96 protein-coding genes and 3 pseudogenes (2 of these 99 only partly in view) are annotated in these 115,343 nt (G+C 59.3%); 53 read left to right on the forward strand and 46 right to left on the reverse strand.

Going from position 1 to position 115,343, the window contains the following annotated elements:
• The 4 genes in view from ACYCCG_RS09140 to ACYCCG_RS09155 are tightly spaced (each overlapping or abutting the next) and all read right to left on the reverse strand, a layout consistent with a single transcriptional unit that may run on beyond the window.
• Nucleotides 1-505, reverse strand: the beginning of a protein-coding gene (locus ACYCCG_RS09140; RefSeq protein ID WP_339443113.1) for a CaiB/BaiF CoA transferase family protein. Its footprint begins 728 nt before the window's first position; 505 of the gene's 1,233 nt are visible here — the first part of the coding sequence; it begins with the start codon at nucleotides 503-505; its stop codon lies off the left edge, out of view.
• Entirely contained in the window at nucleotides 502-957 is a 456-nt protein-coding gene (locus ACYCCG_RS09145) for a MaoC family dehydratase (protein WP_060537967.1), read from the reverse strand. Before ACYCCG_RS09145 ends, ACYCCG_RS09140 begins: the two co-directional genes overlap by 4 nt.
• The gene (locus ACYCCG_RS09150; RefSeq protein ID WP_010953899.1) at nucleotides 954-1,352 is read right to left on the reverse strand and encodes a VOC family protein; all 399 of its coding nucleotides are present in this window, start codon (nucleotides 1,350-1,352) and stop codon (nucleotides 954-956) included. The genes ACYCCG_RS09145 and ACYCCG_RS09150 overlap by 4 nt, the downstream gene beginning before the upstream one ends.
• Entirely contained in the window at nucleotides 1,349-2,296 is a 948-nt protein-coding gene (locus tag ACYCCG_RS09155; RefSeq protein ID WP_339443114.1) for a ketopantoate reductase family protein, read from the reverse strand. Before ACYCCG_RS09155 ends, ACYCCG_RS09150 begins: the two co-directional genes overlap by 4 nt.
• A 93-nt stretch (nucleotides 2,297-2,389) precedes the next feature.
• Here ACYCCG_RS09155 and ACYCCG_RS09160 point away from each other — a divergent pair, with 93 nt between their 5' ends.
• Nucleotides 2,390-3,304: a LysR family transcriptional regulator gene (locus ACYCCG_RS09160; RefSeq protein WP_392488268.1), complete on the forward strand. Its 915-nt coding sequence runs from the start codon at nucleotides 2,390-2,392 to the stop codon at nucleotides 3,302-3,304.
• Between the two features lie 183 nt (nucleotides 3,305-3,487).
• Entirely contained in the window at nucleotides 3,488-4,675 is a 1,188-nt protein-coding gene (locus tag ACYCCG_RS09165) for an MFS transporter (RefSeq protein ID WP_459670098.1), read from the forward strand.
• Between the two features lie 132 nt (nucleotides 4,676-4,807).
• Here ACYCCG_RS09165 and ACYCCG_RS09170 read toward each other — a convergent pair whose 3' ends face one another.
• Entirely contained in the window at nucleotides 4,808-5,749 is a 942-nt protein-coding gene (locus ACYCCG_RS09170; RefSeq protein ID WP_459670101.1) for a LysR family transcriptional regulator, read from the reverse strand.
• Between the two features lie 236 nt (nucleotides 5,750-5,985).
• Between ACYCCG_RS09170 and ACYCCG_RS09175 the strand changes: the two genes are divergently transcribed.
• A complete protein-coding gene (locus ACYCCG_RS09175) occupies nucleotides 5,986-7,734 on the forward strand; it encodes an OPT family oligopeptide transporter (protein ID WP_176684583.1) in 1,749 nt (582 codons plus the stop codon).
• A 198-nt stretch (nucleotides 7,735-7,932) separates the two neighbouring features.
• Here the strand turns inward: ACYCCG_RS09175 and ACYCCG_RS09180 are convergent, their stop codons facing one another.
• Complete coding sequence (locus ACYCCG_RS09180) at nucleotides 7,933-8,553, reverse strand: TetR/AcrR family transcriptional regulator (protein ID WP_176684584.1); 621 nt, start codon at nucleotides 8,551-8,553, stop codon at nucleotides 7,933-7,935.
• Between the two features lie 93 nt (nucleotides 8,554-8,646).
• Here ACYCCG_RS09180 and ACYCCG_RS09185 point away from each other — a divergent pair, with 93 nt between their 5' ends.
• Nucleotides 8,647-9,243, forward strand: coding sequence for an NAD(P)H-dependent oxidoreductase (locus tag ACYCCG_RS09185; RefSeq protein ID WP_459670103.1), 597 nt, complete (start codon nucleotides 8,647-8,649; stop codon nucleotides 9,241-9,243).
• A gap of 71 nt (nucleotides 9,244-9,314) precedes the next feature.
• Here ACYCCG_RS09185 and ACYCCG_RS09190 read toward each other — a convergent pair whose 3' ends face one another.
• Nucleotides 9,315-10,139 carry an AraC family transcriptional regulator gene (locus ACYCCG_RS09190; protein WP_459670104.1) on the reverse strand — a complete coding sequence of 275 codons (825 nt, stop codon included), beginning with the start codon at nucleotides 10,137-10,139 and terminating at the stop codon, nucleotides 9,315-9,317.
• A 129-nt stretch (nucleotides 10,140-10,268) separates the two neighbouring features.
• Here ACYCCG_RS09190 and ACYCCG_RS09195 point away from each other — a divergent pair, with 129 nt between their 5' ends.
• The 4 genes from ACYCCG_RS09195 (at nucleotide 10,269) to ACYCCG_RS09210 (ending at nucleotide 12,333) form a co-directional block, all read left to right on the forward strand.
• Nucleotides 10,269-10,787 carry a carboxymuconolactone decarboxylase family protein gene (locus tag ACYCCG_RS09195; RefSeq protein WP_459670106.1) on the forward strand — a complete coding sequence of 173 codons (519 nt, stop codon included), beginning with the start codon at nucleotides 10,269-10,271 and terminating at the stop codon, nucleotides 10,785-10,787.
• Between the two features lie 13 nt (nucleotides 10,788-10,800).
• The gene (locus tag ACYCCG_RS09200; RefSeq protein WP_459670108.1) at nucleotides 10,801-10,956 is read left to right on the forward strand and encodes a glutaredoxin domain-containing protein; all 156 of its coding nucleotides are present in this window, start codon (nucleotides 10,801-10,803) and stop codon (nucleotides 10,954-10,956) included.
• A gap of 268 nt (nucleotides 10,957-11,224) precedes the next feature.
• A complete protein-coding gene (locus tag ACYCCG_RS09205) occupies nucleotides 11,225-11,803 on the forward strand; it encodes a TetR/AcrR family transcriptional regulator (RefSeq protein ID WP_436839625.1) in 579 nt (192 codons plus the stop codon).
• A 53-nt stretch (nucleotides 11,804-11,856) separates the two neighbouring features.
• On the forward strand, nucleotides 11,857-12,333 hold the full coding sequence (locus ACYCCG_RS09210; protein WP_252460873.1) for a nuclear transport factor 2 family protein: 477 nt from the start codon (nucleotides 11,857-11,859) through the stop codon (nucleotides 12,331-12,333).
• Nucleotides 12,334-12,533: 200 nt separating this feature from the next.
• Here the strand turns inward: ACYCCG_RS09210 and cynR are convergent, their stop codons facing one another.
• Nucleotides 12,534-13,421: a transcriptional regulator CynR gene (gene cynR / locus ACYCCG_RS09215; protein WP_252460872.1), complete on the reverse strand. Its 888-nt coding sequence runs from the start codon at nucleotides 13,419-13,421 to the stop codon at nucleotides 12,534-12,536.
• 110 nt (nucleotides 13,422-13,531) lie between these two features.
• Here cynR and ACYCCG_RS09220 point away from each other — a divergent pair, with 110 nt between their 5' ends.
• Both ACYCCG_RS09220 and cynS read left to right on the forward strand, forming a co-directional pair.
• Nucleotides 13,532-14,191, forward strand: coding sequence for a carbonic anhydrase (locus tag ACYCCG_RS09220; protein ID WP_252460871.1), 660 nt, complete (start codon nucleotides 13,532-13,534; stop codon nucleotides 14,189-14,191).
• A 38-nt stretch (nucleotides 14,192-14,229) separates the two neighbouring features.
• Nucleotides 14,230-14,700, forward strand: a complete 471-nt coding sequence (gene cynS, locus ACYCCG_RS09225; protein WP_252460869.1) for a cyanase — start codon at nucleotides 14,230-14,232, stop codon at nucleotides 14,698-14,700.
• Between the two features lie 70 nt (nucleotides 14,701-14,770).
• Here cynS and ACYCCG_RS09230 read toward each other — a convergent pair whose 3' ends face one another.
• Entirely contained in the window at nucleotides 14,771-15,637 is an 867-nt protein-coding gene (locus tag ACYCCG_RS09230) for a DMT family transporter (protein WP_101196010.1), read from the reverse strand.
• 121 nt (nucleotides 15,638-15,758) lie between these two features.
• On the opposite strand from ACYCCG_RS09230, the gene ACYCCG_RS09235 reads away from it, so the two are divergent.
• Entirely contained in the window at nucleotides 15,759-17,141 is a 1,383-nt protein-coding gene (locus tag ACYCCG_RS09235; protein ID WP_339534504.1) for an aminotransferase-like domain-containing protein, read from the forward strand.
• A 19-nt stretch (nucleotides 17,142-17,160) separates the two neighbouring features.
• On the opposite strand, the gene ACYCCG_RS09240 is transcribed toward ACYCCG_RS09235, so the two are convergent.
• Both ACYCCG_RS09240 and ACYCCG_RS09245 read right to left on the reverse strand, forming a co-directional pair.
• Nucleotides 17,161-18,495, reverse strand: coding sequence for an ATP-binding protein (locus tag ACYCCG_RS09240; RefSeq protein WP_459670109.1), 1,335 nt, complete (start codon nucleotides 18,493-18,495; stop codon nucleotides 17,161-17,163).
• A complete protein-coding gene (locus tag ACYCCG_RS09245; RefSeq protein WP_209966318.1) occupies nucleotides 18,492-19,151 on the reverse strand; it encodes a response regulator transcription factor in 660 nt (219 codons plus the stop codon). The genes ACYCCG_RS09240 and ACYCCG_RS09245 overlap by 4 nt, the downstream gene beginning before the upstream one ends.
• Nucleotides 19,152-19,283: 132 nt before the next feature.
• Here ACYCCG_RS09245 and ACYCCG_RS09250 point away from each other — a divergent pair, with 132 nt between their 5' ends.
• The 6 genes from ACYCCG_RS09250 to ACYCCG_RS09275 all read left to right on the forward strand — a co-directional run bounded on the left by ACYCCG_RS09250 (nucleotide 19,284) and on the right by ACYCCG_RS09275 (nucleotide 24,689).
• Entirely contained in the window at nucleotides 19,284-19,607 is a 324-nt protein-coding gene (locus ACYCCG_RS09250; RefSeq protein WP_101196008.1) for a PepSY domain-containing protein, read from the forward strand.
• A gap of 91 nt (nucleotides 19,608-19,698) precedes the next feature.
• Complete coding sequence (locus ACYCCG_RS09255) at nucleotides 19,699-20,169, forward strand: DUF2271 domain-containing protein (protein WP_274118738.1); 471 nt, start codon at nucleotides 19,699-19,701, stop codon at nucleotides 20,167-20,169.
• Between the two features lie 25 nt (nucleotides 20,170-20,194).
• Nucleotides 20,195-22,375: a PepSY domain-containing protein gene (locus tag ACYCCG_RS09260; RefSeq protein ID WP_459670112.1), complete on the forward strand. Its 2,181-nt coding sequence runs from the start codon at nucleotides 20,195-20,197 to the stop codon at nucleotides 22,373-22,375.
• Nucleotides 22,365-23,330 (forward strand): FAD:protein FMN transferase, encoded by a 966-nt coding sequence (locus ACYCCG_RS09265; protein ID WP_459670215.1) that lies wholly within the window; start codon nucleotides 22,365-22,367, stop codon nucleotides 23,328-23,330. The genes ACYCCG_RS09260 and ACYCCG_RS09265 overlap by 11 nt, the downstream gene beginning before the upstream one ends.
• A gap of 68 nt (nucleotides 23,331-23,398) precedes the next feature.
• Nucleotides 23,399-24,100 (forward strand): VIT1/CCC1 transporter family protein, encoded by a 702-nt coding sequence (locus ACYCCG_RS09270; protein ID WP_209966327.1) that lies wholly within the window; start codon nucleotides 23,399-23,401, stop codon nucleotides 24,098-24,100.
• 112 nt (nucleotides 24,101-24,212) lie between these two features.
• The gene (locus ACYCCG_RS09275; protein ID WP_021782911.1) at nucleotides 24,213-24,689 is read left to right on the forward strand and encodes a GNAT family N-acetyltransferase; all 477 of its coding nucleotides are present in this window, start codon (nucleotides 24,213-24,215) and stop codon (nucleotides 24,687-24,689) included.
• 84 nt (nucleotides 24,690-24,773) lie between these two features.
• Here ACYCCG_RS09275 and ACYCCG_RS09280 read toward each other — a convergent pair whose 3' ends face one another.
• Genes ACYCCG_RS09280 through ACYCCG_RS09290 form a run of 3 tightly spaced genes read right to left on the reverse strand, consistent with a single transcriptional unit; the run spans nucleotide 24,774 to nucleotide 28,983 of the window.
• Nucleotides 24,774-26,177: an ATP-binding protein gene (locus ACYCCG_RS09280; RefSeq protein ID WP_459670115.1), complete on the reverse strand. Its 1,404-nt coding sequence runs from the start codon at nucleotides 26,175-26,177 to the stop codon at nucleotides 24,774-24,776.
• Complete coding sequence (locus ACYCCG_RS09285) at nucleotides 26,174-27,988, reverse strand: DAHL domain-containing protein (protein WP_459670117.1); 1,815 nt, start codon at nucleotides 27,986-27,988, stop codon at nucleotides 26,174-26,176. The genes ACYCCG_RS09280 and ACYCCG_RS09285 overlap by 4 nt, the downstream gene beginning before the upstream one ends.
• Nucleotides 27,985-28,983, reverse strand: a complete 999-nt coding sequence (locus tag ACYCCG_RS09290; RefSeq protein ID WP_459670119.1) for a cytochrome-c peroxidase — start codon at nucleotides 28,981-28,983, stop codon at nucleotides 27,985-27,987. The genes ACYCCG_RS09285 and ACYCCG_RS09290 overlap by 4 nt, the downstream gene beginning before the upstream one ends.
• Nucleotides 28,984-29,182: 199 nt before the next feature.
• On the opposite strand from ACYCCG_RS09290, the gene ACYCCG_RS09295 reads away from it, so the two are divergent.
• From ACYCCG_RS09295 to ACYCCG_RS09305, 3 genes are all read left to right on the forward strand, one after another.
• Nucleotides 29,183-30,547, forward strand: a complete 1,365-nt coding sequence (locus ACYCCG_RS09295) for a response regulator c-di-GMP phosphodiesterase, NosR family (protein ID WP_339443128.1) — start codon at nucleotides 29,183-29,185, stop codon at nucleotides 30,545-30,547.
• A 121-nt stretch (nucleotides 30,548-30,668) separates the two neighbouring features.
• Nucleotides 30,669-31,334 carry an SOS response-associated peptidase gene (locus tag ACYCCG_RS09300; RefSeq protein WP_459670120.1) on the forward strand — a complete coding sequence of 222 codons (666 nt, stop codon included), beginning with the start codon at nucleotides 30,669-30,671 and terminating at the stop codon, nucleotides 31,332-31,334.
• Nucleotides 31,335-31,664: 330 nt separating this feature from the next.
• A complete protein-coding gene (locus ACYCCG_RS09305) occupies nucleotides 31,665-31,796 on the forward strand; it encodes a YHYH domain-containing protein (RefSeq protein ID WP_196178041.1) in 132 nt (43 codons plus the stop codon).
• Between the two features lie 304 nt (nucleotides 31,797-32,100).
• On the opposite strand, the gene ACYCCG_RS09310 is transcribed toward ACYCCG_RS09305, so the two are convergent.
• Both ACYCCG_RS09310 and ACYCCG_RS09315 read right to left on the reverse strand, forming a co-directional pair.
• On the reverse strand, nucleotides 32,101-36,324 hold the full coding sequence (locus tag ACYCCG_RS09310) for an NACHT domain-containing protein (RefSeq protein ID WP_459670123.1): 4,224 nt from the start codon (nucleotides 36,322-36,324) through the stop codon (nucleotides 32,101-32,103).
• Nucleotides 36,325-36,589: 265 nt separating this feature from the next.
• Nucleotides 36,590-37,210: a tyrosine-type recombinase/integrase gene (locus ACYCCG_RS09315; protein WP_209966920.1), complete on the reverse strand. Its 621-nt coding sequence runs from the start codon at nucleotides 37,208-37,210 to the stop codon at nucleotides 36,590-36,592.
• A 144-nt stretch (nucleotides 37,211-37,354) separates the two neighbouring features.
• Between ACYCCG_RS09315 and ACYCCG_RS09320 the strand changes: the two genes are divergently transcribed.
• Nucleotides 37,355-37,840: a P-loop nucleotide/nucleoside kinase family protein gene (locus ACYCCG_RS09320; RefSeq protein ID WP_209966358.1), complete on the forward strand. Its 486-nt coding sequence runs from the start codon at nucleotides 37,355-37,357 to the stop codon at nucleotides 37,838-37,840.
• Between the two features lie 46 nt (nucleotides 37,841-37,886).
• Here ACYCCG_RS09320 and ACYCCG_RS09325 read toward each other — a convergent pair whose 3' ends face one another.
• From ACYCCG_RS09325 to ACYCCG_RS09340, 4 genes and pseudogenes are all read right to left on the reverse strand, one after another.
• Nucleotides 37,887-38,399: a GrpB family protein gene (locus tag ACYCCG_RS09325; protein ID WP_209966360.1), complete on the reverse strand. Its 513-nt coding sequence runs from the start codon at nucleotides 38,397-38,399 to the stop codon at nucleotides 37,887-37,889.
• An 81-nt stretch (nucleotides 38,400-38,480) separates the two neighbouring features.
• Nucleotides 38,481-39,023 carry an AAA family ATPase gene (locus tag ACYCCG_RS09330; protein ID WP_028697204.1) on the reverse strand — a complete coding sequence of 181 codons (543 nt, stop codon included), beginning with the start codon at nucleotides 39,021-39,023 and terminating at the stop codon, nucleotides 38,481-38,483.
• A gap of 125 nt (nucleotides 39,024-39,148) precedes the next feature.
• A pseudogene (locus ACYCCG_RS09335) lies at nucleotides 39,149-39,295 on the reverse strand (IS256 family transposase); the annotation flags it as partial.
• A gap of 129 nt (nucleotides 39,296-39,424) precedes the next feature.
• Nucleotides 39,425-39,619, reverse strand: coding sequence for a DUF2199 domain-containing protein (locus ACYCCG_RS09340; RefSeq protein WP_422630958.1), 195 nt, complete (start codon nucleotides 39,617-39,619; stop codon nucleotides 39,425-39,427).
• 283 nt (nucleotides 39,620-39,902) lie between these two features.
• On the opposite strand from ACYCCG_RS09340, the gene ACYCCG_RS09345 reads away from it, so the two are divergent.
• The 11 genes and pseudogenes from ACYCCG_RS09345 to ACYCCG_RS09395 all read left to right on the forward strand — a co-directional run bounded on the left by ACYCCG_RS09345 (nucleotide 39,903) and on the right by ACYCCG_RS09395 (nucleotide 50,981).
• On the forward strand, nucleotides 39,903-40,187 hold the full coding sequence (locus ACYCCG_RS09345) for a type II toxin-antitoxin system Phd/YefM family antitoxin (RefSeq protein ID WP_070096705.1): 285 nt from the start codon (nucleotides 39,903-39,905) through the stop codon (nucleotides 40,185-40,187).
• Complete coding sequence (locus ACYCCG_RS09350; RefSeq protein ID WP_209966368.1) at nucleotides 40,153-40,461, forward strand: Txe/YoeB family addiction module toxin; 309 nt, start codon at nucleotides 40,153-40,155, stop codon at nucleotides 40,459-40,461. The genes ACYCCG_RS09345 and ACYCCG_RS09350 overlap by 35 nt, the downstream gene beginning before the upstream one ends.
• Nucleotides 40,462-40,617: 156 nt before the next feature.
• A pseudogene (locus ACYCCG_RS09355) lies at nucleotides 40,618-40,904 on the forward strand (site-specific integrase); the annotation flags it as partial.
• Between the two features lie 39 nt (nucleotides 40,905-40,943).
• On the forward strand, nucleotides 40,944-42,530 hold the full coding sequence (locus ACYCCG_RS09360) for an ABC-F family ATPase (protein ID WP_003248141.1): 1,587 nt from the start codon (nucleotides 40,944-40,946) through the stop codon (nucleotides 42,528-42,530).
• 176 nt (nucleotides 42,531-42,706) lie between these two features.
• Entirely contained in the window at nucleotides 42,707-43,900 is a 1,194-nt protein-coding gene (locus ACYCCG_RS09365; protein WP_459670128.1) for an MFS transporter, read from the forward strand.
• 113 nt (nucleotides 43,901-44,013) lie between these two features.
• Nucleotides 44,014-44,856, forward strand: a complete 843-nt coding sequence (yghU, locus tag ACYCCG_RS09370; RefSeq protein ID WP_176684600.1) for a glutathione-dependent disulfide-bond oxidoreductase — start codon at nucleotides 44,014-44,016, stop codon at nucleotides 44,854-44,856.
• A gap of 191 nt (nucleotides 44,857-45,047) precedes the next feature.
• Complete coding sequence (locus ACYCCG_RS09375; protein ID WP_459670130.1) at nucleotides 45,048-46,751, forward strand: amidase; 1,704 nt, start codon at nucleotides 45,048-45,050, stop codon at nucleotides 46,749-46,751.
• 82 nt (nucleotides 46,752-46,833) lie between these two features.
• The gene (locus ACYCCG_RS09380) at nucleotides 46,834-47,508 is read left to right on the forward strand and encodes a helix-turn-helix transcriptional regulator (RefSeq protein WP_209966372.1); all 675 of its coding nucleotides are present in this window, start codon (nucleotides 46,834-46,836) and stop codon (nucleotides 47,506-47,508) included.
• Complete coding sequence (locus tag ACYCCG_RS09385; RefSeq protein ID WP_176684602.1) at nucleotides 47,505-48,422, forward strand: pyridoxal-phosphate dependent enzyme; 918 nt, start codon at nucleotides 47,505-47,507, stop codon at nucleotides 48,420-48,422. Before ACYCCG_RS09380 ends, ACYCCG_RS09385 begins: the two co-directional genes overlap by 4 nt.
• 184 nt (nucleotides 48,423-48,606) lie before the next feature.
• Nucleotides 48,607-49,704: a carboxynorspermidine decarboxylase gene (gene nspC, locus ACYCCG_RS09390; protein WP_003248125.1), complete on the forward strand. Its 1,098-nt coding sequence runs from the start codon at nucleotides 48,607-48,609 to the stop codon at nucleotides 49,702-49,704.
• Between the two features lie 32 nt (nucleotides 49,705-49,736).
• Entirely contained in the window at nucleotides 49,737-50,981 is a 1,245-nt protein-coding gene (locus ACYCCG_RS09395; protein WP_459670133.1) for a saccharopine dehydrogenase family protein, read from the forward strand.
• Between the two features lie 131 nt (nucleotides 50,982-51,112).
• Here the strand turns inward: ACYCCG_RS09395 and ACYCCG_RS09400 are convergent, their stop codons facing one another.
• Nucleotides 51,113-52,159, reverse strand: a complete 1,047-nt coding sequence (locus tag ACYCCG_RS09400; RefSeq protein WP_176684604.1) for a class I SAM-dependent methyltransferase — start codon at nucleotides 52,157-52,159, stop codon at nucleotides 51,113-51,115.
• A 244-nt stretch (nucleotides 52,160-52,403) separates the two neighbouring features.
• On the opposite strand from ACYCCG_RS09400, the gene ACYCCG_RS09405 reads away from it, so the two are divergent.
• The 3 genes from ACYCCG_RS09405 to ACYCCG_RS09415 all read left to right on the forward strand — a co-directional run bounded on the left by ACYCCG_RS09405 (nucleotide 52,404) and on the right by ACYCCG_RS09415 (nucleotide 55,933).
• Nucleotides 52,404-53,732 carry a UDP-glucose dehydrogenase family protein gene (locus tag ACYCCG_RS09405; protein ID WP_176684605.1) on the forward strand — a complete coding sequence of 443 codons (1,329 nt, stop codon included), beginning with the start codon at nucleotides 52,404-52,406 and terminating at the stop codon, nucleotides 53,730-53,732.
• Nucleotides 53,733-53,873: 141 nt separating this feature from the next.
• Nucleotides 53,874-55,094 carry a putative DNA modification/repair radical SAM protein gene (locus ACYCCG_RS09410; RefSeq protein ID WP_176684606.1) on the forward strand — a complete coding sequence of 407 codons (1,221 nt, stop codon included), beginning with the start codon at nucleotides 53,874-53,876 and terminating at the stop codon, nucleotides 55,092-55,094.
• Nucleotides 55,085-55,933, forward strand: a complete 849-nt coding sequence (locus tag ACYCCG_RS09415; protein WP_459670136.1) for a TIGR03915 family putative DNA repair protein — start codon at nucleotides 55,085-55,087, stop codon at nucleotides 55,931-55,933. The genes ACYCCG_RS09410 and ACYCCG_RS09415 overlap by 10 nt, the downstream gene beginning before the upstream one ends.
• Nucleotides 55,934-55,995: 62 nt before the next feature.
• Here ACYCCG_RS09415 and ACYCCG_RS09420 read toward each other — a convergent pair whose 3' ends face one another.
• The 3 genes from ACYCCG_RS09420 to ACYCCG_RS09430 all read right to left on the reverse strand — a co-directional run bounded on the left by ACYCCG_RS09420 (nucleotide 55,996) and on the right by ACYCCG_RS09430 (nucleotide 58,702).
• A complete protein-coding gene (locus ACYCCG_RS09420) occupies nucleotides 55,996-56,967 on the reverse strand; it encodes a 5-oxoprolinase subunit C family protein (protein ID WP_339443138.1) in 972 nt (323 codons plus the stop codon).
• The gene (locus tag ACYCCG_RS09425; RefSeq protein WP_209966379.1) at nucleotides 56,964-57,851 is read right to left on the reverse strand and encodes a 5-oxoprolinase subunit B family protein; all 888 of its coding nucleotides are present in this window, start codon (nucleotides 57,849-57,851) and stop codon (nucleotides 56,964-56,966) included. The genes ACYCCG_RS09420 and ACYCCG_RS09425 overlap by 4 nt, the downstream gene beginning before the upstream one ends.
• Nucleotides 57,852-57,943: 92 nt before the next feature.
• A complete protein-coding gene (locus ACYCCG_RS09430; RefSeq protein ID WP_209966381.1) occupies nucleotides 57,944-58,702 on the reverse strand; it encodes a 5-oxoprolinase subunit PxpA in 759 nt (252 codons plus the stop codon).
• Between the two features lie 120 nt (nucleotides 58,703-58,822).
• Here ACYCCG_RS09430 and ACYCCG_RS09435 point away from each other — a divergent pair, with 120 nt between their 5' ends.
• The 4 genes from ACYCCG_RS09435 to ACYCCG_RS09450 all read left to right on the forward strand — a co-directional run bounded on the left by ACYCCG_RS09435 (nucleotide 58,823) and on the right by ACYCCG_RS09450 (nucleotide 63,511).
• Entirely contained in the window at nucleotides 58,823-59,740 is a 918-nt protein-coding gene (locus ACYCCG_RS09435) for a LysR family transcriptional regulator (protein WP_209966383.1), read from the forward strand.
• A gap of 191 nt (nucleotides 59,741-59,931) precedes the next feature.
• The gene (treS, locus tag ACYCCG_RS09440) at nucleotides 59,932-61,998 is read left to right on the forward strand and encodes a maltose alpha-D-glucosyltransferase (RefSeq protein WP_209966385.1); all 2,067 of its coding nucleotides are present in this window, start codon (nucleotides 59,932-59,934) and stop codon (nucleotides 61,996-61,998) included.
• Nucleotides 61,999-62,170: 172 nt separating this feature from the next.
• Nucleotides 62,171-62,800 carry a riboflavin synthase subunit alpha gene (locus ACYCCG_RS09445; RefSeq protein WP_209966387.1) on the forward strand — a complete coding sequence of 210 codons (630 nt, stop codon included), beginning with the start codon at nucleotides 62,171-62,173 and terminating at the stop codon, nucleotides 62,798-62,800.
• A gap of 9 nt (nucleotides 62,801-62,809) precedes the next feature.
• Complete coding sequence (locus ACYCCG_RS09450; protein WP_209966390.1) at nucleotides 62,810-63,511, forward strand: YoaK family protein; 702 nt, start codon at nucleotides 62,810-62,812, stop codon at nucleotides 63,509-63,511.
• Here the strand turns inward: ACYCCG_RS09450 and proP are convergent, their stop codons facing one another.
• The 6 genes from proP to glaH form a co-directional block, all read right to left on the reverse strand.
• Nucleotides 63,512-65,014: a glycine betaine/L-proline transporter ProP gene (gene proP, locus ACYCCG_RS09455; RefSeq protein ID WP_209966392.1), complete on the reverse strand. Its 1,503-nt coding sequence runs from the start codon at nucleotides 65,012-65,014 to the stop codon at nucleotides 63,512-63,514.
• Between the two features lie 158 nt (nucleotides 65,015-65,172).
• The gene (gene hemB, locus ACYCCG_RS09460; protein WP_010953815.1) at nucleotides 65,173-66,147 is read right to left on the reverse strand and encodes a porphobilinogen synthase; all 975 of its coding nucleotides are present in this window, start codon (nucleotides 66,145-66,147) and stop codon (nucleotides 65,173-65,175) included.
• Nucleotides 66,148-66,343: 196 nt separating this feature from the next.
• A complete protein-coding gene (locus tag ACYCCG_RS09465; RefSeq protein ID WP_339443139.1) occupies nucleotides 66,344-67,237 on the reverse strand; it encodes a PA4780 family RIO1-like protein kinase in 894 nt (297 codons plus the stop codon).
• Between the two features lie 87 nt (nucleotides 67,238-67,324).
• Complete coding sequence (gene gabP / locus ACYCCG_RS09470; RefSeq protein WP_176684614.1) at nucleotides 67,325-68,716, reverse strand: GABA permease; 1,392 nt, start codon at nucleotides 68,714-68,716, stop codon at nucleotides 67,325-67,327.
• 150 nt (nucleotides 68,717-68,866) lie between these two features.
• Complete coding sequence (gene lhgO / locus ACYCCG_RS09475) at nucleotides 68,867-70,117, reverse strand: L-2-hydroxyglutarate oxidase (protein ID WP_459670144.1); 1,251 nt, start codon at nucleotides 70,115-70,117, stop codon at nucleotides 68,867-68,869.
• A 114-nt stretch (nucleotides 70,118-70,231) separates the two neighbouring features.
• Nucleotides 70,232-71,209: a glutarate dioxygenase GlaH gene (glaH, locus tag ACYCCG_RS09480; protein WP_176684616.1), complete on the reverse strand. Its 978-nt coding sequence runs from the start codon at nucleotides 71,207-71,209 to the stop codon at nucleotides 70,232-70,234.
• A gap of 194 nt (nucleotides 71,210-71,403) precedes the next feature.
• On the opposite strand from glaH, the gene csiR reads away from it, so the two are divergent.
• From csiR to ACYCCG_RS09495, 3 genes are all read left to right on the forward strand, one after another.
• The gene (gene csiR / locus ACYCCG_RS09485; RefSeq protein WP_209966397.1) at nucleotides 71,404-72,099 is read left to right on the forward strand and encodes a DNA-binding transcriptional regulator CsiR; all 696 of its coding nucleotides are present in this window, start codon (nucleotides 71,404-71,406) and stop codon (nucleotides 72,097-72,099) included.
• A gap of 74 nt (nucleotides 72,100-72,173) precedes the next feature.
• Nucleotides 72,174-72,854, forward strand: a complete 681-nt coding sequence (locus ACYCCG_RS09490; RefSeq protein ID WP_339443140.1) for a response regulator transcription factor — start codon at nucleotides 72,174-72,176, stop codon at nucleotides 72,852-72,854.
• Nucleotides 72,832-74,223, forward strand: a complete 1,392-nt coding sequence (locus ACYCCG_RS09495) for a sensor histidine kinase (protein ID WP_176684619.1) — start codon at nucleotides 72,832-72,834, stop codon at nucleotides 74,221-74,223. Before ACYCCG_RS09490 ends, ACYCCG_RS09495 begins: the two co-directional genes overlap by 23 nt.
• 129 nt (nucleotides 74,224-74,352) lie before the next feature.
• Here the strand turns inward: ACYCCG_RS09495 and cysS are convergent, their stop codons facing one another.
• Both cysS and ACYCCG_RS09505 read right to left on the reverse strand, forming a co-directional pair.
• Entirely contained in the window at nucleotides 74,353-75,735 is a 1,383-nt protein-coding gene (gene cysS / locus ACYCCG_RS09500; RefSeq protein WP_103444506.1) for a cysteine--tRNA ligase, read from the reverse strand.
• Nucleotides 75,736-75,744: 9 nt separating this feature from the next.
• The gene (locus ACYCCG_RS09505) at nucleotides 75,745-77,448 is read right to left on the reverse strand and encodes a glutamine--tRNA ligase/YqeY domain fusion protein (RefSeq protein WP_010953806.1); all 1,704 of its coding nucleotides are present in this window, start codon (nucleotides 77,446-77,448) and stop codon (nucleotides 75,745-75,747) included.
• Nucleotides 77,449-77,696: 248 nt separating this feature from the next.
• Here ACYCCG_RS09505 and ACYCCG_RS09510 point away from each other — a divergent pair, with 248 nt between their 5' ends.
• Together ACYCCG_RS09510 and ACYCCG_RS09515 are read left to right on the forward strand one after the other, a co-directional pair.
• Complete coding sequence (locus ACYCCG_RS09510) at nucleotides 77,697-78,197, forward strand: peptidylprolyl isomerase (RefSeq protein ID WP_339535176.1); 501 nt, start codon at nucleotides 77,697-77,699, stop codon at nucleotides 78,195-78,197.
• A complete protein-coding gene (locus ACYCCG_RS09515) occupies nucleotides 78,194-78,916 on the forward strand; it encodes a UDP-2,3-diacylglucosamine diphosphatase (protein WP_339535178.1) in 723 nt (240 codons plus the stop codon). Before ACYCCG_RS09510 ends, ACYCCG_RS09515 begins: the two co-directional genes overlap by 4 nt.
• 81 nt (nucleotides 78,917-78,997) lie before the next feature.
• Here the strand turns inward: ACYCCG_RS09515 and pvdQ are convergent, their stop codons facing one another.
• Complete coding sequence (pvdQ, locus tag ACYCCG_RS09520) at nucleotides 78,998-81,310, reverse strand: bifunctional acylase PvdQ (protein WP_348635627.1); 2,313 nt, start codon at nucleotides 81,308-81,310, stop codon at nucleotides 78,998-79,000.
• 195 nt (nucleotides 81,311-81,505) lie between these two features.
• On the opposite strand from pvdQ, the gene ACYCCG_RS09525 reads away from it, so the two are divergent.
• Complete coding sequence (locus ACYCCG_RS09525; RefSeq protein ID WP_176684623.1) at nucleotides 81,506-81,880, forward strand: fe2+ zn2+ uptake regulation protein; 375 nt, start codon at nucleotides 81,506-81,508, stop codon at nucleotides 81,878-81,880.
• A 36-nt stretch (nucleotides 81,881-81,916) separates the two neighbouring features.
• Here the strand turns inward: ACYCCG_RS09525 and ACYCCG_RS09530 are convergent, their stop codons facing one another.
• A complete protein-coding gene (locus ACYCCG_RS09530; protein ID WP_003248064.1) occupies nucleotides 81,917-82,105 on the reverse strand; it encodes a hypothetical protein in 189 nt (62 codons plus the stop codon).
• Nucleotides 82,106-82,256: 151 nt separating this feature from the next.
• Between ACYCCG_RS09530 and ACYCCG_RS09535 the strand changes: the two genes are divergently transcribed.
• The 4 genes and pseudogenes from ACYCCG_RS09535 to ACYCCG_RS09550 form a co-directional block, all read left to right on the forward strand.
• On the forward strand, nucleotides 82,257-82,715 hold the full coding sequence (locus tag ACYCCG_RS09535; protein WP_176684624.1) for a hypothetical protein: 459 nt from the start codon (nucleotides 82,257-82,259) through the stop codon (nucleotides 82,713-82,715).
• 251 nt (nucleotides 82,716-82,966) lie between these two features.
• Nucleotides 82,967-83,335 (forward strand): Mor transcription activator family protein, encoded by a 369-nt coding sequence (locus ACYCCG_RS09540; protein ID WP_409292203.1) that lies wholly within the window; start codon nucleotides 82,967-82,969, stop codon nucleotides 83,333-83,335.
• 146 nt (nucleotides 83,336-83,481) lie between these two features.
• The gene (locus tag ACYCCG_RS09545) at nucleotides 83,482-83,748 is read left to right on the forward strand and encodes an antitoxin Xre/MbcA/ParS toxin-binding domain-containing protein (RefSeq protein WP_459670153.1); all 267 of its coding nucleotides are present in this window, start codon (nucleotides 83,482-83,484) and stop codon (nucleotides 83,746-83,748) included.
• A 718-nt stretch (nucleotides 83,749-84,466) separates the two neighbouring features.
• Nucleotides 84,467-84,874, forward strand: a pseudogene (locus ACYCCG_RS09550) (transposase); the annotation flags it as partial.
• Nucleotides 84,875-85,080: 206 nt separating this feature from the next.
• On the opposite strand, the gene ACYCCG_RS09555 reads toward ACYCCG_RS09550, so the two are convergent.
• The 12 genes from ACYCCG_RS09555 to ACYCCG_RS09610 form a co-directional block, all read right to left on the reverse strand.
• On the reverse strand, nucleotides 85,081-85,662 hold the full coding sequence (locus ACYCCG_RS09555; protein ID WP_459670155.1) for a L,D-transpeptidase: 582 nt from the start codon (nucleotides 85,660-85,662) through the stop codon (nucleotides 85,081-85,083).
• An 87-nt stretch (nucleotides 85,663-85,749) separates the two neighbouring features.
• Complete coding sequence (locus tag ACYCCG_RS09560) at nucleotides 85,750-90,099, reverse strand: hypothetical protein (protein ID WP_459670157.1); 4,350 nt, start codon at nucleotides 90,097-90,099, stop codon at nucleotides 85,750-85,752.
• Complete coding sequence (locus ACYCCG_RS09565; protein ID WP_459670159.1) at nucleotides 90,099-96,008, reverse strand: hypothetical protein; 5,910 nt, start codon at nucleotides 96,006-96,008, stop codon at nucleotides 90,099-90,101. The genes ACYCCG_RS09560 and ACYCCG_RS09565 overlap by 1 nt, the downstream gene beginning before the upstream one ends.
• A gap of 847 nt (nucleotides 96,009-96,855) precedes the next feature.
• Nucleotides 96,856-97,887 (reverse strand): phospholipase D family protein, encoded by a 1,032-nt coding sequence (locus tag ACYCCG_RS09570; protein ID WP_459670160.1) that lies wholly within the window; start codon nucleotides 97,885-97,887, stop codon nucleotides 96,856-96,858.
• 480 nt (nucleotides 97,888-98,367) lie between these two features.
• On the reverse strand, nucleotides 98,368-98,733 hold the full coding sequence (locus ACYCCG_RS09575) for a histone-like nucleoid-structuring protein, MvaT/MvaU family (RefSeq protein ID WP_459670162.1): 366 nt from the start codon (nucleotides 98,731-98,733) through the stop codon (nucleotides 98,368-98,370).
• Nucleotides 98,734-98,958: 225 nt separating this feature from the next.
• Complete coding sequence (locus ACYCCG_RS09580; RefSeq protein WP_459670163.1) at nucleotides 98,959-100,815, reverse strand: DUF262 domain-containing protein; 1,857 nt, start codon at nucleotides 100,813-100,815, stop codon at nucleotides 98,959-98,961.
• A gap of 25 nt (nucleotides 100,816-100,840) precedes the next feature.
• Nucleotides 100,841-103,810 carry an ATP-binding domain-containing protein gene (locus ACYCCG_RS09585; RefSeq protein WP_459670164.1) on the reverse strand — a complete coding sequence of 990 codons (2,970 nt, stop codon included), beginning with the start codon at nucleotides 103,808-103,810 and terminating at the stop codon, nucleotides 100,841-100,843.
• A 394-nt stretch (nucleotides 103,811-104,204) separates the two neighbouring features.
• Nucleotides 104,205-105,053 carry a hypothetical protein gene (locus tag ACYCCG_RS09590; protein ID WP_459670166.1) on the reverse strand — a complete coding sequence of 283 codons (849 nt, stop codon included), beginning with the start codon at nucleotides 105,051-105,053 and terminating at the stop codon, nucleotides 104,205-104,207.
• A 56-nt stretch (nucleotides 105,054-105,109) separates the two neighbouring features.
• Nucleotides 105,110-105,490 carry a hypothetical protein gene (locus tag ACYCCG_RS09595; RefSeq protein ID WP_459670167.1) on the reverse strand — a complete coding sequence of 127 codons (381 nt, stop codon included), beginning with the start codon at nucleotides 105,488-105,490 and terminating at the stop codon, nucleotides 105,110-105,112.
• Between the two features lie 234 nt (nucleotides 105,491-105,724).
• A complete protein-coding gene (locus ACYCCG_RS09600) occupies nucleotides 105,725-105,931 on the reverse strand; it encodes a hypothetical protein (RefSeq protein ID WP_459670168.1) in 207 nt (68 codons plus the stop codon).
• Nucleotides 105,932-106,786: 855 nt separating this feature from the next.
• The gene (locus tag ACYCCG_RS09605) at nucleotides 106,787-107,653 is read right to left on the reverse strand and encodes a hypothetical protein (protein WP_459670170.1); all 867 of its coding nucleotides are present in this window, start codon (nucleotides 107,651-107,653) and stop codon (nucleotides 106,787-106,789) included.
• A gap of 598 nt (nucleotides 107,654-108,251) precedes the next feature.
• Nucleotides 108,252-109,133, reverse strand: coding sequence for a hypothetical protein (locus ACYCCG_RS09610; protein ID WP_459670172.1), 882 nt, complete (start codon nucleotides 109,131-109,133; stop codon nucleotides 108,252-108,254).
• A gap of 426 nt (nucleotides 109,134-109,559) precedes the next feature.
• Here ACYCCG_RS09610 and ACYCCG_RS09615 point away from each other — a divergent pair, with 426 nt between their 5' ends.
• From ACYCCG_RS09615 to ACYCCG_RS09630, 4 genes are all read left to right on the forward strand, one after another.
• The gene (locus tag ACYCCG_RS09615; protein WP_459670174.1) at nucleotides 109,560-109,844 is read left to right on the forward strand and encodes an HAD family hydrolase; all 285 of its coding nucleotides are present in this window, start codon (nucleotides 109,560-109,562) and stop codon (nucleotides 109,842-109,844) included.
• A gap of 323 nt (nucleotides 109,845-110,167) precedes the next feature.
• On the forward strand, nucleotides 110,168-110,767 hold the full coding sequence (locus ACYCCG_RS09620; protein ID WP_459670176.1) for a hypothetical protein: 600 nt from the start codon (nucleotides 110,168-110,170) through the stop codon (nucleotides 110,765-110,767).
• A gap of 702 nt (nucleotides 110,768-111,469) precedes the next feature.
• Nucleotides 111,470-114,802: a VPA1262 family protein gene (locus tag ACYCCG_RS09625; protein WP_459670177.1), complete on the forward strand. Its 3,333-nt coding sequence runs from the start codon at nucleotides 111,470-111,472 to the stop codon at nucleotides 114,800-114,802.
• Between the two features lie 471 nt (nucleotides 114,803-115,273).
• On the forward strand, nucleotides 115,274-115,343 hold the start of the coding sequence (locus ACYCCG_RS09630; protein WP_459670179.1) for a ParB N-terminal domain-containing protein. The gene runs 1,931 nt beyond the window's last position; the window shows 70 of its 2,001 coding nt (coding positions 1-70); its start codon is at nucleotides 115,274-115,276; the stop codon falls past the right edge of the window.

A 115,343-nucleotide genomic window follows, 5' to 3' on the forward strand; every position in this document is an offset into this window, starting at 1 on the left:
GGGAAATACGCAGCAGCGGCGGTGCCTCGCCCGGCACGCCAACCATCTGCATGATCCCGCTCTTGGCCTCGGCGATCAGGCCGAAGCCGGCGCGGTGGGCGTCCGGCCCGGTATGGCCGTAGGCGGAAATCGAGCAGTACACCAGCCGCGGGTTGCGCGCCGACAGCTCGGCGTAGCCCAGGCCCAGCTTGTCCAGGGCGCCGGGGCGGTAGTTCTCGATGAACACGTCGGCCGAATCGGTCAGGCGCTGCATGAACGCCTTGCCGCGCGGATCCTTCATGTTGACGCTGACGCCCTGCTTGCCCATGTTCAGCTGCAGGAAATAGCCGCTCTGCTGGTCGTCCAGGGTGAACGCATGCTGGCGGCCAGCGTCGCCGCTACCCGGCCGCTCGACCTTGATCACCTCTGCGCCGAGCGCCGCCAGGCAACGGCCGACATAGGGGCCGGCGAGGAAGTGGCTGTAGTCAATGACGCGGATACCCGCCAATGGCAATGCCTGGCTCATGCTGCTGCCCTCCGCGGCACCATCAACCGGTGCTCGCCACGTTGCACGACTTCACCGTGCTGGTTGATCAGCTCCGAAGGCAGCACCACGATGCCCCAGCCAGGTCGGCTGTTGCTCGGGCGCATCGCACCCACCCGCATACGTACGTGGAGCACGTCGTTGACCTTGATCGGCAGCACGAAGTCCCAGGTCCAGCCCAGCGACATGCCCGGCACGAAGCGATACTCGCACTGGGTCTTCAGGCCGTCGGCGATCGACAGCCCGAACAGGCCGTGGGCGACCAGGCAGCCAAAGTGGCTGGCGTTGGCGTAGGCCTCATCGACATGCACCGGGGTGTGGTCGCCGGTGAGGTCGGCGTAGGCCAGGATGCGTTCGCGGGTCACGGTGTAGGTCGGGCTGATGCACTCATCGCCTTCGCGGGCGTCGTCCCAGTACTTTTCAATCACGCTCATGCCTGCACCTCCGCGCGCGGGTCGATGGCCAGTGCCTGGGCTACGCATTTGGCCGGCAGCGCCTGGATGAACTCCACCGCCAGGCCATCAGGCAGGCGCAGCCAGTTGCGGCCCTGGGGCATCTCACTGACGCCAAAGCGTTGGGCGGCGGCCAGCGCCGCTTCCAGGTCTTCGCACATGATGCCCAGGTGCGCCAGGCGCCCTTCCGGGCCAGCGAAGTCCGGCTGGTGAATGAACTGCAGGCCGCCGAGTGTCCAGTACTGCGCCGGTTGCTCGACGTCACCCTGCACTTCACGCATGGTCATGCCGCACACCTCGCTGAAAAAGCGGATATGCCACTGAATGTCCTGCACCCAGAACGCCACGTGTTCGAGGTAGGCTTTTGGCTGGCTCATGGAGTTTCCCTCTTCTGCTGATCGGCCATGGCGCGCTCGATACCCTTGATGCAGGCCACCAGGGTCGCGTTGACCGGCGTGGCCACGCCATGGCGCTGGCCCCAGCGCACGACGGAGCCGTTGATGAAGTCGATTTCGGTGATCGAGTTTTTTTCCAGGCTCTGCAGCATCGAGGTGCGGAAGCTCGCCGGCAGGCCTTCGGCGGCCAGTGTCCAGGCAGCTTCGGGGTTGGTCAGGCTCAAGCGGATGCCGGCGCGCTCGGCCACGGCGATGGCCTCGGCCACAGCGGCCTTGGCGGTACTTTCCAGCAGCGGCTCGCTGTATAGCTGGCCGTAGCTGAGCATGGTGATGCCGCTCAATGCACCGGTGGCGACGTTGACCAGCAGCTTGTCCCACATGGTGCCGAGGATGTTGTCGCTGACCGTGGTGGCCAGCCCGGCGTTGCTGAACGCTTCGGCGATGGCCTGCACGCGCGGCGTCAGCTGGCCGTCGAGCTCACCGATGAAAGTCTGTTTGCCGGCGACACCGGCGCGGACCGAGCCCGGCGCGAGCAGCACGCCGCCGACATAGGTCTTGCCAGCCAGCACCCGCTCACGCCCCACCGCCTCGGCCAGGATATCCTCGTGGCCGAGGCCGTTCTGCAGCGACAGTACCAGCGTCTGCGGCCCGATCAGCGCGACAGCGCCGGCGATGGCCTCGGCGGTGTGAAACGACTTCACCAGCACCACCACCAAATCGGTTACGCCGACGTCTTCGGCTTCGATGGCCGCGTTGACCGCCACATAGCGCTCGCCCCGTTCGTCCTGCACCCGCAGACCATGCTGGTTCATCGCCTCGACATGCGCGCGGCCGCGGTTCAGCAGCCAGGTTTCATGCCCTGCCTCGCTCAGGGCCGCGCCAATGGCGCTCCCCAGTGCTCCGGCACCCAGAATGCAGATTTTCACGTCGCAGACCTCCTGTGATTTGCGATCACCTTATGCAGCAGGGGTTATTTGCGCTATACAATGACCTCAATACAATTATTGAGAAACGCAATGATGGCTACCCTGGAGGCCCTGCCCGAACCCAAGCTGCTGCAGCTGTTCGACGTGCTGTACCACTGCCGCAGCGTGACCCGCGCCGCCGAACAGCTAGGGCAGAGCCAGCCGACCATCAGCATCTGGCTGGCGCGCCTGCGCGAGCAATTGAACGACCCGCTGTTCGTGCGCACGCCGGGCGGCATGGCCCCTACCCCGCGTGCCGATCAGCTGATAGGGCCGTGCCGCGAGGTACTGGAATCGCTGCGCCGGCTGACCGCCTGGGAGCCGCAGTTCATCGCCGCCACGGCGCAGCGGCGCTTTCGCCTGTGTGTCAGCGATGCCAGCCATATCACCTTGCTGCCAAGCATCCTCAACCATCTGCGCAGCCATGCGCCGGGCATCCGCCTGGAGGCGGCGCGGATCGACGGCAATACCGAGAGCGCGCTGGAATCGGGCGAAGCGGACCTGGCCATCGGCTTCGTGCCCTGGCTGGGAGGGGGGATGTACCAGCAGGTGCTGTTCGAGCAGGACTGGGTGTGCCTGAGCAATCCGCAGCATCCGCGCCTGGGCAATGGCATGAGCCTGGAGCGGTATCGGGCCGAGGGGCATGTGCAGATCAGTTTCGGCACCGGGCAGAAGCTGCTGGAAGCGGGATTGGCGCGGGCCGGGATCGAACGGCGGATCATGCTGGAGCTGCCAGCGTTTCTCGGGTTAGGGATGATAATCGGGACTACCGATCTGCTAGGCACCTTGCCCCGGCATATCGGGCAGACACTGGCCGATATGCATGGGCTACAGGTCCATGACTGCCCGTTCGAAGTGGAGGGGTTCACGGTCAAACAGCATTGGCATGCCCGATATCATCAGGACAATGGAAATCGATGGTTGAGGGACGTCGTGCGCGGATTGTTTCAGCAAGCAAGCCAAGCATGATCCAGTATCGACTTGGAAGGCTGCAACCTGGAGAGCCAGTGGGGACGCACATATGTACTCCGCTCAATTGACATCAGGCCCCTTCATTGATGAAAGATTGTCCTCAGAGAGAGGAAAAACCGCCAAAGATAGGCAAATTAATAATCAATAGACTGGCGGGCATTTCCACCGGGGCATCCGCATATGTCTGCATATGAATCCTTTTCTCAAGCTGCTTCTCCCACGAAGGGCGCTGGGCTGAGCATCTCAATCCTGGCCCTCTCGGCCTTTCTCATCGTAACGACCGAGTTTCTGATCGTGGGCTTGCTGCCTGCGCTTGCCCGAGATCTTGATATTTCAATTTCTGTAGCAGGGCAATTGGTTACCCTTTTTGCCTTCACCGTCATGATCTTCGGCCCGCCCCTGACCGCTGCGCTTTCTCACCTTGATCGAAAGAAATTGTTCATCTCGATCTTGCTGATCTTCGCCATAGCGAACGCCCTGGCGGCAGTGTCCGACAGCTTCTGGCTCCTCTCTGTGGCCCGCGTAGTGCCTGCGTTAGCACTACCAGTTTTCTGGGGAACTGCCAGTGAAACTGCTGGGCAGCTTGTAAGCCCACAGCAATCTGGCCAAGCTATCTCGAAGGTCTACCTGGGTATTTCGGCGGCAATGCTGCTCGGTATTCCGTTGGGCACCATTGTGTCGAATGCGATTGGCTGGAGAGGTGCGTTTTGGTTATTGGCAGGTTTGTCGCTGATCATGGCGCTAGCGATGTGGGTGTGCATGCCCACAGTCGCGCGTACCGCGAAAGTGGATTTTTTGAAGCAAGCACGCATCTTTAAAGAAACCTATTTCCTTTCGAATGTGCTCCTCTCGATTGTGGTGTTTACGGCTATGTTCACCGCTTATACCTACCTAGCCGATGTCCTTGAAAGAGTCGCAGGCGTGGCTCCGGAGCATGTCGGATGGTGGCTGATGGCATTTGGCGCAATCGGCCTGATCGGAAACTGGGTCGGTGGAAAGGCCGTCGACAAATCTCCAATCAAAGCAACTGCGCGCTTCCTGATAGTGCTGGCGATTGGCATGGCCGCGATTGTTCCACTCGCACATGCAGGCATGATTTTCTGCGTTGCTCTCGGCCTCTGGGGTATTGCCAATACCGCGCTTTATCCGGTAAGCCAGGTGCGAGTCATGAATTCGGTTTCCCACTCTCAAGCACTGGCGGGCACAACCAACGTATCGGCAGCAAACGCAGGTATCGGCATCGGCGCCATTGTTGGAGGGATGACGATTGCAAGCCTCGGCGTTGAATACCTAGGCTACATGGCATCTGGTGTGGCAGTGATTGCCTTGGCGCTGATACCTATCGTTCGCAAGCTTGCCCCAAAATAATCAGCACACAGCGGTCTTCTGCACCGCCTAGGCTGTTTTCAACGCAGCATGAACAAGTATCAAGGCTTTTCGTACAGAGCCCAGGCGTCTGAACGGAGCAGAATCGTGCATGATTACTGCTCCGTCAGGCGTTCAGCCTAAAAGCGGCTCAGGCGGTTGTGCGCCGTGCGGTGTTAGCCTGGGGAGCAGATAGTCCAGTAGCACGCGAACTTTTGGTTGCCCTTCCCGGCTTTTCAACCAGACCAGATTCATCGGTAAGCCATCGGTGGCTAGATCTGGCAGCACCTCTACGAGCTTTCCTTGGTCAATGTGACGCTGAGTTAGCCACGTCGGTAATTGACCTATACCGTGTCCGGCAAGCACCGCTGCTACTTCGCCTTCGCCATCCCCAACCGCAATACGGGTGTAGACCGTTCGACGCTCCATTTCGCCCGGCTGACGCCCTTTAAAAAACCAAGGGCTGACAAATCCATCGCTTTGCCCGTATCCAACACAATGATGGTGGTCGAGATCACGCTCGTATTGCGGTGTGCCATGTCGCTCCAGGTACTCCGGGGACGCGCAGAAGATCAGCCGCTGGGCCCCGAAATACTGATGGCCAAGATTTGCTGGCCAGGCATCAGAGCCTCCAATCCGCACGACGATATCGATGCCCTCGTACACAGGGTCAATGAACCGATCAGTGAAAGAAATGTGGGGTTGCAGCATGGGGTGAAGACGGACAAAGTCCATGATCAAGGGGAGAACGTGTAGCCGCCCATAGGAGGCAGGAAGGTCGATCCGCACCCTGCCATGCGGCTCATTACCCTCGGCTGTAATCACATGCTCGACTTCTTCGAGATCTGTCAAAACTGATGTGCACGTCCTGTAGAAGACGATACCGGCCTCGGTAAGAGCCAGCGTCCGGGTCGTGCGGTTGAACAGACGAGTTCCGAGGCGACTCTCCAAACGTGCCACGCTTTTGCTTACGGCCGAGCTTGTGAGACTCAGTCGTTCGGCAGCAGCGGTGAAGCTACCGAAATCAGCTACAGCGACAAAGACATCAATACCTTTCAGTCGCTCAGACGAGTACATCGCAGTCTCCATTATTGAATAGCATTCCAGACACTTCGGAAATAATTGCCCAGATAAGACCAGAATTCTCCAACAGGCTAAATCACAAGCGACATTTAGTTAAGACATCAGATAAAGCCGCACACGCGTAAGGCTGCTGCAGCCTTCAGGCTCGTCTTTGGCGACAGCAGTGAACCTTCGTGGCTGTCTGGGCTCAGTTGTCCAGAGCGCGTTTGCGACATCGACAAAGGATTGCCATGGGACATGCCTCCTCCACCGCCCTCCCCCAGGTTCGCATCGAACGTGAATTGAGCCTGCGGGCGGTGCTCACCGGCACGGTGCTGGGCATCTTGCTCACGCCCTCGAATGTGTACGCAGGGCTGAAGATCGGCTGGTCATTCAACATGTCGATCATCGCCTTACTGATCGGTTTCGCCCTGTGGCAGGGCCTGGCAGGGCGCCGCGACAACCGCTCCGCGTGGACGTTGCACGAAAGCAACATCAACCAGACCGTGGCGTCAGCCGCCGCCTCCATCATCTCCGGCGGGCTGGTCGCGCCGATCCCCGCCTATACCCTGCTCACCGGACACCAACTGGATCCGCTGCCGATGATGGCCTGGGTGTTCTCGGTGAGCTTCCTGGGCATCTGGATCGCCTGGTACCTGCGCCCCGCCCTGCTCAACGACCATGGCCTGAAGTTTCCCGAAGGCATGGCGACCTTGGAAACGCTGCAGCAGATCTACAACCATGGGCGCGAAGCCATGGCGCGGATCAAGGTACTATGCAGCGCCGCGCTGCTTTCAGGGCTGGTAAAATGGGTAGACGGGTTCGTCTGGGCGATACCGCGCTGGGCACCCACGCCGGCGCTCGAGCGCCTGACCTTCACGGTCGACCCTTCGCTGATGCTTATTGGCTTCGGCAGCATCATCGGCATTCGCGTGGGCGTGACGTTGCTGGTCGGCGCCGCACTGGCCTGGGGCGGACTGGCGCCCTGGTTGATCGAACAGGCCCTGGTGGTGCTCGCTCCGAACGCCAGCGGCCCACAGTTCGCCGCGCTGGTGGAATGGCTGTTGTGGCCGGGCGTGAGCCTGATGGTCTGCGCGACGCTGACTTCATTGTTGGTTCGCCTGTTCCAAGTGCCCCGGCGATCGCCCGCTGAACAGCGAACGCCGCGCGCCAGGATGCGTTTTAGCCCATGGCCAGCGTCGGGGCTGCTGCTATCCATGGCGCTGATCATTACCCTGCAGGTGTTGTTGTTCGGCATCGACTGGTGGATGGCGCTGCTGAGCATTCCGTTGGCTGTGTGCCTTGCGGTGGTCGCGGCGCGCGTGGTCGGTGCCACTGGCATCGCACCTATTGGCGCCATCGGCAAACTGTCGCAGCTCAGCTTCGGCCTGATCGCCCCCGGCCAGGTGGCGATCAACCTGATGAGCGCCAACACAGCGGGTGGCGCGGCCGGGCAATCCACCGACCTGATGAACGACTTCAAGGTTGGCCTGGCGATCGGCGCTACGCCGCACAAACAGCTGATTGCTCAGTGCGTGGGTATTTTCATCGGTAGTGTGGTCGGCGTGCTGGTGTATCGAGTGCTGATTCCCGATCCGCAGGCCTTGTTGCTCACCGAGCAGTGGCCGGCACCGGCCGCGGCGACCTGGAAAGCGGTCGCGCAGACGCTGACCCAGGGGCTGGGGGCGCTGTCGCTGGAGTCGCGCTGGGCGATTGCGACAGGGAGTGCTGTTGGCGTACTGCTGGGGGCACTGGACAGCCTGTTGCCGCAACGGGCAGCCCGCTGGCTGCCGAGTACGGCGGCGCTGGGGCTGGCGTTCATCCTGCCTGCATCGATCAGCCTGATGATGGGGTTTGGTGCCGTGGTGACCTGGCTGGTCAGTTGCCGGTGGCCGAGGGTGACGGAGCGGTTTGCGATTACCGCGGCGGCGGGGTTGATTGCCGGTGAGAGCATCATGGGGGTGGCGGCATCGTTCTGGGAGATGCTTCGGGGGTTGTAGATACTGCCTATCACCCCTCGCCCAGCCCGGGCTGGGCTGGTGGGAGCTGGCCTCGCCGGCGAATCGGGGTCGGCTACGGCCAATTGCAGCGGTAGCTTTCGCCCCTTTCCAGACGGTCGGTGCAACATTGGATAGCGGCTATCTGGCGTTCCGACTCATTTGCCGTTCAGCTCACCGCCCTCCTCGACACTCTGCGTGCTACCGCGCGCTTCTGTCGACCATTGCGATGATCGTTTCGAACAGTTCCTCCCGCGCCTGCTCGGGTGTGATTTCTCCGGCGGCGGCGGCATGGGACAGGGCCTCGGCCGCACCAAGCATCGCCCGAAGACTCGCGGGGGCGATAGCCCCCCCTCTGGTGAAGGGAGAGAGAGCCGACCGGCACTTGTTCATGAAGATCGCTTCGTATTCGCGCTTGATCTTTTCGAGCTCCGGTGAACTGGCCAACGCCGCGATCACGCCGGGTATCTCGTTGCCCTGGAGAAGCACGCAGTCGACGTAAGACGATGCGATGACCGTCGCCGTACCCGGCAAGGTGGCTTCGCTCGTCTGAAGCGCGGCATCCATGAGTGCGGTCTGGCGTGCATCGAACTCCTGATAGAGCGCTGCCAGCAACCCGGGCCGCGTGCTGAAATGGTCATAAACCACGGGTTTTGTCACACCCGCTTGCTCGGCCAGCCGTCCAAGCGTCAAGGCTTCCGTGCCTTCTTCCCTGACTAGCCGCCAGGCGACGTCCAGCAACTGGCGGTATCTCTCTTCCCTTGACATGCGCCGACGCGGCTGCGGACTGGAACCCTGCTCTCTTGTCTCGATGCTTGACATGGCTATATACCAAAAGTAACTTACTAAGCGTAACTTACCAAGAGTATATAAGGTTCGCCCTCTCGCCCTCAATCAATAGCAGGTGTTTTCGACATGCACGCACTCATCGTTGTCGCTCATCACGATCCCCAGTCCCTCACCCATAGCCTTGCTGCGCAAGTCGCCGAAGGCTTATCCCTGGCCGATCCCGGCAACTCCTTCGAAATCGCAGACCTATCAGCGCAAGCGTTCGATCCGCGGTTCACTGCGGCTGATCTCGCTGTCCATCACAAGGAAGCACCGCCCCCCGCCGATGTTGCCGCCGAGCAGGCGCGGATCGATCGTGCCGATGCCCTTGTGCTGGTCTATCCCGTCTACTGGTGGTCGATGCCAGCGCTTCTCAAGGGTTGGATCGATCGCGTGTTCGCCAATGGCTGGGCCTTCGATTTCAGTTCGGATGCCAAGCTGGTGAAGAAGCTTCGCCACCTGCGGGTTCATCTTGTCGGCATCGGCGGCGCGGACGGGGGAACCTATGAGCGGCACGGCTATGCCGATGCCATGAAGACGCAGATTGATCATGGGATCTTCGATTATTGCGGCGCATCTGTCGTCACGTCCGAGCTCCTGCTCGAATCGGAAACGCAAGATCCGACTGATCATATGGACACTGCACGAGCCCTCGGTCGCGAACTTTTCACTGCGCCCAAGTGACGCCCGGTCTGCCCTTCCTGCGCCTCGGCCACCTCGCTCATTGCCTCGCGCGCAAATCTGTCGAGCAGGCGCTATACCGCATCCTGCTGCAGCCATTGCGTCGGGCTTGCGCCCACCTTGCGGCGAAAGGTTCGGGCCAGCGCAGAAGGGCTTTCGTAGCCGACCTCATCGGCGATCAGGGCAATGGGGCGCCCTTCGCGAAGGCGTTTCTGCGTCAGGCTGATGCGCCAGTTCGCCAGGTAGTCCGCGGGCGTGATGCCCACGATCTCGCGAAAGTGCGCAGCGAAGCTCGCCCGCGACATGCCCGAAAGATTCGCCAGTTCGGCCACGGACCAATTGCGCTGCGGCTCATCGTGGATCCCCACAAGCGCGCGGGACAGCTGAATGTTAGCCAACCCGGCCATCATTCCCGAGGCGATGCTGCGGTTGGCGATGAGGTGGCGAAGCAGTTGAATGATCATCAGCTCGAACAGGCGATTGAGAATGACATCACGACCACACTCGTCTCCAAAGGCTTCTTCGAACAGCCAGTGAAGGGTGCCATCAAGGCCTTGCAATTCGCCGAGGGGCTTGATGATGAAGTCCGGCAAAGCCAGGGTCAGCGGGTTGTTGGCGCCGCCATCGAAATGCAGGGTGGCGCACACCAATTCCGCTTCATCGGCTTCGGTGGCCAGCAAGTCGTGCTCCTGCGGGCGCACCGCCAGAATCAGGCTGGGTTCGGTCAACTCGATCAGCTGGCCACGCTTGCCCCTGAAGGCCAGACGCCCCGAGCGCAGCAGGTGGGCGTGGCCGACACTGTGCTGCCCATACAGGTGGGTTGTTCCACAGAACCCACCCTGGTGAAACGTGGACGCGTGCAGGTTGAAGTGCTTGAGCAGTGTCGATAGTCGGTCCATAGCGCGCTCAGGTTTAGACGATCTGTTGCATACCTTCGACGATCTGAAGCCGAAAGGAAAGTCTGCCTCCCTAGTATGGACTCCAGGCTTGATAGACAAGCCGTTTAATCAACCTAGTGGAGAACTACCATGACTCGCATCGCTACTCTCTCGCTGGACCAGGCCCCTACTGGCTCGCGCGCAGCCCTCGAAGGCATTCAAAAAGGTCTCGGCTTCATTCCCAATGCATTCAAGACCCTGGCTCACTCTCCGGTCGCACTCAACGGTTACCTGGGCCTCGCCCAAGCCTTGGGTAAAGGCTCACTGAGCGCCGCCGAGCGTGAAGTCGTTGCCCTCGCCACCTCGCAAATCAACGGTTGCGACTACTGCCTGGCGGCACACACCTTCTTTGGCGGCAAGGCTGGGCTGAGCGATGAGGCCGTCAGGCAAGCCCGAGCCGGCACACTCAGCGCGGTTGCCGCACTGGCGCAACAGATCACCGCAAGTCGCGGCCAGTTGAGTGACGAGCAGATCGCTGCTGCGCGTGAGGCGGGCCTTACGGATAGCAAGATCGTGGAGGTAGTGGCGCAGGTCACGCTGTTGACCCTGACCAACTACCTGAACAACATCGCCGCTACCGATATCGACTTTCCGCCATCGGCAAGCTAGGAGGGTAACCACCATGAGCCACGTGACTATCTACACCACCCAGCACTGCCCTTACTGCGTGAGCGCCAAGCGAGTGCTGTCGAGCAAGGGCATTACCCCTGACGAAATCGACGTTGAACAATCTTGGTCTGGCTTGGCCTTGAGGATGGCGAGGGAAACGAGGGGGTAATCTTGTCGGTTCATATCAAGCTTCTGGTCAGTGGCAAGGAGCAGGCGCGGTACTGCCTGCTTGAATGTGTGCATGAGTTTCATCGGGCGTAGCGCCGGGAATAAACGCTGCACGCCTGGCTGTCCAGCCGCTTCGCCGAACTGGAGCGCGACTGATAAGCGGGAAGCCAGCCACCCTGATCGAAAGCATGCCGGCGCCCCGCTTGCGCGCAATCGAATAATTTCAAGAGATGCTTGACCAGGGAGAACGGTCGTTCTACTCTGGCTACATGGATAAGCCAATGACCGATACACGCGAAAAAATCCTGGCGACTGCCGAGAAGCTTATTTACGAAAACGGGATTCATGCCACGGGCATGGACCTCCTGGTAAAGACCTCGGGCGTAGCACGTAAAAGTATTTATCGCTATTTCGCGAATAAAGACGACGTAGCCGCAGCGGCACTCAATGCACGCGATATACGCTGGATGAAGTGGTTTAGAAGTGAATGCGAAAAAGCGCAAACGCCAGAAGCGCGCATCCTTGGAATTTTTGATGTACTCAAAAGTTGGTTCGAGTCTGACGGTTTTCGCGGATGTGCGTTCATCAACACAGCCGGAGAGGTTGGTGACGCAGACGATCCTGTTCGGCAGATCGCAAAACTGCATAAACAAAAGCTGCTGGACTACACGCTAGAGCTGACCAAGGCACTACGGATTAACGATCCGGCCGGCTTGGCCAAGCAACTTTTTTTGATGATAGAGGGCACGATAACCGTGGCCCACGTCATGGGTGACTACACCGTTCTCGATAGTGCAAGAGAAATCGCAAAGATATTACTCAAAGACGTACAGCACGCAAGCGCTTGACGTTAAAGCAACACTCACTCAACTGAACCATCCAGAAGATTGGAGGCACCACCATGTCCAACGAACACACTCGTCCGCCACTTCCTCCTTTCACTCGCGAATCGGCGATTGAAAAAGTCCGACTCGCCGAGGATGGTTGGAATACTCGCGAACCCGAAAAGATTGCACTGGCCTATACGCCGAACACCCAATGGCGTAACCGTACCGAGTTTGCAAACAATCGTGAAGAAGCTCAGGACTTCCTCACTCGCAAGTGGAAGAAAGAGCTGGACTACCGCTTGATCAAAGAGCTCTGGGCCTTCACCGACAACCGCATCGCCGTCCGTTACGCCTACGAGTGGCACGACGATTCGGGCAACTGGTTCCGTTCCTACGGCAACGAAAACTGGGAGTTTGAAGCCGATGGCTTGATGCACCGCCGTTTCGCCTGCATCAACGACATGCCCATCAAGGAAAGCGAGCGCAAGTTCCACTGGCCACTGGGTCGCCGGCCGGATGATCACCCAGGCCTGACTGAACTGGGCCTGTAGGTCCTGCTAAACCTGATTCTTTTACATAGAGGATCAGGTTTTTTTGTTTGCCAGAAGCCCATCGTGCTCAGGCCGTCCTCAACCGCGACCTCAGTCCTGACCGCGCCGAGCGGCGGTATCAGTTCCAGTACGAAGATCCATGGCCTCGACGATCACCGGGTTAATCATAGTGGTGGAGATCGCGTTGTAGGTACGCGGCCTCACGCCTCAAGATCGCTGGATACTTCTTTAGCCAGCTCAATGAACACGCGCACGGCTGCGCTCAAAAAGGCCTCTTTTCGCCGCATGAGTACGGCCGTTCGCTGCAAGCGTTCTGGCTCCAGCGTGATGGCCACCAGATCGTCATGGGCCAAGGCAATTTTGGCAGGCAATAAAGTCGACAGCGTCGTCCGGCGAATGATTTCAATCACTGCGCCAAGGGCATTGACCTCCATCTGCACTTGCGGGCGAATGTCGTGTTTGCGGAAGTAGCGGTCAATTTGTTCGCGAGTGGCAAACTCTGGGCTGAGCAGAACCATAGACTCAGCACTCAGCGCCTGCGATGCAATGGACCGCTCCTCGGCCAGGCGGTGTCTGCGGCTCACCACTAAAGCGAGGGTTTCGCTCAGTAAGGAAACGGCCTCGATGTCCGGTGAGTTTATTTCATCAAACGCAATACCTACGTCCAGTTCTCCCGCCAAAAGCAGCTCCTCGATGCGCTCCTGAGAGATCTCTTTCAGGTTGAGGGTGATGTTTGGATACCGGAAGTGAAACGCCTCGATCAGCGGCCCCACCAGATAGGTCGTGAATGTCGGTGTGACGGCTACGCGCAATGAGCCGCGGCTGAGGTCGCTCACGTCATGGATGGCACTTTTACCTTCCCGCAGTTCCTGCTGAGCACGGCGCGCATAGTGAAGATAGACGTCTCCGGCATCCGTCAAACGGGTTGTGCGGCCTGAGCGGTCGAACAACTGGGCGCCAAGACTTTCTTCCAACTGCCTTACCTGCTGGGAAAGGGCTGGCTGAGATACGTGCAGCGCCGCTGCAGCCTTGGTGAAACTGAGGTGCTCCGCCACCGCAAGAAAGTACTGGATATGTCGAGCGAGCATGGCCTTACCCATAAGATTATCTGATTGCATGCATAATAAATGAGACTTTTACCTTATGCCATGCGGTGCTTAATCTTTGTCTCACACCCAGCGACATCGAGACAGCCACCATGAAAGCGATCATCGACGGTTTTCTGAAATTTCAGCAAAACGCCTTCCCGGAGCGGGTCAAACTGTTCAAGGACCTGGCCACCCAACAAAGCCCAAAGGCACTGTTCATCTCTTGCTCGGACAGCCGGCTGGTGCCTGAACTGGTTACCCAGCGCGAGCCAGGCGATCTGTTTGTAATCCGCAACGCCGGCAACATCGTGCCTTCCTATGGCCCGGAACCGGGCGGCGTTTCGGCTTCGGTCGAATACGCGGTGGCCGGCCTCAACGTCGCAGACATCGTGATCTGCGGCCACTCGGACTGCGGCGCGATGACCGCCATTGCCACCTGCAAGTGCCTGGATCACATGCCCGCCGTGGCCGGCTGGTTGCGGTACGCCGACTCGGCCAAGGTGGTCAACGAAGCCCGTCAGCACCCGGACAAGCCGAGCAAAGTCGCTGCCATGGTGCGCGAAAACGTCATCGCGCAGTTGGCCAACATCCAGACCCACCCATCCGTGCGTCTGGCGCTCGAAGAAGGCCGCGTGACCCTGCATGGCTGGATTTATGACATCGAGACCGGATGCATCGACGCCTTTGATGGCAGTACCGGGACCTTCGTGTCTCTCGCAGCAAACCCGGAAGTCCACGCCGTTTCCCAGCAAGCCAGGCACGTTGCCTGAAACCTTACCTGTACCTTTGCCTACCCAGGAGATTCACCATGATCCAGACTCAAGCTACCCGCACTGCTCGCCAGGAACTGACCGAAACCATCATTTTGGCCAAGGCCCGCAAAGACCTCTCCTTCGCCGAAATCGTTGAAGGCACCGGCCTGTCCGAAGCTTTCGTTACAGCAGCGCTGCTCGGCCAGCATCCGCTGCCTGAAAGCGCCGCGAAGGTTGTAGGCGAGAAACTCGGCCTCGATGCTGATCAAGTCGCGCTGCTGCAATCGATGCCTATCCGCGGCAGCTTCTTCGACGGCGTGCCGAGCGACCCGACCATCTACCGTTTCTACGAAATGATGTCGGTATACGGCACCACCCTCAAAGCGCTGGTGCACGAGAAGTTCGGCGACGGCATCATCAGCGCCATCAACTTCAAGCTGGACATCAAGAAAGTCGAAGACCCAGACGGTGGCCACCGCGCTGTGATCACCCTGGACGGCAAGTACCTGCCTACCAAGCCTTTCTGATGCAATTCAGCCCGGCGTCAGACGGCGCCGGGCTACATCCAACCTTGTTTGACAGGGCATGACGCTGTGCTTAGGCATATTTCTTAGCCCCGTAAACGCAGATGACAGCACCCAGCGTCACGAGCAGCATCGTCCAGCTAACATGCTCGTGCAGAAGCAACGCTGCCAGCCCAAGCCCCATGAACGGCTGAAAGAGTTGCAGTTGGCCCACAGCCGCAATCCCCCCCTGGACGAGCCCTCGGTACCAGAACACAAACCCGATCAGCATGCTGAACAGTGAAACGTAGCCAAAGCTGAGCCACGCAGGGGCACTTACCCTGGCAAAGTCATCAGGGGCTGGAAGATTGACCACCGTCAGCAGCAGCATGAACGGTAACGCTACCAGCAATGCCCAGCTGATCACCTGCCATCCCCCCAATGTCCGCGACAGACGCGCGCCTTCGGCATAACCCAACCCACAGACCGCAACCGCAGCCAACATCAGCAGATCGCCCACCGCCGATGCCTCACCTCCGTTCATCAAGGCATAGCCAGCGACCAACCCGGCACCTGTCAACGAGAACAGCCAGAACAATGGCCGAGGTCGTTCACCGCCCCGCAGAACGGCAAAGCCTGCGGTACACAATGGCAGGAGCCCGACAAAGACAATGGAGTGAGCAGAGCTGATGTGCTGAAGGGCAAATGCTGTCAGTAGCGGGAAACCGATAACAACGCCGAGCGCTGTTACAGCCAAGGGCGACAAGTCCTCACGTTTGGGTCGAGGCTGGCGTAGCACGATCAGAAAAAGCGCGCCCAGCATGGCGGCAATGGTTGCTCGCGCACAGGTGAGGAACGTCGGTTCGAAGTCGGCCACTGCCACTCGGGTTGCCGGCAACGAACCCGCAAAGATGGCGACGCCTATGAAGCCGTTGATCCACCCGCTTGCTGATTTTTCCATCGGTAAGTCCTCGATAAGCCAAGGCTCAGTACATCACCGACAGGCTCACCCAGGCCATGTACAATCCAATACACTTAAACCAAACTGTTATGCATATAACTCCAGCACAGTTGAGGGTGCGATGAAACGGGACGGAACGCGAATTCGAACAGTCATGGGTGAAATCCAGTCGCGGATCGCCTCTCGAACCTACACACCAGGCGCGAGAATTCCCTCGGTCCGCGCTATGGCGCAGACCATGCAAGTGTCGGTTTCTACGGTTCTTGAGGCCTATGAAAGGTTGATGGCAGAGGGTGTACTCAATTCTCGCCCTGGCTCCGGCTTTTACGTAGCCGGACCAGTGGCGCCCTTGGTACTCACCGAACTCGGCCCCAGGCTTGATCGTGAAGTGGACCCACTGTGGATCTCCCGCCAGTCGCTTGAAACCGCTAGCGATGCGTTGAAACCGGGGTGCGGGTGGCTACCTCCTTCCTGGATGTTCGAAGCGGGCTTGCGGAAAGCGCTTCGAACCGTTGCCCGTTCTGACACGCTGAAACTGACTGAGTACGCCTCACCGCTTGGGCATCTGCCACTCAGGCAATTCTTGTCAAGAAGGCTGACAGGCATCGGGATCGAAGCCCCTCTTGAGCAGATCATGCTCACGGAGTCCGGCACCCACGCCATAGACCTGATCTGCCGCTTTCTGCTGGAGCCGGGGGACACCGTGCTGGTCGACGATCCCTGCTATTTCAATTTTCACGCACTGCTCAAAGCACACAGGGTCAACATCGTAGGCGTACCCTATACAGCGACGGGTCCGGACATCGATGCTTTTGGCGCTGCCCTGCTAGCGCATGCTCCCCGGTTGTACATAACAAATGCAGGCATCCATAACCCAACCGGCGCCACCCTGTCTCCGGTCACGGCGCACAGGCTGCTGAAGCTGGCCGACAACTCCAGCCTGGTGATTGTAGAGGACGACATCTTCGGGGATTTCGAGAATGCACCAGCGCCACGGCTGTCTGCCTTCGATGGCCTCTCTCGTGTCATCCAGATAGGCAGCTTTTCCAAAACCATCTCCGCGTCGATTCGATGCGGCTACATCGCGGCTCGCAGTGACTGGATCCAGAGCCTGGTCGATCTCAAGATTGCGACTACATTCGGGGGTGGCCGCCTGGCCGCGGACATCATCCATCTAGCGATTACCGATAGCGGGTACCGCAAACACATGGAAAGCGTTCGCCTCAGGCTGGCCGAGGCCATGGAGAGAACGGTAGCGAAACTAAGGGCCGTTGGTATCAAGCCCTGGATAACGCCCCAGTCAGGCATGTATGTCTGGTGCCAACTCCCTCAAGGCACGGATGCAGCCACGCTGGCCCGGGCTTGCTTGAATGAAGGTGTAGTGCTGGCGCCCGGAAATGCGTTTAGCCAGTCCATGACTGCGGGTGATTTCATCCGTTTCAACGTTGCCCAATCGGCTGATGCCAGGATTTACGAAGTGTTGAAACGAGTGCTGAGCGCCTGATAGCGAGCCTCATGGACTTTCATGATGGGGCAAGCGGTAACCAGATGCAGACTTCAAACCCATCCTGTCGACCTGTTGCCGGGGAGACCAATTTCATTCGCGCGTTTACTCCCTGCACGATGGTTTTGGCAATCGCCAAGCCCAGCCCCGAACCACTGATCTCACTGTGACCGCGCACAAAACGCTCGGTCAGGTGCTCTAATACAGACTGCGGCACCGCCGGGCCGCTATTGACTACCCGCAACTGTGCCTGCTCGGTGAGGCTGACTTCGACCGGTTGGTCCGTTGCACCATACTTCAGCGCATTCTCAATCAGGTTGCGCAGCAGGATGCCAAAGGCGTCCGGGTCAATGATCGAATACACGCTGGTCTGGCTTGGCAACTGCAACTCAATGCGCTGCCCGCTGCGTTGGTTCCACTCGTCCACGCCATGGGCAAGCAACGGGATCAGGTCTTGTGGCGTTTCGGACAACAGCCCGCCGCCCTCGGCTTTGGCCAACTGCATGAGCTTTTCTGAAAGCCTTGAAAGCTCGTGCAACGCGTGCTCGATCTTCTGCGCACGCACCCGCAGCGGCCCCTCCGGCGCTTCGTGGTGTAACCGCTGGATCTGCGCCAGGGTCGAGGCCAATGGTGTGCGTAGTTCGTGGGCGCTGTTGGCGGTAAAGCTGCGCTCGGCCTCAAGGGCGTTGCGTAAGCGCTCCAGCAGGTGATTGACCGCCTCAGCCAACGGATCGATTTCTGCAGGCAGGTGCTCCACCTTGATCGGAGACAGGTCACCCACACCGCGCGCTTCAATGGCACGACGGTAAGCCAGCACGCTGCGCAGGCTGAAACGCACCAATAACCAGGTGCCCACCAGGCTGACAGGAATCAACACCATGAGCGGCACCAACAACGCAAACAAGGCCTCCCGCGCGGCTTCACGACGATGACCAAGCGGTTCGGCCACCTCGATGAACAGCGTCTGACGCAATGCGCTAGCGCCATACAATCGGTACTTTTCAGAAGTGGAGAAGCCTTCAGTTGGTTGTCGGTTGAAAATCTGCGGGTTGGCGTCGTGAGATTGCATCAGAATCTTGCCCTTGGCATCGCGCACCAGGTAAGTCAGGTATTCCTTGTGCATCTTCAGTGTTGCGACGTGTTGGGCTGTGCTGGATTCTTCCCGGTTGCTGATTTCCAGCACGGCCAAGGGCAGAATGCGTTGTGCAGTTTCTTCCAACGCGCTATCGAACGCTTCGTTCAACTCATGCCGCACCACTAGCCAGGCACCCACTGTCGCCACCAGCCAGAGTAAAGTCATACCAAGCGTCAGCCCTAGACCGAGACTTATTTGCAGGCTCGAAGAAGGCTTCATGCGGACATTAACCGGTAGCCCATGCCTCGCACGGTTTCGATCAGCTCGCGTCCGAGTTTTTTTCGCAGACGGCTGATGTATACCTCGATGGTATTGCTCTCGATTTCGGCGCCAAAAGCATACAGCCGCTCTTCGAGCTGCGACTTGGACAGTAGCGCGCCGGGGCGTTGCACAAACGCCTCGAACAGCGCCCACTCCCGCGCCGTGAGGTCCACCGTCGCACTGCCCCGTTGCACCGTGCGGGCACTCATGTCGACCTGCAAATCACCGAGTCTGATCTGTGGATTGGGGTTGCCGCTATAACGCCGCCCCACCGCTGCCACGCGGGCCGAGAGTTCAAACAGGTCGAACGGTTTGACCAGGTAGTCATCGGCACCGGCGTTGAGGCCGGCGATACGATCGGAAATCTGATCCTGGGCGGTCAGGATAATCACCGGGGTCACGTCTCCTGCCGAGCGTTGTTGACGCAGAAAATCCAACCCGCGCCCGTCCGGGAGCATCAGGTCCAGCAAGATCAAGTCGTAAGGCGTGCTGCGGACGCTGTTGCGCGCGTGGTCCAAGCGCTGTACCCAATCGACGGCGTGGCCATCATCGGCAATCTGCTCGCGCACCGCTTCACCCAGGCCTGGAGCGTCCTCGACCAGTAGAACCCGCATCTGACACCTCCTGTGATGGTTGTCTTGCAGCACCTTAATCGCCTTGCCTGACGTGAATCTGAAAATTCAGCTGGCTGTCAGGAAGGCCCTTTAGGTTATGCCACAGACGCCGCCCTCGACAGGAGACAAGTCATGAAATCAGGTTTTATTGCCAATGCCACGCTGATGGGCTTGCTGCTCAGCGGTTACGCCCTGGCCGGTGACGACTGCAGCGACCCGGTAAGCGACTGGCAACCTCGTGAAACCCTGCGTCAGCAGGTAGAGCGGCAATACGGCTGGCGCGTGCAGCGCATCAAGGTCGACGATGGCTGTTACGAACTCAAGGGCCAGGACCGCAAAGGCAATGACATCGAAGCCAGCTACTCCCCGGCATCGCTGCACCTGAGGACACTCGAGGTCCATTTCCGCAATGACGGCGATGCCAGGGACTATCTCGGCAGCCCGCTCGCCGAATGACAACTCACCTGTCTATGAATTTTCCTGCCGTTCAGGTTGCTGTCAGCCGGCAGGTCCAGGCTCTCGACCTAACGATCAAGAGGACACGCTCATGAAAAAGATCATCGCAGCAACCTGCCTCATCGGCGCCATTACCCTGCCGGCGCTGGCCCAGGCCCGTGAAGTGACCTTGACCACGCAGCTCAAGGACTACAGCGGCAATGATGCCTACCTGGCGATCTACGTCACCGACGCCAATGGCCAGTACCAGAAAACCCTCTGGGTGGCCGGCAAGAAGGCCAAATATTACAAGCACCTGGCCGACTGGGCCCGTGGCAGCGGGATGAACCCGAGCGAGTTCGACGGGGTCAGCGGCGCCAGCGTCGGCAGTGGGCGCACGCTGAAAGTCAGCGTAGAACTGGCGGACACCCTGATTGATGCCGGGTATCAGATCCGCATCGACAGCGCCGTCGAGGACAAACGCGACGCCCGCGGCGATGTCAGCGTGCCGCTGACATCCAAGGGTGCAGGCAAGCCCGCGACGGGCAGTACCTACGTCGACGCCTTTACTTACGATCTGTAGCACCCGCCACCTCCGGAGGCTGAACATGCTTCGTCAGTTCCATTCTCTTCCTGGCCTGATCGCCGCCCTGTTGGTCATGGTATTGGCCATCAGCGGCGCGATCCTGTCTGTCGAGCCGGCGCTGGAACGTCTGCACAATACGTCCACTTCTGCCGGGCAACTAAACGTCGGCCAACTTGCCGGGCGCGTGGCCAGCCACTTTACGGGGGTGGAGCAGATCCAGCGCTCAGCGTCCGGCACGGTGATCGTCTACTACAACCAGAACGGCAAGGCCGGGGCGGAGAAGGTCGACCCACTGACCGGCCAAGGGCTCGCCCCTTACGAGCCATCCGCGTTCACCCGCTGGGTGAAAGACCTGCACCGCTCGCTGTTCCTTGGCACGCCGGGCCATGGCGTATCGGGTGTTGGTGCCCTGCTCATGCTGACGCTGTCAGTGTCCGGCGCGCTATTGCTGGCCCGACGCCTGGGTGGCTGGCGCAACCTGCTGCGGCCGCTGCGGGGCACTTTCAGCCAGCGCTGGCATGCTGAAGTCGGGCGACTGGCCTTGCTCGGGCTGTTGTTATCGGCACTGAGCGGGGCCTACATGTCCGCCACCACGTTTGGTTTTATCGCCGACGGCAGTCAAGCTGAACCCGCCTTCCCTGCGCACGTCAGCGCCGGTCCGGCCTTGCCGGTGGCGAAGCTGCAGGCCTTGCAGGCCACCGACTTGAACGACTTGCGCGAGCTGGTCTACCCGAGCCCCGGCAACCCCCGCGATGTGTTCTCCCTGCGCACAGCACAGGGCGACGGCTACGTGGATCAGGCCAGCGGCGCCTTGCTGTCCTATCAAGCCCACGACCCGATGCTCAACCTCTATGAATTGGTCTACCAGTTGCACACTGGCGAAGGCCTCTGGTGGCTGGGCCTGTTGCTCGGGCTCTGCGCCCTCTGCGTGCCGTTGATGAGCGTGACCGGCGTTCTGTTATGGTGGCGCCGCCGCAAGGCTGGCCCGCGCCTTCGCCACAACAGCCCTGCTCATGCTGCCGACAGCGTGATTCTGGTGGGCAGTGAAAACAACAGCACCTGGGGTTTTGCCAAAACCTTGCATGACGCCTTGCACCAAAGCGGCCATCAGGTGCACAGCGCGGCGATGAACGACTGGTTGGGCGATTACCGTAATGCCCAACGGGTGTTCATCCTCACCGCGACCCACGGTGACGGCGATGCGCCGGCCTCGGCTTCGCAGTTCCTGGCGCGGCTGGCCAAAACCGGCGTCAAGCCCGGCCTACCCTTTGCGGTGCTGGGCCTGGGCGACCGTCAGTTTGCGCAGTTCTGTCAGTACGCCCATCAAGTGCAGGACGCCATGTTGCAGGCCGGTGGCTCGCCATTGCTGGGGCTGGAAACCGTCAACCGCCAGTCCCCTCAGGAGTTTGCGCGCTGGGGCCACGCGTTGGGCGACGTGTTGGGGCAGGCGCTGGCGCTGGTTCATACCCCGCAGCGGCCGCGTACCCATTCACTAGAGCTGACAGAGCGGATTGCCTATGGCGAACAGGTAAATGCACCGACCCATGTCCTGCGCTTCAAAGCGCGCGGCGGACTGCCGAGCTTTCTGGCCGGCGACCTGGTCGGGATTCTGCCCCCGGGCAGCCCAATCCCGCGCTTCTACTCGCTGGCCAGCGGTTCCCAGGACGGCGTGCTGGAGATCTGTGTGCGTAAACACAACGGGGGCATGTGCTCGGAGTTTCTTCACGGTCTAGACATTGGCGCGCAGATTGACGCCTTCATTCAGCCCAACCCGCAATTTCGTCCGGCATCGGGCACGCACCCGGTAATCCTGATCGGCGCCGGTACCGGTATCGGTCCCTTGGCCGGCTTTATCCGCAACAACAAGGCCCGACACCCGATGCACTTGTATTGGGGCGGGCGCAACCCGGCTTCGGACTTTCTCTACGAACCGGAACTCAACCAATTCTTGTCGGACCGCCGCCTTACGCAATTGCACGCCGCCTTTTCTCAGGTCCCGGAGCGCAGCTACGTGCAAGACCGGCTGATCAATGATGCCCTCGCCTTGCGCCGGCTGATTGAAAAAGGTGCCCAAGTACTGGTGTGTGGCAGTCGCGAAATGGCCAAAGGCGTGATGCAGGCCCTGGATGAAGTCTTGGCGCCTCTCAACCTCAGCGTGCTGACCCTCAAGGCACAAGGACGCTACCGTGAAGATGTCTACTGAGTTGCAGCGTTACAGCCTGAACGGCGAAACCATGGGCACCCGCTACACTGCCCTGTTTTATGCCGGGGCCGGGCTTGATACCGACGAAATTGGCCAGCAACTGGCCCGCGCCGTGGCCCGGGTGGACCAGCAAATGTCCACCTGGAAACCCGACTCGGACCTTAACCGCCTCAATGCCGCCCCCGAGCAGCAATGGGTGTCGGTACCCGACGAACTGGCCACGGTGCTGTCTGCTGCATTGCGCGTCAGCCGGCAATCCGGCGGCGCCTTCGACATCGCTGTTGGTGACCTGGTGAACGCGTGGGGCTTCGGCCCAGCGGCGCGGCAGGTCACAGCACAGGGGATCGGCACAATTGCGCCGCGCACCTGGCTTTCAGCCGACGCCGCATTGGAGGTTGAGCCACAACGCAATCAGGTGCGCAAGCGCGCGCCGGCGAACCTTGACTTGAGTGGGATTGCCAAAGGTTTTGGCGTGGATGAACTGGCCCGTTGCCTGGAAGGTTCAGGTATCACTCGCTACCTGGTCGGTATCGATGGCGAAATGCGCGCCCGGGGCGTCAAACCTGACGGACAATGCTGGGTCTTGGCCCTGGAAAAGCCCAAAAGGGGCGTGCGTGAGGTCATGGGTGTGATGGAACTTAACGATACCTCAATCGCGACCTCCGGGGACTACCGACAGTGGGTCGACGTGGCCGGTCAGTCCTATGCTCACACCATGAACCCGGCCACCGGCGCGCCACTGCGCAACTCGCTCGCCGCCGTCACCGTGGTGGCGGCCTCGTGCATGCTCGCCGATGCCTGGGCCACGGCGCTGATGGTCCTGGGCGAAACCGAAGGCCCTCGTCTGGCTCAGGAGCGCGGGATGGACGCGCTGTTCGTGCTGCGCGAGGGCGAACACTTCAAAGAAATATCCATTGTCGGCGGACAGTTGCAGGCGCAAATTGAAACCCGCTGACGCCGGCTGCAGGCGCGCTCGGCACCCGTGCAATTTGAACCGCCTGATGACAGGGAGCCCGTTAAACAGTGAAATTCATGCACAGACACACCGAGGCACACAGAAGCGATCGTATCGGCTGGCTGCGCGCCGCTGTCCTGGGTGCCAACGACGGCATTGTCTCTACCGCCAGCCTGCTGATAGGCGTCGCGGCCGCCGACGCCAGCCATGCCACGTTGCTGGTCACCGGAATGGCGGGGCTGATGGCCGGGGCCATGTCCATGGCCGCCGGCGAGTACATTTCGGTACATTCCCAGGCCGATACCGAACGGGCGGACTTGTCCCGCGAACGGGCAGAACTGGCCAGCGACCCGAAAGCTGAGCACATCGAACTCACCAACATCTACATACATCGCGGGGTAGCACCCGAACTGGCGCATCAAGTGGCCGATCAACTGATGGCCCATGACGCACTGGGCGCCCACGCGCGGGACGAACTGGGCATCAGCGCCACCCTCGCCGCCAAACCCTTGCAAGCCGCCCTGGCGTCCGCCGCCAGTTTCGTGGTGGGCGCCGCCTTGCCACTGGCGGTGACGTTCGTCGCGCCGGAGCACAGCGTGGTGCCTTGGATATCGGGCATGTCATTGGTATTTCTCGGGTCATTGGGGGCTATTGCCGCCAAGACTGGCGGGGCCAGCATCATGACGGGCGCCTGTCGGGTGACCGTCTGGGGGGCGCTGGCCATGGGCGCCACGGCTCTGGTGGGTCGCTTGTTTGGCGCGGTGGTCTAGCGTAAGAAGCGGACCTCAGGCCGTGCAGTCGGCGGCCTACGAATCGATCCGCCCTGGTGCAGTTCGGCCAGGGCGCTATACATCAGGTTTAAAGCGGTTTGAAAGGCACATCATGCAACTGCATTTCCGACCTCTCAGCGACGCCTCCATCGCTGACATCATCGCGCTCAACAACAATCCCGATGTCTTACGCCAAATGCCCTTGGGTCGTCCCGACTTTGACGAAAGCAAGTGCAAGGTGTGGGTCGCCCAAAAAGAGGCCCAATGGGCACTGAATGGCTATGGTCCCTGGGCTTTTTTCGTTGAAGATGAATTCGCCGGCTGGGGTGGCCTGCAGCAGGAAGACGGTGACGCTGATCTTGCCTTGGTGCTTCATCCAGACTACTGGGGGCTTGGCAGAGTGATTTTCGATGAGATCGTACGGCGCGCTTTCCAGGAGATGGGGCTTGAGTCGATCACCCTGTTGCTTCCACCAACCAGAACACGAATCAAAGGTATTCTTCGCCTGGGGTTTCGCCTTGACGGAGAGGTGGATATCGACGGCACGCCCTTCTCGCGCTATCGGCTACTCGCCACGGCCAAGCATTGACTTGTTGGCTGGATCGCCGGGGCGCCCCCCTGCCCTTTCCTGGTTCCGGTAGACCCATCCGTCAGCAGCATGACGCGTGCCCTATCACAGCGTTGTGCTCTGCTTTACCGGCAGTTGTACACGAAACGTTGTTCCCACTCCGACCTGGCTTGATACGGTTATCTCGCCACCGTGTTTCTTTACAATGCCATAGGAAAGGGACAGGCCTAGCCCGGTACCTTGGCCGACGGGCTTGGTGGTGAAAAAAGGATCGAAGATTTTCCTGATGTTCTCCGGTGCTATCCCTGCGCCTGTGTCCGCAACTTCGATGCACACCCAGGCGCCTTGATGAGCAGTGCCCAATGTGATGGTACCCCGTTCGGGGCCCATGGCTTGGGCGGCGTTGAGCACCAGGTTCATTATCACTTGGTTGATCTGCGACGGCAGGCATTCGACAGGGGGTAACGGCTGGTACCGTTTTACCAGGTCGGCTTTATGTTTCAGCTCGCTCGCGACGATGTTAAGCGTGGAGTCAATGCCCTTCTGCAAATCGGCTAATTGCCACTGCTGAGCGCTGTCAACCCGCGAGAAGTCTTTGAGGTCCTTGACGATATGCGCCACTCGACCGATTCCGTCCTTGGACTCCTTGATAAGGATCGGGATGTCTTCCATGAGGAACTCCAGTTCCGTCTGCTCACGAAGCCTTTGCAAGCGCCCAGTGGTTTCGTTTGCGCCAAGCATCAGTTCGGCCTGGCGATAGGCGTCGAGCATCGCCACCAGTTGCTGGAAATACCCTCCCAAAGTACCCAGGTTGGAGGACACGAAACCGATCGGATTGTTGATCTCGTGCGCCACGCCGGCGGCCATCTGCCCCAACGAGGCGAGCTTCTCCGATTGCACCAGTTGGCTTTCCAGCTGCTTGCGCTCCTCGATCTCCTGCTGCAGCGCCTCGCTGGCTTGGGTCAGTTGCTGGGTACGGCGCTCTACCCGCTGTTCGAGCTGGTGCATTTTCAGCGAGGCTCGTTGGGTCATTTCCCATTTGGTCAGCAAGGTGCTGGCCATTTGCTGGACCTCGATATTGTCGAACGGTTTTTTCAGGATCAGCAGGCGATCGTGGGCCTGCAGCCGGTCGAGCAACTCATCCCAGGAATAGTCCGAGTAGGCAGTGCAGACGACTACCTGCAACAGCGGGTCCTCTTCCCACAGGTGCTCAATGGTTTGAGCCCCGTCCCATCCACCTGGCATTCGCATGTCGACGAAGGCTAATGCGTAGGGCTTGCAGGCCTGCAGCGCCCGCTTCAGCAGGCCGAGTCCTTCCTCACCGCCATAGGCTGAATCGAGTTCGAATACCGGTCGTTCGTTCTTGACCTGCTCGCCGAACAACAACCCTTCCATCTCGTCCAGCTCAGAGTTCTGCGATCTGGCCGGGGCAAGGATCTTGCGAAAGTCGTCGTGGATAGTCGGCATGTCATCGATCAGCAAGATCCGGCGATTGGTCATGTCACTCATGCAGGCTCCGTCACCGCGATCAGCGGGATCCTCAGGGTAAAGACAGCACCCAAGCCAGGGCCGTCGCTGTGTGCGGTCAGGTGACCATTCATCTCGAGGGCGGCCAGGGCGCAACTGTGCAAGCCGAAGCCATGCCCGTCCTTGCGCGTGGTGAAGCCATGGGCAAAGATCTTCTGCAGGTTTTCAGGGGCAATGCCTTCGCCTTCGTCCAGCACGCTCATTTCCAGGAAGCCTCCCTCAACGATGCGCGTCCTGAGGATCATCGTCCGCGGGTCGCTGCCGGGGCCGGACATGGCGTATTTGGCGTTGCTGATCAGGTTGATCAGAATCAGCAACAGCCGATGCCGGTCGCCCATCACCAGAGGCAGGTCTGTAAAGTCGCGCACTACCCTCACCTGATGCCGGGTCAACGCGCCTGCGTTCATGCGCAGCGCGTCCTCGACCAGGTCATTAACCGACAGCGGCTCAGGCACATTTTTAGCGCCGGCATAGGATTGCTGGGTGGCCACCACTTCCTTGATGTGGTCGATGCTCTTGTTCATTCGCTCCAGCTCGATCACCATCTCCTTCTGCTCATCGGCGATCGCCTCGGTCAACTGGTTGAGGTAGCCGGGAAGCAACCGGCCTCTGGGATCCTCGTCGAGAAACCGACCGATGTCAGTGGCATGCTCGCGGAACAGTTGCATGGCTTTGCCCAAGCCCTGGGTTTTGCTGCTGCGCAACCTTCGAGCGATGAGATCAGAGGATGTGTTCACGCTGTTGAGCACATTGCCCACGTTGTGCAACACATTGGTGGCGATCTCCGCCATACCAGCCTGGCGCGCGGCGTTGAACAGCTCGCTCTGAGCGTTCCTGAGTTCCAGGGTGCGTTCCTCGACTCGCTGCTCCAGGACGTCATTGGCGCTCTGCAATGCGTTGTTGACCCGTCTCACCTCGGCGAAGCTGCGCACCAGCAGCGCAGCCAGGCAGATGACCGAAAACATCAGCAGGCCCGATAGCCATAGCGTGTAGAGATGGTATTTACGGTTGATCTTTTCGAACTGTTGTTGATCCCTGTCCAGGAGGCTGGTGATCGTATCCAGGCGTTCGGCAACCGGAATCGCCTCGATCTGCTCGAGCAGGCGGTTGACGACAGGTTGCTCGCGCAGGATCAACGCCACGTGATTGCTCAACAGATTGAGGGGCGTCTGGAATTCCTTGGGCAGGTTCTCCGCGTTAACAGCCAAATTGCCTAACCCCACCTCTATCTCCGCAGCCCTTTCCACAGAGGTAACCTGTGCGAACTCCAGGGCGCTTAGCAGGAGGTCATAGGTGTCAGTGACGAATACCTGTACCTCCTGCCGATTCGGTGCCAGCATGGTATTGAGCTGGGCCTGAATACCGTCCTCGGCTGTGGGTAGAAATGCCAACGAATTTCGCAACAAGGCATTGTGCGACTTGAATTGCTCCACGAGCCGAGCCTTTTCCCCGAACGCAGAAAGAAAACCGTCATGGGCATCGCGCCACTGGTCTGAGTCATCGCGCCCTTGCTCGGCTTCTCGGCTGTCGAATCGTGCCCACAGCCGCTTCATCTCCTTAAGGGGGATCACAAGTGGATCGTAGTTATGGGAGACGGCTACCCGGGCCTTGAGCACCTCGTTTTCCCATACAGCGTCCTGTTGCTTGAGCTGACGGATGAGATCTCGGGATTCGTTGTAGGTCTGGGTCTGCTCTGACCCGGAATTCAGGTACAAGTACAGCAGCATCGACGCCAGTACAAGGACCAACCCACTGAATAGAATCAGGCTTGTGCGCCGAGAAATCACCCTCATGGCTGACCCGCCTTTTCAGCATTGAGGGTTTTGAGGAACAGCATGATGAGCCTGCGGTCCTCATCGCTTGGGATTCGTCCTAGCTGGTACTGGAACATCACGTCGATCGCACGCTCCAGCGTAGGCGCCGAGCCATCGTGAAAATAGGGCGCGGTCATCGCCACATTGCGCAGGCTCGGCACTTTGAACACACCCCGGTCGGCCTCCTCTCCGGTCACGTTGAAGCGGCCCTGGTCCGCCTCGGTGGGGTTGCCGCGGTCAGCGATGTAGTCGCCGAACACGCCAAACTTCTGGAACATGTTGCCCCCAATATTGACCCCTTGGTGGCAGGCGATGCAGCCATAATCCTTGAAGCGCTGGTAGCCGTATTTTTCCTCCAGGGTGAGCGCCTCGGTATCGCCCTGCAGGTAACGATCGAAGCGTGCGCCTGGGGTAAGAAGCGTCCTTTCGTAATCGGCCAACGCGCTGAGGATGTTGTCCTTTGTCACCGCGTCCGGGTAGGCATCCTTGAACGCCTGACGGTAACGCACGTCTGCGGTGATGCGCTGCTTGATCACCCGCCAGTCTCCGCCCATCTCGTGAGCGCTGGTGATCACCGCATCCCCCTGCTCCTCGAGCGACTCGACCCGGCCATTCCAGAACTGTCGGAAATTAAGGCTGGCATTGAGTACCGTTGGCGTATTGAGCGCAAGCGGCTGGCCATCAGCACCGATGGAAAACGCCCGGTCATCGGCCCCGTACTTGTCCAGACGGTGACAGCTGGCACAGGACAGTGTGCTGTTGAGCGACAGCCGTGGATCGTTGAACAACTGGCGCCCCAGTTCCACACGCTCGGGTGCCAGCGTGGGTATCGGAGGCAGCGGCTTGAGCGGCTCGTCCAGCGGCTCGGCCCCGATGCCCGCACTCAGGACCAGTAGCACCCACAGGCTCAGACAACGTCGCAAGCGCTGCAGGTAAAGAACGGAACGATAACGACAGATTATGTGCACGGACATCCGGGAGAATCCTTTTTCCCTGGGCTGACGGATATACAGATGGGTGGTGCCCTGCTGTCAGGTTAGATGCCTTCCAGACAATTCGCCTGCCACACGCCACACCATGCCCCGACACCTGTCGCGGAAAAATGAACTAGCCTTTGACCTAAGCGCTCGTTGAGCTCGAGTGCCTCCATCGATCGACCAGGTGAGGCCTGCCATGGACGTGCAACAGCCCCCGAATTCACCCTATCGGCCGACCGTGTTGCTAGTAGACGACGAGGAATCGATCCTTAACAGTCTGCGTCGGCTATTGCGTGGCCAACCCTATGACGTGAAGCTGGCGACCAGCGGCGAACAGGCACTGGCGCAAATGGCCGAGGGCCCGGTAGACCTGGTGATGAGCGATGCGCGCATGCCAGGTATGGACGGCGCCACCTTGTTGGCGCAGATCAATCAGCATCACCCCTCGACCGTCAGGATCTTGCTGACCGGCTATGCCGATCCGAGCGCAATCATCAAGGCCGTCAATGACGGTCATATCCACCGTTACATCAGCAAGCCCTGGAACGACGACGAGATGTTGCTGACCTTGCGCCAGGCCCTGGAGCACCAGCATTCCGAACGCGAGCGCCAACGCCTGGAGCTGCTGGCGCGTCGGCAGAACGCCCAGTTGAGGCGCCTCAATAACGACCTGGAGAAACGCGTTGCAGCCCGTACCGCGGAGCTGCAGCAGACCGCTGACATGCTCGATCTGGCCTACGAAGAGCTTAAACACAGCTATGTTACCGGGACTGAGGTGTTCTCGATGTTGGCTAATCTGCGGCTGCCTCCAGCCAAGCAGACCAATCGGCAGATCATCGAACTGGTGCGTTGCTACTGTAGGGCCCACGCCTTGGACGAGGCGATAAGCCGCGATCTGGCCATGGCTGCGGCGCTGTACAACATAGGCAAATTGAGTTGGCCGGATAGCATGATCGTTGCCCCTTCGGACCAGCTAATGCACAGCGACCGATATCGCGACTATCCACGCCAAAGTGAAGCGCTGCTGATGACCCTTGAGCCCATGAAAGATGCCGCGCGCCTGATCCTGCATCACCAGGAGCACTGGGACGGCAGCGGTTTCCCCGACCGGCTCAAGGGTGAAGCCATCCCGCTCGGCGCCCGCTTGCTCAAGCTGGCAGTGGACTTCGTTGAGCTGCAACGGGGTTTGATTCTTGAACGGCAGATGAACAGTGACGAGGCCTTGCTCTACCTGCGCAAGTACGTCGGCCGGTTGTATGACCCGGCACTACTGGAGGATTTCGTCCAGGTTTGCGCGTCGTTCCACAGCGATCTCACCTTGGTGGACCCTGAAGTCCAGGTGTGTACCACGCGTGACCTGACGCCGGGAATGGTGCTTGCGCGCAACCTCAACGCCGACAACGGCATGTTGCTGCTTAACGCTGGCAAGGTTTTGAGCGCCGCGCTGGTGGAAAAACTGGTGGCCTTTGAATCGATGGAGGGTGGCAAGTACTGCATTTTTGTTCGGGTTCCCGCGAACGACCCTATAACATCTGGAAAATCAGACTTGGCGCCGTGCTGAATGGAGGTGGGGCGGTCATTCAACCCTTCACCACCAGGACTGCGCGTACAGCATGCCGTCGCCCTCCTCCACACCGGCGATACACCCAAGCACTATGCTTGCTCAGGCAGGAGGGCCGCGCATGTGTGGAAGGTTGAGTCAGTACCGAGGCATACACGATTTTGTCGAAACCCTGAGCCTGCCAGAGGCCTGGCGGAACAACGTCGGCGACCAGCCACTTGGCCGGTACAACGTCGCGCCGACCACGCTGGTGGCAGTGCTGCGAATGGATGAAGCAGGCCCGCGGGCGGACCTGGTGAGATGGGGCTGGCGGCCACATTGGGCGACCGACCGTGCTGCGCCGATCAACGCCAGGGTCGAAAAGGTGGCACACGGCCCCTTCTTCCGGGCGATCTGGCCGCACCGAGGCATAACGCCGATCGACGGCTGGTATGAATGGGTCGATGAAGGCGGACCGAAGAAACAGCCGTACTACATCCGACGCCGGGACGGGCGCCCTTCCCTTTGCGCCAGCATCGGCCAGTTCGCTGGCGGCGAGCATGATGGGTTCGTCATCATTACGGCCGATGCCCAGGGCGGAATGGTTGATGTGCACGACCGCAGGCCAGTGGTTTTGGCCCCGGACCTTGCGCGTGAGTGGATGGAAACCGCGACGCCGGGCGAACAGGCCGAGCAGATGGCGCTCAACCTGGGCGAGCCAGCCGAGGCCTTCGAGTGGTATCGAGTGAGCACCGCCATTGGCAATGTGCGCAACCAAGGCGCCGAGCTGGTGAAGCCGCTTCAGTGACGCGGTAGTAGACCCTTCCCAGGCTGTGTGAACAATCAAGCAGCACATGGAACCGCCTTGAGATCCCCCATTAACTCTGCTGAAAATTTGATAATGCTCGGGCTAGTGAATACGGACTGACGGCGAGCTGAGTGGCAGCTCTTGGTCGAATGGGCCCCTGGCGAGCGGCCGCTCTGGGTCGAAATCGGTAACTTGCGACTGGCAGCTTTCGACCCATACCAGTCATCCCTTTCATCGGCTTCGCGGCAATTACTATTGTTATGAGGATGCTCTTGGCCATATGCTCAGCGAGGCAATTTGCCACTACAACTCTAAGCATGGAGTAGCCTGATGAAAATTCTTTCCCTCGTGATCGCAGCAGTCCTGTCGTTCTCCTCGGTTGCTGCCTTCGCACACAGTGGCGGTACCGACTCTAAAGGTTGCCACACCAATCACAAAACGGGCGAGCGTCACTGCCACTAAGGCTTTTCGCTAGCCCTTCGTGCGCTGTCGTTCTTGACCCAGAAGATGCCAGCCATAGAGGCAAAGACAGCAGCGACAGCAAGTTTCGATTAGCCAGCAGCGCTATCAGGTGGCCGGGGTGGAACCAATAGTTCCAAATCGGTCATTCGCGAACGGCTGCTTTCGACCCATTGCGGACATCCGCCATCGGCTGCTTTCGGCCAGAAGCGGTCAGTCGCGCTTAGTTTCCGCAGCGGTCACTTGACTCGAATTCGGTATCGAGAACACGTATTTAGGCTCAAGTTGTCGGCGAAGCGTCGGTAATTCACTCAGCCGATTCGCGCGCGTTTAGAAACGGCCAGCTAACACCAGAGGCGAAATTTGGGTGACGCGGTTCGTCTTCAGGCAGCCCGTGTATGTCTCTGATTTCATCAATTTCTCGCAGGTATCGTGCAGCCACGTCGGACGGACCACCGTCCGTGCACATCGCCAAGAGATCTCGCCTCAGCTCCGCGACAGGTGCGGGCAAGATTTCGAAAACCCCTGACCAATCGCGTGAGGGGACACGCTCAGTTGCAACATATTCGACCGCGCGGTAGCCGGCGAAATTGCGGCCCGTCGAAATCTCTGCCCGCACAAGCAGCAAAAGTCCTGGCATATCGGGCGCTTCGGATATCGCTGTCGCAAGGAGCACCAACCCCGGCGTTGTGGGACCATCTGCGAGCAGTGCATATGTATGGTCCCGGACGTCGGCATGTACTTCTAGCAATCCAGCGATTTCGCGGGCGATGAACCAGTGATCGAGCCCCTTCTGCTCGAAAACCCCATGCACAGCAAGATCTATCAGTTGATGCGCGATATCTAGAGAACCCGTAGCCAATCGGAAGATTGTACGGAGCCAACTGTAATCACCGTAAAAGGCAGGAAACAACACTGCTAGCCTGAACAGGCAACAGCCGCCCTCATCGTCGGCCAGACTCCCGCATGCAAACACAACATCCTCGAGCATGTTAGGGTGGTGGAACGAATTAGGTAATGTTGTGAGCAAATCGAACCCATCGAGTGCTTTGTCCGTAAACGGTAAGAGCTGCAACCATTGCTTGAGTTCATACCCATTGCTTTGAGAGAGGATCCATGTGCGCAACTTGGCATCATTCAGTGTGTCGGAGATGCCGCGTGTGACTTCATCAAGTGAGAGAATCTCGCCTGAGAGGCAGAGATTCACGAGCAACGAGCAACGAGCACGCGGTAGGGCCAGCCCAAGCAGTTGTTTAACCACGCTGCGCCACCTACCGTGAGGAAGGCGCGCAGCTCGTGTGCCAAGCGCAACGGCAAGCCGATGCTGATCATCGCTATCTCCTTCGAGCAACCTTTGAACCACCGCGAATATGGTGTCGGCCTCCTCGCAAGTTTCTTCGGGATCGCCGATGCGCGTTGCCCGTCGCGCAGGAACATCTGAAAAATCGAGCCTGCCAAATAGGCGATTTTCAACCGGCTGAGGTTCGTTAGTGAGCCGCCAATGCTCGACAAGTACACTTGTGGCTTCTTCGCCAAAATTTAAATCGTCTAGATAGCCGTACAGGATGTACCTAGTTTCCGGAAGCTTTAGCGCTCGAAAAGCACGCGCATATTCATGGGTATGAGGCGTGCGCGCTTCATCCAGTGCATTCCCAGGCCGCCACCTCTCCGCTTCTGCCTGCTCGCGGAAGGCTCGAAGGCGCTGAAGATTGTCATCGAGCAGTGCCTGAAGGACTGGCAAGAGTTGGCCAGATGGTGCACAGGCGGCAAGTTTCACGAGACTCACCGTCTGCATCCTCGTCGCATCGCTGGACGCCAGCATTCGGTATGCCCACTCCTCCATAAGACCGGCGACACTGCTTTTTACTGTGTTACTGAAAGGTCGATCGTGACTCGATTGCTCTCCGCGACATCGGATCAACAACTCGGCCATCAGCGCCATCTGCGAAACCGACGCTGACGCAGACCGCGCCTGTACAGCCTCAAGAATACTTTCGGCAGGTGCGAGCGCTAGTCTTCCTTCAAGGCCATGAAATAGCTTATTCACCTCTGGGTCCCACGCGCCGTTCACCTTACGACTTGGTTCAAGTTCGAACAGCATGTCAAGCAACACGGCTGACGAGCGAGGACCAAGCACCGAAGCAGCGATGGAGGCACGCTGACTGTACTGGCCTAAGTCCTCCTGTGCGATCTTCAGCAGCGAGTTATCATCCTCAACGATCCTTCCAGCAGAGACGATTTCTGCAGCGTGGTGAAATAGCGACCGTCCTTCAAGCACCCGGACTACGAGGGCTTTCGCTACAACGAAGGGATAATGTGTGCGCAACGTCTCAGCAAGCGAGCTGACGTTTCGGTCCCCGCGCTCAAATTCCACAGTTGACAGAATTCTGTACAACTCATGCTCCAGCGACTCATCGCGTGGTGTACGCGCAATTCGATGCAGCTTCTCGTAATCCGTTTCCGCCTCAATTGAGCGATGCTGCGCCTGTGCAAGACGTTCGCGACACTGAAAATCTGCGACTTCCTCAACATCCAGAGTCTGTCGCCTAACGATCTGATCCAATGTGGCATCTGAGACAGCCCGAAGGATCTCGGCTATATGAAAATCAGCTCTTCGAAACGACAGCGCACTAACCACAGACAACTGTACGTCAGTATGGGGATCCATCTTTGCGAGGTCTGTTGCGAGACCGAGTCCCTCTACATCACCGTGCATAGCCATTTCATGCAGTAGAACCTCCCGTGGGCTGTCTGGTAGCGCGGCGATGGTACTCGCAGCGTCCCCTCCAAACACCGCCCGCCGAAGTTGTCGGCAGTTACGCAGTGCACGCAGGCTATTTTGCTCACCCTCGTGAGTCACAAGCGGCCAGATTACAGCGAGGAACTCCGGTCTGCCGGACGTGAGCATGAACCTGAGTGCGCGATCAACCGTGCCGGGCACATGCCATGCCCTCACGAAGCGCTGTACGTCATCCGCGACCAATGCCCAAATTTCATCCGACGACCGATAAATCATTTCGGCTGCGAGCAATGGATCAACTTCCAGAGCCGCCAGTACTGATCGTGCACAAACCGCCTTTTGCAATTCGTCGGTACTACGCGCGAGCCGCTCGACCGCGAACAGTGTTGCCTCTTCCCAAGCAGGCTTGTCAAATATTTGCGTCTGCAAAGTCTTCAATTCGACCGGATCCTCAGAGGCCAACCGCATGCGATCTTGGACCATGTGCGACGCATACCACTCTTGAAATTGCTGATGTTGGAACGAGTAGCCGGGGGTGTCCCCTAGCCGCAGCAGAACATGATTGCTAATCAGAGCTTCAAGAGCATCGTACGGTTGAGGTAACGTCGTCACCTGCCCTTCGTCCATCAACACCCTTCCGGTGTCGCTGATTGACCGGCGGGCCTCTACCTCCGAGAGTGCAACCGCAAACGCGCTAGTTGATCGCACAGCCAGATCACACAGGTAGCGGTCGTGCAGGCCTGCCAAAGCTGCGCGCAATGCTTCCGCGTGCTCCGGTATAGCTTCATGCGCTTCCACGAAGCGGCGTAGAAGTTCTTCCTTCGTTGTCGGGAAGGCTGAGCCGCGCGGAAGTGACAAGAGCACTGTCAAGTAAAGGGGGATGGAGACTAGCTCGCGAATTCCTGGCGTGCGCCAGGCCTCATCCACAATGCGAACTCCCGGCTCGCCATACATCTCACGTGCTATTTCTTCCTGCTGGCTGTAGCTGAGAGGCAAGAGATCGATGCGCAGCGCTTCGATGGGAACATCAAGTGACTGTCGGCGTGTCGAGATAATGATGCCGAGATCGGGCAGCTCGGCCTTCAATGAGTTCAACTGGACACGGGCGCGTTGACGCGCTGCAGTGTCAAGCTCATTCCAGCCATCCAGCAGCAGCACTACACCAGGTTTTGCTGCTGCCGCACGAAAAATGTCTTCTGATATCCCTCGGAAGGATGGCCGACGTAGGATGGATGCCAATAATTCCATATTCTCCGTTGCCCAGTCCGCAAGCGGGACAAACATCGGAATTCCTGTTGGTTCTGCAAGCAGCCCCTCGGCTACTTGAAGCAGCACTGTCGTCTTTCCCATACCGGGAGGTGCCACAAGCACGAGATCATCAAGTGATACAACGGCTCTTGCCAGTGACTTTGTTGTAATGGATTCGTTGACACCCTCAATGGTCAAAGCGAGCTCAATCGACGTGGCTGGCCATCGCGCGGTTCGGCGAAATATTTCAATATCAGCAGCTGCTGCGACACGAAGATCTCCAGCATCTTGGAATTCTTCAGATACAGGCCGTGCAGTGCCCTCTAAAACACGCTTTCTTGATTCTGTCTCGGCATCTTTCTTCCAAGTGCGCAACAACTCGGTAGTGAACTTCGAATCTGGCGAGTCAATAGCAGTGCCGTGATTTCGGCACATCCAAATCCCATTGGTCACCGAGCGACGTTCGTCCATCGTCATCTTTTCGTCGTAGCGTGGTCCACCGGGCGCAGCGGCGCAGATGTGAGAAGCGGTGCCCACGCTCATGCGCCCGCTCTCGTCCGAGGTCGCACCTTCGGTAGAAACGCGACAGCCTGGAAAACTGCATAGCCATCCAGCGCGCTGTCCGATCTTACGCCTGGTGCCCTCTGTGAAATCGTCTCGGTTCTTAGCCATTTGCCCTTCGCCTGCTGCTCGCTCCCGCATACTGTGCTGCGCGCTCACCCAAGTGTCCACTAGATCGCGTGCTGCCAGTTCAAGACCGCTTTGGGTCGAATCGCGACGGTCATTCCTCGACCGTCGCTGGACGCTGTCAGACCTCCGTCTGCTCTGCCATCTCCAATGCGTCATCGACTTCAATGCCCAGGTATCGCACCGTGCTTTCAAGCTTTGTATGGCCGAGCAGGAGCTGAACTGCTCTCAGGTTCTTTGTCCTGCGATAGATCAGCGATGCCTTTGTACGTCTCATCGTGTGGGTGCCGTACATAGCAGGATCTAGCCCAATAGACTTTATCCACGCTTTGACGATTCGGGCGTACTGCCGGGTGGAGAGATGCACTGAGGCGTGTAGCCGGCTTGGGAAAAGACAATCCTCGCTGTGGAGTTGGGCTTGATGTATCCATGCCTGTAGGGCCAGCCGCGTTTGCTCTGTAATTTCAAACTGTACGGGACGTTGGGTTTTCTGCTGCATCACTATCGCCCGCGATGACACGTGCTCCCCATGAGCAACGTCGCGTACGCGAAGCTTGGTCAGATCGCAGGCTCGTAGCTTGCTATCGATGGCCAGATCGAAAAGGGCTAAATCACGAGTTTCCTCCGCGATTTGGAGCCTTACCCGAATGGCCCAGATATCTTTCAGTCGGAGCGGAGCTTTCTGCCCGACCAATTTTCCTTTGTTCCAAGGCTGATGGCTGCTGGTCGTAATGGCGTTCATGGCTTGTCCTCCATGTGAGGTAAGACAAGGATGGTCAACCCAATCCAGAGGCGCTAACCGACCCATAGCGAACGTTTGAATGCTCGGTGATTGCTTCGGTGCTTTTCAATGAGCATCATCGGGGTTCGACAAGGAGACGTCTCTATGCCCAAACCAGCGCTGCATCTCATCTCAGGAAAAATTGCATCCGGTAAGTCAACGCTAGCCAAAAGCTTGGCAGTTGAAGGATCGACGGTTCTGCTGAGTGAGGATCATTGGCTCTCACGGCTATACCCTGAACAGATCAAGTCAGTAAACGACTATGTGCGTCTTGCGCACCAGATTCGGCAGGTGCTGGGCCCGCTCGTCATCGATATCCTTCGGGCTGGAGTGACTGTCGTTTTGGATTTTCCTGCAAATACTCCTCAAGATCGACTATGGCTGCGCAACCTGGCTGACGCAGCCGAGGTTTCACATTGCGTCCACTACATCGAGGTGGACGATGACACCTGTCGAGACAGGTTGCATCTTCGCAACCACCGTGGTGAGCATGAGTTCGCGGCGACTGACGCGGAGTTCGATCTGATCACTAGCTACTTTCGAGCGCCACATAAGGATGAAGGGCTTCAGATTAAAATTCACCGACATTGACGATCTCTAGTGCGGATTTGGGCCGCTACCGACCCAGAGCGCACCATCACCTTCGTCTATTAGCGACCTCAAGCAACGCCGCGACAATGAACGGCCCCTTTTTCTCCAGATACTCAGCCATACCGCCGATATTGGTGGCTTCCAGTTCAATCTTGAGGTCTTGATATCGCTTCCGAAGGGAGGCGTCGTTCCTGAGCAGATCTCTGAACGTCAGCATCTGGATGACTGAGTGGTGACCACGGCTGCAAATGTGAATCTTGTGGGTCCGCAGCCCGCCAACATTGCGGCGGTAAAAGTGGTGCCCTTCCGACAGGTCACTGCCGCGTACATAGCCCAGCGTCAGCAACACCTCGTCTCGCGCTGCCTCATTGCGATGCTCTGAAACCTCAACCAGCACATCGATCTCAGGCTTGGCGGCAAGTTGCGGTACAGCCGTGCTGCCTACATGGTGAATGGCGAGAAGCTCATCGCCGAATACCGAGGCGAGCAGCACTTTGACCGCCTCATACCGTTGCGGCCATGCGGAATCGTAAGCCGTGATCTTGCTGGTCAGCGCCATGGGGGCCTCCTTGGGCAAGTGAAAATGTCCGGATGCGCCTACACGGCAGGCGCCTGCCGCCACTCAAGCGCGATCTGGCATCTAATGACCTTGCACAACCTGATCAGGCTGCGTGCCCATACTCGCGAGAAAAACATCGGTATCCCGATTGGTTCGTAGGCAGACCACGCGACAGCCCGACGGGGCCGTCGCCACGAATCGCTTTATCGCCTCCCGAGACGAGGTTTTCGTCCGCCACATGAACCTGAAAAACTCCGGCAGGTTGGCCAGCAACTCCGGACAGTTGTCCGGCAAGTCAGGCCGGGATCGACCGCGGTTCAACACCGTTCTGAGGAGCACGCGCCAGAATCGAAGCGGAGCCGAGCGATCAATCCATATCAACATGTCAGCGCGGGCCAGCCGGTTGTTCCATGTGGTCGAATGCCCGCCTTCGAAGATCCAGCGCTCACGGGCCTCGACCTCATGACAAAGACGCGTCTTCTCGTCCCGGCTCCGCTCGACCCACCCTGGCTGCCAATGAATCGTGTCGATATGCACGACCGGCAAGCCTGTACGTTCACCGAGCTTGCGCGCCAGGGTACTTTTCCCAGCCCCTGGCTGACCAATGATCATCACCCGCTGCATTCAAGCTCCCTCTCGCCATGCCTGCTGAATTTTGGGCGCGCGATTCTACGGCAATGGGCGACGCAGTCAACTGCAAGCGCACTCATGCTCTGGGCGTCCGCCACAAGTCGGCAGTGGATCACTCCTCAAGTGATGTAACTCATCATGGCGCTGGCCACTGAGTTCGCCGTTTGGGGGATTACGGCCGACAGCTTGGCTTGAGTATTATCCCTGACCGCCTCGAAAGCCTCCAATTGCATGTAGCGTCTTTGCATGCGCCACGCGTAGTTCTGCACGCGGATCGCCGCAGAGAGACTGCCTGGGGCCTGGTAGTCGGCCCTGTCAGCCGCAATTGAGCATGAAGGCCGTTGGTGTCACCAAAAGTCGGTATGGCGTTGGCAAGGGACACGGAAAACGGTGGTTCAGAGGACTGATGGGGGGTCATCCCACTGCTCGTAGATACGTTCAAAATCTGGTTGCATGAGTTCGACCCATACCCCCACGCTATAGGGCTCATCACGCTGCAATACGGGAAGAGGTAGCGTTGCCCGGACAAAGAATCGTTCGGCGGAAAACAAGCTCAATGTCATCGCTGGCGTGTTCCTTTCCGCACCCATTGCAGATCATCTTAAAAGCTCCTGTTGCTTCTACCGGTTTACTGCCTTGTACAACGTTAGGTACAATGGCTGCGGTTGCCAGCGACGGCTGGATCCATCTGGACACCTGTGGCCTGTGGCTACTGGAATGACGATTCTGATTCTGACCCAGATGAGAGAACACTGTGAGTCACTACGGAGCCGCTGTGCGGGCCGACTGGCTTCACTTTCTTAGAACTTTGGGCGTCGCCTGTGGCGGTCCAAAGAGCAACCCTTACCCGGGCAGAGCCCGGAGGATGGACAAATGCACGTACTGACTTTTAGCCAGGCTCGCGCCGAACTGAAGCAGACAATGGATGATGTTTGCCGGGACCATGAGCCCGCCGTAATCACGCGACAGCGTGGCGAACCCGTAGTGATGATGTCCCTGGAGGACTACAACGGGATGAACGAGACCATTCACCTGTTGGGATCGTCCAAAAACGCTTCGCGCTTGCGCTCATCCATCGCTCAGCTCCGGGACGGCCAGGCCTTGACGAAGGAACTGGACCTCAATGAGCAAGAACCAGAAGCAGCGGAACAAGGATGAAGCCCGCGACAAGGTAAGCGTGAAGTTCACCAAAGAGGGCTGGGAGGATTACTGTCACTGGCAGAGTGCTGACCTCACCATACTTGGCAACGTCAACCGCCTGATTGACGTGTGTCTGCGCACCCCCTTCACGGGTATTGGCAAGCCTGAGCCGCTGAAAGGCGATTTATCTGGCTTGTGGTCCCGCCGCATCACCCGTGAGCACCGTCTGGTCTACTTCTTCGAGGCCGGTATGCTCACCGTTCTGCAATGCCGCTACCACTACGACGACTAAAGCACTGTACTGTGCTGTGCGCGAGCTGCCTCCGCCCCTGTTACAAGGGCGGTCGGTGAACGAAATCACGCGCGCGGTCGTTTGGCGCTGGGTGTCCAGTTCTTAGGGATAGGCTATCCGCAGGCTCACGCAGAGGCGCACTACCACGCTGCACGGGAATCGCCGTTCGTCTTGCTGCCCGGTAAGAATGGGGAGCACGTCAAGCAGACGTCGGACCTGCACCACCAGTGGCGGCCAATCCTGAAAGGTTTGGGCATCAGGTGCCGCCCCCGTATAACTGCCGCCACACCTATGCGACAATATGCTCAATGTCTGGTCTCAACCCCGCATTTATCGCCCAACAGCTCGGGCATGGCGTGCAGATGCTCTTATCGACTTATGCGCGCTGGATTAACTCGTCTAACGACTGGCAGGAGCTGGATAAGCTCCAAATTGGTCCGTAGCTGCGAAGAAGCCACGTAAGTTATTGATAGGTAAGCTCCTTGATCTCCACCGCTAACATCACCATGCAGTTCGGCTCCAAGCCGCTGTTCGAAAACGTTTCCGTCAAATTCAACAATGGCAACCGCTACGGCCTGATCGGCGCCAATGGTTGCGGCAAGTCGACCTTCATGAAAATCCTCGGCGGCGATCTGGAGCCGTCCGCGGGCCAGGTCATGCTCGAGCCGAATACCCGCCTGGGCAAGCTGCGCCAGGACCAGTTCGCCTACGAGGAATTCACCGTGATCGACACGGTGATCATGGGCCACGGGCAGCTGTGGAAAGTCAAAGCCGAGCGTGACCGTATCTACTCGCTGCCGGAAATGACCGAAGAAGACGGCATGGCCGTCGCCGAGCTGGAAACCGAATTCGCCGAAATGGACGGCTACACCGCCGAGTCCCGTGCCGGTGAACTGCTGCTGGGCCTGGGTATTCCACTGGACCAGCACTTCGGCCCGATGAGCGAAGTGGCACCAGGCTGGAAGCTGCGTGTCCTGCTGGCCCAGGCGCTGTTCTCGGACCCGGACGTGCTGCTGCTCGACGAACCGACCAACCACCTGGACATCAACACCATCCGCTGGCTGGAAACGATCCTCACGGCGCGTAACAGCACCATGATCATCATTTCCCACGACCGGCACTTCCTCAACAGCGTCTGCACCCACATGGCTGACCTGGATTACGGTGAGCTGCGCCTGTTCCCGGGCAACTATGACGAGTACATGACCGCAGCCACCCAGTCGCGTGAGCAACTGCTGTCGGACAACGCCAAGAAGAAAGCCCAGATCGCCGAGCTGCAGACCTTTGTCAGCCGCTTCTCGGCCAACGCCTCCAAAGCCAAGCAGGCCACTTCACGTGCCAAGCAGATCGACAAGATCCAGCTGGCCGAGGTCAAGCCGTCCAGCCGCGTCAGCCCGTTCATTCGCTTCGAACAGACGAAAAAACTGCACCGCCAGGCCGTGGTCGTCGAGAAAATGGCCAAAGCCTTCGACGACAAGGTGCTGTTCAAGAACTTCGACATCACCGTCGAAGCGGGCGAGCGCGTTGCGATCATCGGCCCCAACGGTATCGGCAAGACCACCCTGCTGCGCACCCTGGTCGGCGAGATGACCCCGGATGCCGGCTCGGTAAAGTGGACCGACAGCGCCGAAGTGGGCTACTACGCCCAGGACCACGCCCACGACTTCGAAGACGACATGAGCCTGTTCGACTGGATGGGCCAGTGGACCTCTGGCGAGCAAGTGATCCGCGGCACCCTGGGGCGCATGCTGTTCTCCAACGACGAGATCCTCAAGTCGGTGAAGGTGATTTCCGGTGGTGAGCAAGGTCGCATGCTGTTCGGCAAGCTGATCCTGCAGAAGCCGAACGTGCTGGTGATGGACGAGCCGACCAACCACCTGGACATGGAATCGATCGAAGCGCTGAACCTGGCGCTGGAAAACTACCCGGGTACCCTGCTGTTCGTCAGCCACGACCGCGAGTTCGTGTCGTCGCTGGCCACGCGCATCATCGAGCTGTCGGCCGATGGTGTGGTGGACTTCAGCGGTACCTACGATGACTACCTGCGTAGCCAGGGTGTGCTGGTCTGATTGAAGGCCAAGGTTTGGCCACCTTGTGTGGCCAGGCTTCTTCGCGGGCTCGCCCGCGAAGCCCCCCCTCCCACCGACTGCCACGACCCGACGAATAATTCGTTAGCCTGCTTTCTTTTCCTTCGCGCAACGGCCATGATGGGTCCACGCCCAACCGCCCGCCCGCGAAAGAGCCCATGACCGCGCAACAACCTGCCCCCGCCAGCAACACGCTGCACATCACCCTGCAGATCCTGTCGATCGTTTTCTATACCTTCATTGCCTTCCTCTGCATCGGCCTGCCGATTGCGGTACTGCCCGGCTATGTGCACGACCAACTCGGCTTTGGCGCAGTAATCGCCGGTGCAACGATTGGCCTGCAGTACCTGGCCACGCTGCTGAGCCGCCCGTTTGCAGGGAGGGTGGCGGACACCTTGGGAGGGAAACAGGCCATCCGCTTTGGCCTGCTTGGGATTGCCGGTTGTGGGGTGTTGACGTTGCTGTCAGCCTGGACCCTCACCTTACCGCTGCTGAGCCTGGCACTGCTGCTCGGTGGACGTTTGCTGCTGGGCGTCGCCCAAGGGCTGATCGGCGTGGCCACCTTGAGCTGGGGCATCAGCCAGGTCGGCCCCGAGCACACTGCCAGGGTGATCTCGTGGAACGGTATCGCCTCCTATGGCGCGATCGCCATCGGAGCGCCAATGGGCGTCCTGGCCGTGGACGGGCTGGACTTCAGTGTGCTGGGGCCGGCTTTGCTGGTGCTGGCGACCGTTGCCCTGCTGGTGCTTCGCAAGCGCCCCGACGTGGTCGTGGTACGCGGCGAGCGCCTGCCCTTCTGGTCGGCGTTCGGCCGGGTTGCCCCGTGCGGCCTGGGTTTGACCCTGGCCTCGATCGGTTACGGCACCCTGACCACCTTCGTCACCTTGTATTACCTCGAGCGCGGCTGGGCCGGCGCGGCCTGGTGCCTGAGTGCATTTGGCGTGTGCTTCATCATCTCGCGGCTGCTGTTCGTCAACGCGGTCAACCGCTTTGGCGGCTACAACGTGGCGGTCGCCTGCATGGCCACCGAAGTGCTCGGCCTGAGCCTTCTGTGGCTGGCGCCCTCGCCGCCCTGGGCGCTGGTTGGCGCCGGGCTGACCGGTTTCGGGCTGTCGCTGGTGTACCCGGCATTGGGCGTGGAGGCGATCAGGCAAGTCCCCAGCAGCAGCCGCGGCGCAGGGCTGGGCGCCTATGCAGTGTTCTTCGACATGGCCTTGGCCATTGCCGGCCCGGTGATGGGGGCCGTCGCTGTACACCTGGGGTATGCCTCGATCTTCTGCGTGGCTGCCCTGCTCGCCTTGGTCGGGGTCGGCCTAACGTTGCTGCTGGCGCGGCGCGCTCGTCACAGCTGAACATTGAGCCGGTTCTGCACCCTGTGCATTTGCGCATTGTGTCGAACCCGTGGCATAGATGCAGGTCCACGTGTTTACGTGACCGTTTTCGCGCCATTGAAGGAGATTCATGCATGAGCAAGCCTGCCTACGTGCCACCCAAAGTCTGGCGCAACGACGCAGCCTCCGGCGGCCAGTTCGCCAGCATCAACCGCCCGGTAGCCGGCCCGACTCACGACAAGGACCTGCCGCTGGGCGAGCACCCGCTGCAGCTGTATTCCCTGGCCACGCCCAATGGCGTCAAGGTCACCATTGCCCTTGAAGAGCTGCTTGCCCTGGGCCACGCCGGTGCCGAATACGATGCCTGGCTGATCCGCATCGGCGAGGGTGATCAGTTTTCCAGTGGCTTCGTCCAGGTCAACCCCAACTCGAAGATTCCTGCCCTGCTCGACCGTAGCGTGGAGCCGCCGGTGCGGGTGTTCGAATCAGGTTCGATCCTGCTGTACCTGGCAGAAAAGTTCGGTGCTTTGCTGCCAGAATCGCCGGCTGCGCGCACCGAAAGCCTGAACTGGTTGTTCTGGCAGATGGGTGCGGCGCCTTACCTGGGCGGTGGCTTTGGCCACTTCTACGTGTATGCACCGGAAAAGTTCGAGTACGCCATCAACCGCTTCACCATGGAGGCCAAACGTCAGCTGGACGTACTTGATCGTCGCTTGGCCGAAAGCCGTTATCTGGGCGGCGAGGAATACAGTATTGCCGATATTGCCGTGTGGCCTTGGTATGGCCAGCTGGTACGCGGCAACCTGTATGACGCCGCGCAGTTCCTGGCGGTTGACGAGTACCCGAACGTACAGCGCTGGGCCGAGGAAATTGCCCTGCGCCCTGCGGTGCAGCGCGGTACACGGGTGAACCGTACCTGGGGAGATGAAGACAGCCAGGTGCCGGAGCGCCATAGCGCCGCAGACCTGGCAGGTTGACGCAGACCATGTGGGAGCGGCCCTTTGGCAACAAAAGGCCGCCCCAACAAAGGGCCGCGTAATGCCTGTAAATGCCCCCCGACAATGCCCCCCTGCATAAAACCATTTGCCCCCGCGCAAACCTGCGTCCGCCAAGCCCTTCTTGTACACTCCTCGCATTAGCCCCCACTTGCACATTTTTTGGTGAACGCATGATCGAGGTAACCGAGGTTTCCATTGCCGAGCTGCGCGACGCGCTCGAGTCGGGCCGCACGACGGCGGTCGAGCTGGTCAAGGCCTACCTGGCACGTATCGACGCCTACGATGGCGCCGACACCGCCACTGCCCTTAACGCCGTAGTGGTACGCAACCCGGAGGCGCTGAAAGAAGCCGAGGCCTCCGACGCCCGCCGTGCCAAGGGCCAGGTGCTTAGCCCGCTGGACGGCATCCCCTACACCGCCAAGGACAGCTACCTGGTCAAAGGTTTGACGGCCGCCTCCGGCAGCCCTGCCTTCAAGGACCTGGTCGCCCAGCGCGACGCCTTCACCATCGAGCGCCTGCGCGCCGCCGGAGCCGTGTGCCTGGGCAAGACCAACATGCCGCCCATGGCTAACGGTGGCATGCAGCGCGGCGTCTATGGCCGCGCCGAAAGCCCGTACAACGCCAACTACCTGACCGCGCCCTTCGCCTCGGGCTCGTCCAACGGTGCCGGTACCGCTACCGCCGCCAGCTTCAGTGCCTTCGGCCTGGCCGAAGAAACCTGGTCCAGCGGCCGTGGCCCGGCATCCAACAACGGCCTGTGCGCCTACACCCCGTCGCGCGGGGTGATTTCGGTGCGTGGCAACTGGCCGCTGACGCCGACCATGGACGTGGTGGTGCCCTATGCCCGCACCATGGCCGACCTGCTGGAAATCCTCGACGTGGTGGTAGCCGATGACGCCGACAAGCGCGGCGACCTGTGGCGCCTGCAACCATGGGTGCCGATCCCGGCTGCTTCGACCATACGTCCGGCTTCGTACCTTGAACTGGCAGTGGATGCCAGCGCGCTCAAGGGCAAGCGCTTTGGCGTACCACGCATGTATATAAATGCCGACCCCGAGGCGGGCACCGCCGAGAAGCCAGGCATCGGCGGGCCGACCGGCCAACGCATCAACACTCGCGCCACGGTGATCGACCTGTGGCAACAAGCACGCCAGGCCCTGGAAGCGGCGGGTGCAGAAGTACTGGAAGTGGACTTCCCGCTGGTGTCCAACTGCGAAGGCGACCGCCCAGGCGCGTCGACCGTGTACAACCGCGGCATCGTCAGCAAAGCGTTCCTGCATGACGAACTGTGGGAACTGTCGGGCTGGGCCTTTGACGATTTCCTGCGCGCCAACGATGACCCCAAGCTTAACCGCCTGGCCGATGTCGACGGGCTGAAGATCTTCCCCCACGACCCGGGCACCTTGCCCAACCGTGAAGACGACCTGGCTGCCGGCATGGACGAGTACGTCAACATGGCCAAACGTGGCCTGAAGACCTGGGACCAGATCGAGACCTTGCCCGACGGCCTGCGCGGCCTGGAGCAGACCCGCAAGCTGGACCTGGAAGACTGGATGGACAAGCTGGGCCTGGACGCGGTGCTGTTCCCCACCGTAGCCGACGTTGGCCCGGCCGATGCCGATATCAACCCGGTATCGGCAGACATCGCCTGGAGCAACGGTATCTGGGTAGCCAACGGCAACCTGGCAATCCGTCACCTGGGCGTGCCGACCGTCACCGTGCCGATGGGCGTGATGGCCGATATCGGTATGCCGGTAGGGCTGACCTTTGCCGGGAAGGCCTATAGCGACAACGCGCTGCTGAGTTTTGCTACCGCCTTCGAGGCGACCGGCTCGCGCCGGATGATTCCGCCGCGCACACCGGCGCTCGGCTGAGTCTTACAGGCCCCGTACAAGCAGATCGCGATTTTCAACCAAATGTGTAAAAATACACAAACAGTTGAATTTGCGATCTGCCATGCCTATCACCCCCAGCGAAGAACGCCAACTCACCCTCACCGTGCTCAAGGCCGCCATCCAGGCCTTGGGCAGCGTTGCCGCGCGCAACATGGAAATTCTCCTGCACGACCTTGAGCACCCCGAACACTCGGTAGTGGCGATCGTCAATGGTCATCTTTCCGGCCGCAGCGTGGGCAGCCCGATCCTCGCCGCACCGGAGCAGGACCAGGGTTTCAAGGCACTGATGCAGGCCTCGGCCGACCAGCACGGCTGTGAGCCGGTGGTGCTGCCCGATTACCCCACTACGCTCAAGGGCCGCACGCTACGAAGTGCCACGGCAATCTTCCGTGACAGCAGCGGCCACCCGTTCGCCAGCCTGTGCGTCAACACCGACGTCACCGGCCTCGATGCTGCCATGAGCTTTCTCCAGCAGTTGCAGCCGCTGGGGGCCATACCTGCGGTCAACGAACCTGCCGACATGGAGCTGCTGATGAGCGAGATCATCCAGGCCGCCCTGCAGCGCAGCGGCCAGGGGCGGATGAACAAACAGGCCAAGGTCGAGGCCGTGCGCGTCATGCAGGAACGCGGCCTGTTCATCGTCAAGGGCGGCGTCGAGAAGGCTGCCAGCGCCCTCGGCGTGACGCGCTACACCATTTACAACTACCTCGAGCAACTACGCGGAGCCAGCCAATGACCTTGCACATTCATACCCCCCTGATCGAATCGCGCCCGCTGTCGTTGGCGGCCGGTCGAAATATCTGGCTCAAGCTCGATGCCCTGCAACCCTGCGGTTCGTTCAAACTGCGCGGTGTCGGCCACGCCTGCGAGGTACACCAGGCGCGCGGCGCCCGGCACTTTGTGTCTTCATCAGGTGGCAATGCCGGTTTGGCAGTCGCCTACGCCGGACGCAAGCTGGGGGTGCCGGTGACCGTGGTGGTACCCGAAACCACCACCGAACGGGCCAAGGAACTGCTGCACCTGGAAAACGCCAAGGTGGTGGTGCACGGCAGTTCCTGGCAAGAGGCCAACGCCTTGGCACAGACACTGGTAGGCCCGAACGATGCCTTCATCCACCCGTTCGACGACCCACTGCTGTGGGCCGGGCATGCCAGCCTGGTGGATGAAGTGGCCGAGGCCGGCCTGAAGCCGGACGCGGTGGTGCTGTCAGTCGGTGGGGGCGGCTTGCTCAGTGGCGTGGTCGAGGGGCTGAAGCGCAATGGCTGGGGCGATGTGCCGGTGCTGGCAGTAGAAACCGAGGGCGCGGCGTCGCTGCATGCGGCCATGCAGGCCGGCCATTCGGTGGAGCTGGAGCGTATCGCCTCGGTGGCGACGTCGCTGGGGGCCAAGCGTGTGGCTGATCAGGCGCTGATGTGCGTGCAGCAGCATCCGGTGCACAGCCACCTGGTCAGCGATCGCGCAGCGCTGGAGGCCTGTGAGCGGTTCTTGCTGGACCACCGTGTGCTGGTCGAGCCCGCGTGCGGGGCGGCGTTGGCAGTGGCCTATGATGCCAAGGCACTGGGCGCGTTGCGCAATGTACTGGTGGTGGTCTGTGGCGGGGCTACCGCAACACTGGAGCAGATCAAGGCGTGGCTGCAGCAGGCAGATTGAAGCTGCCATCTGTCGGGGGTGATTACGATAGTCACATACACCTGATCTACTAGCCTCGCCGCAACCGAAAAGCCCTCGCAATCGCGTCAACCCTGACGAAATGCGTATCCCGCCCTTTCGGTCTGCGGCAAGTGAAGGCACAATGCGTGTCCTTTTTTTGGCCGGCCTGGCCGGGGGCCTTTAAATGATCAAGACGCCGTATTACCTCATCGATAAAACCAAGCTGCTCAGCAACATGGAGAAGATCGCCTACGTGCGCGAACACTCCGGTGCCAAGGCGCTGCTCGCCCTCAAGTGCTTCGCCACCTGGTCGGTGTTCGACCTGATGCAGCAGTACATGGACGGTACTACCTCGTCCTCCCTGTTCGAGCTCAAGCTCGGCCGCCAGAAGTTCGCCGGCGAAACCCATGCCTATAGCGTGGCCTGGGCCGACGACGAGGTCGAGGAGATGCTTGAGAACTGCGACAAGATCATCTTCAACTCGATCGGCCAGCTGCAGCGCTTTGCCGAACAGTCCGAAGGCAAGGTGCGTGGTCTGCGCGTCAACCCGCAGGTCAGCAGCTCCGACTACCTGCTGGCCGACCCGGCCCGCCCGTTCAGCCGCCTGGGCGAATGGGACCCGGCCAAGATCGAGCAGGTGATCGAACAGATCTCCGGCTTCATGTTCCACAACAACTGCGAGAACGGTGACTTCGGCCTGTTCGACAAGATGCTCACGCACATCGAAGAGCGTTTCGGCCACCTGCTGCACAAGGTCGAGTGGGTCAGCCTTGGTGGCGGCATTCACTTCACCGGTGAAGACTATGCAGTAGACGCCTTCTGCGCGCGCCTGAAGGCGTTCTCGGAAAAATACGGCGTGCAGGTTTATCTGGAACCTGGCGAAGCCGCCATCACCAACAGCGCCTCGCTGGAAGTGACCGTGCTCGACACCCTGTACAATGGCAAGCACCTGGCCGTGGTCGACAGCTCGATCGAAGCGCACCTGCTCGACCTGCTGATCTACCGCCTCAACGCCAAGATGGCCCCCAATGACGGCGAGCATACCTACATGGTCTGCGGCAAGTCATGCCTGGCCGGTGACATCTTCGGCGAGTATCAATTCGACCGTCCGCTGGCCATTGGCGATCGCCTGTCGTTCATCGACACGGCAGGTTACACCATGGTCAAGAAAAACTGGTTCAACGGGCTGAAGATGCCTTCCATCGTGGTCAAGCAGCTCGACGGCAGCGTCGAAGTCGTCCGCGAGTTCGGTTTCGAAGACTACGTTTCCAGCCTGTCGTAAGACCGGCTTTCAAGTAAGGAGCAAAAGGTAAATTGAAGAAGAACGTTCTTATCATTGGTGCAGGAGGTGTCGCCAAGGTGGTGGCCCACAAGTGCGCGCAGCATAACGACGAACTGGGTCGTATCGCTATCGCGTCACGGAACATCTCCAAATGCCAGGCCATCATCGACAGCGTCAAGGCCAAGGGTAGCCTCAAGGTGCCCGCCGACATCCAGGCCTTCTCGCTCAATGCCCTCGATGTCGAGGCAACCAAGGCGCTGATCCGCGAAACCGAATCGCAGATCGTGATCAACGTAGGTTCCGCCTTCCTCAACATGTCGGTGCTGCGTGCCTGCATCGATACGGGTGTCGCCTATCTGGACACCGCCATCCACGAAGAGCCGGGCAAGATCTGCGAGACCCCGCCGTGGTACGGCAACTACGAGTGGAAACACCTCGAAGAGTGCCAGGCAAAGAACATTACCGCCATTCTCGGCGTCGGTTTCGACCCGGGTGTGGTGAACAGCTACGCCAAGCTGGCGCAGCAGCAATATTTCGACAGCATTGAATCGATCGATATTCTCGACGTCAATGCCGGTTCGCATGGCAAGTACTTTGCCACCAACTTCGACCCGGAAATCAACTTCCGCGAGTTCACCGGGCAGGTGTGGAGCTGGCAGAACAGCCAGTGGACCAGCAACACCATGTTCGAGGTCAAGCGTACCGACGACCTGCCAGTGGTAGGTTCGCAAAACCTGTACCTGACCGGCCACGATGAAGTTCACTCGATTTCGAAGAACCTCAACGTGCCGAACGTGCGCTTCTGGATGAGCTTCGGTGAGCACTACATCAACGTGTTTACTGTTCTGAAAAATCTGGGCCTGCTCAGTGAGCAGCCGGTGAAAACCGCCGAAGGCCTGGAAGTGGTACCGCTGAAAGTGGTCAAGGCCGTACTGCCAGACCCGGCCTCGCTGGCCCCTGGCTACACCGGCAAGACCTGCATCGGTGACCTGGTCAAAGGCACCAAGGATGGCCAGCCGCGCGAAGTGTTCATCTACAACGTGGCTGACCACGAAGAAGCCTACGCCGAGACCGACAGCCAGGGCATTTCCTACACCGCCGGCGTACCGCCAGTGGCTGCCGCCCTGCTGGTCGCCCGTGGCGAGTGGGATGCCAAGCGCATGGTCAACGTCGAGGAGCTGCCAGCCGAGCCGTTCCTCAAGGCGCTGGACGTGATGGGCCTGCCGACCCGCGTCAAAGATGAAAGAGGCGATCGTCCTTGGGACGCTGAAGCCTAAGCAACAAACAGAAGGGGTGCCATGCAGCACCCCTTCTGCTTTCCAGGTCCAGGATCGCCACAGGCCTGAAAACAAGCACGTAACCTGTGGGAGCGGGCGAGCCCGCGAAGAGGCCAGTGCAGGATTATGCTCTACTTGCGAGCCTCCAGAATCAGGTTGAACGGCGTCTGCGTCGCCCGCCGGAACCTGCTGAACCCCGCCTCCTCGAAGACGGCCCGCAAGCGCGCCTCCCCGGCCTGCGCGCCCAACCCCAGTCCCACTTCCTGCGATAACGAATTGGGCGTGCAGATAAACGTCGACGCCGCATAGAACAAGCGCCCGACCGGTGTCAGGTTACCCTCCAGCGTGTCCTCGGCATAAGGCTCCACCAGCATGACCGTGCCATCCGCCTTCAAAGCACGGTAGGCATGCCGGGCTGCCCCGACCGGGTCACCCATGTCGTGCAGGCAATCGAAGAAGCACACCAGGTCATGGTCATGCCCCGGGTAGTCCTTGGCGCTGGCCTGCTGGAAGCTCACCCTCGCCTCCAAATCTGCTTCACGTGCACGCTCGTTGGCGGTTGCGATCGAAGGCTCATGATAGTCGTACCCCACGAAGGTCGACGCCGGAAACGCCTGCGCCATTACCAGTGTCGAGGCGCCATGACCGCAGCCCACGTCCGCCACCTTGGCGCCCGCCTGCAGCTTGGCCACCACACCCTCCAGCGCCGGCAGCCAATCCGCGACCAGAAAGGTGCGATACCCCGGCCGGAAAAACCGCTCGGTACCACTGAACATGCACGGGTGGTGATCGCCCCAGGCCAACCCGCCATCGCCGCGCATGGCGGCTACCAGCTTGTCCTTGTCATGGAACAGTGCAGCCACCACTGCCGCGCCGCCGGCCATATAGGCCGGGGAGTCCTCCAGCGCCAGGGCCATGGCCTGCTCTTCAGGCAACACGAAACGGCCCTTGTCATGGATCATGTAGCCCGATGCCGCCTGGGCATTCAACCATTCGCGCACCAGCCGCGGGTGGCAGCCAGTCTTTTCCGCCAGTTGCTCCGGGGTGACCGCCTGGCTGTCGGCCATGGCCCGGTACAGCCCCAGTTCATCGCCGAGAATGACATTGGCCAGCGTCGCCGCTGCGCCCATGTCGCCCACCAGCTTACCCATGAAATCGTGAAGCCTTGCCTCGTCCATGACGTGCCCTCCTCTGCAAGAAGGCCATCGCCCACGAGGGCTGTCTGCTCCGGGGAGGCGGTGGTCGGTTCAAGGGTTTCCGCTCGCGGTACAACACGCTAGCGCGAGCTGTCAGTAAGTTTAGATGCTCTGCCTGGGCGACGTGGAATAACGGCCATATGGCGCAAGAGCACATCCTTCAGGTCACAATTCCTAAACATCGATGTGACATTTTTTTTCAGCTTTCCTATCAAGGAGCTGTCAAATGAAGGTCACGGTTTTCGGAACCGGCTATGTCGGCCTGACCCAGGCGGTGTGCCTGGCCCAGGTGGGGCATTCGGTGCTGTGCATGGATGTCGATGCCGATCGGGTTGCCAGCCTGAATGAAGGCCATTGCCCGATCTTCGAGCCCGGCCTTGCGCCGCTCCTGGAGAAGAACCTCGCCTGCGGTCGACTGCGCTTCACCACCGATGCCGCAGCGGCTTCCAACTATGCCCGGTTGCAGTTCATTGCCGTCGGTACTCCGCCGCAAACCGACGGCAGCGCCGACCTGAAGCACGTTTTCGCCGTGGTCGACAGCATCCTCGAACATGCTGACGGACCCAAAGTAATCGTCAACAAGTCCACCGTGCCGGTGGGTACGGTACACCGCATCAAGGCACGCATCGCCCAGGCCGTAGCCGATACCAGCCGCTTCCAGGTGATCAGCAACCCAGAGTTTCTCAAGGAAGGCTCTGCGGTGGATGACTGCTTGCGCCCCCAGCGCATCATCATCGGCGGCGCAGAAGCGGCCGAAGTGGAATTGCTACGCGAGCTTTACCTGCCGTTCAACCGCAACCGCGAAAAGTTTATGGTCATGGACGCGCGCAGTGCCGAGCTGACCAAGTACGCGGCCAATTGCATGCTGGCCACCAAGATTTCCTTCATCAACGAAATCGCCAACCTGGCCGAGCACCTGGGGGCCGATATCGAAATGGTGCGCCGTGGCATCGGCTCGGACCCGCGTATCGGTTACGACTTCATCTACGCTGGCTGCGGTTTTGGCGGCTCGTGCTTCCCCAAAGACTTGCAAGCCCTACGCCACAGTGCCGAGGCAGAAGGCTGCGAAACGCAGTTGCTGCGCGCAGTAGAGTCGGTCAACGAGCAGCAGAAGGGCCGGCTGTTCAGCAAGATCAAGCGCCACTACCCTGGCGGCCTGCGGGGCAAGGTGTTTGCCCTGTGGGGGTTGTCGTTCAAGCCCAATACCAATGATATCCGCGAAGCCTCCAGCCGGGTCCTGCTGGAAGCGTTGTGGGCCGCGGGTGCGCGGGTCCAGGCCCACGACCCTCAGGCCATGGAAGAAATCCGGCGCCTCTACGGCCCGCGTGCCGACCTGCAACTGGTGCCCTGCAAGGACGATGCATTGCAGGGCGCCGATGCCCTGGTGATCGTCACCGAATGGCAGGACTACCGTGTGCTCAACCTGGACGAAGTGCCGCAACAGCTGGCCGACCGTGTGGTGTTCGATGGCCGAAACCTGTACGAACCCGAGCACATGGCCTCGGCAGGCCTGACCTACTACGGCATCGGACGTGGCAACAATGCGCCACCTTGACTGCAGTGAATACCGGCTGGCCACTCCCCAGGCAGTCAGCCGGCTTCATCGACGCAGGGTCGTGTATGACTGGCGCAAACCACTTGCAATCCATCAAATCTCAAAATACTGTATGAATATTCAGTATAGCGAGACAGCGCCATGCAACTCATCGCCAAACTCGGCATCCTGGCCGACGCCGCCAAGTACGACGCGTCCTGCGCCAGCAGCGGCGCGCCGAAGCGTAACTCGCGCGGCGGTGACGGCCTGGGCGCTACCAACGGCATGGGTATCTGTCATAGCTACACGCCCGACGGCCGCTGCGTATCACTGCTCAAGGTACTACTGACCAACTTCTGCCTGTATGACTGCCAGTACTGCGTCAACCGCCGCTCCAGCAACGTGCCACGCGCGCGCTTCAGCCCCGAGGAAGTGGTACGCCTGACCCTGGACTTCTACCGGCGCAACTGCATCAGCGGCCTGTTCCTCAGCTCCGGCATCATCCGCTCGGCGGACTACACCATGGAGCAGCTGATCCGTGTGGCCCGGCTGTTGCGCGAAGAGCACAGCTTCCGCGGCTACATCCACCTCAAGGCCATCCCCGATGCCGACCCGCTGCTGATCGAAGAGGCCGGGCGCCTGGCCGACCGCCTCAGCGTCAACATCGAACTGCCCACCGACGCCAGCCTCAAGCGCCTGGCGCCGGAAAAGCAAGGGCGCACCATTCGCCAGGCCATGGGCGTGATTCATCAGGGCCAACAGGCTGTGGCCAACGAGCCCAGGGCGCCGCGCTTTACCCCGGCCGGGCAAAGCACCCAGGTCATCGTCGGCGCCGACAGCACCGACGACAGCACCTTGCTGCGCAATGCCGAATCGCTGTACCAAGGCTACGGCCTCAAGCGCGTGTACTATTCCGCCTTCAGCCCGATCCCTGACAGCCCCGGCAGCGTGCCCCTCGCCGCACCGCCGCTGCTGCGCGAACACCGCCTGTATCAAGCCGACTTCCTGCTGCGTGGCTATGGCTACAAGGCTGGCGAGCTGCTGGGCCACAGCGGTAACCTGGCACTGGACATCGACCCCAAACTGGCCTGGGCACTGGCCAACCGCGAAGTGTTCCCACTGGACGTGAACCGCGCCGAACCGGCGCTACTGGCGCGTATCCCCGGCATCGGCCTGCGCAGCGTACAGCGCCTGGTCGCCCTGCGCCGGGAGCGGCGCATCCGATATGACGACCTGATCCAGCTGCGCTGCGTGCTGGACAAGGCACGGCCATTCATCGTGACCAGCGACTACCGCCCGGCCCAGGCCGAATTGCGCAGCGGCTTGCTGCGAGCGCGCTTGAGTGAGCCGCCAGCGCCCGTGCAGATGGGGTTATGGGGGTGATCGCGCTCGACTGCGAGGACCTGTTCGCCACCTGGCGCGATCAGGCCCGGGGCTTGTTGGGGCATGGCATCGACCCATCGGAAGTCACTTGGTCGCAAGGCCCGATGGCGGACCTGCTGGCCGTGCCGGCAGCGCCGCCTGAAGGGCCTGGCCCTTTCCGGGCCAAAGTCCCGACCGCACTGCTGAGCCAGTTGGAGCAGGCCTCTCGCTACCGTGGCGAACAGCGCTGGAACCTGCTGTATGAAGTGCTGTGGCGCGTCGCCCATGGCGACCGCACGGCAATGCTGGCGGGTGACCGGCTGGGCAGTGAGCTGCAACGGCGCATCAAGCAGGTAACCCGCGAGGCGCATCACTTGCACGCGTTTGTACGCTTCGTGCCGCTGCCTGAGGAACTGGCTGAGCACTTGCAGCTCGATCTGGTGGCCTATCACGAGCCGGCACACGACATTCTGCACAGTGCCAGCGCGCACTTCGCCGACCGCCTGGGGCGTTTGCGCTGGTTGATTGCCACGCCACAGGATGGCATTCGCTTCGACGGCCAGGCGTTCGACTACCAGCGCCAGTGCCCCGAGCCCTGGCGCCAGTGGGCCCGCAATGCCGAAGACCCGGGCGCCGAACTCTGGCGCACCTACTACCGCCATACCTTCAACCCCGCCCGCCTGAACCCGGAAGCCTTGCGCCTGCACATGCCAGGACGGTTCTGGCGGCATTTGCCGGAAGGCATGCTGATACCGCAGCTCGAAGGCCTGGCGCGCCAAGGCAAACAGCGGGACGGCCAGGCCCTTGAGGTGGCCTCCCAATCCGGCAAGACAATCAGCAAGCCTGCACGCTCGGTGTAGCCGCGGAGCCCGTTGCGGCCCCGTCGAGACACAAGGCCGCTGCTACGCCGAAGCCATCATGCTCAACTGAAGAGCCTGGCCAGGCAGGCCAGCTTCTTCTTGTACGAACGCCGCGCCTCCAGTGCCTGCTCCAGGCTCACCGGCAGGAATCGCGCCTGTTGGTTGGGCTGCATCTGCCCGATCAGGTCGAGGTCGGCACTGATCACCGTGCCGATCATGGCGTAACCGCCCCCCGACACCGCATCGCGATGCAGGATGATCGGTTCCAACCCTGCCGGCACCTGGATCGATCCGATCGGGTAGCAGCTGTCGACGATATTCGACGGATCCGACCCGGCACCGAACGGCTGCTCGCGCGCCTGGAAACTCAAGGCGTTGCCGCCTTTGTAGCGATAGCCGATACGGTCCGCTTCGGAGCCAACCGTCCAGGCGTCGGTGAAGAAACGTTGCGCTGCCGCTTCGGTCAGGCGGTGGAAGTACAGCCCAGGCATCACCCGCAACACCACCTCGCCGCCCAGGGCCTGACGCAGGGCCATCGGCAAGCTTGCACCGGCGCGGGTCTTGCCGCTGGGCACGCCGACCGGCAACAGGTCACCGGCCATCAACTTGCGGCCCTGAAAGCCACCCAAGGCCCCCAGCGCATAGGTTGAACGGCTACCCAGCACCTCCGGCACATCGATACCGCCAGCCACTGCCAGGTAAGCCCGGGCGCCTGCAGTGGGGAAGCCAAAACGCAGCACTTGCCCGGCGCGCACGGCAAACGCCGTGTCCGGGCGCTGCTCGCGTCCATCCAGCAGCACTGGCATCTGTGCCCCGCACACCGCCACCAGCGTATCCTGCTGGAACTCCAGTTCCGGCCCCACCAGCGCACACTCCAACCCTGCGGCGCCCGCCGGGTTGCCCACCAGGTGGTTGGCGGCGCTCAGGGCATACTGGTCGAGTGCGCCGGATGGCGGAATGCCCAGGTGGTAGTAACCTTCGCGGCCAAGGTCCTGCACGGAAGTCGCCAGGCCCGGTTTGAGTACCTTGATCATGCCAGCACCTCCTGCAGCGATTTCGGGTAGCCGACCGGATCGGCGAGAAAGGCGTCCAGAGAAAACGCCACGGGACGAATGCGCAGGTCAAAACAGCCCTCCTCCACATCCGCCACCGCCTGGTCATAGGCACGGCGGTCGATGGGTTTGAACTGAACGATGTCACCCGGGCGGAAGAACACCATGTGCTCTTTCAGGTAATTCAAGGTCTGCTGCGGGTCGTAGATCGGTGCCGGGGTGACGCCAAACATCTGGTAGCCCCCAGCCCCGCGCACCGAGTAGATGCAGCCGAAGCAGCCGCCATGGCCCAGGGTGTGCTTGGGCGTGTCGGTACGGGGGCGCAGGTACTTGGGCACCTGCAGCTGCCGCTGGCGCTCGACCATCTGGAACATGAACGGCAGGCCGGCGACGAAGCCGACCATCGACACGAACCATGGCGCACCGCTGTGCGCGGCAATGAATGCGTCGACATCGGCCAGGCCGTTGATGCGCGCGGCGTACTCCAGATCAGTACTGGTCGGGTCCTGGTGGCGATCCCTAAAGCGCATCAGGGTTTCATGGGTCCAGGGGTCGTTGTACAGCACCGGAATCTCGATGATACGCGTCTGCAGCGAGCGCTCGGCCACCGCCTGCGCTTCGGCGCCGCGCACGGCCTCAAGCAGTGCCTCGGGGGCGATACGGTCCGGGTCGAAGCGGATCTGGAACGACGCGTTGGCCAGGCACACATCAAGCACGCCATCCAGGGCCAGCCGCTCCACCGCCCGGGTGACGGCCATACCCTTGAAAAAGGCCTCCAGCGACATGCTCTCGCTGACTTCGGCAAACAGGTGCTCGTCGGCGCCGAAGCTGTAACGGATCGGGGTTGTAGCAAGCGGTTCGGCCATGACAGTTCCTTTTCTTGGAATCTTTATAGAAAGGCAGGCGAAAATAAAATGCTCGGGCTCCGGCTTGTCTGTTTGCCGGATGCCTGACTGATTCAGCGCAGCGCACGCACCACGATGCCAGCCGTATCCAGGGCCCTGCGCGTGGCCTCGACCAGATCCAGCGCGCCCGGGGTGTCACTGTGCAGGCAAATGGAATCGAATTCGATGGCCAGGTCCTGGCCTTCGACCGTACGCACCACGCCTTGGCGGCAAGCGCGCAGCACCCGCTCGGCGACGGCTTGGGGCTCGTAGCCACGCACATTGCGGGTAAACACGATCGACCCGCTCAGGTCGTACTCGCGGTCGGCGTAGAACTCGCGAACTACCGGCTGGCCCAGTGCCTGGGCGATGCGACAGATCACCGAACCCGGCATGCAGAACAGCAGCAGTTCCGGCTCGATCACCCGCAGGTTTTCCACCAGCAAGCGCGCGGCTTCTTCGTCACGCGCCAGGTGCATGTACAACGCCCCGTGCGGTTTGATGTGCCGCAGACGCACGCCCTGGGCACGGGCGATTTCACGCAGCGCGCCCAATTGATAGAGCATGTCGTCCACCAGTTCCTGCGCCGAGGCATTGATATGCCGGCGGCCAAAGCCAACCAGGTCACGGAATCCCGGGTGTGCCCCCACAGCAACGCCCAGTGCCTTGGCGCGCTCGACGGTGCGGCGCATGGTGCCGGGGTCGCCGGCATGGAAACCAGTGGCGATGTTGGCGCTGCTGATGTAACCCATCAGCTCATTGTCGACGCCATCGCCAATGGTCCACGGGCCAAAGCCCTCGCCCATGTCCGAGTTGAAGTCTACTGCTTGCATGACGGCATCTCCTGGCACTTGTGACTGCATGCAAGCCACGTTAGATTCTCTACACCCCCTTGGGAAGATCTATAAACAGATGGGGTACCTTCTGAAAATCAGATACCCCGGGAGCCTACCGTGTCACTGACCCTGCGCCAGGTCCGCTACTTCGTTGCCACCGCTGAAATCGGCCAGATATCCCAAGCGGCGATCCACCTGAACATCTCCCAGTCGGCAGTGACCACGGCCATCAAGGAGCTGGAAGCGATGCTCGGTGTGCTGTTGTTCCAGCGCTCGGCCCAGGGCATGAGCCTGACCGAAGCCGGCCGGCACTTTTTGAACCGTGCCTACGTCATCCTGCGCAGTGTCGACGATGCGTTGAACAGCCCGCTTCCGGACGTGCGCGCCAGTGGCCTGTTGCGCCTGGCTGCGAGTTACACGGTGATCGGCTACTTCCTGCCGCACCACCTGCAACGCCTGGAGCACTGGCATCCGGGCGTGACCCTGGAGCTCTACGAGCAGGAACGCAGCGCCATCGAGCAAGGCCTGCTGGAAGGGCGTTTCGACATGGCGGTGGTGCTCACCGCCAACCTCACCCACCCCGACATCGTTTCGGAAACCCTGTTCAACTCCGAGCGCCGGCTGTGGCTGCCCGGGCATCACCCACTGTGCGAGCGCTCGGCCGTGAGCCTGGCCGATGTGGCCTGTGAGCCGTTCATTCTGTTGACCGTCGACGAGGCCGAGCACAGTGCCATGCGCTACTGGGAACAGGCCGGGCAACGGCCAAGCGTAAGGGTACGGACCAGCTCGGTGGAGGCCGTGCGCAGCATGGTCGCCAATGGCAGCGGTGTGGCGATCCTGTCGGACCTGGTGCACCGGCCCTGGTCGCTGGAGGGCAAGCGTATCGAGACAGTGACCATCAGCGACCCGGTCACACCGATGAGCGTGGGGTTGGCCTGGCACCGGGAACGGGCATTCAGCCCGGCGATGCACGCGGTGCGCAATTACTTCCATGATGCGTTTCTCGCACCGCAGCAGTTGTCGGCCCGGCGCTGATCCTGCCTTTGCAGGCCCGGCCTCTTCGCGGGCGCGCCCGCTCCCACAGGTGCAGCGCAAATCTTCAGCGGTATGGCAGCCTGTGGGAGCGGGCGAGCCCGCGAAGAAACCAACACCCATCTCGAGCCGAACGTTCAGGCCGCAATGCCGTCATAATCTGAGCCGGTGCCGACACGCAAAGAGGACGCGAAATGACCCAGCCCGACCCGTCATACGTCAAATGGCTCGAAGACCGCGCCATGCTCAAGGCCTCCCAGGCGCGTGCCAGCCTGTACTCAGGCCAGTCGCGACTGTGGCAACACCCCTATGCCGAGGCCCAGCCCCGCCGCGCCACCGAAATCGCCTCGGTGTGGCTGACCGTCTACCCCGACGCCATCATCGCGCCCGAGGGTTGCTCGGTGCTCGGTGCCCTGGCCCACGAAGCGTTGTGGAAGCGCCTGTCGGAGATCGGCGTACAGGGCCTGCACACCGGCCCGATCAAACTGTCCGGTGGCATCCGCGGCCGCGAACTCACCCCCAGCGTGGACGGCAACTTCGACCGCATCAGCTTCGACATCGACCCGCTGTACGGCAGCGAGCAGGAACTGATCCAGATGAGCCGCATGGCCGCTGCGCACAATGCCGTGACCATCGACGACCTGATCCCCTCGCACACCGGCAAGGGCGCCGACTTCCGCCTGGCCGAGCTCGCCCATGGCCCCTACCCGGGGCTGTACCACATGGTCGAGATCCGTGAAGAAGACTGGACGCTGCTGCCCGAGGTGCCCGCCGGGCGCGATGCGGTCAATCTCCTGCCAGCGCAGTGTGACGAGCTGAAGGCGCGCCATTACATCGTTGGCCAGTTGCAACGGGTAATCTTCTTCGAGCCGGGCGTGAAGGAAACCGACTGGAGCGCCACGCCGCCGATCACAGGCGTCGACGGCAAGACCCGGCGCTGGGTGTACCTGCACTACTTCAAGGAGGGCCAGCCGTCGCTGAACTGGTTGGACCCTACCTTCGCCGCCCAACAAATGATCATTGGTGATGCGTTGCACGCTCTGGACTGCCTCGGTGCCCGCGGCCTGCGCCTGGACGCCAACGGCTTTCTCGGCGTGGAAACCCGCGCCAGCGGTACCGCCTGGTCGGAAAGCCACCCGCTGTCGATCGTCGGCAACCAGCTGATCGGTGGCATGATCCGCAAGGCCGGCGGTTTCAGCTTCCAGGAGCTGAACCTGACCCTCGATGACATTGCGCAGATGTCCAGGGGCGGCGCCGACCTGTCCTACGATTTCATTACCCGGCCGGCCTACCAGCATGCGCTGCTGACCGGCGACACCGAGTTCCTGCGCCTGATGCTCAAGGAGATGCACGCCTTCGGCATCGACCCGGCCTCGCTGATCCATGCCCTGCAAAACCATGACGAGCTGACCGTGGAGCTGGTGCACTTCTGGACACTGCACGCGCATGACATGTACCTGTACAAAGGCCAGACCCTGCCTGGCAGCATCCTGCGCGAACATATCCGCGAAGAGATCTACGAACGGCTGTCGGGAGAACATGCCCCGTATAACCTGCGCTTCGTGACCAACGGCATTGCCTGCACCACCGCCAGCCTGATCGCTGCTGCCCTGGGTATTCGCGACCTCGAACAGATTGGCGAGGCGGATATCGAGCTGATCAAGAAGGTGCACCTGCTGCTGGTCATGTACAACGCCATGCAGCCGGGGGTGGTCGCCTTGTCCGGTTGGGACCTGGTCGGCGCCCTGCCCTTGCCCGCCGAGGCGGTTGCCGAACGCATGCTCGATGGCGATACCCGCTGGATTCACCGGGGCGGCTATGACCTCGCCGGGCTCGACCCACAGGCAGAGGTTTCAGTGCGTGGCATGCCGCGTGCCCGGGCGCTGTACGGCAGCCTCGACAGGCAGTTGGACGAGGGTGATTCATTTGCCTGCAAGGTGAAGAAACTGCTGGCTGTGCGCCAGGCCTACGGCATCGCCACCAGCCGTCAGGTGCTGGTACCTGAGGTGAGCAGCCCGGGGCTGCTGGTGATGGTGCACGAGCTGCCAGCCGGGCGGGGTATCCAGATCAGTGCGCTGAACTTCGGCCAGGACACGATTGCCGAGGAACTGCTGTTGACCGGGTTCACACCCGGGCCGGTGGTCGACATGATCAACGAGACGGTCGAAGGCGATTTGACCGAGGACGGGCGCTTGATGGTGAACCTGGACCCGTACGAGGCGCTGTGCCTGCGGATCGTCAACAGCAGCGGGCATGTTTGAATCTGCAGTGGCCCTGCCGTCGGCAAACCGGTTTCGCCCACAAGCACGCCGCCTGCCCAACGCTGGCGCCAGACCCGCAAGCCGGCTTGCCAACCAAGAAGCCGGTCTTGCATTTACTGCGCTACGGGCATAGCGTTCGGAAGTTTTCTTTTCCGTGCCCAGGAGCAACACCATGTACACCGGCATCGTCCAGGCCGTCCGCCCTCTGCTTGATGTGACCACCTACCCGGGCCACAACCAGTTCACCATCGACCTCACCCCGGAACTGCTCGACGAGCTGAAGATTGGTGCCAGCGTCAGTGTCGAAGGTACCTGCCTGTCCGTGACCGAAATCGACGGCAGCCAGGTCAGGTTCGACGCCATGACCGCGACCCTCGAGCGCACCAATCTGCGCAACTTCAAGCCCGGCCAGCGCGTGAACATCGAACGCTCAGCGAAGATGAACGCCGAAGTCGGCGGCCACCTGATGGCCGGCCACATCGCCACCACCGCCGAAATCGTCGAGCTGTCGATCAAGGAAACCGGCGCCTTCATCAAGTTCCGCATGCCGCCGCAATGGGGCAAGTACGTGTTCCCGCGCGGTTTCATCGGGGTCAATGGCTGCAGCCTGACGGTCGCTGACGTGGAGGACAACGTGATCACCATCAACCTGATCCCGGAAACCCTGCGGCAGACCACCTTCGCCAGTTACCACACAGGTGAACTGCTCAACATCGAGGTCGACCACCAGACCATGGTGCTGGTCGATGTGGTAGAGCGCACCATCAAAGGTACCCTGGCCCGCGAAAACCTGCTGCCCTGAGGCCTGCACATGCTCCCTAACGCCCTCCCCGCGCGCACAGCCAGGCGTTTGCGCCTGCAGGTAATGCGTGGTCGCGTCGGCCTCGGCCTGGTCGCTGCCCTGTCGGTGCTGGCCGGCATGACCGATGCCATCGGCCTGCTGGCACTGGGCGATTTCGTGTCGTTCATGAGTGGCAACACCACACGCCTGGCGGTGGCCATCAGTGAAGCAGACCTGGCCCTTGTGCTACGCCTCAGTGGCGCGGTACTGGGCTTTGTCGCGGGCAATGCGCTGGGTGTGCTCCTGGCTCGCGGATTGCGTCGTCGAGCCTGGCCGGTGCTGTTGGTGGTTGCCGCACTGCTGGCTTTCGCGGCAGCGTGGCCGTTGCCTGCCACCTTCCCTGCGCTGTTGGCCACCACGCTGGCCATGGGCATGATCAATGCGGTAGTCGAGCAGGTGAATGGCCTGCCCATCGGCCTGACTTATGTGACTGGCGCTCTGTCGCGTTTCGGCCGCGGCCTGGGGCGCTGGCTGCTGGGCGAGCGGCGCAATGGCTGGCGGGTGCAGTTGGTGCCTTGGGCAGGCATGCTGCTGGGCGCCGCACTGGGCGCCTGGTTGCAACAACACCTGGGCCTGCAGGCGCTGGCCGGCAGCTGCGCGCTGGCCTGCGTGCTGGCGCTGGTATCGCGGTTCATCCCGCGGTCCTGGCAGCGTGGCTACATGCCGCGCTGATCATTCGATACGCGGGTGCTGCAGGGCCAGTTTCTCGCGCTTGGCTTCCAGCTCGGCGATCTGCGCATCGATGTCCTCGATTTTCTGCTCGATGTTGTCGTGGTGCTCCTGCAGCAGTTCACGCGCCTCTTCGATGTCCGATGCCGCAGGTGCCGCGCCGCGCAGGGGCTTGTTGGCGGTTTCCTTCATGGTCAGGCCGGTGATCAGGCCGACAGCGGCGATCACCATCAGGTAATAGGCCGGCATGTACAGATCGCCTGTGCTCTCCACCAGCCACGCAGCGAGGGTCGGGGTAAGGCCGGCGATCAGCACCGAGATGTTGAAGGCGCTGGCCAGGGCACTGTAGCGGATGTGCGTGGGGAACATGGCCGGCAGCGTCGAGGCCATCACGCCGATGAAGAAATTCAGCAACACGGCAATGATCAGCAGGCCGGCGAAAATAAACCCGAGCACGCCACTGTTGATCAGCATGAATGCCGGAATGGCCAAGGCCAACAGGCCGACACTGCCGACGATGATGAACGGCCGTCGGCCGAACTTGTCGCTGAGCAGACCGATCATAGGCTGCACGAACAGCATGCCAACCATGATCGCGATGATGATCAGCACGCCATGGTCTTCGCTGTATTGCAGGTTGTGCGACAGGTAGCTGGGCATGTAGGTAAGCAGCATGTAGTAGGTGACGTTGGTGGCGATTACCACGCCGATACAGGTCACCAGACTGCGCCAGTGCTGGGTGGCCACTTCCTTGAACGACACCTTGGGCCCGGAGGCCAGGCCTTCACGATCGCCCTGCTCCAGCTTGTCGACGTGCTGCTGGAACGCAGGTGTTTCTTCCAGCGCATGGCGCAGGTAGAGCCCGATGATGCCCAGCGGCAGGGCCAGGAAAAACGGCAGGCGCCAGCCCCATTCGAGGAACTGTTCTTCACCCAGAACCGTGGAAATGAGCACCACCACCCCTGCGCCCAGCACAAAGCCGGCAATCGAACCGAAGTCCAGCCAGCTGCCGAGAAAGCCGCGCTTGCGGTCAGGCGCGTACTCGGCAACGAAGATCGAGGCGCCGGTGTATTCACCGCCCACCGAAAAGCCCTGGGCCATCTTGGCCAGCAGCAACAGGATCGGCGCCCAGATACCAATGCTTGCATAGGACGGTATCAGGCCGATGGCGAAGGTGCTCAGGGACATGATCACGATGGTCGCGGCGAGGATTTTCTGCCGCCCGAACCTGTCGCCCAAGGCACCGAAGAACAACCCGCCAAGAGGCCGGATCAGGAATGGCACCGAGAAGGTGGCCAGGGCCGCGATCATTTGCACGCTGGGGTCGGCGTTGGGGAAGAACACCTTGCCCAAGGCATAAGCAACGAAACCGTATACGCCAAAGTCGAACCACTCCATGGCGTTGCCCAGCGCGGCGGCTGTGATCGCCTTCTTCATCTTGGCGTCGTCGACGATGGTGATGTCCTTCAGGCCGATTGGCTGGACGCTTTTCTTGCGAGGTTTCATACCCGTATCCCTGTCGATGAATGCTCTAAGGGATCAGATACAACAGGACACTAAATAATTCAGCGCTTACTGTTTTTTTGTGCGTTTGCGGCACCACCAAACGGCGCCCAAAGAAAAGCCGCTGCAATGGCAGCGGCTTTCATGCCGAAGGCCTGGCTTCAGATACCTTCGCGCGCCAGGTCCATGGCGAAGTAGGTCAGGATCAGGTCGGCACCGGCACGCTTGATTGCGCCAATGCTTTCGCGCACCACCCGGCCTTCGTCGATGGCACCGGCCAGGCCACCGAACTTGATCATCGCATACTCGCCACTCACCTGGTACGCCGCCAGTGGCAGGCGCGAAGCGGCGCGGATGTCGGCGATCACATCAAGGTAGGCACCGGCCGGCTTGACCATCAGCACGTCCGCCCCTTCCTGCTCGTCGAGCAGCGACTCGCGCACCGCTTCGCGGCGGTTCATCGGGTTCATCTGGTAGCTTTTGCGGTCGCCTTTCAGTGCGGTGCCACCGGCCTCACGGAACGGGCCATACAACGACGAGGCGAACTTGGTGGAATAGGCCATGATCGCGGTGTCGTGGAAGCCGGCACCGTCCAGGGCGCTGCGGATTGCCTGCACCTGGCCGTCCATCGCCGCCGAAGGGGCAATGAAGTCGGCACCGGCAGCGGCGGCGATGACAGCCTGCTTGCCCAGGTTGGCCAGGGTGGCGTCGTTGTCCACGCCATGGTCATGCAGCACGCCGCAGTGGCCGTGGCTGGTGTATTCGCAGAAGCAGGTGTCGGACATCACCACCATTTCCGGCACGGTGTCCTTGCAGATACGCGACATGCGCGCAACCAGGCCGTTTTCGTTCCAGGTGTCGCTGCCGTCAGCATCCAGGTGGTGCGATACGCCAAAGGTCATCACCGACTTGATACCGGCGCGGGCATAGCGCTCGATTTCCTGGGCCAACAGCTTCTCGGGGATACGGTTGACACCGGGCATGCTGGTGATCGGCACGAAATCATCGATGCCCTCTTCGACGAAGATCGGCAGGATCAGGTCTTCAAGGCGGAACTCGGTTTCCTGGAAGATCGTGCGCAGGGACTCGTTCTGGCGCAGGCGGCGGGGACGAACGGACGGGAATTGGTTGGACATGACAGCTCCAGGGAATTTGAACGGCGTATACCTTATGCCTGTCGCGCGCCAGTGAAAAGGCTAAATGACGAGATTGTGTCTTGCGTCAATGGCAACGCCCGGGGTTTGCCTGTGTTGGCCTCTTCGCGGGTAAACCCGCGCCTGCAAATCCAGTAGGAGCGGGTTCACCCGCGAAGCGGCCGGCACAGGCACTGAATTACTGCAACCAGGGCGGCGTCACCTCCTCTGCCTTGGCCGGCCCATGCTCAGCCTCGGCGCGTGCCGCACGGCGGCGAGCGTCGTCCATACGGGCGGCGTCGATCTCGCGCATCACCCCGGTTACGTCAGCCTCATGTTCGTCATCCTCGAACACCCCGGTCAACGGGCTGTCGGGCAGCAACTCGCCGGCCTCGTACAACGCCCACATCTCCTGCGCATAGCGGGTGCTTTTCAGCTCCGGGGCAAAGCGCCCGAAATAATGGGCCATGTTGTCCACATCGCGCTGCAGCATGCTGAAGGCGTGGTTGTTGGCGGCTGCATCCACTGCCTGCGGCAAGTCGATGATCACCGGCCCGTCCGGGCCGAGCAACACGTTGAACTCGGACAGATCACCATGCACCATTCCGGCGCACAGCATCAGCACGATCTGGCGAATGACGAAGGCATGGAACGCGCGGGCATCTTCAACTTCCAGGTGTACGTCGTTCAGGCGCGGGGCCGCATCGCCATCGGCATCGGTCACCAGCTCCATCAGTAGCACGCCGTCCTGGAAGTCGTAAGGCTTGGGCACCCTTACGCCCGCACCGGCCAAACGGAACAGCGCAGCCACTTCGGCGTTCTGCCAGGCATCCTCGGCTTCTTTGCGGCCGTACTTGCTGCCCTTGGCCATGGCCCGGGCCTGACGGCTGTTGCGCACCTTGCGGCCTTCCTGGTATTCGGCGGCCTGGCGGAAACTGCGCTTGTTGGCTTCTTTATAGACCTTGGCGCAGCGTACCTCGTTGCCACAGCGCACCACATACACAGCGGCTTCCTTGCCACTCATCAACGGCCGGAGTACTTCGTCGACCAGGCCGTCTTCGATCAACGGTTCGATTCTTTTAGGTGTCTTCATCAGGCTGCGTTCAGGGTCCTGGCTTTGTTGACGGACATCCTCTCACAGCCTGATGCGACTTGCTCGTCTGTCTTCAGGCCAGACGAATCAGGCGCGCTGCCCTACGCCAGCCACGGCCCCGCCGCGCGCCCGGCGCCGGGTGACCAGCACCCCCGAGCACACCACCAACACCGCCAGCACCATCGTCGAGACCACTTCCAGGCGATGATCCGGGCGGAACAGCATCAATACCAGTACGCCGCTGATGAACAGGATCACGCCCCAGGTCAGCCACGGGAACAGCCACATGCGGTAACCGAGTGTCTTGCCCTGTGCCGTCAGGCGCTGGCGCAAGCGCAACTGGGAAATGGCGATGACCAGATACACCAGCAGGGCAATGGCGCCGGAGCTTGCCATGAGGAAGCCAAACACCTTGGCCGGCACCAGGTAGTTGGCGATCACCGCCAGGAATGCAGCCCCCGTCGACAACAACACGGCCACCACGGGTGTACCACTGCGGCTGGTTATCTGGGCACAGGCCGGGGCATCACCACGACGGCTAAGCGAATAGACCATGCGCGAGGCGGTGTACAGCGAGGAGTTGAGGCAACTGGTCACCGAGGTCAGCACCACGAAGTCGATGATGGCCTTGGCATTTGGCACGCCCAAGGTGTCCAGCACCGTGACATAAGAGCCTTCGGTAGCCAGGCGTGGGTCGGTCCACGGTACCAGTGCGATGACGATGAAGATCGACAGGATGTAGAACAGCGTTATCCGCCAGATCACCGAATTGGTGGCCTTGGAAATATGCTTGCCCGCCTCGTCGGATTCAGCCGCAGCAATGGTCACCACCTCGGCCCCGAGGAACGAGAACATGGTGATCAGCATGGCGCTCAGCACCGCACCAAAGCCGTTGGGCATGAAGCCCCCGGTATCCCACAGGCGCGAAACGCCGCTGACGCCGGACCCCGGCAACAGACCGAAAATGGCGCAGACACCCAGGGCGATGAAGCAGACAATGGCCACCACCTTGACCAGTGCCAACCAGAACTCGAACTCACCGTAGTTCTTCACGCTGAACAGGTTGGTGGCCGTCAGCAGTAACGTGATCACCAACGACAACACCCAGATCTCCATCTGCGGGACCCAGGAGTTGATGATGGTAGCGGCGATATTGGCCTCGATCGGGATGATCAGCACCCAGAACCACCAGTACAGCCAACCGATGGTATAACCGGCCCACTTGCCGATGGCGAGGTCAGCATAGGTTGAGAACGAGCCGGTATCTGGGGATGCAACGGCCATTTCGGCCAGCATGCGCATCACCAGCACCACCAGGCCGCCCGCCAGGATATAGGCCAGGATGGTGGCCGGCCCCGCTTCGGCGATGGCGCGGCCAGAGCCGACAAACAGCCCGGCGCCGATCACGCCGGCAATGGACAGCATGGTGACATGCCGTGATTTCAATCCATGACTCAAATTGTTCTTGTGGGTTTGCATGGCGCTACCTTGTTGTTTTTGTCATGCCCACGCAGGGGCCGCCGGCTGCACGTCACCGACGCAGGCGCGAAAAAGCCCGCCCTGCCCTGAATGGTGAGCAGGGCAGTACGGGTTGAGTAAAACGAAACCGCAAAAGGTGTTACTGGGCTGTCAGCTGGCAGCCCTCTGGTTGGCCGACAGGTCGGCCTTGGGGAAGCTGCCGCCCTGCAGGCCGACCTGCTCGCACACTTTCTCGACGATGTAGGCGCCGATCGGTATGGCCGAAGTAGCGGCTGGCGACGGTGCGTTGCACACGTTGACACTGCGTGCAGTGTTGACGAACAGGAAATCGTCGATCAGCTTGCCGTCGCGCGACACCGCCTGGGCACGCACGCCGGCCGGGTAAGGCGTGAGGTCGGCTTTGGTAATGCTCGGGCAGTACTTCTGCACCTGCTTGAGGTACCCGCCCTTGAACAGCGAGTTCTTCATCTCGATCAGGCCCGGGCGGAAGTTCTTCGCCAGCACCTTGAGGATGCCGGGCGTGGTCAGGGTCTGGAACAGGTCGCTGGGGCTGACATCGGTCTTGCGGTAGCCCTCGCGCTTCATCGCCAGGACGGCGTTGGGGCCTACGGTGACGGTACCGTCGATCATGCGGGTCAGGTGCACCCCCAGGAAGGGCATCGACGGGTCGGGAATCGGGTAGATCAGGTGGTTGACGATCTGATTGTGCTGCTTGGGCAACAGGTAGTATTCGCCACGGAACGGGCAGATCACGAACTCGGTACGCAGCCCGAGCATGCCCACCACGCGGTCGGCCATCAGCCCCGAGCAGGTCACCAGGAAACGGCTGCGCAATTCATCACGCGGGGTGCGCACGATCACTTCACTTGTCTGCTCCTGCAGGCCGACCACTTCTGCGCCATAGCGGATTTCGCCACCGGCACGCTGGAACTCTGCCGCCATCGCAGCAGTCACCTGGGCGTAATTGACGATGCCGCTGGACGGCACGAAGATGCCCCCCATACCAACGATGTTGGGCTCACGCTCGCGCAACTCGTCAGCCGACAGCCAGTAGCGCTCCAGGCCATTGGCCGCGGTGCGCTCCCACAGCGCCTTCATGCGCTGCATTTCCAGATCGTTGGTGGCGACCAACAGCTTGCCGCACTCATCGAAGCGGATGCCGTGCTGGGTGCAGAAGGCTTTGGTCGCCTTGTTGCCTTCAAGGCAGAAGCGCGCCTTGAGGCTGCCGGGGGTGTAATACACGCCGGCGTGGATCACGCCGCTGTTATGGCCGGTCTGATGGCGGGCCGGACCAGACTCTTTCTCCAGCAGGAGCATCTTCGCATCCGGGTAGACCTTGATCAGGTGCATGGCCGTGGACATGCCCACAATCCCGCCGCCAATAATGATGAAATCGTACACAGCCTTACCTCACACGCAGGCATTGCCTGGCAGGCTCACCAAGGCCCGCACGGGGCCTGGTGGCATTGTTATGTGCAAAAACGCGTGGACGAGCGCCCGCCCCGCGCCCTGTCATTATTGCCCGCGCTGGTACAGCGGCTTGGGGAAGGCGACGTAACCACGCTGGCGCATCAGTTCGCGGCGCAGGCCCTCGTGCGGGGTGAAGCGATCGCGGCCATGCAGCCAGAACAGGTTGTTGATCAACAGGAAACTGCCTACGCCTACCGGTACCGAGACCTTCTTGCCGCTGCCTTCCAGCGACTCGGACAAGGCGTTCAGCCAGATACCTTCCTCGTAGTTTTCCGGCTGCACGAACTGGTCAATGTAGCGCATGGTCGGCCGGCCTTCGGCATCGGTGTCGAATACCGAATGGAACACATCTTCGGCAACCTTTTTGCTCGGCGGCGCGGTCCAGCGCATTTCGCGACGGGCCATCGGGTGACGGAAGAACGCCTCGCACTCCTCCCAGTCGTCCAGATGCAGCAGCAGCGAGTTGCCGCCTTCCATGTTCTTTTCGTCGATCTTCAGCATCAGCACGTAGTCGGTGATCTGGTTCACGAACGTGCCGTCGTTGTGCAGTTCCATGACCCGGTGCGGCTGGCGCAGGTAGCTGTCGGAGTTGTCGCTGTTGACCACCACGAAGCGCGCATAGAACTGGCCACTCATGGCGTCATAGTTGGAACGGCCGATCAAGTGGGCGCAGGCGGTGGTGAACTTGACCATGTCTTCGGCCTGGCTCACGTCATCCAGGCCGACCGGGGTAATCAGCATGCCGCCTGTGGCGCGGTCGAGGATGGTGTTGAGCAGCACCGGGCGCAGTGTGCCCTGGCACAGCTCGTCAAGGATTTCGCCTACGCGAAAACGCAGGAACGACTTGTACTCCAATGCCTGCACCGGCCATTGGGCAACGGCCTGCACGAACGCTTCGACGGTTTCACGGGCAAAGGTCAGTTCCAGCAGGCGCGGCGACTGTTTCGAGGGGGCGATGGAATAGCCCTGCGGTTCGAGTGGCAGCGGCATGACAAGTTCGTCGATCTGCGTAAAGGCGTTCATGGCAATGTCCTGGCTAAAAAGTAGGTGGCGCCGTCCGGTAATGACCTGGATCAGTGCGGGCGAGGTAAAAATATCGCCACAAAATCAAAATGTCTACATTTTTATGATTCGGCGACAATATTTGTGTTTGTCCATTGTTTTTCGCCGACAGAGGGTTTCGGTATGATCGGCAAAACGTTTTGAGGAACAGGATCTTGGAAGCGCTCGCCCCCCGACAAAACTCAGCATTCAGCGGGTATGAGAGGCTCAAGCAGGACATCATCCGCGGGGTGTTCAAGCCCGGTGAAAAGCTGTTGATGAGTGCCCTCAAGGAACGCTACGACCTGGGTGTGGGCCCGTTGCGCGAAGCACTGTCGCAACTGGTGGCCGAGCACCTGGTCAACGCGATCAGCCAGAAAGGCTACCGGGTAGCGCCCATGTCGCTGGATGAGATGAACGACATCTACGACGCCCGCGCCAACCTGGAAGCGATGATCATCGCCCTGGCCATCGAGCGCGGCGACGACGCCTGGGAGGCGTCGGTGCTGGCCCACTCGCATACCCTGGCCAAGGTGGTAGAAGTAAAAACCCGCGAGCAGCGGCTGGATGTGTGGGACGAGCGGCACAAGGCGTTTCATACTGCCATTGCCTCGGGCTGCGGCTCCAAGCACCTGCTGCAGGCACGCACCTACCTGTTTGACCAGGCCGAGCGCTACCGCCACCTGTGGCTGACACAAACGGTGTTTTCCGAACAGGCGCTGGCGCTCAAGCGCCAGGAGCATGCGGCACTGGTCGAGGTGATCCTCGCCCGTGATGCCAAACGCGCCAGCGCCATGATGCGCGCGCACCTGATGACACCGGTACCGATCATTGCGCAGATCATGCATGCCGAAGGCATCGGTGCACGCTAGATGAATTTTTCTTAAATCGCCGGTTGTCTATTCTTTGGCACAATCAAATCTTCATTAGATGCCCGGGAACCAGCATGCCTCGCGTACTGACCATCGAAGACGACGCCGTCACCGGCCAGGAAATCGTCGCCGAACTTACCAGCCACGGCCTGGAGGTGGATTGGGCCGACAATGGCCGTGAAGGCCTGGCCAAGGCCATTGCCGGCGGCTACGACCTGATCACCCTGGACCGCATGCTGCCCGAGGTCGACGGCCTGACCATCGTCACCACCCTGCGCAACCTCAAGATCGCTACGCCGATCCTGATGATCAGCGCCCTCTCCGACGTCGATGAGCGGGTGCGCGGCCTGCGTGCCGGCGGAGACGACTACCTGACCAAGCCGTTCGCCTCCGACGAAATGGCCGCGCGAGTCGAGGTATTGCTGCGCCGCAACAGCGTGCACATGACCCAGACCCGCCTGCAGGTTGCCGATCTGGAGCTGGACCTGATCAGCCACGAAGCGCGCCGCGGTGACAATACCCTCAACCTGCTGCCCACCGAGTACAAGCTGCTGGAGTACCTGATGCGCCACAGCGGCCAGGTGATCACGCGGATGATGATTTTCGAGGAAGTCTGGGGCTATCACTTCGACCCGGGCACCAACCTGATCGACGTGCACATCGGCCGCCTGCGCAAGAAGATCGACTCCCCCGGCCAGTCGCCGCTGATCCGTACGGTACGGGGCTCCGGCTATGCCATTGCTGAACCCGTCTAAAGGCTGGAGCTCCTCTACCAGCCGCCTGCTGGCACTCTACAGCTTTCTGTTCGTGGCCTGGAGCAGCATCCTCATGGGGGTGCTGTATTTCGAGGTGTCCAGCTACCTGAGCAAACTCACCCGTCACTCCATGCTGCAGCGCCAGCACCTGTTCGCACACATGAGCGGCAAGCAGCTGGACGATGCCCTGATTGCCAGCCAGGCGTTCGAGGAGCGCAGCTTTGACGCCTACGGCCTGTTCGACCCTCAGCTCAACCCGATTGGCGGCAGCGTGCGGGCCTTGCCCCCAGAGCTCAGGCTGGACGGCAAGATCCATGAGTTGAAACGCTGCCTGGATGCCGACGACCCTCGCATGCCTCGCGACAGCTGCGACGCGGTGGCAATCAATGTACAGGATGGCCGGTGGCTGGTGCTGGTACGTGACAACGGCTCGCTGTTCGTGGTTACCCGGATTATCCTGCACGCCCTGCTCTGGGGCATCTCGCTGACCCTGATCCCGGGTTTTGCCGGTTGGTACTTGCTACGGCGCAGGCCGCTCAAGCGTATACGTGCGATCCAGGCCCAGGCCGAACTGATCGTCGCCGGCGACCTGACCCACCGCCTGCCTCTGTCGGCCCGCCGTGACGAACTGGACATGCTTGCGGCGATCGTCAATGCCATGCTCGACCGCATTGAACGGCTGATGCACGAGGTCAAGGGTGTGTGCGACAACATTGCCCATGACCTGCGCACACCGCTGACCCGCCTGCGCGCCCAGCTGTACCGTATTCGCCAGCAAAGCGACGTGGACTCTGCGCAAGCCGAAGCACTGGACCAGGCCATCGGCGAAACCGACACCTTGATGGCGCGCTTTCGCGGGTTGTTGCGCATCAGCGAGCTGGAAGACCGCCAGCGCCGCGCCGGCTTCGTCCAGCTTGACCCGCATGAGCTGCTGGTAGAGCTGCACGATTTTTACCTGCCATTGGCCGAAGATGGCGGCATTCACCTGCAGTTGCACCAACCTGCGCAGCTACCGGCACTGCACGGCGACCGCGAGCTGCTGTTCGAGGCCTTGGCGAATCTGGTGGGCAACGCGATCAAGTTCACGCCCGAGGGCGGTCGTGTGCGCATTGCCGCCACGCAGGATGACAACGGCGTGCACATGGCGATCGAGGATAGTGGGCCTGGAATTCCCGAAGCAGAGCGAACGGCTGTACTGAAACGGTTCTATCGCAGCGATGAGGGCCACCGCCATGCCGGCTTCGGGCTGGGGTTGTCGATCGTGGCGGCGATCGTCGACCTGCATGGGTTCGGGCTGGAGATTGGCGAAAGCGAATTGGGTGGGGCCAGGCTGGTATTGCACTGTCCGCTTGCGGGTCTAGGCAAATAAAAGCTGGGGCCGCTTTGCGGCCCTTCGCGGGCACGCCCGCTCCCACAGGAATAGCGCACACCTGAAATGTCGCGCCAACCTGTGGGAGCGGGCGTGCCCGCGAAGGGCTGCACCGCAGCCCCAGTTACTTCAGTCAGCCAGACGCCAGGTAGTCGTGCCCTTGCTGTCTTCCAGCACCACCCCCATGGCAGTCAGCTGGTCGCGAATGCGGTCCGACTCAGCCCAGTTCTTGTCCGCACGTGCCTGCAGGCGCGCCTGGATCAAGCCCTCGACTTCAGCCGCATCGACCTTGCCTTCGGCACCGGCACGCAGGAAGTCATCGGCCTCCAGCTGCAGCACACCCAGCACATCCCCCAGTTCGCGCAGTCGACCGGCCAGGCCGGCAGCCGCTTCCGGGTCGCTGTCACGCAGGCGGTTGATCTCGCGCACCAGGTCGAACAGAACGGCACAGGCTTCGGGGGTGCCGAAGTCGTCGTTCATCGCCACGCTGAAACGCTCGACAAAGGCTTCGCCACCCTTGGCCGCCACCCGTGGCAGGCCGCGCAGGGCGTGGTAGAAGCGCTCCAGTGCGCCCTTGGCGTCACGCAGGCTGTCTTCCGAGTAGTTGATCGCGCTGCGGTAGTGGCTGGCCACCAGCAGGTAGCGCACCACCTCCGGGTGGTACTTCTCGAGCACGTCGCGGATGGTGAAGAAGTTGTTCAACGACTTGGACATCTTCTCGCCGTTGATACGGATCATGCCGCAATGCATCCAGGCGTTGGCATACTGCTTGCCAGTGGCCGCCTCGCTCTGGGCAATCTCGTTCTCGTGGTGCGGGAACTCCAGGTCGCTGCCGCCGCCGTGAATGTCGAAGCTCTCGCCCAGGCAGCAGGTGGACATCACCGAGCACTCGATGTGCCAGCCCGGGCGACCCGGGCCCCATGGCGATTCCCAGCTCGGCTCGCCCGGCTTGACGCCCTTCCACAGTACGAAGTCGAGCGGGTCCTGCTTGGCTTCGTCGACCTCGATGCGTGCACCGATACGCAGGTCTTCGATCTTCTTGCGCGACAGCTTGCCGTACCCGACAAACTTGCCGACGCGGTAGTACACGTCTCCATTGCCTGGCGCGTAGGCGTACCCCTTGTCGATCAGGGTCTGGATCATCGCATGCATGCCGGCGATATGGTCGGTGGCACGCGGTTCCTGGTCCGGCGGCAGGATGTTCAGGCGGCGTTCGTCTTCGTGCATCGCGTCGATCATGCGGGCGGTCAAGGCGTCGAAACTTTCGCCGTTCTCGTTGGCCCGGTTGATGATCTTGTCATCGATGTCGGTGATGTTGCGCACGTAGGTCAGCTCATAGCCGCTCTTGCGCAGCCAGCGGGTGACCAGGTCGAAGGCCACCATGCTGCGGCCATGACCCAGGTGGCAGTAGTCGTACACGGTCATGCCGCACACATACATGCGCACCTTGTTGCCATCCAGCGGCTTGAAGGTTTCCTTCGCTTTGCTCAGGGTGTTGTAGATGGTAAGCACGGCGGTTCCTCAGCTGCCCCAGGAGTCACGCAGGGTGACAGTGCGGTTGAACACCGGGCGGCCCGGCTGGCTGTCTTTCAGGTCGGCGCAGAAGTAGCCTTCGCGCTCGAACTGGAAACGGTCCTCGGGCTGCGCCTGGGCCAGCGACGGCTCGGCACGGCAACCGCTGAGCACTTGCAGCGAAGCAGGGTTGATGTTGTCCAGGAAGCTGCCGCCCTCCTCGGTCTTTTCCGGGTTCGGCGAGCGGAACAGGCGGTCGTACAGGCGCACTTCGCACTCGACGCTGCCCTCGGCCGGCACCCAGTGGATCACGCCCTTGACCTTGCGACCTTCAGGGTTCTTGCCCAGGGTGTCCGGGTCGTACGAGCAACGCAGTTCGACGATATTGCCGTCGGCGTCCTTGATGGCTTCGTCAGCACGAATCACGTAGCTGCCGCGCAGGCGCACTTCACCGGCCGGTTCCAGGCGCTTGTAGCCCTTGGGCGGTTCTTCCATGAAGTCGTCGCGGTCGATGTACAGCTCACGGGAGAACGGCAGCACACGCACGCCCATGTCTTCCTTCGGGTGACGTGGCAGCTCAAGCTGCTCGACCTGGCCTTCCGGGTAGTTGGTGATGACCACTTTCAGCGGGCGCAGCACGCACATGGCGCGTGGCGCGGTGCGGTCCAGATCGTCACGGATGCTGAACTCGAGCATCGACATGTCGACCACACCGTCGGAACGGTTGGTGCCGATCATTTCGCAGAAGTTGCGGATCGAAGCCGGCGTATAGCCACGGCGACGGAAGCCGGACAGGGTCGACATGCGTGGGTCGTCCCAGGCGTCGACGTGCTTCTCGTCCACAAGTTGCTTGAGCTTGCGCTTGGAGGTGATGGTGTAGTTCAGGTTCAGGCGGCTGAACTCGTACTGGCGCGGGTGTGCCGGCACCGGCAGGTTGTCGAGGAACCAGTCATACAGCGGACGATGCCCTTCGAACTCCAGGGTGCAGATCGAGTGGGTAATGCCCTCGATGGCGTCCGACTGGCCGTGGGTGAAGTCGTAATTGGGGTAGATGCACCACTTGTCGCCGGTCTGGTGGTGGTGGGCATGGCGAATGCGGTACAGGATAGGGTCGCGCAGGTTCATGTTTGGCGAGGCCATGTCGATCTTGGCCCGCAGCACGCGCTCGCCGTCCTTGAACTCGCCGGCCTTCATGCGGGCGAACAGGTCGAGGTTTTCTTCCACGCTGCGCTCGCGGAACGGGCTGTTCTTGCCCGGTTCCTTGAGGTTGCCGCGGTATTCCTTGGCTTGCTCAGGGGTGAGGTCGCAGACATAGGCCTTGCCACGCTTGATCAACTCGACCGCCCAGTCGTGCAACTGGTCGAAGTAGTCGGAGGCATAGCGCACGTCGCCGCCCCACTCGAAGCCCAGCCATTTGACATCGCTCTGGATGGCGTCGATGTACTCCTGGTCTTCCTTGGCCGGGTTGGTATCGTCGAAACGCAGGTGGCAGACGCCGCCGAACTCCTTGGCCAGGCCGAAGTTGACGCAGATCGACTTGGCGTGGCCGATGTGCAGGTAACCATTGGGCTCCGGCGGGAAACGGGTGACGATGCTGCTGTGCTTGCCCGAGTCCAGGTCGGCCTGGATGATCGGCCGCAGGAAGTTCGCAGGGACAGCGGGGGCGCCTTTGGCAGCGGCGTTGGGCGCGTTGTCGGCAGTGGGCTTGCTCATAGGATCCTTGAATGCGTGTGTCCAGCCTAGGTAGGCCGATTGAATCAAAGGGCCTATCATAGCCGAAGCAGTCAAGCTGCTGACAGCCGCGCCCGGACAAACTGATGTGATTTATCACGGCTTTTTGCCGCAGCCTGGCAAAATGGCCATTGCGCGCCATGTGTCGCGATCGCCTGATCCTGCGTCTGGTGATAACCCGCGCCCTGCGCACCCTAATTTCTGATTGCCTTGAAAGAGCGAGTTTCAGCATGTCCAAAGTCAAACTGAGCACCAACCACGGCGACATCGTCCTGCAGCTGGACACCGAGAAAGCGCCGCTGACTACCGAAAACTTCGTTCAGTACGTCAAGGATGGCCACTACGATGGCACCGTATTCCACCGTGTGATCAAAGGCTTCATGATTCAGGGCGGCGGCTTCGAAGCCGGCATGAACCAGAAGAAAACCCGCGCCAGCATCCAGAACGAAGCCGACAACGGCCTGAAGAACAAGAAGTACAGCATCGCCATGGCCCGCACCATGGAGCCGCACTCTGCCTCGGCGCAGTTCTTCATCAACGCCTCCGACAACGACTTCCTCAACCACAGCGGCAAGAACGTGCAAGGCTGGGGCTATGCCGTATTCGGCGAAGTGATCGAAGGCCGTGAAGTGGTCGACGCCATCGAAAAGGTCGCCACCGGTTCCAAAGCTGGCCACCAGGACGTACCGGCAGACGACGTGATCATCGAGAAAGCCGAGATCATTGAGTGATTCTGCTGATCTCTGATCTGCACCTGCAAGAAGAACGCCCGGATATTTCCCGGGCGTTTCTTGATCTGCTCGATGGCCGCGCCCGCCACGCCAAGGCCCTGTACATCCTTGGTGACTTCTTCGAAGCGTGGATTGGCGACGATGCCATGACGCCCTTCCAGCAGTCGATCTGCCAGGCCATGCGCCGGCTGAGCGACAGTGGCACGGCCATCTACCTGATGCATGGCAACCGTGACTTCCTGATTGGCCAGGCCTTTTGCGAGGCGGCGGGCTGCACGCTGTTGAACGACCCCAGTGTGATCGAACTGGGCGGTGAACAGGTGCTGCTGATGCACGGCGACACCCTGTGCACCCGCGACCTGGGCTACATGAAGATGCGCCGCCTGCTGCGCAATCCGCTAAGCTTGTGGATCCTGCGCCACCTGCCGCTGTCGGCCCGCTACAAGCTGGCACGCAAGCTGCGCAATGAAAGCCGTACACAAACGCGGATGAAGTCCACCGAAATCGTCGACGTCACGCCAGAAGAAGTACCCAAGGTGATGGCGGCGCATGGCGTGCGCACCCTGGTGCACGGCCATACCCATCGGCCAGCGATTCACAAGCTGGTGGTCGATGGCCAGCCGGCACGGCGTATCGTACTGGGCGACTGGGATCGCCGCGGTTGGGCCTTGCAGGTTGACGAACAGGGCTTTCAGCTGGCGCCGTTCGAGTTTTCCTGACATTACAGGGGCTCGCGGGCAAGCCCGCAGGCCCCTGTAGGAGCGGGTTTACCCGCGAATGGGCCGGCGCAGGCTGACGCCTCAGGGCTGGCTGACTACCGCCCCTTTGTCCCGCTCACTGATCACCACTTCCCGATACTCCGGGTCTGCCTTGATCTGCGCCTCGGTAAACGGAATCACCGCCAGTTGCTTGGCCGCAAATGCCTTGGTCTGATCACTGGCATGCGCCGAAGCCTTCTCACTCGACTGGGAGAACGCCAGCAGGCCACGGGCTTCTGGCCCCTTGTCGGTGAAGCTGACCAGTTGCAGGTAGCTGGTGCCACTCACCACCAGCCGCTTGCCCTGCCCGTGCGGCACGCTGTAGATCGCGTTGTACACCCCGAGCGCCTGCGGGCCACCCGGTACTGGCGTGCCATCAAGGGCCTGTTGCACCTGCCCCCAACGGGCATTCCGGGCAACGCCACTTTCACTGACCTGCTTGAGCGACACCAGTGCTGCCTGATGTACCCGCTTGCTCACCGCCGCCTGCTCGACAGCCAGGCCGCGTGGGGTGTGTTGCGGGTCGGCCGGGTTGAATGCCACTCGCCAGCTTTCCGGGTCCTCAGCCAGCGTATTGAAGAGGTTCTGGAAGTGCACCAGGCCCATACCACTGTCGAGGTCGGCCTTGCCGTTCCAGGCGGCCAGGCTGCTGCACACTGGCTGCACATCTGCACTGGCACCCTTGCACCATTGCAGCAGGTCTGGCAACACCAGGCTGGCCAGGTACACCTCGTCATCGGTGACCATGCGCTGCAGTTCATCTACCCCTAGCCGGGCTTTGCCTTGCAGGCGCTGCAGGGCAAAGCGACCACGCATACCCAGCGGCTGGTCACTGCGGCTGACCAGTGGCGAATAGCCAGTCAGCGGCTGCGCCGGGTTGGCCATCCAGGCCGGGTCGTTGGAGTTCTGCACGAAGTCTTCACGCTCCAGGCTTGGCAGTAGCCGCGCCGGGAAGATGCCCGGTTGCGCCGCCTGCGCGTCAACCTTCCACTGGCATGCACTGCGCGAGCCATCCAGCACCACCAGGCGCCCTTGCGCCTGCGGGTTGCTGCAGGCATCCAGCAGTTGCTGGTCGACATAGGGCACGACCGACTGGTTCAGGTACAAAGCCCGCCCCCCTTCGTCCACGGCCAGCGTGTTGACCCACGGGATACCCTGCAACTGTTCGACCGAACCCTTCAATGCCGTCAGGCTGTCGGCACGGTTGATCTGGTACCACTGCTGCAACACCCGTGTGTTTTCAAGGTTGGCGTCTCGCAAGCTGTAAGCCGCCTGCGCATTCCAGTCCAGGTGACCTGGCCATTGCACCACAGGGCCGAACTGCGAACTGTAGACCTGCCGCTCAATCTGGCTCAGGCTGCCATCCGCGGCCTTGGCCATAACACGGATGGTTTGCCGGGCCATCGGCAGCGACTTGCCATCGAGCATATAGCGGGTCGGGTCTTTGGGGTCGAGTTGCAGGCGGTAGAGCGTGAAGTGCTTGGAGGTGTCCACGGTGTGCGTCCACGCCAGGTGCTTGTTGAAACCGATGTTGACGACCGGCAGGCCTGGTAGCGCCGCCCCCATCACATCGAGCTGCCCGGGAATGGTCAGGTGCATCTGGTAGAAGCGCATGCCGCCCATCCACGGGAAGTGGGGGTTGGCCAGCAACAGGCCGCGGCCATTGGCTGAGCGCTGCGCACCTACTGCCACCGCATTGCTGCCGCGCTCCGAAGCGAACCGCGCCTGCCGGGCCAAAGCGGTGGCAAAGCCCGCTGACGATTGCTGGCTGGTCAGCGTTGGCGGTTGCGCCCCCGCCAACGCCTCGACGAACTGCCCGACACCGCCCTCGGCCAGCAAACGGCGGGTCAGCTTGACCAGATCCTGGCTGCTGATGGGCCGCACCCACTCACCGTCGCCACACTCGGCAGGCAGCCCTTGACGACGGCGCTCGGCCAACGCCCGGTTGTAGCCGCTGGCATAGCCCGCCAGCAATGCCTGCACCGGCGCGGGTTGCGCCTGCAGGAAGGCATCGACCGCCGCTGGGCTGTTGAGCCAGGTGAAGAACAGGTCGCTGGCCAGGTTGTCACGCTGCTCCAGGGTCTTGCCCTTGGTGCCGAAAAAGCGTGAGCGCTCACCGTTCACGGTCAGCACTTCATTGGCAAGCAGGCATAGGTTGTCCTGGGCGTAGGCATAGCCGACGCCATAGCCTAGGCCACGCTCATCCTTGGCCACGATATGCGGTACGCCGTAACGGGTGTGGCGGATCTGGGCAGTGGCATCGGCTATCGCGGGCTGGGCCTGCACGCCGACGCTGAAGGCCACCAGGGCAGCGGCCAGGCCGGCGCAAGTCATGGGACGGCAAAGTGGAAACACGGGCACTCCTCGGGTTCGGGGGTCATCCCGATCAGACGAATGGCCAGATGAATATTTACGTATTACAAGGCGACGGAACGTCTTGATGAGAAACAGGCATTTTTTTCACGAATGGGTTGCAGTTTTTGCGTGCTCATTCGTCCTAGTAAGTGAGCCACCCACATTTCGGGTTCGTCCACGAAAAGGAGCATTCGCATGTACAACCCGCAAACCTCGATCCAGGCCGGGCACGCCCCAGGCAAAGCGTCCAAGGGACAGGACGTATTTGCTGAAGAACGTGTCGGCAACGAACAGATCCGCGAGCTGTTGCGCACCTTCGGCCTGCGCACCAGCCTGATCCGCCTCAAGGTTATCGACGCCTTGCACGCCGCCGACCGCAATGGCCGCAGCATTGGCGTGCGCGGGGTGCACGCACAACTGGAACAACTGGATATCCCGCTGTCGTTCCTCAGTGTGCGCGAAGTGCTCAAGCGCCTGTGCACCGAAGGCGTCATACAACTGGGTAGCGACAAATGCTACAGGCTCAACCCCCAGGCGCGCGCCGTGCTGGAGCAAACACCGTCGCGCTGAGCGCATGGCCGGCCATGCCTGGCCGGCCCGCGCAGATCAGGGCTTGACCTTGCGCCGCAGAATGCCGTTGATCACCACGACCACCACGGCAATGGCGATGGCCAGCATCTGGAAGGTCTGCTCACTGATCGTGCCCTGCTTCTGCAGGTGGGACAGGCCCAACATAAGGCCCAGTACCACCAGGATGATCAGAAGTGAATATTTGAGGCGCTGCACGTGTGTCATCGAATGTTCCTTGCAACATCAGGGGCAAATGGCTCGCAACGAGCCGCGGCAATGATACAACGGTCACCGCCCCCGGCGCTGGATTTCCTGCTGGGTGGGGTGACGTCAGCCTGAAAGCATGGGGCTCCCTAGCACCCACGCCGGAGGCACCATGTACAAACCCCTGTTGTTCGCATCGCTGTTACTGACCCCGCTCTCCCTTCATGCACTGGACACCCAGCAGACGCCGGCCGAACACCTGCTCGAACTGGGCCGCGAGTTGGCCACCCATGCCGGTGCCAGCCAATGGCAACAACTGTGGCAACGCGTACGCCAGGCCGGCTACCTGCAGACCGATGCTGCACCGGTACATTTCAGCGTGCCCACAGCCCGCTTGCCCGACCTGGCCCGACTGACACTGGCACAGGCCGACCAGGCACAGCCACTGCGTCAGACCCAGGTACTGTACCGCCGCCACTTTGCCGACCAGGTCATCGGCCAGCGCAACGGCCAGCCGTTGCACGCGCTGTGCCTGCTGGTCGATTGGCGCACGTTGCCGCCGGGCATGCGCGATACCCCTCAAGCCTATCTGGGTAGCGCCAGCTTGCTGAGCAGTTATCCGTGCGATTGAGGGGTGCCGCACCCACTCCACATCATCGGAAGTGACCCGACAGGAAACCAAGCGGCACAGCCAAATATCGGCGCCATTTCCTACAGAGCCAGATATCGCTGCCTGCAAATCCTGTTCACCGAAGCTACAACCCCCAACCCCTATGCCGCCTAGCGACGCGCCTCGGCTGTCGCACAGAATTTGCTCACACCTTCGACATAACGCCGCGGGTGATCGGGTCGCACATCCCATCCACCCCGAAGGAGCGCCATATGCAAATGCCAGATTTGAGCCAGATCGATATCAGCCAACTGCCCCACTCACTGCAGGCCCTGATCGACTGTATCGGCATCGAAAACGCCTACCAACTGACCTGCGCCTACGGCGGCAGGCCCAAGTACATACCCAAGCACCGCGAGCGCACCAAGCTCGCCGACGTGCTGCCGGCCGAAGCGCTCGACGCACTGATCAAGCGCTTTGCCGGGGTCGCCTTGGAGATCCCCAAGGCTGACCACTTTCTGCGTCAACTGCGCAACCAGCAGATTCAGAAGGAGAGCGCCAACGGACTGTCCCGCAGCCTGCTGGCCAACAAGTACGGCCTGAGCCTGCGGCAGATCGGCAACATCCGGCGCCAGGCGTAGTTTTTCAACTTGACCAAAAAGTTTTTCACTCAAAAGTAAAATGAAACCGCACTTACCGTCCTTCGTCCTAGCAGGTATGGTGGTGGCGCTGAACGCTTAGCGAGTTCATAGTATTGAGGTGTCCTTGCGCCCCTCGGAGCGTCTCCATGAATGGTCAAGTCATTTACGGAATCGCCGATCAGCCTTCGGCTCACTGCTGGACCACTGCCCATCACGCCGTCTTGACTAGGTGTAACTGGATCGTCCGAAAAGCTACCGAGGTACTGGGAAGCCATGAGGCTGCCGAGCGGTGGCTTACCCATCCCGCTCTGGGGCTTGGACATCGGGCGCCTTGCACGATCTTGGCCACTAACGAGGGCTATACTCAAGTTTATGATTATTTGTGCCGAATTGAGCACTGTGTTTATACATAAACTGAACCGCACATTCATTGGAATAATCGACGCAAGCGAGCCGCTGATACGGCAAGCGTTTTACTCCATTCACTAGGTTTATAAAGCTGAGTCCTCTGGTTTGGCCGAGCACGAGGTGCGGTGTCTCAAACTATTAGCGTAAGAGGTCTCGTTGGTTTGCTCCATACGGTGTTCGCTACATCTCTTTCCGTGCAGAGCTCAGCCTGTCCTCCTTGGCATCACGTGTAGAAGGCCATCTGGTCCAAGGTGAGGATAACCTGGAGCGCTTTGACCAGCGCATAGCTCTCACTGCCTGCATCCCCGTGCCCCACGAGATGCCTGAAGAATTCGGCTTCCGCGAGGTTGTCCGGGAGGGGACCGGTTGAATCCGCAACCCAAAGCAGACGTTGCTAGCCGTTGGCAGCAAACAGAATTTCGTCGGAGGCGTAAATTGCAGTGTAAGGTTCTAGGGACCTGGGCATCTCTCGTGGGTAATCGCTCAAGCTATTCGGGGATGAATGCCCACCTCACTGATGGCTTCGATCCATCCGGATAAAACCTAGTATTCGGTGATTTGGGCGAGGACCAGCGGAGTGAAGCCCACCTCAGGGAACGTACCGTTGGGTTCGCCAAATTAGGCCAAGACCAGTGCTGGGGCATCTTGGATCAGGGTTACATTACCTCCCACCGCAGCCAATCCAGCAAAGAGGTTGGATAGTGATAATTCATCGCTCGCCATGCCGACGGAACACCCATCCCATCTGGCGGTCAAGCCAGTGACATCAGTTCCGCCCAACCATTGTTAGCCGAGGTCAGCATTCCGTCGAGCCAACGAAGTTGACCGCGCAAACGCTGTAAATGGCGACCTGCTGACAAGGGCTACGACGCCGAAACGCTACGCCGCTACTGCGACCAATATCGAATGCAGTCCGTCATCCCGCTGCGCTCGATGAAGAGCAAACCAAAGCCCGGTTTACCAAAACGGTTTGATCGGCCCAAGTACCGACAGCGCAATATCATCGAGCGCATGTTTGCCTGGCTGAAAGAGAACCGCCGCATCGTGACACGCTTCGACTAGCTCGCGAAAAGCTATGCCGCTATGGTCTCGCTAGCTTGCTCCATGCGGAGTTTGCGACATCTCTTTTAGTACAGAGCCTTGTCGTATTCCGATACCGGTCGCGTTATTGCCCCGGCTGAGGGGACAATACAAATCCGGCACATTCAGCCACCACCCCAAAATAGTAATTCCGATTTTCAGGGCCGAAAGATCCTGCTTAGTCCGAACCATAACTTCCAGTCTTGACGAAAGCTGCCGATAGCAGGAGCCTAGACGCTGCCGAAGTGAAGCCTGACTCAGTAGGGACAGCCAGGCGCTTCGTACGCGGTCTCGCGGGCACCGGTGTACTTGACCTCTAGGTCGATTGGACTGCCGTACGCTGCAAGGGCATCGAAGAATGCCTTTTCTTCGGCATTGTCGTTCAGTTCGATACAGCCCTTGGTGCCCTTATCGGTGCCGCCATGAATATACATTCCCGTCCGGATGAGCTTAAAACAGTCACGCATGCGATCGACGGTCGCGGCGACCGGCTGCAAGCGGACCCGGTGCGAGCCCCAGTCAGGCCCCTCCACAAGATATTGGATATCGGCAGGATCGACTGTGAAATGGCCTTGCGGAGTCGGGCCAATATCCTTGATGGATTCGCGCACGCTCTCATCGGCGGTACCGGAGAATGCGGTCCAGGCCTTTGGTTCGGCGGCTATCCATCGAAGCTTGTAGCCATCGAATAACAGGCGGGCGACAAGCGCCGCACCAATCACCGCCCGGTCGACAGGGTCTGCAATCACGAGATCTTCATTCGATGCCGGCGGCGGTGGTGGCAGCCGGTTCGTTGGCGAGTTGGGCTTCGTGGAATCAAATTCGACATGGTTGGTCATGACAGATATTCTCCAGGCACGTTTTAAAAGCAGATCCATCCGTCTCGCGGCACTCGTAATCTCCGAGTTTGGAAAAGCAGTAACCGCCTAGTCCTTTCGCGGATATTTGAGCGGCAGCAGGCAGGCGAAAGTCAGACGCTCGCCGGCTATCTCTTCGAAAATTGCTTCGCCATCTTCGTATTTACCAGTGGGAGAATCGAGCGGCAGCCGCTCATACTCCTCCGCGACGAGCATGAATCTCTCCGGATAGGTCTTTGTGGGGAGGCGGAAGTCCTTTCTCCACCTGTACCCGCACGAAACCGGATCGATCTCGGGCTCGAGACGCTCTTCGACGACAAGGCTCTCACGCCAGTCCTTCGTGTCCTCATTCCAGCTCAGGACCGCAAGGCGCAGCGCGTTCGCCTTATGAAACGGCTGGCCGAGCTCGGGCACATCGAAGCCCGGCCCTTCGACAATGACCGTCCGGTCACCACGCCCATCCGGATCATACTCAACCCAGAGCCGCCTCTCAGGAAGAAGCTGCACATCGAACGCGATCGGGTGCGATAGGCGCAGATGCTCGACGGCATGCTCCTGATAGCGGACTAGGCCAAGCCGCACGAATGGCGAGTATGAATCGCCGATGTCCAGCTCGAGATCGCAGTAAAGGCCGTCACTCTCGGAAAACTGGGGCACGTAAGGCAAGACGATGACGGGTAACGCCGCAACCGCCGAAGCGCTGCGACTCTTTGCCGGTGAGGGACCGTCGCCCTCCGGCAGATGGAGCATTGCCTGGACAGGTGCCGGCGCATTCCGGAAATGACGGGGTTCGATGCGCAGCGGTGCCGGGTCTGTCTTCCGCACCGGATCGGAACCAGCCTGACTGATGAACCGGTGGAACGGTTCGAGGGCGCCGGTCATATACTCGCATACGCCCCTGGGGTCATCGCCGTCCAACAGAACGACCCCAAGCCTTTCATTGGCGCCAGATGCGTACCATTTCTCGCCCAGATAAATCCGCAAATGGGCAGACCGGCGCGTGCTCTCCGCCTGCTCGGGAAGACTGTCCCAGGCGAACAGGGGAAGCGCGCGATCAATGACCGGCGAGGGCGGACGGAAGGTGCAGTCAGTCCAGACCACAGGTGCAGTGGCAAACCGGCTGGATTCGACGTCGTGGCGTCCGATCCACTCATCGCCAACAGGTGCGGTCCTGTCTTTCGGATAAAAACCGGTGAACGCCGACGTCGCCACCATCTTGACCTTCAGTTGCCTCGCCCTGCCGTCGCGGAAGGCGTACGACAACGTACGTAACTCACCAGGAACGCCGGTGGTGGTGAAATGCCGCTGGGCGGCTTCGCTGGGCGCGAATGCCGGCGGCACGATGCGCAGGAGGTCAAGCCGCGCCTCGCCGCCGCGCCGCTCCACCTCGAACTTAAAGAGTTGAGCCGTTTCGCGTGCGACATTGCGGATCCAGCGCCCGTCGGGCGTGCGCGTAACCGTGCCCTCGTTATACTCGTCCCAAACCGCTTCGCAGCGCATGATACCTGTAGACTTGCGGTCGATATCGACACGCCCCGTGAAGAAGGTGGTCGTCCCGTCCTCCTCGCTCGGCCAGCAGCGCATGTCGACTCCGGTACCCTCGAACCTGCCCACCTTATCCGCCCATGTCTCCTGACCAGCGACCGGTTCAACATCAGGATCACCGTTCATGACCGACACCGTCACGGCACGCAGCCCGATTCCGTCGGTCGAGCAAATTTCGTCCGGCGCTTCTTTTGGACGGAAGTCGGGAGCACGAAGCGGCTTTTCGACCGCGTGTACCATATTGATGGTCACCTCAGCCTCGTCGCCGCGCCTATTGTCGCCCTTGAGCTTGAGACGGTAGGTTTCAGCCTTGGGCAGCGTAAACTGCAAATACGGCAGACTGATATCATTACCCTGAGCGTCATCGACCTTGATCTCACGCGCAGTGCCGAGCGAAGGGGAACCCGTACCCGGAAGAAGGTCGATGATAATCGGAACGGCGTCTGCGGGCCGCGACGGAGCTTTCCAGAAGTCGCGATCGGTGGTGGTGGGCAACGTCGTCGCATCCTCGAGCGTGGCCCGATGAAATGCGGCCCTCAACCGGCCGCCATTGGCGTCAGGATGGAATGGAGCGTTCGGGTTTGCCGGGCTGCGACGTACGCCTAGGATGACAACTGTACCCCGCGACTGCCGGAACTTGATCGCCTTATACGCCGCGCTGTCTACCTCGACGTCCGGAAGCTTGCCGGTTTTTAGTGGGACATGCACTAGCTTGTTCCCGTCCAGGTAGCGCAACCCGCCGAGCTTCTGGCCGAAGCGCGCTTCTGGAAACTTGCCTTCGGCTCCGAACAGCCATACGCCCTTCGACCCCGCGAGGGCGCCGCGGGGGCTGTGTTCTTTGAAAGCCGGATCATCCAGCTGGCGCTGCTGTTCTGCGCTGTCGAAGCTCCCGCGTGATGGGGTGATGAAGCGGCGGGCGCTTCCTGCACCATCCCGCAGGACAAGATTCTCGACTGCTTCGCCGACATTATCGAGTTCCAGGTCGTTCGCCAGAACTAAAGGATCCTGCCACCCAAGATGAACATCGGGGGGGGGCAACGGTGCCGACGGAAACAGGTAGGGTCTGGCCCTGGAGTTGCCGATGACGAAGTCCGGGTGGGACGCGTAGTACGCTGAGGCCGAGACAAAATCGGGACCACCGCCGTTTACGTAAACAAGACGACAGCCGCAGGCATACCCCACGTTTTCCCGCAGCGGCGGCATACCGCTCGCGGACCCGGGCTTGGGCAGGGCGTATATCAGGCGCAGCGCGAGGTCGCGGGTCGGATCGATAATTGGGTCCTTCTCCCCGATCCGCTTGGCGTGTACGGCGAGGCTCTCTCCTGCCCATATCACCATTTCGTCTTCGCGGCTGAGGGTGCCATTCTTCTCCTTGACCAGAGCGGTTGTGTAGCCATGGTCGCGCGGTGCCAGCTGGATGATCAGAGGCTCGTCGTAAAATGCCGGGTCAAGCTCAGCATGGCTGCAGACGATCGTTCTGCTCGTCGTCGAACGCCATCGGCGCTGATCAATTTTCAGATTGTCCGCCCCGCGGACGGCCACGGCAAAGTCCGGCCTGAAACCGGCGAGCAAATCGTTGAGATAGTTAATTTCGGTGTTGCCTTTCGCCGCCCGCTCCTCATCTTCCTTAAGCCGCTCCAGATTGGCGTAGTCATACAGGACCAGGCCGCGTCGGTACCGTTTGAGATTTGGCGTTTCGCGATTCTCAGCCGACTGGATCAGGTCGTGCATCGTATTGATCACGTCGTCCGACCGCAGGGCGAAGCGCGGTATGCGGGCGTCGATCTTCGCGCTCAGCTTTAGATAGCCGTTACTGAACGCGCCCACGCTGCTGAGTGTCGCCGGATCGACAGCGGGTCCGAAGTGATCACCCGCCAGGTCGAACGCCGTCCAGGCCGTTTCTCCGCCTATGCGGGTGCCATCTTCTGCGATGAACTCTGCGGATACAACGTCTGCTGCCAGACCATCTAGACTGGAGCGCGGGAACTCGACCTGGACGCCCAGTCCCAGATAATGTGAAAGCGTTGGCAGAGCGAGTAGGCCGCTGAGTTTTCGGCTGGCCGCCTCGGCCGGTGATTCACCCCAATCGTCCGTCGAAGGCTCTGCTTCTGGCGGCTTTGGGTCTCCTTCACCGAAAAGACTTACCCAATGCTGTCGGAACATCGAGCCGACTTCGGCTTCGAACTCAGCGGCAAATTGAACGGCGTCATCGCGCCCGCGAACGGGCTGAAACAGCATCGCGAGGCCGCGATCGAGTTTGTCCAACTGATCCGCCCGTTCGCGCATCGGCTTTTCCCAGCTCCTCGCTTTAAGGGGCGGAGCGAGGCGACCAGGCCCCCGCTTTGTCCAGGTTGCTATGCGTTGCGCTATAACGTTGAGATCCGGCGTCAGCGCTGCGAGCCCGGCCGGCATTCTTGCCTCGTGCCAGGCGATCAGGTGGTCGAGTGCACGTTGAAGGTCCGCGGTTCGCGTCGACGTGAGCCTTATAGTGCCCGGGTACGGCTCTTCGCCCATACCGGATATCGCGTCGATGAGGGCCTGAAAGCCGACGGGCTCAAATATATGCTGCCACATTGCGCTGGCAGCTTCGCGCCGGGTTTTGCCCGCCCAGAGATATGACGGGTCAAAAAAGTGAGCGAGGCCGGAGCGCGCCGTGACAGAGCCGACCTCGGTCACTGTTCCGGCGGTGATCGTTCCGAAGCGGATGCGGACACGTTCGGCCAGCGTGGCAACCTCGGCCGGCCAGTTGCTGATCGGCACGTCTCCTGCAATCTTCAGTGTCGGGGTGACTTGGAGGCCAAGGCGCAACACGCTGGCATCAGCGCCGTCGGGAATGCACAGTATGTCGGTGCCGACCACAGGATCCTGAGCCATCACGCATCCTCCAGAAGGTCTAGGTCGAAGTAGCGGCGATAGGCCTGCCATTCGGTCTCTTTGTTCGGAACGGTCATCTGGATGAAGCTCGGCGTCGCCGGACTGCCCAGGGCTTCAAACTCGGCCGCGTCACTGCCGTTGGAGAGACGATAGCGCGCCGACACGCTGTATTTGAGCCGCACAAAGCCGACCTTGAACGAGAACCGGTAAGTGGTTTCGCCGTAGAGCGCCCCGCCAGGTGTCGTCTGCGTCAGCGTGACACGGATGCTTACGCAGATCGAAAAGCAGGCAATGCTCCCCTCGCCCACGGCCTCGAAGATTGCCGTGACGACATGAGCTTTTTTGCCGCCGTCAGCCTGCATGCTCTGGACACGGATGCCTGCGACAATGCGGCCCTGCGCATCCAACGGGCCGAACTTGATGGCCGCCACCCCACCAAACACGAAGGCGAGATCGAGTGATTCCACCTGCTCGGAAGTGCATGTGATGGTCACCCATCCTCCGCCGCCATATGGCGGGCTCGAAATCAGGAAGGGGCGATCTTTGCTTGCCAGGGCGAAGACGAACCTGGCTTCCCCGCGCGAGACGTTGTCTTTTGAGAACGGCAGAATGGCGGCAATGCGAAAGGCCACGTTGATGAACTGCAGCGCGCCAAGCTGGATGATACCGGCATCATATATGTAGCCGACCTCGACGCCGGGATACTGTGCGGCCGGCTTGAGGTAGAAGCCGCTTCCCTGCGGTGCGAGCCAGCTCTGGAGCTTCTGCACAAACTCCAGGAAAGGCCCGATCTTGACGTTGCTGACAGTGACCGCAAAATCGGGCGCCGCGCCATTTTTCGAGGTGAATCGTGTCTCCTCGAACGAGATCGTCAGCATGTCGAAATTCTTGCCGAGCAGGCGAAGTTCGAAAGGTCTCAGGACACCTAGAATGTCAATTTCGCGCCGTCCGGTTACAATGTCGAACGAGAAGCGTCCGTCGATCCAGAGATGCCAGTTGAATTCAGGGTCGTTAGCGAGGTGACCAGGAGGCGGCTCGGTCGGCCGGCGGGTCGCGATGCCGGTGGCCGGTTTGAAGACCCAGGTGTCGTCAGCATCCGGAAAACGCTTGAGCTCGGATGGCCAGAAGTATCGCGTTTGCAACTTTGTGGGTACGAGCTGAAGGACGAGCGCGCGCACCTCTTCTTCGATCTGTCGCAGCTCGTCGCGGAGAGCCTCGGTCAGGTTCTGGCCAACATCGGTCAAGCCCAGGGCTGTGATCGTGGCGACCGCCTGAGGGAGTGCACCGGTGCCTGCGAGGTACGAATCGATGAGCTTCGTGACCTCATCGAGCGTCGGATCGGGCGACTTCGCAATAGCCTCTACGACCTGCCGTTCCACCCTCAGTGCATTCAGCGCGTCCTCGAGCGCCTCGAGTTTCTTCCTGCCGCCGAGCGCGAGCGCGTAAACCTTCTTGAGAAGAGGGTCAGCCGGCAGCGGGTCTAGGAACGCGGAAATAGCGGTTTCGACGGCGGGATAGACTGGGACGAGATATCCAACGAAGGGTTTAATCGCCTTCGCCAGCGCTGCTTCAATTGCGACGATTATGCCCGCCGTAAAGCCGACGCTTTGCAGAATATATCCGCTCAAATCGCGGTCGAGAAGCGACTGAAATTGACGGATATCGCCCTCCAAAATCTTCCGGAGATGCGCCGGATCGGCGACAGCGCTGAGCTCATCGGCAAGATCAGTCGCCAGCGCCGTCAGGTTTCCGGCGATCACCTCAAGCCTGTCACGCCAGACTTCGCTGCCGATCTTCGCTATCTTGATGGCCCCGACGGCATTGTTCAGGATCTGCGAATGCGCACTGAGCCCCTCAATACCGGTCGATCCCGATAAAAATGCCACGCTCTGAGTAAAAGCGTCCTTTAACGCTGTCCGATCACCCGGGCTAGGCTGGATCTTAGCAAAGATCGCATCGATCACTTCGCACTGATACACGACGGCGGCCAGATTTTCGAGCAGGTCCCGCCTCAGCCGGACAATCGCCGCGACTGGATGGAGATAGGCGCGGGCATCCGTGCAGATCGTATCGACCAAGACGATGAGCCGCTGTCGTTCTCCCGCGATCTCCCGGGCGAGGACCAGCGCGCGCTCCGCGGAAGCGATGAGCGCCACTACGGCGGCACGAAGCGGCCGGCCTACTGGATCCGGCGGCACCTGTATCTGGTTTGCGGCATCGATTATCGCCTGCGCAGTTGCGTTGAGGTCTGTGCTGGACGCCATGACACCGTCACCGATGAACTTGGCCGCATTGCCAACCGCGTCGCAGATTTCGGGGACCGCCTGTCCCTCCTTGGCTAGGCTCGCGATAGCGCTGCTCTTTGCAATGGCGTCGAAAAGCGCGGTGATCCCCCCCAGGATCCGCCCGTACCCCGAGCGCGCGGCCGCGCTGACGGCATCCACAAGACGTGCATGCAGTGCCGAAGCTTTGCTCAGGAGCGGATCGAAGACACGTTCGGAAATTTCGCGGCGGACTAATTCGGAAAGCTCGCTGAGCAGAGCTTTGGCATCAACGTTCGCGATCGGCCATATCGTGGGCAGTAACTCTGCGAGCCGGGCCTTGAGGGCCGCATTGGCCGCATCAGGAAGCCGTTGCAAGACACTCGCTACAAAGTCGCGGGCCTGCTCAAAAGCTAGGGGTCCGGCAGGTGGTGTCACCAGTGGCATCAGATCGCTGAGAACCCCTGCAACGAAGCGGTCCTGGACAACCTGAAGGCGGATATCGTCATTTGCCGGATCGAGCAGTGCGAGGCGCTTTGCGATCAGCGCAACGCCGGTCAGAAGGGCAGATCGAATCGCTTTGCGTCCGTTTTCAAGCGCCAGATCGAGTCTTGCTCGAACGTCGGCTTGCAACGCGAGAGGCTTGTTAATCTGATTCCACGCTTCCTCGAAGACAGCACCGTAGAGCCCCTTCGAGAGCGATTGCAGCGCAGCGGACGGGTCTGCGAATATTTCAGCGCAACTGAGCGTGCCGCTGTCGGCAAAAAGGATTGCGCCAAAGTCTTCGTTATCGATAGCGTCACAGAACGCAAGCTTGAGCCACTCCAGAACAAGTTCACAGGTTCTTGCGGCCAGTTCCCGAGCCTGCGTCTCCGCCCCCTGAAAAACGGCCTCGAAGATGGTGCGGACCTTCGCGATGATCTCTTCGAAGGCGTCGGGAACTGGATCCTTGATGACGCTGGCCACGGCATCGAGTAGCGCCCGGATCTTCGGCACCAACCTATCGATAGGCTCACGGATCTTAACAGCCTCTTTAGCAGCGACGATATCCTTCAGGAGTTTTTCGAACTCTGCAGGATTGCCGCGCAGCGGGGCCATGGCCTGGTAAAGGCTTTTGTAGACCATATCGAGCGACAGGCCCGCACCGATGAGCAAATCATTCGCCCTGTGGATACCGATTTCCAGACGGGCGACCAGACCCGTCGTCCCACCGTAAAGCGAGTCGAGCAGGCTGGCGGCGACCGCCTGAACCAGCTTGAGATCGTCGCGCGCGCCGAATAGCGTCTCATCGAGCAGTTTGGGGGCTTGCGTGAGCGATTGAACCGCAGCTGCGACCTCGACGATCTTCGACAGCTCGACCACCCCGAGCAGCTTGGCGTCGCCGAAAAACTGCGCAGGGTTGAACGAGCCCGCGGCGGCATCGCTAAAATCCAACTCGGCGCCTCTGAGCGCGGAATCTTTTCGACCGCCGATCGGCCCCGTTATTCTTGAGATTGCGGCGACGTTGAGATCAGGAGAGGCGATGCCACCGCTACGATCGGACCTGGCGGAGGTGCGCAGCGCCAGGGCATTCTGTTTTAGCGTGAGAAATATTTCGTGCGGAGTTTTGATGCCATGGTCCCGGTATCCATCGAAGTAGCGGACTTCGACCTGACCGTGCGGAAGACCGAGCATCTGTTCGATGCTCTGCATGCTGACATAGCCGCGGTCCATAAGCGGGTAGAAGGGTGGCTGATTGGCGCCCTCCATTCGGCCATCAAAGGCGAAATGCTCTTCGCCGTCGGGGCCGTCGCGCCGCCCCTGCGCTGCGAGCACCCAGCTTGAGGTGTCGAAACTCGTGTCACCTTCGCGACTGGGTTCCGCGTAGCGGTGCCGGGCGCCTCCAAGCCAAGCGGTTCGCTGCTGATCAACCTCTGAGTTGTAGTACTCTACCAGCGCTCGCATGGCGTCGCGACGGCCCACGGTGTTGTTCATCACGAAGATGAACTTGCTTCGAACACTCCCGGCATCCTCGGTGGACCATTCAAACTGTATGTCCGAAATCGTCGTCCCACTCACCGTTTGCGGCCAAAAGATTGACTCTTTAGGGAGCGGATCTGAGTCGGCCGGGAGCTCCAACGGAACATTTACGGGCACAGTAAGGTCAGGTGTGACGAGTGTGTTCAGCTGGACGCGGCGTGGTGGGAACTGCCGGCCGTCGTAGGGCTGATATGGCCCAGGATAGCTCCGTGGCTTGCGCGGCGTGACGATGAAGCGCCGCCGGATGGAATACGATACCGGATCGCCAAGATAGTCGGGGTAGATTGCCCGCTCATGCACGGTCACAAGCGAGGCACGAATGCCGAGAGGGAACAGATAGCCCTTCTCGACCGCCATGACCTCGGTCTCGCGCCCGAGATAACCCCGGTACACCAGGCGTTCTAGCAGAACGCCAATCGGATTGCCGTCCGCAGCCCAGAAAATACTCGGCGGATCTCCCCGCCAGGCCAGCGCCGGAAGCCCGCCGAGCGCGCTGATGATGATGTCACCCTCATCGAACGGCCGGATGACTGCGATGCCGGCATCCTGATTGGCGTAACTGTGATTCTTATCGATTTCGGTCAGGAAGCCGACCTCTATATCCGGGCGGACCACAGTGGGACGCGGGGCAGCGGCGACTTCGGGTTCAGGTTCAGGTTCAGGTTCAGGGCCAGCCTGCTGTAGGGCGTCGGTCGAATTCGGCGACGGCAGCCCCCTCAGAGCGGGCCAACCGGGCAGCGAGGTCTGCAGCATAATGTCCCAATGGTTCTGTCGATCGAGCGACAGGATCACACCGCCACCCTCGGGCTTGTTCAGGAAGAGTGGGAGGCGCTTTGGTTCAAAGCGAGTCGACCATAACGCGACGACCGACGCCCTGCCTGCCCGATTGAGCCGTGCTGCCCACAACGGCACGGGCCCGGACCGAGGCGGGTTTACCGGAACGTCCCAGCGACCGGCCGACGATGGTGAGAAAATGAGCCGGCCCGCCATCTCAAGAGCGGTTTCATCCTCACCCGGCCCCTCCAGATGGGCAACCAACTCCGTCTGCGCGGCGGCAAAAGTCAGATCCGCCATTTTGGCGGGGTAGTGATTCGGATAGGCGGCCTTCAATTGGTCGGCAATCGCAACACTGACATCGGCGCGTCGATGAACGATCGGCCTGAGTTTCGACCAGTCGGTTAACTGGTCCAGAAAGATAAATGGCTTCCAATTCGCCGCATCTGGGATCTCGAACACGAGACGGGACGGCTGCGACATCCGGACGCGCATGGCGCCCCAGCCCTGTGCGGATTCGCAGGCACCGTCACCCAGCGGCTTGTCTTTGATCTGTTCCGCGATGTGCTGCGGAGGAAATATGACCTTCAGCCTGCGGTCTTTGACTGCGCTGATGCGACTGAGCCTGGGTTGCTGTGTGCCCGATCCGAGATTGCTGCATCGCATCCCACGCACGCAGAAGATCATATCGACATGATCCTCCGGCCGGATCGCTCTGATGATGCATCCGCGTTCGTGGTTGGTAATCCGATAGACTTCGCTGATGGGATCGCTGGCTCCGTTGTGAGGGGCGCGCGGTAACGCGACCGTTACGAGCTTGGCCGGCTTGCCAAAGTCCCAGACAGAGTCTGTCATCTCACCACCTCCGAAACGAATTTCCGAACTGGTTGGTCACGAAGTCGTCACTCGGCGAGAGGCGTCAGTCTCTGTCGGCAAGCAACAGTGCACATCCGTACGAAGACATGACTACGTCGTCGCACCTTTTCATTCTGCACTGAAGAAAAAAGTCCCCGACTTATTACTCCCACTCCCTGGAGAATGGTATTGATTACGCATAAGTCAAAAAGATCAATGACCCTATCGCGGCTTCTCGATCCACTCAAGTTACGATGTTCCTCGCCCGCTTGCGCTGGGCAAGAGAACCCGACGGCATGGCTCCGCAGCGATCCGCAGCTTCGTTCGCTGCGCCGGATGAGATTACGATCCGCTCGACGCCCAAGCACTGTCCGGCGATGTTCAGCACTCAATTTTCTTTGCTAGGAGATAATGCGGGCGAAATCGAGTCGGGCACTTGATGTAGGCGGAGGGGCTGCGCTCGCAAACTGACTGTCGACAGCGCGCAGGGGCTTACGGCGGAAAGCCAACAATGCCTTGCCCAACCACTTCGCGCGACAGCTCAAGATCAGTGAGCCAAAAGAAGGTGTGGGTGATAGACATTTCCGATACACCTATCACCACGACCTGCCATTCGACCTGTTAGCTCTGATAAGTCACCGCCCGTATGGCAACCTATGCGTTAACCGCCGCTGATACGGCAGTGAGCTCGAATCGGACAACGCTGGCCGTCTGCTCTCGAACCAGCCCGTTGGTGGATATCGAGAGACACGACTAGAGCCTAATGCTTGCCATGAAGTAGTCGCCCGCGCACAAAAGCGAACAGATAATCTGCTCCCTCCTTGTCTTGCTGACACATCAATGCCTATTACGACTGAAGGATTCGCTTAAGCTCGGAAAGATGAATGCGCCGGGCATCGAGATCAAGCTCCTCGGCGGCGTGCCAAATTGCTTCAATCTTTGGCCTCACTGCCTTCGCGATCCGCTGACGATCAACTTGGATAAGCCGCCGGCCGAGTAACGTGGTTAATGGTTTAGCGAGGTCAACCCAGCCATCTTCGCCGTTTTCCTCATAGGTGAAGTTCAGCCTCGTACCTGTCATGCGACATGCGCCATCGACGACAATCCCACCGTTTTTTTTCCAGATAATACAGAGGTATTCGTTTTTTTCTGTGGTGTCGAGAGATACTGGCCAGCTCTCAAAAGACCAACGCTCTATCCCCTCCCCGCCTTGCCCGTCAGCTCCATGCTCAACTAACACCTCGTCATGGTGTTTTTTCGCTCGAGCTTCAGCTTCAGGCCCAGGCCTTGAAGTGTACAGAAGAGCATAGGCGTTCCGTCCTTCTAGATCGGCCACTGAATAGTTTTCGAAAGAGAACGGTCCCCTTCGACTATAATCAGGGCGCCCATCCCGATTTTTCTCGTAAGCCTCAGTTGCATTAACTAGGTCTTGGTCAGTGATTGGCCTGCTGTCGCTCGACAACCAGAGCTGATCGAACCACTCTTGAGCTGACTCGACTTCCTTACTGTCGAAGGTTTGAATGGCCGCTTCGAGCCAGTGAGCAACTTCAACCCCTTCAAACCCCAACCCATTCGCAGACACATTTGCTGAGCCGATGATTGCTGATGTGGGACCTACTAACAGTTTCGCGTGTAGCCGGTCACACTGCCGGATCTGAACATGAGCCGATGTCTTCGCTCGATCTACTAGCAGCTTAATCACAGCAGGGTTCGTGCCCCCGCTTCTGAGATTACATATGGCACGTAACGGCTTTCCGCCATCGGGATGGATAATTGCCTCCGCACCTTCGCCCCAGAATGCAATAGCCACGTCCAACGATGCCTCCTCCTCGACCATCGTGCGAAGTGCCTTCGGATACTCTTTCGGGCCAACGAACATTGTCCTCTCCTTTGCTTGCAATCAAACGTGTATCATGAAATCGAACTACAGGGATGCAAACATTTGCTCTCCGGCTAGCTTGACCACGGCACACCCACGGCACATTGAGTAAAAAACTACTATATGCAAAAATAAACATAGCCTGATGACCGGGTTCGATCACGGCCTGCGCCACTGACTCTCAATCGCCAATGACGTCAAATAGAGAAAAACAAGCAGTGGGCGGAGCCAGCTATCTCACATAAGGCTCAATTTTTAATCTTGGTCTATTTGTACGGAACCCTGTTGGCGTGTTCAACGCCCTAAGCTTTATTATCAGATCGCTCAGAGCAACTCCGACTTCATGATTCTCAGAAACAAATACTCTCAGATTTACACGCACACCCTAGAAAATTTTGACTTTATAATACGGCATAGCTCATGTGTAGGGTGTATTAATAAGCCGCCCTGAGGCGGCCTATCTATTCACGTTGGGGAGACTTATCGGGCGATCCAGCCCTCTACTTCATCAGCGCCATACTCAGCTTTCCACTCCTTCAGCAGCTTGTGATTGCCACCCTTGGTCTCGATTACCTCACCATTGTGCGGGTTCTTGTACTGCTTGACCTGACGGGCGCGGCGCGGGGTTTTCTCTATGACAGCGGGTACTGTGCGGCGACCGGAATTCGGATCCAGCAGATTGATGACGTCACGCAGACTGAAACCGTATTCGGCAAGGAGTTCACGCAGCTTGGTTTCAAATTGAATTTCTTTTTGCAGCTCAGAGCTGCCCTTCAGTGCTTCAAGCTCAGCGAGCTGGGCTGCCAGTTGCTGCTCGAGCTGACGGAATTCTGCAAGGCGAGACATAGATGTTTCCTCAATACCATATGAAAGGGATGCAGCTACTTTAAAGCATTCAGGCACTGCCTACTTAAATTTTATGGGCTTACTGTCATCGCTTTTAGCTTCGCGCCTCTGAATGGCCGCTTTCGACACAAAGCTGTCGCTTGCGAAGGGCAGCAATCGGCCAGAACCGCCCTCAGGAAAGTGATTCCGACCGCATGTTGCTTGGGATGCTTTCCATTCCAGTTGCTACTGATCAACATCCGGATATGGCCAGATCTGAATCGCAGACTTGGCCAGCAACGCTCCCCTAGCCAGAATCTCCTGCTCCGACCATTTTTCATGGTCATGCAAGTCACGGCTGAGATTCAGCTTGCTCCACTTCAAGAGTTCCGGCTTCTTGGCTAGCCAGGCACAGTTGGACAATGCAGGGTTCAGGCTGCTGGTCACCAGTGTCAGATTGCCTAGCGTGTGCTTGATTCGATCACGACGCTGGCTGAGTTCCACCTTAGCCAGGGGATCATTCTGCACCTCTGCAGGCAGCGGCCAGTGCTCCTGCCACTTCACCGGCAGAATATGCTCGATAGTCAACCCCTTCGGCAGGCTGACAGCCTCGCTTTTAGCATGCGCCAGCGCCCGCTCCAATGCCGTGAGCACCGCCCGCACACGGTACTGCGGCCACCACTGGTACAGCGGGTAGTCAAGTAGCGCATTGCTTAGCTCATCGTCTTTCGGGAAGCGCACACTTTCCCCTTCGCTGGGAAGAAGGAACGCACCGACCTCTTGGGCCGTAATCTGCTTTTTCCGTTCAAGATGACGAATCAGATCTAGGAATAATCGGTTGTAGTTCTTGGTGGTCAGGCCACAGATCATCCGACGGAACAGATAGGACTCAATCACCGTCAGGATCGCCTCAAACTCGGTTTGCTGCTGCAGACGCAGTCTCTGGCTACATAGCAATAGCAACGGATAAACCGTCGAAGTATCAACCACCACGAGGCGCGATAGAAAACGGGCCAGACGAGATCCTGCCGAGGGCGAAGAGAACTGGCGAAAATGCTCGGCATAGGCCTTGAGCAGCTCCATATGCTCACTGGCAGAGTTGGCCGGATCGATAAAACAAGAGCCCCAGTCGGCGGTGAACTGCACGTAGTTCTTGTATTCGTTGAAGATGTGGCCGACACGAATATCGCGGCGCATCGCCAGGGTCAGGAAATGGCGGATGAAGATGTCAATGCGTGGACGGTTTTCCCGCCCCTGCTTGACCTCTTCACGCCAAAACTCGCGATCAAACTCCGCCCAATGCTCTTCGTACAGCGTATCGATATCACCGCCTTCGCTTTGAGCGCGCCGAAACAGAAAGTTCTTGATCAGGTCCGCCGGCAGCAACTGCGTGCCACGTGCATTGAGAGTCTCAAAGATCACTTGCGATTCGTCGTCTTCGCCGAGATCAATCACCACCAACTGCAAGCCATTGCGAACCACCGCCCAAAGCGCGTCCAGCTGTTTCTCCGGCGACTCTTCGGCGTCTGCAGTCCCCAGCCGCAACCACCCCTCAAACTGCCCATAGAAGTACAGGTAGGCACCGACGATACCCTGATCGTAGCTGAAGTCCACGCCCTTCTTGCTCGCCTGCTGCAGCAACGCATCCGGGCTGCCCGCGCCATGTACCAAGGCAAACGCGTGACGATCGGCATTGGTTGGCAACAGTTTGGGCACCTCTGACGGGTCATCGACCATCGTGTCACTGTTGGAGACCATCGACTCGAATCGTCCGGCAAAGCGCTCGCTACCTCGGTTGCGGCAAAGGTCGCGGGCAGCGATTAGAAGTAGCTGCAAGGTGGTGAAGCGTTGCTGCCCATCAATGACCTGACGGCCCTGCACCGAACCGGTGTCATTGCGCAGTTGCTCAAGCACCACGGCACCGAGGAAGTGCGGACGCAGCTTCTCACCAGACAGCACCACATCGAGCAGTCGCTCGAAGTCCTCCCACAGCGGCTGCCAGTTATCCTCACGCTTCCAGACATAGGGTCTCTGGAAAAGCGGGATCTGGTAGCACACCGTGGGTTCGAAGATCCGCAGCAAAGGACGGCTATTGGCTTCCATCGTTCATTCAATCCTTAGTTAACTATTAGCGCAGCCGACTCATCAGCAACTGCTGTCTCGCTCGCGTACAGCCTACGTACAACCGGTTGCGGAATACCTGCTGACCAAGATCGTACTGGTCGATCATTGGCAACAGCACGACATCGAACTCCAATCCCTTCACATGCAGCACCGAAGTGAAATGCACCAGGTACTTCTTCGACAGATCAATCTGCTCAGATACGCTCATCTTGCGGAAGCTGCCCTCCAGCTCCTGCGCACATAAAACATGCAGGGACCGAGCGGTTTCCTGATCAGGCAACACCACAGCAACCGAGTGATTTTCAGGGATAGCGGAGATCACATCGCACAGATATCTGAACTCTTCTTCGCGCCGGGCAAAGCCAAGCAACGTGTAAGCGCCTTGCTCGCTGACCTGATCATGCAGAAGGGCAGCATCCAGCTCATGTACATCCGTATTAGCTCCGCGCTCGAACAACTGACGCAGCACCGTACTTAGCGAGGCCAGATCCGGCCGGCCTTTCTGCCGCAGATTCTCATCCAAAGCCACAAAATCTGGGCGTTTGCCAATCGGGAAGCAATCCGCTATGTGCATTTCCGCGCTTTGCAGCAACTGCTGCGAACGATCTCCGACCACAGTGATTGCGCTGTAACGCGGATCAGCCTGGGAGGTCATCAAGTAGATCTGCTGCTCGCTGAAGTCCTGCACTTCGTCGACAAACACGCTTTGATAGAAAGGGGCCTCGCGCAGGCTGACGGGAAGCCTAGCTGTTACTCCGGCACTCAGGTCGTGAGCCAGGCAAAGCAGCAAATCGATATCCGAATCGCACAGGCGTTGCTCTTCAAGACGCTCCAGTACCTCCCATGCAACGGCCTCATCAGGGAAGCTGCCGGCGTATTCATACAGCGCCTTGGCGTACAGCCCCGCGAAGTTCTTCAGCGGCTTGGCCAGATGGTCCAACGCCGCCTGCCGGAATACTTTAAGCACCGAAGTACGTGCCTCTTCGTCCTCACCAGGCAACACCTGACTACCGATGCCACTGCTGACCTTCAACCACTTCAGCGCTCCGTCGTCCAAGTAGAGCAGGGATTTTGGCGTACCAAGCGCAATGAACAGCTCATTGACTGGTATGAATTTTGTGTCATACCACTCACCAGTCGCTAACGATGGCAGCAAAGCGCGGACACTCACGCCCGCGAGTGATGCCTGCACCGCATCATTGAAGGACAATGGGTGGTTATCCGCCGAGAGGTACTGGTAGCGACTGCTCGACACACACGGTAATGCCTCGGCGCCCTCAGCAAGACCCGTCCTGTACAGTACCAAAACCTGATTGGGTTGCTGGAACAAATCGACGGGTAACTCTGCCAGCCTTAGCGCCAGCTCCGGAAAGCCCTCGCCATAGGCCATTTGTTCCCCCAGATGAATACTCAGGGTAGCCGGCCCCAGAATGCGCTGCGCCAGCGCCTGAATTCTGTCCAACAATCGGGCCGCCAACCGAAACAAGGCTCGCTCCGCAGTCAAAGGCGAGAGCAACTCTTGCACCAGCTCATCAATGCTGGCTGCAAGCGCTTGGCGGGCAGCGGCAAACTGGCTGCGCTGCTGGGCAGTAAACCGTTGCAGCTGCTCACTATCGACCTCAACCATCAGCTTCTGCAAGTCGGCGGCAATCACCCGCGCCAGCGCAAGCCGTGCGGCATTGAGCCAGGCCAGCGTGGTGGTCAGAGAATGTCCATCGTCGCTGCTGTGTTTGAAGCGTTTCCCAGAACCGCCCGAAGACTCCAGATGACGATAGCTGCGAAGCTTGTAACGCAACTCGTGATACTCAAGGACCGGCAATCCGGGCATACCTAGGCGGCTGCAGGTTTCTTTCAGGTATTGGATCAGCTCGGTGGTGCGAACAAAGCCGACGCTGCCTTCCTGGGAAAACTTGCCGGCAAACTCGCCTTCCCAGTAGTCGAAGTCGTCGCCAAGAATGGACCTGAACGTCTCACGATCCGACACTTCATTCGAGTTAAAATCACAGAGCATCTTGGTCCGCCCGAGCGCAGCCGAGGTCTTGCCTGAGCCCGCAACGCCCTCGACCCACATCGGCCCAACCGGTGCCCGGGAAATGATCTTGTCCTGATTCGGGGTTCGATTGAGAAAAAAGTGCTCATCCAAGCTCATCCGCTCATTTAGCTCGCCGCCAACTTCATCGTCCATTTCATCGAGATCGGCAATCGCCAGTGGCGAGTGTTCTTCCTCGTCATCATCGAGAATCTGCAGCCGCGGTGAGGCAGGCACGGGCGATGTCTGCTCGACTGACTCCTCCACTGGCTGCCCGTCTTCTGGTACATGCGTAGCAACGAGAACCTCTGTCACTTTAGTGTTTGATACCCCGGCTTCGTTACCTGTTCGCTGTCCAGGTTCGAATGGCTCCTTGCCAATGGGCGGCACAACGGCGACAGGCTTACCCGCAGCCTTGGACTTTGCAGGTTTTTTACTTGGGACGGTGGATTGCTTGCCAGCAATGTGCTGGTCTGCTGAATTAGACTTAATCAAGAAGGCTCTGAGATCCATGACCTTTCCCTGGCCGTTAGCATTCTCCACGCCCACCGCCAGAAAGTTTCGCGCATGCCGCTCCAACTCTTCGAAATCATGGCGACGAAACTGGCGGGCCTCAGTTACCCGGTAATCACCCCAGGCCTTGGAAAAGCCCTCAAAGCCCATGCCTGCCACAGCGCAAAGGCGACCCACGGGTGAGTGGGGGGTGGCATAGCCCGAGCTGGCTTTGGGGTACACCAGCGAGTCCATACCCAGGCGGAACGTAGCAATCCCCTCGTTCTCACGCTCGATCACCAGCGCCTTGCCATAGGCGTTGCGCTTGAGATTCCGGTAAGCCAAATCGCCCTCACGGATCATCCGCTCGGCGTAATCGATAATACCTTCAAGGACCTCCAGTTCTTCACGGGCAACCTCGCGCAGAGAATTTTCATTAATCTGATTTGGCATACCTGTCACTCCTTATCCTTAGTGGAAAACGTCCACGCCCCGAGGTAATCATCTTCCCAATTCCGCTTGGAGAAGGGTGTGCGGTATTCGATGGCAGCTTCTCATAGCAGCAGTTTGCAGCACTCAGGCTCATCCCCAGGGTTTGAAAAACCATTTGGCGGCACGTGTATTGGGCGTGTATCACGTCATAGGCGTCATCCTCGCGTCCAAACGCTCCCTAATGCTTGAGTGCCCTTATTTAGTGGAGGCCTTAGAGCCACAATGCCCACCTTCCGAACCAGTGTTGCATAGTCTGCTTTTGGCCGATCGCTGCTATCTACCAACGGCAGCTCTGGATCGACATCTGCCACTCACGGGCATCCACTTTAGCGTTAGTCTTCAACAAAAACACTACTCACTTCGCAAGGTCGATTGGTAGTCGTATCGTGACACCATCATTAATATATAACAACTCCTGTTTATTTAAATTGCTCTCAGCCAACAAATAGGCTCCATCTACACTTAGAAGCACATGAGCTTGCCCTTGATGATTTTCGCTTTTGAAATCAACAAGCCTTTCGGTCATTATTTTTTCGAATCTCAGCATTCCGGTATAATAGGATAGCACCAAGGCTAAACCTGCGATCAAATAGCTATAATCTCGTACGAGCGACTTCCTGAGAGCAATTCTCTTCTTATCTAGAATTCTTCGGACTTGCGTTCTGGGACGAATTAATATGCCACACTTCAAAAAGGCAGCGACAGCCATTCCACTAGCCGATACCCATGTAATTTTCCCCACAGAAGAATAATTGAATTTTAAGTATGAAAAATTAATCGCAAAAATAAAAATAAATACAAAAGACACCCAATAAATGAGCTTTTCTGCTGTATTGGTTTCCCTGTGCATTCTTCTCGCCGGCTTCTTCAGCCAATTTGGCAGTAGTTTACTTGCTGCAAAGGTCAAAGCTGCAAGCGGGGCAAGCGCAGAGTAGTAAAATTGTGATATGGAAAATGAGAGAACCTTCGCGACTATATAGCAGAATGTAAGGTAAAATGTAAATGTACCAACAAAGCTCGCCACAAACTTAAGCGATACTATTGAAACAATCTCCAGCGGCACTTCCATGAGAAATCCGACATAATGAACCGTACCAAGGGAAAGGAATACCAATGCGGCCTTGGCTATGGATATGGCAACGGCTCTATCTCTTGGTGTTTTTGTTTGGGATACAATTTTTTTTAGCAAAGGAATATCTCGCACTTCATCGCTCGAGGCAGTATCACTGCCAAATCATGACAACAGAAACTTGAATCTTTCTAAAGATTGACCGCAAAGCGTCTCGGTAGCATACCTACAACTCCTAAATTGGTGCGCAGAACACCAGTTTCGATAAAAGCGTTGCGTACCCCTTCATCGATCATAGCGATATCACCCTCACGATCGACGACCACTTTTTTCTTCGGATCATAAGTATTATCTCGTGCCACTTTCGAATAAACATTCACCCCTGTTGTGAATCCGCGTGCGTAGTCATCGAGCCGATTTTGACCGGAGTCACTGAGCGACAAAATTGTGGGGCACTTCTCACTACCAAGACCGTGAACCCGAAAACTTTCGTTATGACCGCTCGGCAAATTTTCTGCGTTTACAGTGAGACTTACAATGCAGAGCAACGCACTTAGAGTGATCCTTATCATTAGACAGTAAGCTTGAAATGGCAAAACGCCATTATATGGCGGAGCAAATTATTTGACAAAATTTTAGAGAGTCCTCAGTAATGGACGGGGCGCGGCTACCCAACGCACCGGCATTGAGTGAATAGGACTTCATCGTCCTATGGCAATTCGGACTGGTCCAGCGGCACTCCGAACGGCAGCGATGGTTTGAAAGGAGGTATTCAGCAGGGGGGCTATCTTCCGCGCGACGGCCTATCAATGAGTGGTTCCGTCGCCACAGCCAAAGGCTCTCAGTTGATATTCAGTTACGGCCTGGAATAGAGACTCAGCAATAAGACGCAACCTTTCCACTTCGATAGCAGGCGCGCCAGTATCCCGAGCTTCGTGGTACCGCCGCATTGCCTCTATAGCCTCGGTGTACGCCTGGTGGTCGGGCCACAAAATTTTGGACGAATTACGCATCAGTGCCCCAACGTCAGTGAATCGGTTCGGACAGACTGCCGGGTTCCAGCAATTGGAAATCTACGACCGCGTGACACATGGAGTCCACCAATAATCGGAAACGCTTTACTTCCCTAGGAAACGGCCTTCCATCTGATCGTGCCGATATGCCTTGTTCGCAGACTTCGCGCAAAAGCGGCTCGCCAACAGCGAGCCATGCATTCCGAGGTTGGTCTCATGCTCTGCTCCGTGCACAGAGTAAAACCATTATAGGGCGCTAGCGAAGGGATAGGGGCGCGAAGTACACCTGAATTCCGCAGCGAAATCCAGTGAAGGGTCGAAAGCGGCCATCGCAAGACCAGGTACTTCCCGAGCAACTGTCGCTCAATGAGTAGTTCTGCCGCCCTTGCCGAAGGCTTTCATCTGGGAGTCGGTTAAAGCCTGGAACGGAGATTCAGCAATCAGACGCAACCTTTCCACTTCGATTGCAGGGGCTCCTGTATCCTGAGCTTCGTGGTAGCGGCGCATTGCCTCAACGGCTTCGGCGCACGCCGGGTGGCCTGGCGGCAAGATCTCAGGGAGACACTGGATGGACGCAACGCATTTCCTGGCTCGAAGCTAGCCAAGGTGAGCGCCAATATGAACGTGCTCGCTTAGATCCTGAAGCGGATCATGAAAACCACCGGCATTAGCGGTTTGATGAAAACAATGTCGGCGGAAAAAACTCCTTGTATACGACTGCAAGACAGTTAAACCGCGCGGACGCGCTTCAAGTCATAGACGAGCAGCCATGACACTGATAATGCCGTCGTCCGGCCAATGAGTGACGTTGTCCGAAAAATACCACGCTCACGGGCATTTTACAAACTTTGCCCCCTAAACAGACTGAAGGTCTATCGCATCCTTGATTTTTTTATGCAGCACACTCTGGGACAAATCATATCCTTCAGCGGACAAATTATGCAATTCGGAGCACGCGGTTTTATTCAACACTTTAAATATAAACAAGCTGGCATTTACTGACCACATCTGCATATGCTCAATGCACTTCTTGTAACGTTCGCACAAATCAAGTATGAATACCAGGTCTTCTGACTCGCGAATTGTGTAGCACTCATCTTCTCTACCGACCAGCCAGGACGTAGATTGATGTGCCGGGTGCACGACCTGGCACAATTCAGAATATAGATCTTTGAAAGGAAGATCAGCACCATCCAGTTGTGATATATAATGGCTTGCAGTCTTTGCTTCGTGACTCTTCGGCGCCGATTCGAGTTTATTTAATTTTCGCGCATAGCTGAAGTGAATTAAGCAATCTTCCAACTCCTCGCTCACGGCCCTCTTCAAGACAGGGCGACGCAAAAGCGCCTCTTCAATATACTTTAATGCTTGTGCTAAAGTTAGAGGCACACCTCCCAATGCATCGTATGTATCCGCCGTGCACTCCAGAAGACCTCTCAAGCCAGAGCAAAAGGCAATATAATTCGGCTTGGTTACTGAACTATCATAACAAAGCTCATACCACTTACTATAGCGAATCAAATTAGATGTCGCGGCCCAATGCGAGCGATTCAAAATCTCAAGCCAATAAACATAGTTCGCTTCGAGCTCGCCAAGCAACTCAAAGTCATCTATGGATATAAATTGATATTTTTTGCCATAAGAGTCTCCTAGTAGTTTTTGCACGATAGGCGGAAATATTTCACCAGCCTTCCCAAAAAAATCTCTAACTTCTTTCTTCACAGAAACCTCCTTTTAATACAGATATGGCTGACTTCTTAGTCAATATTGGACGCCTTTTTGACAGGAGTATAATACTTCGCACCAAGGCAATCTGCCACCACCCATATTCCGACGGTCCTCGAATAACTAGCACTTCCCGACGGCTGCCCAAGATCGAAACGATCATCCACGACCGTCAGCTTTCGACCCATAGCAGTCCTTCACCGAGGACAGCTATCGGCCCGAAGCAGCCCTTCGATCTGCCTAGGAAACTTGGGGCAACGTACGATTGCATTCATTCATTCATTCATTCATTCAATCAATCAATCAATCAATCAATCAATCAATCAATCAATGATCGGCGTCATCGCTCATCTTGCAGCCGCGTTTTAGCTAGAAATATACCCATCAAGTAATTTAGCTTTTGGAGGTAATAAATATCTCAAAATACCAAGTCACTGACACCCCCTGATGATTAAGTGTCGAATAGATGCTGGCAAATATTGTGTCACCCTCACTCAGATCCCGCCCTTGAATTATTTTGATGCCTTCATCGACCAGGTCAATTGTGGTGTAACAGCGCACGTCCCTTTCCTTCCCCTAATACAAAAGAATCGATCTATAAATAATATGGTGATTCGGCGTTTTCGCTGGGAGTCGTATCCTGTAAGGCCTCCCTCAACTCAAGCAATACGATCTGAGACTTATCAACCATTTCACGACTAACGACAGGCTCCGCGCCATGAATGATTGCGTTTCTAAGGGTAATCAAATCTTTCAATTGAGCAAAAAGATGATGCTTAATTCTCCTCCCTCGCCAGAGCATCTCTGCGAGGCGAGCATTAGAGACGCGTTTATATTTAGGCGCTGAATCCGTTGCTTCAATGAATGGCTTCAGCGAGCCAGTAGCGCCAACCAAAATCCTTTCGATTTCATTATATATTCGCAAGAAATTTTCTAGGCTCCCTTCAGTGTTCTGGAGGCTATGACCTGGGTCGATTTCATTTTGAATCGCTTGACTGGCCGCTTCAACATTATGAGGAGTTACCACATCTAAAACAAAAATGGAAATTGCTGCAAACGAAATAGCAAAGCTTGTCTGCGCTGTGTTCATCAGCGCCGTTAGAATCAAAGCGCCCTTAGCTCCCTCTTGAGCGATGACCAAATTAGTTAGAATAATGGTAAGTCCCACCAATAGCGTAATTACTATTAGTTGCTTGAGGTAGCGGCCTTCCACTTTCTCAATGGAGACTGCTCGAGTTTCATCGTTTCGAGCCTCGCGAAGCAGTTCGCTACGGAAGAATAAGTACCCAGTAAGAGTCAGCCCATAAACCGCTGCAATTACTTGGGCGGATGTCGAATACAAATACATGATTTGATTTTCGTTGAGTTCGAACCATGCGTCATTAAGCGCCACAATGGTCGATATAGTGCTTATCGCAATCAACGCCGTTGCAGTAAATAATGCAACGGCAGTGCTAGATATGGAATGCAAGCGCATATAACTCATCCCTGATTTGGTTTCCTAGGTTGCAGGCGCTAGCCTGAGACTAGCACTCCGAGATTTCGCCGAGAAGGCATTATGCCACCATTAACCCTTTATTGCTAAGGGGTTGTGATGGCTTTTGAGCCGTTAAGTGGTTAGAGATCCGGACCCTGTTTGCACACTACACCGACTTCCTGTCCATCACGGCTTAATCCTGTGCTATCCCTATCGAAGGATAAAGGCTAAACGATAAGATTTTCGAAGCAGACCCAAGATTGGCCGCGAAGGTGGTTTCTATCATGTGCGTTTTCTACGCGGCATCAGGGTAAGACTCGCGGCGTTCCCCGCCAGAGATGCTGGCGCAGTCGACAGCTTAAGATCGGCACTCAGCAAAGCGAATGAAGACACCAGGGCGGAACTCCGACTCTGAATCACACTATCTTGGAGTCAGCACCCGATGTGTACCTCAAAGCAGTTGCTGACCTTGGGCTCACAGCCGCTGAGTGCATTGCTGTGGAGGATTCCGTGCCTGGCGTCCAAGCTGCAATTGCTGCCGGCTTCACCGTCATCGCATTTGCGTCCCAGGTTCCCAAGCATCGCCTGGAGACCGAGGGCGCTCATTACGTCGTGGAGAGCTTCAATGAAATTGCGCTCGTGATTGAGCAGCTATGCGCATCACGCGCAGAGTCCGCACTCCCGCGCCTCAAAGCTGATGCTCTAGTTTAAGGCGTAACGCGATCAGCAGCTGACAATCCACTCCAACGCGAGGCCCAGTGGTGCCTCCAGAAGTTTGTTCTAGCGTAGGCTGCTACCCACCTCCCCTTGTGCAAGCCCGGCCGGACTGAACTGAAACGGTAGCAGCCCGTACTCTCTGGTCCTAGAGGGTTGGCGCCCCTACGTCTCAGCACAGGGTCGAATCCGTTGCTTGAAGCTGGCGCAGGGGCCCGTAGATAAGGGCGCCGTCCGGTGACCACACAAAGTGAAGCTGTCGTAGACAGCGTAACGACGTTACGATAATCTTCTTTTCGTAATGTCGTTACGGAGTCGCCATGAGCGCTAAGACAGTCGCACAACGGGTCAAGCAACAGCGGCAATGTCGACTCGATGAGGGGTGGGAAGAGGTCCGTGTCTGGGCCCCGAATCCTCAAGCAGCCGATGCCATCCGCCAATTTGCCGAGTCGCTGAGACGCGAAGCCGAAAAGCTCCCTGGCCTAGATGAGGTGTGTAAATCCATGGATCAAGATCTTTATCAGCGTATCAAGAGTGCAATCTTGCAGCAGGGGTCGTCTGCCTATTCTGCACAGTCGGGGGCCGTGCTTGACCTGCTGTCCGAACTCGCCAAGGAAGGTAATTTGCTCGCCCTGTCCAGCGCCTTCAACGAGTTTGCCAAGGCCAAACCCGGAAACATGAACTTTGTGGAAAGCACCATACCGACCAAAATCTTGAATAATTATTTACTCCTCAAGCTGCAGCTGGATTACAACAGTGTGGAAATTTGGATGAGCAAAAACCCGAACTGGGAATCTGCTGTTAAGCAGCACTTGCGCACACCTGAAAAATTTGAAAAAAATATTCACGACATGGCTGACGCTATTCGCCAGCTGGCAAAAAAACTACGGATCGACCGGCAAAACACCAGCCCTTATTGACTTTCGTTTAGCCAAGCTAGCCATGGACGGCCTTAATGCACATGCTCAATCAGCACAAGACCAAATCACTCAACTGCCCCCTCCCACTTGATGGATAGTGCTAGTCAGCATTATCTTCAGCCAGTAGCGTCACGCGAACCAATAGCGAAATCAGCCTTAAAACGGATTCAATCCCTGGCCGTTATGAGCATCCACTTGGCACCCCCGCCAAGCGCCACTGGTGGTCGCGCACACCTTGAGTTCGCCAACCACTGCTCAGTCTCAGCGAACGATAGAAGCCAACCAGACTCGTCATATGCAGACGCTTGGCATCAACACGGAACCCACAGGGTCACGGGTCTAGCGTAAAGCCTTGGTCAGTAAGTAATGACGCACCAGTCCATTTTACCGTTCCAAACGTTTGATCGTGGCCTTAAAACATGGTCCGATACAGAAGGCCTCCTCAATGCGCAAGAGGGTGCTCAGTACGTGCCTGGAGAGTCAATTCCTTAGATCTGCCGGTATATTAGGTCAGCCAGCCTGCCAGCCGCCACACGAACACACAATCCTGGCAAACTGCTGGCACTGCCCTCTTCTATCAGGCTCAATGGCATAGACCGATCCATTCCCCTTACTGCACCTCACGATCGAACACCCCACGCATAGTCAATGGACCAGCACATTCCCTAAGAATATGCAACAAAATCAAGGCAGCCCAACCCCATGACCCTGTCACTGCACAAGCTCTTTTCGGACACTCGTCTCCACAGCATTTTCAATGACCCTGAGCATTGCACCATTCAACTATGGCTACTGGAGTACATCAACAAGAAGGACAGCCAGATTTTTTGGATCTATGGCCGCGTGCTACCTTCCAATTATGCTTCGAACCGCTGGAATGGCAGACACGACGGAAAACCCTGCGCATTGCCAAATAAAGATTCAATTAGGGTCGTACCGATCACCGCGTCCACGACCGCCTTCGCACTCAAAGTCTTCACGCAACGCGTAGCTGAAGGCTGCTCCCTTCTCGAAGCGAGTCAGCTTGCGGGCATTGCGCTGGAGGACAAGCTTGCAGGACGCCTGGGCCAAGCTACGCTCGGGACTTCACTTTGTATTCGCCCGGTGATGCATCTGCCCACACGTTGCTATTATAAATCGGTCACTCAGCGACTCAGCCCGAGCGCCTATGCAAGCTATGACAGCGGATCGATATCTGCACTGAACAAAGCCTCATTGTTCACCGCATTTGGAATGGACATTGCGAGCGATATTACGCGCATTGTCTGCGACGCACTGAATGCGGACACCGGGATGGATTTCGCCAAGCTGGACGCATGGCGCCTTGGCGACTTTGAATTTCTCTGCGCTCCCGCGCTAGATCGCTCCGAACGCTGCAAGTACCAGCTCAAAGTAACTGATGAGTGCTTATCATTGGAAATTCTGGAGCCGTTCACACCACAACCCCGTTCATTGATGATCATAGCTAAGTCTTTTAGCGGTGACTGCCTCCAGTCAAGTCACATGCAGTTGACTGAAAAAGACGCACCATTTCCGCAAACCTTGAAAATCACGACAGATCGTTTCGGGCATCACGTGTGCACTGCCATGACCTTAGAAGTGCATGCCCTTTCCGACACGTCCACCCTGACCGAGCCCTGCCTGCAGGTAGGTCACCTTAACTGTCGCCAAATGACCCTCGACGTGAAACTCGTGCAGCAGGTCAGGACGGAAGGCAATAGCGACTGGCTTGAGAACCAGGTATCACCCAGCGCAGCTAGTCGTCTGGTGCGCGCCAAAGAAATCTTGCGCGCGTCCCCAAAAATGCGAAGCCATACCTACAGTAACGAACTAGATCCCTGGGTCGATGCAAACGCTGCATGCGCGCGGCAGGTATTGACACTATTACCGCCAAAATCGGCAGCTCGTTACTTCCCAAGACTGGCCTACAGCCAGGGCGAAGGTCGATTGGGCATTGTGGCCTGGCTGCGCGAAATCTTCGAAAAATTTCCCGATTGCCAAATTGCCTGGTTTGACCCTCACATGGAAGACGTCGGGATTGACCTCCTGCATCGCCTGGGAAGCGATGCCGGCGACTATTTGATATTCACCACAGAAAAAAAGGCGAGTACGAACGACAACACATCGAGCCAACAACAGAGCGACACACAGGACCGGATCCTTAACTTGCTCGGGAAATGCCGAGAATGGGGCAGCAGTTCTTTTGGCAACGTGCACCTACGTGTCATTGCCCTACCGGAAAAGAAGTTACATGACCGGATGTTAATTATTCGGTCCAAAGATCGCACGCCCATCGCGGGCTATCACCTCTCCAATTCAATACAGCAAGCTTCCGAGCAGCATCCTTTTCTAGTCACGTCAATACCCGGAGATATTTTACCCGGTATCACCCATTACATGGACGAAGTCACCCAAGCAGCGTTCAAACAAGGCACCGGCAAGAAACAAAAAGGCAAAATCCTTTTCGATTCCAGTGAATGTCAGAGCGACGAAGAGTTCGAGCCACCTCCATCGCCCGCGCTGTTTGACATGCCTCGTCTAGGTGATGTGATCGCGTGGTGGTTTGACGAACCCGAACTCCAAGGGCTGCAGGGGACCTCTCTTCAAGCGCGATGTACCGAGTTGGGAATCACCGACGGGGAATCACCCTCTCACAGCCGGTTTGGGGATATTCCAGGCAAGCTGTGGATTGATGGCCTCAATCTGCAACCTTTCCACTCAGCTTGGGACGCAATGGCTCACCTCTTAGGCTACCTGCCTGCGAGCCAGACCTTCAGAATGGGGACTCAGCCCCTCCCGAGCACGCTTGAACAACAACTGCTGCGTCATTTAGACCCCTACAGAGACGACAGTTTACCGCCCACCAGGGTCACTTCGACCTACCTTGATATCGACGACTATCACGCTCAACCACTCGACCAGCTACTCATCGAAGGCGGTGTTCCTTACCGGATTTTCTCCTACGCGCCCCCGGAGGTAGATGGCTCAGACTGGCATGCCCTGTGCATTCTCTGGCTGAAATCTCCCGAGCGCGCCTCTCAATGGCTTGCCGACCTGCTGCAGAAATGGGTCGCAGGTGATAGGCAATGGAGCCCGGGAAGAATGCGCCATAAAGCGCTGATCATCTCAACCCTTCGCCATATCTGCCAGGATCCCTACCATGGATGTAAGGCTGCACGTGTAACGGCTCTGCTCGCGACACAGATGCCGCTTCTCCAATGGATTGGCCTTCATGATTTAAGTCAGAACATCCAAATGGGAGAGCTGCCTTTCAGCGATTTTGATGTGCTGCAGCGATTCCCCGCACACGAACACACGACCCTACTCTGCTGGCTCATCAGCGAGGCTCATTATCAGAACTCAGAGAACTTGTCGGCGCTCGTTAACAAGCTGCTTACCTTACTTCCCGATCCACTGCCCGATGATGAGCTTGAGTGCGTTCTAAAACCTCTCCAGTACCGCTACGGCAGATCCGGCCTCAGCGCCTGGATCCTCGAGCACGTGCTCGTGCCCATGAGACAGCGGCGCATCATCAGCCCAGTGCAAATTGCGAAAGTCTGGACAGCGCAACTCACCTCCCACTGGAATGAAAAATCCGGCGAACGCCCCATAACGTTTGCCATGGAGCGTGAAGGCGCCTTCACTGACGAACTGGCCGTGGTATTTGATTTTTTATCAGACGTCGAACAAAGGGAAATTGCACTGGACTTGCAACGCACCGTCGCAGGACTAGCAAGGACTATTCGCCTGCCTATTTCCGCTCAGGTCAACTGGCACAACTACAGCAGAGCCCATGAAGCGAACCTCTGGCTCAATGCGACACTAAAACGCTGCATGGTGTTCGCCAAAAAAACCACCGAACCCATGCTGACGAAGACCGAAGCCGAGTCCGCGGCCCTCATCGATCGCATCTCGCCCGCTCACAAAGAGTCGAGTATGTGCAAAAAATTAATGGCCTACACTGTCGCTGACCCCACGAAATTGATTGCACATCGGCTGATGACTGCCATGCAGCTGAAAACCTCTGAGGCTTAACTTTCAACGGCGTGCATCGCTGAATGGACAAAGCGGGTCCTGCGGGGAATTTCACCGCGCAGCGCTTTGTCCATGTACGCCTCTTTGGATAATGCTGGTGCTAGCGGTACGCCTGCCAACCCCCATGCAGGGCCTGCCACTGTGCAACATAAACTCGGCGTCGAACCACCCGAGCCTTCCCGATGCACTGCCCTAATCCGACGGTAGCTGGACAAGCCAGCTGCAGCCAAGCGCACAGCGACTTCGGGGCTAACCCGCCAGAGCCGGTGCGGGCCTGGGCTGAAACCGGTACACTGGCAGGTCCCGCCCTCCTGGCAAGCGCAGGATGCGCATCCACAGTGTTTACGACTAGCCGGCAGTAGAGGCTTTCCCCTCATTGTGCTATCAGTAGCCATCCAGACAACACGCGACGCCCTGCCGTAGTGCAGCATGACCGTCGCTCAAAATTACGCAAACCCATTCGAGTTACTCATGTCCCGACGCCAAACCGCAGCACCATTCCGATACGAATTTGAAAAAAATGGCGCGTTTGGCGTCTTCA

It is taken from the genome of Pseudomonas sp. VEM90, assembly GCF_054611535.1.

Excerpts from the sequence above, each read along its gene's own strand:
- ACYCCG_RS09145 (WP_060537967.1), bottom strand. The coding sequence starts at position 957 with ATGAGCGTGATTGAAAAGTACTGGGACGACGCCCGCGAAGGCGATGAG.
- ACYCCG_RS09150 (WP_010953899.1), bottom strand. The coding sequence starts at position 1,352 with ATGAGCCAGCCAAAAGCCTACCTCGAACACGTGGCGTTCTGGGTGCAG.
- ACYCCG_RS09160 (WP_392488268.1), top strand. The coding sequence starts at position 2,390 with ATGGCTACCCTGGAGGCCCTGCCCGAACCCAAGCTGCTGCAGCTGTTC.
- ACYCCG_RS09165 (WP_459670098.1), top strand. The coding sequence starts at position 3,488 with ATGTCTGCATATGAATCCTTTTCTCAAGCTGCTTCTCCCACGAAGGGC.
- ACYCCG_RS09170 (WP_459670101.1), bottom strand. The coding sequence starts at position 5,749 with ATGTACTCGTCTGAGCGACTGAAAGGTATTGATGTCTTTGTCGCTGTA.
- ACYCCG_RS09175 (WP_176684583.1), top strand. The coding sequence starts at position 5,986 with ATGGGACATGCCTCCTCCACCGCCCTCCCCCAGGTTCGCATCGAACGT.
- ACYCCG_RS09180 (WP_176684584.1), bottom strand. The coding sequence starts at position 8,553 with ATGTCAAGCATCGAGACAAGAGAGCAGGGTTCCAGTCCGCAGCCGCGT.
- ACYCCG_RS09185 (WP_459670103.1), top strand. The coding sequence starts at position 8,647 with ATGCACGCACTCATCGTTGTCGCTCATCACGATCCCCAGTCCCTCACC.
- ACYCCG_RS09190 (WP_459670104.1), bottom strand. The coding sequence starts at position 10,139 with ATGGACCGACTATCGACACTGCTCAAGCACTTCAACCTGCACGCGTCC.
- ACYCCG_RS09195 (WP_459670106.1), top strand. The coding sequence starts at position 10,269 with ATGACTCGCATCGCTACTCTCTCGCTGGACCAGGCCCCTACTGGCTCG.
- ACYCCG_RS09200 (WP_459670108.1), top strand. The coding sequence starts at position 10,801 with ATGAGCCACGTGACTATCTACACCACCCAGCACTGCCCTTACTGCGTG.
- ACYCCG_RS09205 (WP_436839625.1), top strand. The coding sequence starts at position 11,225 with ATGGATAAGCCAATGACCGATACACGCGAAAAAATCCTGGCGACTGCC.
- ACYCCG_RS09210 (WP_252460873.1), top strand. The coding sequence starts at position 11,857 with ATGTCCAACGAACACACTCGTCCGCCACTTCCTCCTTTCACTCGCGAA.
- cynR (WP_252460872.1), bottom strand. The coding sequence starts at position 13,421 with ATGCTCGCTCGACATATCCAGTACTTTCTTGCGGTGGCGGAGCACCTC.
- ACYCCG_RS09220 (WP_252460871.1), top strand. The coding sequence starts at position 13,532 with ATGAAAGCGATCATCGACGGTTTTCTGAAATTTCAGCAAAACGCCTTC.
- cynS (WP_252460869.1), top strand. The coding sequence starts at position 14,230 with ATGATCCAGACTCAAGCTACCCGCACTGCTCGCCAGGAACTGACCGAA.
- ACYCCG_RS09230 (WP_101196010.1), bottom strand. The coding sequence starts at position 15,637 with ATGGAAAAATCAGCAAGCGGGTGGATCAACGGCTTCATAGGCGTCGCC.
- ACYCCG_RS09235 (WP_339534504.1), top strand. The coding sequence starts at position 15,759 with ATGAAACGGGACGGAACGCGAATTCGAACAGTCATGGGTGAAATCCAG.
- ACYCCG_RS09240 (WP_459670109.1), bottom strand. The coding sequence starts at position 18,495 with ATGAAGCCTTCTTCGAGCCTGCAAATAAGTCTCGGTCTAGGGCTGACG.
- ACYCCG_RS09245 (WP_209966318.1), bottom strand. The coding sequence starts at position 19,151 with ATGCGGGTTCTACTGGTCGAGGACGCTCCAGGCCTGGGTGAAGCGGTG.
- ACYCCG_RS09250 (WP_101196008.1), top strand. The coding sequence starts at position 19,284 with ATGAAATCAGGTTTTATTGCCAATGCCACGCTGATGGGCTTGCTGCTC.
- ACYCCG_RS09255 (WP_274118738.1), top strand. The coding sequence starts at position 19,699 with ATGAAAAAGATCATCGCAGCAACCTGCCTCATCGGCGCCATTACCCTG.
- ACYCCG_RS09260 (WP_459670112.1), top strand. The coding sequence starts at position 20,195 with ATGCTTCGTCAGTTCCATTCTCTTCCTGGCCTGATCGCCGCCCTGTTG.
- ACYCCG_RS09265 (WP_459670215.1), top strand. The coding sequence starts at position 22,365 with ATGTCTACTGAGTTGCAGCGTTACAGCCTGAACGGCGAAACCATGGGC.
- ACYCCG_RS09275 (WP_021782911.1), top strand. The coding sequence starts at position 24,213 with ATGCAACTGCATTTCCGACCTCTCAGCGACGCCTCCATCGCTGACATC.
- ACYCCG_RS09280 (WP_459670115.1), bottom strand. The coding sequence starts at position 26,177 with ATGAGTGACATGACCAATCGCCGGATCTTGCTGATCGATGACATGCCG.
- ACYCCG_RS09285 (WP_459670117.1), bottom strand. The coding sequence starts at position 27,988 with ATGAGGGTGATTTCTCGGCGCACAAGCCTGATTCTATTCAGTGGGTTG.
- ACYCCG_RS09290 (WP_459670119.1), bottom strand. The coding sequence starts at position 28,983 with ATGTCCGTGCACATAATCTGTCGTTATCGTTCCGTTCTTTACCTGCAG.
- ACYCCG_RS09295 (WP_339443128.1), top strand. The coding sequence starts at position 29,183 with ATGGACGTGCAACAGCCCCCGAATTCACCCTATCGGCCGACCGTGTTG.
- ACYCCG_RS09300 (WP_459670120.1), top strand. The coding sequence starts at position 30,669 with ATGTGTGGAAGGTTGAGTCAGTACCGAGGCATACACGATTTTGTCGAA.
- ACYCCG_RS09305 (WP_196178041.1), top strand. The coding sequence starts at position 31,665 with ATGAAAATTCTTTCCCTCGTGATCGCAGCAGTCCTGTCGTTCTCCTCG.
- ACYCCG_RS09310 (WP_459670123.1), bottom strand. The coding sequence starts at position 36,324 with ATGAGCGTGGGCACCGCTTCTCACATCTGCGCCGCTGCGCCCGGTGGA.
- ACYCCG_RS09315 (WP_209966920.1), bottom strand. The coding sequence starts at position 37,210 with ATGAACGCCATTACGACCAGCAGCCATCAGCCTTGGAACAAAGGAAAA.
- ACYCCG_RS09320 (WP_209966358.1), top strand. The coding sequence starts at position 37,355 with ATGCCCAAACCAGCGCTGCATCTCATCTCAGGAAAAATTGCATCCGGT.
- ACYCCG_RS09325 (WP_209966360.1), bottom strand. The coding sequence starts at position 38,399 with ATGGCGCTGACCAGCAAGATCACGGCTTACGATTCCGCATGGCCGCAA.
- ACYCCG_RS09330 (WP_028697204.1), bottom strand. The coding sequence starts at position 39,023 with ATGCAGCGGGTGATGATCATTGGTCAGCCAGGGGCTGGGAAAAGTACC.
- ACYCCG_RS09340 (WP_422630958.1), bottom strand. The coding sequence starts at position 39,619 with ATGGGTGCGGAAAGGAACACGCCAGCGATGACATTGAGCTTGTTTTCC.
- ACYCCG_RS09345 (WP_070096705.1), top strand. The coding sequence starts at position 39,903 with ATGCACGTACTGACTTTTAGCCAGGCTCGCGCCGAACTGAAGCAGACA.
- ACYCCG_RS09350 (WP_209966368.1), top strand. The coding sequence starts at position 40,153 with ATGAGCAAGAACCAGAAGCAGCGGAACAAGGATGAAGCCCGCGACAAG.
- ACYCCG_RS09365 (WP_459670128.1), top strand. The coding sequence starts at position 42,707 with ATGACCGCGCAACAACCTGCCCCCGCCAGCAACACGCTGCACATCACC.
- yghU (WP_176684600.1), top strand. The coding sequence starts at position 44,014 with ATGAGCAAGCCTGCCTACGTGCCACCCAAAGTCTGGCGCAACGACGCA.
- ACYCCG_RS09375 (WP_459670130.1), top strand. The coding sequence starts at position 45,048 with ATGATCGAGGTAACCGAGGTTTCCATTGCCGAGCTGCGCGACGCGCTC.
- ACYCCG_RS09380 (WP_209966372.1), top strand. The coding sequence starts at position 46,834 with ATGCCTATCACCCCCAGCGAAGAACGCCAACTCACCCTCACCGTGCTC.
- ACYCCG_RS09385 (WP_176684602.1), top strand. The coding sequence starts at position 47,505 with ATGACCTTGCACATTCATACCCCCCTGATCGAATCGCGCCCGCTGTCG.
- nspC (WP_003248125.1), top strand. The coding sequence starts at position 48,607 with ATGATCAAGACGCCGTATTACCTCATCGATAAAACCAAGCTGCTCAGC.
- ACYCCG_RS09400 (WP_176684604.1), bottom strand. The coding sequence starts at position 52,159 with ATGGACGAGGCAAGGCTTCACGATTTCATGGGTAAGCTGGTGGGCGAC.
- ACYCCG_RS09405 (WP_176684605.1), top strand. The coding sequence starts at position 52,404 with ATGAAGGTCACGGTTTTCGGAACCGGCTATGTCGGCCTGACCCAGGCG.
- ACYCCG_RS09410 (WP_176684606.1), top strand. The coding sequence starts at position 53,874 with ATGCAACTCATCGCCAAACTCGGCATCCTGGCCGACGCCGCCAAGTAC.
- ACYCCG_RS09415 (WP_459670136.1), top strand. The coding sequence starts at position 55,085 with ATGGGGGTGATCGCGCTCGACTGCGAGGACCTGTTCGCCACCTGGCGC.
- ACYCCG_RS09420 (WP_339443138.1), bottom strand. The coding sequence starts at position 56,967 with ATGATCAAGGTACTCAAACCGGGCCTGGCGACTTCCGTGCAGGACCTT.
- ACYCCG_RS09425 (WP_209966379.1), bottom strand. The coding sequence starts at position 57,851 with ATGGCCGAACCGCTTGCTACAACCCCGATCCGTTACAGCTTCGGCGCC.
- ACYCCG_RS09430 (WP_209966381.1), bottom strand. The coding sequence starts at position 58,702 with ATGCAAGCAGTAGACTTCAACTCGGACATGGGCGAGGGCTTTGGCCCG.
- treS (WP_209966385.1), top strand. The coding sequence starts at position 59,932 with ATGACCCAGCCCGACCCGTCATACGTCAAATGGCTCGAAGACCGCGCC.
- ACYCCG_RS09445 (WP_209966387.1), top strand. The coding sequence starts at position 62,171 with ATGTACACCGGCATCGTCCAGGCCGTCCGCCCTCTGCTTGATGTGACC.
- ACYCCG_RS09450 (WP_209966390.1), top strand. The coding sequence starts at position 62,810 with ATGCTCCCTAACGCCCTCCCCGCGCGCACAGCCAGGCGTTTGCGCCTG.
- proP (WP_209966392.1), bottom strand. The coding sequence starts at position 65,014 with ATGAAACCTCGCAAGAAAAGCGTCCAGCCAATCGGCCTGAAGGACATC.
- hemB (WP_010953815.1), bottom strand. The coding sequence starts at position 66,147 with ATGTCCAACCAATTCCCGTCCGTTCGTCCCCGCCGCCTGCGCCAGAAC.
- ACYCCG_RS09465 (WP_339443139.1), bottom strand. The coding sequence starts at position 67,237 with ATGAAGACACCTAAAAGAATCGAACCGTTGATCGAAGACGGCCTGGTC.
- gabP (WP_176684614.1), bottom strand. The coding sequence starts at position 68,716 with ATGCAAACCCACAAGAACAATTTGAGTCATGGATTGAAATCACGGCAT.
- glaH (WP_176684616.1), bottom strand. The coding sequence starts at position 71,209 with ATGAACGCCTTTACGCAGATCGACGAACTTGTCATGCCGCTGCCACTC.
- ACYCCG_RS09490 (WP_339443140.1), top strand. The coding sequence starts at position 72,174 with ATGCCTCGCGTACTGACCATCGAAGACGACGCCGTCACCGGCCAGGAA.
- ACYCCG_RS09495 (WP_176684619.1), top strand. The coding sequence starts at position 72,832 with ATGCCATTGCTGAACCCGTCTAAAGGCTGGAGCTCCTCTACCAGCCGC.
- ACYCCG_RS09505 (WP_010953806.1), bottom strand. The coding sequence starts at position 77,448 with ATGAGCAAGCCCACTGCCGACAACGCGCCCAACGCCGCTGCCAAAGGC.
- ACYCCG_RS09510 (WP_339535176.1), top strand. The coding sequence starts at position 77,697 with ATGTCCAAAGTCAAACTGAGCACCAACCACGGCGACATCGTCCTGCAG.
- ACYCCG_RS09525 (WP_176684623.1), top strand. The coding sequence starts at position 81,506 with ATGTACAACCCGCAAACCTCGATCCAGGCCGGGCACGCCCCAGGCAAA.
- ACYCCG_RS09530 (WP_003248064.1), bottom strand. The coding sequence starts at position 82,105 with ATGACACACGTGCAGCGCCTCAAATATTCACTTCTGATCATCCTGGTG.
- ACYCCG_RS09535 (WP_176684624.1), top strand. The coding sequence starts at position 82,257 with ATGTACAAACCCCTGTTGTTCGCATCGCTGTTACTGACCCCGCTCTCC.
- ACYCCG_RS09540 (WP_409292203.1), top strand. The coding sequence starts at position 82,967 with ATGCAAATGCCAGATTTGAGCCAGATCGATATCAGCCAACTGCCCCAC.
- ACYCCG_RS09545 (WP_459670153.1), top strand. The coding sequence starts at position 83,482 with ATGAATGGTCAAGTCATTTACGGAATCGCCGATCAGCCTTCGGCTCAC.
- ACYCCG_RS09555 (WP_459670155.1), bottom strand. The coding sequence starts at position 85,662 with ATGACCAACCATGTCGAATTTGATTCCACGAAGCCCAACTCGCCAACG.
- ACYCCG_RS09560 (WP_459670157.1), bottom strand. The coding sequence starts at position 90,099 with ATGGCTCAGGATCCTGTGGTCGGCACCGACATACTGTGCATTCCCGAC.
- ACYCCG_RS09565 (WP_459670159.1), bottom strand. The coding sequence starts at position 96,008 with ATGACAGACTCTGTCTGGGACTTTGGCAAGCCGGCCAAGCTCGTAACG.
- ACYCCG_RS09570 (WP_459670160.1), bottom strand. The coding sequence starts at position 97,887 with ATGTTCGTTGGCCCGAAAGAGTATCCGAAGGCACTTCGCACGATGGTC.
- ACYCCG_RS09575 (WP_459670162.1), bottom strand. The coding sequence starts at position 98,733 with ATGTCTCGCCTTGCAGAATTCCGTCAGCTCGAGCAGCAACTGGCAGCC.
- ACYCCG_RS09580 (WP_459670163.1), bottom strand. The coding sequence starts at position 100,815 with ATGGAAGCCAATAGCCGTCCTTTGCTGCGGATCTTCGAACCCACGGTG.
- ACYCCG_RS09585 (WP_459670164.1), bottom strand. The coding sequence starts at position 103,810 with ATGCCAAATCAGATTAATGAAAATTCTCTGCGCGAGGTTGCCCGTGAA.
- ACYCCG_RS09595 (WP_459670167.1), bottom strand. The coding sequence starts at position 105,490 with ATGATAAGGATCACTCTAAGTGCGTTGCTCTGCATTGTAAGTCTCACT.
- ACYCCG_RS09600 (WP_459670168.1), bottom strand. The coding sequence starts at position 105,931 with ATGCGTAATTCGTCCAAAATTTTGTGGCCCGACCACCAGGCGTACACC.
- ACYCCG_RS09610 (WP_459670172.1), bottom strand. The coding sequence starts at position 109,133 with ATGCGCTTGCATTCCATATCTAGCACTGCCGTTGCATTATTTACTGCA.
- ACYCCG_RS09620 (WP_459670176.1), top strand. The coding sequence starts at position 110,168 with ATGAGCGCTAAGACAGTCGCACAACGGGTCAAGCAACAGCGGCAATGT.
- ACYCCG_RS09625 (WP_459670177.1), top strand. The coding sequence starts at position 111,470 with ATGACCCTGTCACTGCACAAGCTCTTTTCGGACACTCGTCTCCACAGC.